The sequence below is a fragment of the Pseudovibrio sp. M1P-2-3 genome (genome assembly GCF_031501865.1).
GTDB lineage: Bacteria > Pseudomonadota > Alphaproteobacteria > Rhizobiales > Stappiaceae > Pseudovibrio > Pseudovibrio corallicola.
In genome coordinates this window covers 1,058,487-1,173,829 of record NZ_JARRCW010000001.1, presented here as the reverse complement: position 1 = coordinate 1,173,829, position 115,343 = coordinate 1,058,487, and the positions used below count along the sequence as shown (strand labels likewise).

The following is a 115,343-nucleotide window of genomic DNA, read 5'->3' as shown; positions in this document are numbered from 1 at the left end:
AATTCTTGAACAGACTCTTAGGAAAAAGTGGTTCAAACTGCTCCTGCTACTTCAACAGTTTGTTATTGACTGTGATTTCCAATTATCGAGCTTTTTAACTAAAATAAAAGATAATATAACACTTTTTCACAGGATGTGAGAATATATCCCATCAAATCAAAAAGTAAATTTGCAACAGAACAAATAAAGCACAGAACAATACCCACGATGGATAGTGTAGCAACAAATATAATATGGAAACCTATAGAGCACACAGATCCATATGGTCATACTTGTCTACACACTGAATATCTTACCTACAACAAACACGCTCGAGAGAGCGTATGTGCATTAAATACATCATTTTTACATCATATCCTTCTGTCTAATACTTGTTTTATACATTTTGTAAGCTACAGACATCCACAGGGCAGGTTCCTGCAAACCATGTCCTCTCCAAACACTCATACTGCCACCTCAAAACACAAACAGGCGGCTACGACTTCGGGCAACTTCGAACTTTCACACTCCCCCCAGAGACGGTGTGTACTAACAATCACTCAACGTGAAGAGCCTGAGATCCATGACGACACAAAAGAACACTACTGGTAAAAAAGTAATCATCGGTAGTAAAAATGATGGTCAAATTATTTCCGGCATCGATAGTCATATCGTCAGATCCTATGAAGGCAATGACGAGATCACAACCCGTCAGGGTGAGGATGAGATTTCCGCAGGAAGCGACGACGACACGGTACATTCTGGATCCGGCAACGACATCATCCGTGCGGGATCCGGAAATGATATCGTACATGCAGGATCCGGTGATGATCACATTAAATTGGGCTCCGGAAGTAACAAGGTCAGAGCAGGCATAGGTGATGACATTGTCCATGCCGGAAAAGGCGATGATACTATTTTTGCGGGTCAAGGGGACGATATCATCCATGCGGGGCCCGGAAATGACACCATCAGGGCAGGTTCAGGAAACGACCAGATTTTCGCAGGTGAGGGGAATGATAGTGTTCAAGCAGGATCCGGTGATGATCTCATTAAATTAGGCTCTGGAAGTGATAGGGTCAGCGCAGGCATAGGTGATGACACTGTCCATGCCGGAAAAGGCGATGATACTATATTTGCTGGTCGAGGAGACGATATCATCCATGCGGGGCCCGGAAATGACACCGTCAGGGCAGGTTCAGGAAACGACCAGATTTTTGCAGGTGAGGGGAATGATAGTGTTCAAGCAGGATCCGGTGATGATCTCATTAAATCGGGCTCCGGAAGTGATAGGGTCAGCGCAGGCTTAGGTGATGACATTGTCCATGCCGGAAAAGGCGATGATACTATATTTGCTGGTCGAGGAGACGATCGCGTCAACGCTGGCAGTGGTAACGACACGGTGTATTTAAGGAAAGGCAACGATACACTCAAACATATAGAGATAAGTAACCCAGATCACACAAACATCTATCACGGCGGTTCTGGTCAAGACACCCTTATCTTAAAAATGCAGCTTGCCACCTATACGTCCGCCCTATTTCAGGCTGAACTTACCGCTTTCGAAAAACAAATCACTGAAACCGGATCGGCAACGGGAACCTTTACAAGCCTCAACGTCAACTTCAGCTCGTTTGAGAGTTTCGACATTCGCCTTGAAGGAGCACAGCTCCCTCCCATCGCACAGGATATTTCCCTCAAAGACACAGCAGAGGACACCTCCCGCGAAATCACTGCAACCGAACTTCTTAGTGGCGCCAGTGACAGGGACAGCCCGGCCCTCACTATCACCGAGCTGACCATTCAATCTGGCGGAGGGCACCTTACCCAGATCTCACAGGTCCTATGGATTTATACTCCTGATGCCAATGACAATAGTGAGGTGGTCTTTGCCTACACTGTCTCCGACGATCAGCACACTGCCACAGCCACGGCCACCATGGGCATCGATCCGGTGAACGATGCTCCCACTGCTGCTGATGGCGCAGCCGCCACAAATGAGGACAGTGCCCGCATGGGAACCCTGCCCGCAGCAACGGATGTGGACGGAGATACTCCCGTCTATAGTGCGGGCACCACCACGCCTGCCAACGGCACGGTCACCATCAACCTCGATGGCAGCTACACCTATACGCCAAACGCCAATTTCAACGGCACGGACACCTTCTCCTACGTGGTCGCCGACGGCAATGGCGGGTCAAACGAATACGACTTCATTGTTACCATCGATCCGGTGAACGATGCTCCCACTGCTGCTGATGGCGCAGCCTCTACAAATGAGGACAGTGCCCGCATGGGGACCCTGCCCGCAGCAACGGATGTGGACGGTGATACTTCCGTCTATAGTGCGGGCACCACCACGCCCGCCAACGGCACGGTCACCATCAACCTCGATGGCAGCTACACCTATACGCCAAACGCCAATTTCAACGGCACGGACACCTTCTCCTACGTGGTCGCCGACGGCAATGGCGGATCAAACGAATACGACTTCATTGTTACCATCGATCCGGTGAACGATGCTCCCACTGCAGCTGAAGGCGCAGCCTCTACAAATGAGGACAGTGCCCGCATGGGAACCCTGCCCGCAGCAACGGATGTGGACGGTGATACTCCCGTCTATAGTGCGGGCACCACCACGCCTGCCAACGGCACGGTCACCATCAACCTCGATGGCAGCTACACCTATACGCCAAACGCCAATTTCAACGGCACGGACACCTTCTCCTACGTGGTCGCCGACGGCAATGGCGGGTCAAACGAATACGACTTCATTGTTACCATCGATCCGGTGAACGATGCTCCCACTGCAGCTGAAGGCGCAGCCTCTACAAATGAGGACAGTGCCCGCATGGGAACCCTGCCCGCAGCAACGGATGTGGACGGTGATACTCCCGTCTATAGTGCGGGCACCACCACGCCTGCCAACGGCACGGTCACCATCAACCTCGATGGCAGCTACACCTATACGCCAAACGCCAATTTCAACGGCACGGACACCTTCTCCTACGTGGTCGCCGACGGCAATGGCGGGTCAAACGAATACGACTTCATTGTTACCATCGATCCGGTGAACGATGCTCCCACTGCTGCTGATGGCGCAGCCGCCACAAATGAGGACAGTGCCCGCATGGGAACCCTGCCCGCAGCAACGGATGTGGACGGTGATACTTCCGTCTATAGTGCGGGCACCACCACGCCTGCCAACGGCACGGTCACCATCAACTCCGATGGCAGCTACACCTATACGCCAAACGCCAATTTCAACGGCACGGACACCTTCTCCTACGTGGTCGCCGACGGCAATGGCGGGTCAAACGAATACGACTTCATTGTTACCATCGATCCGGTGAACGATGCTCCCACTGCAGCTGAAGGCGCAGCCGCCACAAATGAGGACAGTGCCCGCATGGGAACCCTGCCCGCAGCAACGGATGTGGACGGTGATACTTCCGTCTATAGTGCGGGCACCACCACGCCCGCCAACGGCACGGTCACCATCAACCTCGATGGCAGCTACACCTATACGCCAAACGCCAATTTCAACGGTACGGACACCTTCTCCTACGTGGTCGCCGACGGCAATGGCGGTTCAAACGAATATGACTTCATTGTTACCATCGATCCGGTGAACGATGCTCCCACTGCTGTTGATGGCGCAGCCGCCACAAATGAGGACAGTGCCCGCATGGGAACCCTGCCCGCAGCAACGGATGTGGACGGTGATACTTCCGTCTATAGTGCGGGCACCACCACGCCCGCCAACGGCACGGTCACCATCAACCTCGATGGCAGCTACACCTATACGCCAAACGCCAATTTCAACGGCACGGACACCTTCTCCTACGTGGTCGCCGACGGCAATGGCGGGTCAAACGAATACGACTTCATTGTTACCATCGATCCGGTGAACGATGCTCCCACTGCTGCTGATGGCGCAGCCGCCACAAATGAGGACAGTGCCCGCATGGGAACCCTGCCCGCAGCAACGGATGTGGACGGTGATACTTCCGTCTATAGTGCGGGCACCACCACGCCCGCCAACGGCACGGTCACCATCAACCTCGATGGCAGCTACACCTATACGCCAAACGCCAATTTCAACGGCACGGACACCTTCTCCTACGTGGTCGCCGACGGCAATGGCGGTTCAAACGAATATGACTTCATTGTTACCATCGATCCGGTGAACGATGCTCCCACTGCTGCTGATGGCGCAGCCTCTACAAATGAGGACAGTGCCCGCATGGGAACCCTGCCCGCAGCAACGGATGTGGACGGTGATACTTCCGTCTATAGTGCGGGCACCACCACGCCCGCCAACGGCACGGTCACCATCAACCTCGATGGCAGCTACACCTATACGCCAAACGCCAATTTCAACGGTACGGACACCTTCTCCTACGTGGTCGCCGACGGCAATGGCGGTTCAAACGAATATGACTTCATTGTTACCATCGATCCGGTGAACGATGCTCCCACTGCTGTTGATGGCGCAGCCGCCACAAATGAGGACAGTGCCCGCATGGGAACCCTGCCCGCAGCAACGGATGTGGACGGTGATACTTCCGTCTATAGTGCAGGCACCACCACGCCTGCCAACGGCACGGTCACCATCAACCTCGATGGCAGCTACACCTATACGCCAAACGCCAATTTCAACGGCACGGACACCTTCTCCTACGTGGTCGCCGACGGCGATGGCGGATCAAACGAATACGACTTCATTGTTACCATCGATCCGGTGAACGATGCTCCCACTGCTGCTGATGGCGCAGCCTCTACAAATGAGGACAGTGCCCGCATGGGAACCCTGCCCGCAGCAACGGATGTGGACGGTGATACTCCCGTCTATAGTGCGGGCACCACCACGCCCGCCAACGGCACGGTCACCATCAACCTCGATGGCAGCTACACCTATACGCCAAACGCCAATTTCAACGGCACGGATACCTTCTCCTACGTGGTCGCCGACGGCGATGGCGGTTCAAACGAATATGACTTCATTGTTACCATCGATCCGGTGAACGATGCTCCCACTGCTGTTGATGGCGCAGCCGCCACAAATGAGGACAGTGCCCGCATGGGGACCTTGCCCGCAGCAACGGATGTGGACGGTGATACTTCCGTCTATAGTGCGGGCACCACCACGCCCGCCAACGGCACGGTCACCATCAACCTCGATGGCAGCTACACCTATACGCCAAACGCCAATTTCAACGGCACGGACACCTTCTCCTACGTGGTCGCCGACGGCAATGGCGGGTCAAACGAATATGACTTCATTGTTACCATCGATCCGGTGAACGATGCTCCCACTGCTGCTGATGGCGCAGCCGCCACAAATGAGGACAGTGCCCGCATGGGAACCCTGCCCGCAGCAACGGATGTGGACGGTGATACTCCCGTCTATAGTGCGGGCACCACCACGCCTGCCAACGGCACGGTCACCATCAACTCCGATGGCAGCTACACCTATACGCCAAACGCCAATTTCAACGGCACGGACACCTTCTCCTACGTGGTCGCCGACGGCAATGGCGGGTCAAACGAATATGACTTCATTGTTACCATCGAACCGGTGAACGATGCCCCCATTGCAGCTGAAGGCGCAGCCGCCACAAATGAGGACAGTGCCCGCATGGGGACCCTGCCCGCAGCAACGGATGTGGACGGTGATACTCCCGTCTATAGTGCGGGCACCACCACGCCTGCCAACGGCACGGTCACCATCAACTCCGATGGCAGCTACACCTATACGCCAAACGCCAATTTCAACGGCACGGACACCTTCTCCTACGTGGTCGCCGACGGCAATGGCGGGTCAAACGAATACGACTTCATTGTTACCATCGATCCGGTGAACGATGCTCCCACTGCTGCTGATGGCGCAGCCGCCACAAATGAGGACAGTGCCCGCATGGGAACCCTGCCCGCAGCAACGGATGTGGACGGTGATACTTCCGTCTATAGTGCAGGCACCACCACGCCCGCCAACGGCACGGTCACCATCAACCTCGATGGCAGCTACACCTATACGCCAAACGCCAATTTCAACGGCACGGACACCTTCTCCTACGTGGTCGCCGACGGCAATGGCGGGTCAAACGAATACGACTTCATTGTTACCATCGATCCGGTGAACGATGCTCCCACTGCTGCTGATGGCGCAGCCTCTACAAATGAGGACAGTGCCCGCATGGGAACCCTGCCCGCAGCAACGGATGTGGACGGTGATACTCCCGTCTATAGTGCGGGCACCACCACGCCCGCCAACGGCACGGTCACCATCAACCTCGATGGCAGCTACACCTATACGCCAAACGCCAATTTCAACGGCACGGATACCTTCTCCTACGTGGTCGCCGACGGCAATGGCGGTTCAAACGAATATGACTTCATTGTTACCATCGATCCGGTGAACGATGCTCCCACTGCTGTTGATGGCGCAGCCGCCACAAATGAGGACAGTGCCCGCATGGGAACCCTGCCCGCAGCAACGGATGTGGACGGTGATACTCCCGTCTATAGTGCAGGCACCACCACGCCCGCCAACGGCACGGTCACCATCAACCTCGATGGCAGCTACACCTATACGCCAAACGCCAATTTCAACGGCACGGACACCTTCTCCTACGTGGTCGCCGACGGCAATGGCGGATCAAACGAATATGACTTCATTGTTACTATCGAACCGGTGAACGATGCTCCCACTGCAGCTGAAGGCACAGCCTCTACAAATGAGGACAGTGCCCGCATGGGAACCCTGCCCGCAGCAACGGATGTGGACGGTGATACTCCAATCTATAGTGCGGGCACCACCACGCCCGCCAACGGCACGGTCACCATCAACCTCGATGGCAGCTACACCTATACGCCAAACGCCAATTTCAACGGCACGGATACCTTCTCCTACGTGGTCGCCGACGGCAATGGCGGTTCAAACGAATATGACTTCATTGTTACCATCGATCCGGTGAACGATGCTCCCACTGCAGCTGAAGGCACAGCCTCTACAAATGAGGACAGTGCCCGCATGGGAACCCTGCCCGCAGCAACGGATGTGGACGGTGATACTCCAATCTATAGTGCAGGCACCACCACGCCTGCCAACGGCACGGTCACCATCAACCTCGATGGCAGCTACACCTATACGCCAAACGCCAATTTCAACGGCACGGACACCTTCTCCTACGTGGTCGCCGACGGCAATGGCGGATCAAACGAATATGACTTCATTGTTACCATCGATCCGGTGAACGATGCTCCCACTGCTGCTGATGGCGCAGCCTCTACAAATGAGGACAGTGCCCGCATGGGAACCCTGCCCGCAGCAACGGATGTGGACGGTGATACTCCCGTCTATAGTGCAGGCACCACCACGCCTGCCAACGGCACGGTCACCATCAACCTCGATGGCAGCTACACCTATACGCCAAACGCCAATTTCAACGGCACGGACACCTTCTCCTACGTGGTCGCCGACGGCAATGGCGGATCAAACGAATATGACTTCATTGTTACTATCGAACCGGTGAACGATGCTCCCACTGCAGCTGAAGGCACAGCCTCTACAAATGAGGACAGTGCCCGCATGGGAACCCTGCCCGCAGCAACGGATGTGGACGGTGATACTCCCGTCTATAGTGCAGGCACCACCACGCCTGCCAACGGCACGGTCACCATCAACCTCGATGGCAGCTACACCTATACGCCAAACGCCAATTTCAACGGCACGGACACCTTCTCCTACGTGGTCGCCGACGGCAATGGCGGGTCAAACGAATACGACTTCATTGTTACCATCGATCCGGTGAACGATGCTCCAGTCGCACGACCTGTAACAGCTGATGTGTTTGAAGACAGTCAGAGCATCACTGTGGCTGCTGATTACACTGACCCCGAAGGCCTGGGCACCCATACCTTTGAAGTTGACACGACCAGCACTCAAGGCACAGCGTCCAACATTGGTGATGGTACCTTGGGCTTCTTCAACTATGATCCCAATGGTGCTTTCGATTATCTTGCTGCGGGTGAAACGGCGACGGACACGTTCTCCTATACTGTTCAAGACCAGTTTGGCGAAATGGATACGGCAACGGTGACGGTCACCATTACCGGTCAAAATGATGCACCGGTAGCACTGGCTGTGAATGGAGCCATGGGTGAGAACGAGCCCGGCATCACACTTACGGCAAACTTTTCTGATGCAGATGTTTCCGACACCCATACGTTCTCACTCAGCACGATCAACACCCAAGGGACAGTCACCAACAATGGCGACGGCACCTTCACCTATGACCCTGCAGGCGTAACCGCATATCTGATTCCCGGCGCAACCATGATAGACCAATTCACCTACACGGTGAACGACGGCAATGGCGGCACGTCGAGCGAGGTTGTATCCATCACCATCACCGGCCAGAACGAAGACCCTGTGGCCAATGGCGTTGCAGCGAGGGTCAGCGAGGATGGACCGGGCGTTACGGTTACTGCGGATTTCACAGATACCGATACCTCTGACACCCATACCTTCTCGGTCGATACAACCGGTACGCTTGGAACTGTCATCAACAATGGTGACGGCACCTTTCGTTATGATCCCAACGATGCGTTCCAGAGCATGCGTCCGGGCCAAATCATCACTGATACATTCAGCTACACGGTGAATGACGGAAATGGCGGAAGCAGTACCGAAACGGTGACCATCACCATCGACGGGCAGAACGATGCGCCCTCCGCTGCGGATGGTTCAGCAACCACCGATGAAGATACCCCTTTCTCCGGTACCCTGCCAACCGCATCAGACGTTGAAGGCGACACTCCAACCTACGGGGCGGGCACCACAGAGGCAGCCAACGGCAATGTGACGATCAATAGTGATGGAACCTACACCTACACCCCCGATGCGGACTTTAACGGCACGGACACCTTCTCCTATGTCGTCTCTGATGGGATCAGTGGTCAGAATGAATACGACTTCACCATTACCGTGGATCCGGTCAACGATGCGCCTGTGGCACAAGATGACAGCTTCACACTATCAGAAGATGGTACTTATAATTATGGGGTCCTGCGCAATGACAGCGACATTGACAGCAATTTCCGGATTCAAAGTGTCTCCAATCCGTCATTCGGTAGCACCTTTATCAGTGGGCAGTCCATCAACTATTTCCCGCAGCGGGACTTTAATGGCACTGATTCCTACACCTATACAATCGTTGACAGTGAAGGCCTCACCGATACGGCAACGGTGAGGATCACAGTGACCCCGGTTAATGATGCCCCGGAGATTGGAAATGAACGGCTCACCATTGCCGAGGACACGTTTGTCACATCAAATGCAATGGCGTATGATTATGACAGTCCCACCTCAGACCTGTCTTACTCAATTACCAGAGATCCCACGAACGGAGACGTATCCCTCAACGCCAATACGGGAGACTACACCTACACCCCCACCGCCAACTTCAACGGTAATGACAGTTTCAACATCCGTGTGTCAGATGGCGACAAAGCCAGCACGGCAACCATTACTGTTAGAGTGAATGCGGTGAACGATGCCCCCACTGCTGCGGATGGTGCGGGCACCACCGATGAAGATACCGCCCTTTCGGGCACCTTGCCAACCGCCACAGATGTGGATGGGGATACCCCAGTCTATGGGGCGGGCACCACAGACGCAGCCAACGGCACCGTGGTGATCAATAGTGATGGAACCTATACCTACACGCCTGACGCTGACTTTAATGGCAGTGATGCCTTCTCCTACACCGTATCCGACGGCAATGGCGGGGTGAATGAATACACGTTTACCGTCACCGTCGATCCGGTCAACGATGCGCCCGAATTTGAGACGATTGCACCGCAAGAACTCACCGAGAACAACACCTCCATGACCTTGAGCGGGGCGGTGCAGGTGAATGACCCGGATCTGGGCAATACGCTGTCCTTAAGTGTTGTGGGCGGTAACGTCTATAACAATGGGACGCTTCAGAACTCACCCTTCCTTATTGCTGAACTAAGCAATATGCTGAGTATTGCCTCCTCAGCCACCGTGACCGGTAGTGGTCCAGCCACCTTTAACTGGACCTTTAACGGCGATACCTCCTATTTTGACTATCTGGCAGAAGGAGACATCTTCCGTATTGAGTTCAACTTGGAAGTCTCTGATGGCACTGCGCCACCCGCCTTGCAGCCGCTGGTTATTGAAGTGCTTGGCACCAATGATGCCCCCATCATCTTCTCTCCGATTGGCAACCAATCGTTTGAAGAGGACACGGCGGTCGCCTTCAATATTGGAAGTTTTGCGTTTGCCGATGCTGAATCCGGCGGCCCAATTCTGGGTATACTGGATCTGGAGGCAACATTAGCCGGAGGAGATCCACTGCCGCAATGGTTGGAGCTTAATTCCGAGACAGGATACTTTTCCGGCACACCACCACAAGACTTTAATGGCGACCTTGTGATAGAGGTGCGGGCAACGGATGCAGAAGGAGCAACCTCGCCAGCCCAAACCTTTACCCTCAGCATTACCCCCGTCAACGACGCCCCCACCGCTGCGAACGGTGCGGATACCACCGATGAAGACACCCGCCTCTCCGGCACCCTGCCAACCGCCACAGATGTGGATGGCGATACCCCGATCTATGGGGCCGGCACCACGGAAGCAGCCAACGGCACCGTGGTGATTAATAGTGATGGAACCTACACCTACACGCCTGACGCTGACTTTAATGGCAGTGATGACTTCTCCTACATCGTCTCTGACGGAAACGGCGGCGAAAATGAGTACACCTTCACCGTTACTGTCGATCCCGTAAACGATGCGTCCACCGCCGCCGACGGTTCAGCAACCACCGATGAAGACACCCCCCTCTCCGGTACTCTGCCAACCGCATCAGACGTTGAAGGCGACACTCCAACCTACGGGGCGGGCACCACAGAGGCAGCCAACGGCAATGTGACGATCAATAGTGATGGAACCTACACCTACACCCCCGATGCGGACTTTAACGGCACGGACACCTTCTCCTATGTCGTCTCTGATGGGATCAGTGGTCAGAATGAATACGACTTCACCATTACCGTGGATCCGGTCAACGATGCGCCTGTGGCACAAGATGACAGCTTCACAGTACGAGAAGATGGTGCTTATAATTATGGGGTCCTGCGCAATGACAGCGACATTGACAGCAATTTCCGGATTCAAAGTGTCTCCAATCCGTCATTCGGTAGCACCTTTATCAGTGGGCAGTCCATCAACTATTTCCCGCAGCGGGACTTTAATGGCACTGATTCCTACACCTATACAATCGTTGACAGTGAAGGCCTCACCGATACGGCAACGGTGAGGATCACAGTGACCCCGGTTAATGATGCCCCGGAGATTGGAAATGAACGGCTCACCATTGCCGAGGACACGTTTGTCACATCAAATGCAATGGCGTATGATTATGACAGTCCCACCTCAGACCTGTCTTACTCAATTACCAGAGATCCCACAAACGGAGACGTATCCCTCAACGCCAATACGGGAGACTACACCTACACCCCAACCGCTAACTTCAACGGTAATGACAGTTTCAACATCCGTGTGTCAGATGGCGACAAAGCCAGCACGGCAACCATTACTGTTAGAGTGAATGCGGTGAACGATGCGCCCACCGCTGCGGATGGTGCGGGCTCCACCAATGAAGATACCGCCCTTTCGGGCACCTTGCCAACCGCCACAGATGTGGATGGGGATACCCCAGTCTATGGGGCGGGCACCACAGACGCAGCCAACGGCACCGTGGTGATTAATGATGACGGTACCTATACCTACACCCCGGATCCTGACTTTAATGGCACTGACACCTTCTCCTACACCGTGTCCGACGGCAAAGGCGGCAACAATGAGTACACCTTCACCGTCACTGTCGATCCGGTTGTCGATGCCCCCACCGCCGCAGACGGCGCAGCCACAACCGATGAGGATACCCCACTTTCCGGTGCCTTACCAACAGCCATAGACACGGATGGCAACGGCGTAAGCTACAGCGCCGGGAGTACTGGGCCCTTTAGCGGATCTGTCATCATAAACTCCGATGGCAGCTACTCCTACACTCCGGACATAGACTTTAACGGCATCGACATTTTCTCCTACATCGTCTCTGGCCCAGATGGCGGGCAGAACGAGTACACTTTCACTGTCACCGTCGATCCGGTTGTCGATGCCCCCACCGCCGCAGACGGCGCAGCCACAACCGATGAGGATACACCACTTTCCGGTGCCTTACCAACAGCCATAGACACAGATGGCAACGGCGTGAGCTACAGCGCCGGAAGCACCGCGCCCTCCAGCGGATCAGTCATCATCAACTCCGATGGTACCTACTCCTACACCCCGGACGTAGACTTCAACGGCACTGACAGCTTCTCCTACATCGTCTCTGGTCCGGATGGCGGCGAGAATGAGTACACCTTCACGGTGAACGTGAGCGCGATTAATGATGATCCATTCTTTGTCGCTGTGGATAGTGGTGAGGTCACCGAAACAGATGCTCCACTGTCGGTATCCGGGAACATCCTTGTGCGTGACGTTGATCAGGGCGATCTTGTAGCGGTCTCTGCAGTTAGTGTTAGTGTTGCAGGAACGGGAGCTACGAAGGCACCAAGCGACTCGGACCTTCTGTCAATGGTAGACCTATCGCTGCGCCTTGCCGTTTCGGACGGCATTAATAATGTCTCCATCCCTTGGGAGTTTGCAACCGGATTGGAAACCTTCGACTCTCTCGCCGTTGGTGAGAGACTTGAGATCACGTATTCGCTCGCAGTGACGGATCAGACGGGTATAATCACAGACACAGCCCCCTTAACGGTCGTCATCACGGGCACCAATGACGCCCCCACCGCTGCGGATGGTTCAGCAACAACCGATGAAGACACCCCCCTCTCCGGCACCCTGCCAACCGTCGCGGATGTGGACGGCGATACCCCGATCTACAGCGCCGGCACCACAGAAGCTGCCAACGGCACCGTGGTGATCAATAGCGATGGAACCTATACCTATACCCCTCTGGACGATTTTAAGGGAACGGATGGTTTCAGCTTTATCGTTTCAGATGGCAACGGCGGTGAGAATGAGTACACAATCACCGTTAATGTGACAGAAAACCAAGCAAAAACTGCGGCTCTTACTGAAATTCTAGAGGATTCCGCGTCTGCTGGCGGTGCGATGAACGAGAATGGCGTGGCCGTTACTGAGGAGCAACTCTCTGAATTCTTAGATCGTGTCTTGCAGGGCAGCGACACCGCGTCCTCCCCCATGGAAGCGCGCTATCAAGCGGCCATTCAACAGGAAACCGGTTTTTCCAACCTGCCGACAACAGCGCAAGTGCAGACAATTATTGATACTGAAAACGCTGATTTAAGCCAGCTGTTTTTGGGACAAGATACATTCAACGAAGCCTACGTAGTGGACTGGGATGTGAGCGGCGTGAACAATATGTACCGGATGTTCTTTGCTGCGGAGCAGTTCAATCAGGATATTGGCAACTGGGATACAAGCTCCCTCACCAATATGGAGCAAACCTTCTTCTTCACCTTTGAGTTTAATCAGGACATCAGCAACTGGGACACAAGCGGAGTGACCAGCATGCGGCAAACGTTCTTCCGCGCTGAGAGCTTTAACCAAGACATCGGCAACTGGGATGTTAGCGCTGTCCAGAACATGCAGCAGCTGTTCTATTTGGCGAAGGCTTTCAATCAGGACATTGGAGAATGGGATACCGGGTCCGTTCAAGACATGAGAGGAGTATTCCAAGAGGCATTCAGCTTTAATCAAGATATCGGTGAGTGGGACACCAGTGCCGCCACAAACATGCGAGCCATGTTTTCTCTAGCAACCAGCTTTAATCAAGATATTGGAGACTGGGACACTGGTAGTGTTGAGGAAATGACCTACATGTTCTTCCAAGCAGGATCATTTGATCAATATATAGGTGATTGGGATACCAGCTCAGTCACAAACATGAGCAGCATGTTTAGCGCAGCGACCAGCTTTAACCAGAATGTTGGCGCTTGGGATACTAGCCAAGTGACGAAAATGGAATTCATGTTCAAAGGCGCTTCCAGTTTTGATCAAGACCTTGGCGACTGGGATATTTCCGCGCTGACCCATGCCAGAAGTATGCTCGACAACACTGCCATGAGCATTGCAAATTTTGACAGTCTTCTGGCGGGATGGTCCCAAGATAGTTCTGGTACAAGCGGCGATGGTATCGACGATATTCCCCTTAATGTGACATTGGGTGCCGCAAGGCTCATCTATAGCGACACATCCGCTTATAATTTGCTGACTGAAAATTATGGATGGACCATTGTCGGAGCGATTTCAAAAGCTGAGGCTGATGCGGTCCTTACTGAAGTTCTGGAGGATTCAGCCTCTAATGGAGGCGCGAACAACGCAAATCGCGTTGCAGTAACAGATGATCAACTAGACTTATTTGCGCAACGGGTTCTCAAAGGTGATGAACGTGAAAGTTCCCCAATGGAATCCCGGTATCAAACGGCGATTCAACAGGAAACAGGCTTCTCAAATCTTCCGACTGTCTCGGAAGTTCAGGCCATTATCGATGCACAGAACACTGACCTGAGCGAACTGTTTGCTGATCAAACCGATTTTAACGCCAGCTATATACAGGAGTGGGATACGCAGGGCGTCATGAACATGAGTGGCATGTTCAGCGGTGCGCGCAGCTTCAACCTTAACATTGACAGCTGGGATACCAGCGATGTCACCAATATGAGCCATATGTTCTATAACGCTGATAGTTATAACGGAAATCATATCCTTTGGAACACCAGCAGTGTTGCAGACTTGAGCTACATGTTTTACGGTGCAAGTGCCTTTGACCGCGACCTAGGAGACTGGGATATCTCGGCTTTGATGAATGCGGAAGGCATGCTCAACTATTCGGGTCTGTCGACACAGAACTTCGACAATTTACTGGCGGGTTGGTCCAAGGATTCTTCCGGAGCGGATGCCGATGGCATTGATGATATTCCGCTCAACATCACGCTTGGCGCCGCCGGATTGATTTACTCTAATGTGGATGCCTACAACACCTTGGTCAACGATTACGGCTGGACAATTGTGGGCGCGGCAACCGCTGCTGAACGAGACGCAATCTACAGCGAGATCCTTGAGGATTCCGCCTCTCTTGACGGGGCGAACAATGCCAATGGTGTTGCGGTGACCGATGATCAACTGGCTGTTGTTGCACAAAGGGTCCTACAAGGGTCCAATACGGCAGCCTCCCCTATGGAAGCGCGCTATCAGGCCGCCATAGGGGCAGAAACAAAGTTTTCCAACCTGCCAACACAAGCCGAGGTGCAGGCCATCATAGACGCTGAAAACTCAGATTTGAGCCGCCTGTTCTATGCTGATGATACCTTCAACGAAGATTATGTGGTGAACTGGGACATGAGCGGCGTCATTAACATGGAAAGCATGTTCTATGTAGCCGAGCAGTTCAATCAGGATATTGGCAATTGGGACACCGGTAACGTCACCAATATGTATCGTATGTTCTATATTGCAGAGAACTTCAATCAAGACATTGGTGGCTGGGATACCAGCAGTGTGGAGGACATGACCCAGATGTTCTTCCTTGCAACTGACTTTAATCAGGATATCGGAAACTGGGATACCAGCAAGGTAACCAGCATGAAACAGATGTTCTGGGAAGTCTATGACTTCAATCAGGATGTTGGTGGATGGGATACCGGCAATGTCACCGATATGTATGGGCTGTTTGGCGAGGTCAATAAATTCAATCAGGACATTGGAGACTGGAACACGAGCCAAGTTAAAGACATGGGCAGTATGTTCCGCCTTGGTACCGATTTTGATCAAGATATCGGTGATTGGGACACTGGCAATGTTGAGAGCATGGATGACATGTTCTTCCAAGCAGGATCATTTGATCAAGATATCGGCGATTGGAATACCAGCTCAGTAACGAACATGCGCGGCATGTTTAGCGAAGCGGCCAGCTTTAACCACGGTGTTGGGGATTGGGATACCAGTCAGGTGACGAACATGGAACTCATGTTCGATGACGCTTCCAGTTTTGATCAAGACATTGGCGACTGGGATATTTCCTCGCTCACCCATGCCAGAAACATGCTTGACAATACAGCCATGAGCACCGCGAACTTCGACAGTCTGCTGGCCGGATGGTCCACACTGGATGTGGCCGCGGGCGAAACCGCGATCCAGTCCAACGTGATTTTAGGCGCTCAAGGCCTCACCTACACTGACACCCAGTCCTATGATATTCTGACCCAGACCTATGGCTGGAGCATTGTTGGCGCAACTCTGGACATGACTAGCAGGTTGGTCAGGTCCGCACCGGAGCCATTGGTGCGCTCCGTTGAGGCTCCAGTCGCCGTTGACGATCAGGCCACAACCACATCAGGACAACCAGTCGATATCAACGTTCTGGACAATGACTACAGCCTGACCTCAAGTGAACTGTTTATCTTCGATTTCTCGAAGACTGAAAACGGAACCGTGAGCTATGATGCGTCAAATCCCGAGTTTTTGACGTTCACCCCCAATGAGGAGTTCATTGGCACTGAAGAGTTCTCTTATACCATCGAAGATGAGGAAGGAGATCAATCCTCAGCAACCGTGAGGGTCGAAGTCACAGACATTATCTAAGCGCCCCCCTCTCCTAGCGGGACTAAGCACTTAAAGCGGTGCGTGTTTTTATAGAAACACGCACCGCTTTAACTCATTGTCTACGCGTTTCCTAATCTAGAAAACCAGTATCCTCTTTTCGAAGATACGTTTGTCCTATGCTTTCTCAGTGCCTTCTGCAAATAGAGACCATTGCCCGCCTTATTGGGTCGGGTGGGACGTTGCGTCGATAGTTCCATGGTGGAAACCCTGTTCAAGACCATGAAGGCAGAAAAGAAAGAGTGCGACTAATACCAACGGCACCTGTTTTTGACTCGGGATGAGGATTCCCAAATCACTTGAATTGTGATTCAACATTGGGAAAGGAGATTCCCAATGTCAGCGATCCCATTGCGCCGAGACTATGATGCTTCTTCGTTACGAACTCTTGCTTGTCAAAGTAAGGATGTCAGGCAGAGCCGCCGCCTTCTTGCTCTTGCTGCTGTTTATGATGGGTTGTCGCGCTTGGAGGCGGCACGCATGGGCGGCATGGACCGCCAAACACTGCGAGACTGGGTGCATCGGTTTAACGCAGAAGGGCCGCACGGCCTGTACAATCGTAAGAGCCCGGGCCGTGTCCGGTGGTTAAATAAAGAGCAAATGGCTGAATTTGCAGATCTGGTTGAGGCTGGGCCTGATTTACAACAACACGGCGTAATTCGCTGGCGTCGGCGGGATCTGCAAGGTGTGATCGAGCAGAAGTTTGGGGTCAGCTATAGCGAAAGGGCTATTTCAAGCCTCCTCAGAGTTCTGGGATTTTCTCGGGTCAGCGTTCGGCCACAGCACCCGGCACAGGACGAGCAAGTTATGGAGACATATAAAAAAACTTCCATGCCCAGCTTAAAGAAATAAAAGCGCGCTTGCCCTCACAAACATCCATGGAAATCTGGTGGCAGGACGAAGCCCGCATTGGTCAAAAAAATGGGCTCACCAGAAGGTGGGCAAAAAAAGGAACGAGACCACGGGCTCCCAGCGACGGGCGCTATCAATCAACTTATGTATTCGGGGCCATCTGCCCCGCCCACGGCAAAGGGGCAGCACTTGTTTTGCCCAAAGCCAATACCAATTCCATGCAGCTTCACCTTAAAGAAATCAGCCGAACCGTCGCCAAAGGGGCGCACGCAGTGGTCCTGATGGATCAAGCGGGTTGGCATACAACGGCAAAACTGAAGTTGCCTGATAATATAACCATCTTGCTGCTCCCACCCCGTTCTCCGGAGCTCAACCCGGTTGAAAATGTTTGGCAGTACTTACGGCAAAACTGGCTCTCTAACCGAACCTTTCAAGACTACCAGGAAATTGTCGATGCCGCCTGTTCCGCTTGGAATAAGCTTATTCAACAACCCCACACAATCACATCAATCGGTAGACGAAATTGGGCGCATACAGGTCAATTATAAGTGCCGTTGGTATAAGGCTCTCCATTTCCTTTAGATCAGTCCTTTTTTAACAAGCCCACTTATTTTAGATCGGGAAAAACGAAAGGATCCAATTTTCCTCACTTATATCCCGTAAAATTTTAAATGCACTTGCATATATTTTACCTGGCAAATATACCACTCACATTAAATATGAGTAATTTTCTCATGATTGATTCGTTTTAGGTAAAACGACCAATCATGTGAGTGGAGTCCAGAATGAATAAACTTCGGTGGAGCTAGATCCGGTTGTTGTCTATAGTTACAATAATGACCAGTTTGCAGAAGCTGCAGATCGAAACACTTCGATTTACGTATCGAAGCAGGCAATAGAAGCTGCCGAAATGGGCACTCTGCGCGATGTGTTTTCTGAAGAGGCCTCTGTCACCGTTGGCGGCGGCATTCCCATTGCACAAAAGATATTTGTGAATGGATTGGATGCGCTCACCCTCAATATGACCATTGAAGGAGCAATGCAAAACAACCGGGCATTCCATCACGCTTTATCGCCGGTTTCAAGGACTGATGTTCTGAGCGGCCGCGCCGCGCCGCGCCGGGCGGCGCGGCGGCCGCTGCGGCGACGGTGGACGGGCGCGTCCTATAAAACAAAGTGTAAATTCAATGAGTTAAGGTGTTAAGGGTGCGAGTGGGATCTGTGTCTGGGGCCTGACGCCCGCCCGGGACCTGCACTCACCGGAGCGGCCACCGGTGCGGGCGCCGTGCTGCAGACTGCTGCTGGGTTATTGGTTAACGGCTGCCGGTGCGGCGTTGAATTGCTGCGGCGATCTGGCGGGCTTGGCGGTGAAACCGGCCGTGAACGCGCAACGGCAGCTGTGGCGCCAGGCGGGCGAAAACCACCAGCAGCTGGTCGGTGGGCGGGCGCCTATAACGCTGACGCATCAGCCGCAAATACGCCTCCTCATCGCCGCAAAAGCCGGCGGGAGGAGAGAACGGACAGTTTGGATCGCCGGGGTCGGTGTGCCAGGTGCGGGCATCATAAACGGGCATCGGGGTCAGGCTCGGCTGCGGGCATGGGGCACGATGCCGCTACATTTGGGATAGCTCCGACAGCCCCAGAACTGGCGGCGGCGGCCGTTGGACTGGGACTGGCGCAGTTGCGTTGCACCGCCGCACTCGGGACACGGGGGCGTTGAGGCGGCGCTGTGCACGGCGCCGGTGCCGTCCATATAGCGGCGCTTGCAATTGGAATTGGAATTGGTACACAGCCACGAACTGACCCCTGCGTCCCAGAACTCTTGCAACGGCGCCGCGCAGCTCTCACAGGTGAAGCTGGGTGCATAGGCATTGAAGGTCCGCAAGAATGTGGCCTTGTAGTGGTCTGGATCGTGGCGAAATGCCTGTAATTGTTCTTGGGTTAACTCCCGCACCCACGTGTCAATATCGCTCATGAATTGGGTGTCACAGGTGGTGCCGCGGCCAATTTCATCCAGCGTTTGTTCCCACAAGGCGGTGACGCCGGCGGCCGCCAGGGCCTTCGGGACCACCGCCACCAAACCACGCGCTTTGGGGGTTGGCAATAACACTGTGTTTTTGCGTAAGAAATAGCCCTTAGTGATGGCGGCATCGAGGATCGTCGCCCGCGTGGCCGCTGTGCCCAACCCGGCAGTCTTATCAAGGATCTGGCGCTGTTCAGCGTCTGTAACAAACTTGGAGATGTGCTCCATTGCGGCCAGCAAGGTCGCTTCGGTGAAGCGCTGCGGTGTGCGGGTCATTTTTGATAAGATATCCGTCGGCCCTCGGTGAATGGGGGTGCCGGGCTGCAAATTCGGCAAGGCACACGTCTGCTCCAGTGGGCCCTGGTCGCTGTCGGGGGCGCGCTTACAACAAAAAAGCAGAATTGGAATTTTTAGAGGTGTCCTAATGGTAATGTACTGCGCATAACTGCGCAACGTGACCGTTTTAAAGCTGTACGCGCAAGGAACGGAATAGCTGTTGTATCATACTGGACCAAACAGGTGCCGCTGACACGAGCTGTCCGCTCCCGATAGCCATCGAAAGCCCGGCCTTTGGAACGCAGACAAGCATGCTCCCTCTGGAAAACCTCAGCAATCGTCTGGCTCTTGTCTTCCGGGTGGTCCTTTTGCGCCAACGCCTCACAGCGCAGTTGCAGATGGGCATTGAGGTCCTCAAGCGTTGCAAACGACAGTTTGGGACAAAACACTTGTCCGCGCACCACTTTGACCTGATTTTCAACCTGCCCCTTTTCCCAGCCGCTGGCCGGGCTACAGGCAACAGGCTCTGTGGCGTAATGGCTCATCAGTGCTTGAAAACGGGGATGAAACACCCGCTCCTTACCTTTGCCTATCTCAAGCACCATGGTTTTGGGATTGTCGATAATGACCCGCTCGGGGATCCCGTCATAAAAGGCAAAAGCCTCATTAAAGGCATCCAGAACCATCTCCTGGGACTCACGAAAATAAGCAATCAGAAATGGTTTGCGCGAATGGCACAGGCGGAAATGGGCCACATATATCCGTTGGTCCACCCCGCCAAGGCACACCACCTCATGGCTCCAGTCAAACTGCACCGCATCGCCAGCGTCAAACTCGAGCGGAACATACCCCTTTAACGGACCGCCTTTGGTTTTGAGGCGTAAAATATACCGCCGTACCGTATCATAGGACCCTTCAAAGCCTTGTAAAACTAAGGCCTCATAAAGACCACGCATACTTCGGCGCTCTCTGGAAGGGCGTAAAAGGTCAGCCTCAAAAAGAGACTTGAGGTAAACTTCATAGTCCAGCAAGCTGCGCAGCGGACGCGCTGAACTCAGATTATACTTTGGCTCGACGATATCATTACGTAAATACTTGCGGATGGTATTACGAGAGATACCGGTTCTCCGGCTCACTTCCCGAATTGAAACCCCATCCACCAGAACCCACCGACGGATCTTAGCAACTGTTTCCATGCATAACACCTGACTGCTTCTCCGTGCCCGAAAAAACACGAAAATTTAGACACAGAAGGTGGGTCAGTTTTCAATGCAAAATAACGGTAGTGTCAACAATCTTTCGCACTTTTTGTTTTCAAGCAATGGCTCCGGTTTGCTCTTCGATGTTCTCGAAGAATGGCTTCATAGTCGTATAGCGTTTCGTCGTCTAAGTGCATGAAATAGTGGCTATGCTTCCTTCTAGTACCTCACGGATCGCATCAACTTGATAGTGTTCGTGCCATTGGGCAAGATCAGTCATGCTACGGCTTTTTGTAAAGCACTGATCAAAGGCACCGGGCATGTAGCACCCAAATAGATCATCAAGGATATGTTGTTGATCGTATAGTTTACCTTGAGAATAGCTTCTAATAATAGGGTGAATGAAAACACTCTCAGCAGCAGCTTCTTTGGTTGGGACACGATTGAAGGAAAGGACATTATTGTTATCTGGAGATCCCCAGATGAAGGAGACTGTGATTATCAAATCGGAGCTCTTGAAGCGTTCAATTGCATAGTCAATCACTAAGGACTCGTAGTACCGCAACTCCCCATTTTCATACACCAAGATATCAGCTAATAAGTCGAATTGGAAAAAGATTGAGGCTGATCTTGTGAGCCTGTTTGCAATATGCCTTGCAATGTCTTTTGCTTCTTGATCCAGCACTTCATATGGCAGTGTCACATCATGGTACTTCTCTTCAAGAAGGTTAAAGAGGGTTTGAGCATTATGCCGGTAGCCGCCGATAAAAGTGCTTGCCGCCTTCTGATAGTCAATTGCCTGCGTTAAGGTTCCTGCAAAAAAGAGGCCTTCAACGTTTGTGGACTCCCATGAATTTGTCAATGCTGGAAACCGATCATCAATCACAAGGTCGGGCTGTGTTTCGCTAGAAAATATTGAAGTATCAAAACGAAATCCGGTGCACGTAATGATGCGGTCAAAAAGAAGGGTCTCCAATGAACTTTGTGCGTGCGAAAATATGATATCTACTTCCAGTTCCTTGCCATTGTGTCTGATTTCGGAGATATCAGCATCGATCAGAATACCGTTAATTGTCTTTAGCTGATAGGCATCCAAGGGGGCAATCAGCGTAGAGCGTGCGTGTCCACTATGTTTTGTCTCCCACGCTAGCTGAAGTGACTCCGGGCTCACCATTATTGAAACCATAGCTCTGTTTTGTACAACATTTAGAACTTCAAAAGCAGAGTTCCCCTTGCCAATAATCAAGACTCTTTGGCCCTCAAACTCCTCTGGTTCCATTGAAACAGTCGAGTAGTCATCAGTGACATGTTCAACGCCCTTGATTTCTGGAATGTAGGGGGCAGCGCCAGATGCCATAATCAGGCATTTAGTCTCATAGTGTTCTCCGCCTTCATCAACAACCAAAAACACGTCGTCCTTCTTTGTAACTTTAACGATGTTTGTATTGTACTTTATGTTCAATTGAAAACGCTTTGAATATTCATTCAGGTAACTTGTAAAGCTGTCAGCTTTTGGGAGAAAATCCTTATCGAAATCCCGGAATTTTGGCGCTGAGGGGTCGCAATTAGACAACAGAGAATTCCAGTCAAAGCGCATCTGGACTTTGGGGTCCTCGGAGGGAACCGGTGGGCGATTGTATGAAATAAGACGACGAGATCGTGGGTATTTTTGAAAGAATGATCCTGCCTGTGCGTTGCGCTCCAGCACTACATAGTCTCTACCGGCTTTTTCAAGGAAAAAGCCAAGCTGTAAACCGGCAGGCCCAGCTCCAATAACAACGTAGTCAAGCATAGTCTTTCCTTTCTATTATTTACTTATCTGCGTAATATTACATCTTAACTTCCCCCATAAGTCTAAAACTACATATATATTGATTTAAGGTATGATCTTATCTTCATTTGAATTGAATTTACATTTTCCATATTCATTACTGTTGTATGAGATCCTGAAATCTTAAAAAATACTATTGGATGTCGTGATAGTTCTAAGCATTCTGGAAACTCTTTGGCCATAGCCTCGGGGCTCCCCTTCCATTCTGTTTCTGAACAGAAAATAGCAGCACGTTCAACTTTTATGTTAGATTCATGCCCATAACCAAATTCACATTTTCTGAGGGCCATAGTTATTTCGAGGATGTTTTCAAATTGAGCCTTTTCAAGTGCAAGCTCTTTTATGCGATTAGCATTTCCACGTGAGAATACATAGTCCATGGGATTTAGATCAGAATTCAATTGAAGAAACTGCTGTATTTGCTTTGCTTGATCTTCGTGAATAAGGCCTAAGAGAAATGCGGGCATGACCTTAGTTTCTAGCGGATCTGGAGGATCTGTATGGATGTGGCCGATTATTTCTGCAATGCCGAGAATGACAGTCTTTTCCCCAAACGTTTCGAGCTTTTGCCCTATATAAAACGCAATCTTTGCTCCCATAGAATAACCGGCAATTATATAAGGCCCCGTTTTTTGTTTTTGGAGAATGGCATTTGTGTATGTATCCACCATTTCCGACATTGATGAAAAAGGGGAACTTCCAGGGTCAAGGCCTCGGGTACGAATTCCATAGAACGGGCGTTCACCGGAAAAAAAATCAGATAGGTGCAATTGGACAAGGACATCTCCAAGCACATCATGGACACAAAATATGGGTGTTTTGTTACCACTCTCCTGCAGAATTACGACTGGGTCGTAGGATTGATGCACCACGTCTGTACTCTGTACCCACCGCGCCGTTGCTTCTATCGTTGGCTCTTTGATGAACTTAACAGGCGTTAGACGTGTGGTGAGATTGAAGGTTTTCTCAATTTTCGATAGCAAACGCAAAAGTTCAATCGAAGTCCCGCCCAGATCGAAAAAACTATGATAAATACCCAGATTTGCTTTCTTAATTCCCATTACCTCTGAGAAGAGATTTAGAACCATTTCTTCATCAGGCGTGCGTGCAGCAACAATATCCCCAATTAACAGGTGGTGCGTTGATAATGCCTCTTTGACGAGTGTGGCGAATTCTCCAGCCTCAAGACGTCGGCGTAAATCTGTCCGCTTGATTTTGCCAAGGCTGGAGCGGACTAAGACACTCTCAGGTACAGGAACCACGATTGAAGGACGGAAGCCCCATTTCAAAACAGTCAACTTTTGAATGGCCGCTATGGTTTGCGCCAAAGAGGTTTTATCACTCAGATCTGCTAAGGGGTGAAAAAACACCACAAGCTCTTCAGTTGATGCCCCTTTCGGGCGAGTGGGGAATACGGCAGTTGTACCAGACTTTATCCCAGCTAGTTGCTCCAGTGCAATTTCAAGTTCTTTTAGTGAAAAGTTATTGCCGTTGACAATGATCGTATCCTTGATCCTACCGGTAAGTTGAAGCCCTGTGCTCTCGCTCCAGGAGCCTAAGTCACCCGTTTTAAACCAGCCATCTTGTGTAAAGGCTTCAACAGTGGCCAAAGGGTTTCCATAATACTCTTTAAATACAACAGGCCCACGCAGTTGAAGTTCGCCAGTGTTGCTTTTTTGATCGGCTGGAACAAGTCGCATTTCGATATTGTCGATTGGCCAGCCCACGGGTGCGAATTCCGAGGTTTCATCCAATGAGAACATTCGATTATAAATGCAGCCAGTACAGGTTTCTGTCATTCCAAAGGCAGGTACAATGGCGCCCTTAGCCAATCCCACAGGGTCAAGGATCTGATAAACTTGCTTTACCGCCTCACTTACAATGGCTTCACCGCTGACATCCAGATGTTGTAAATGGCTGAGATCAAACCCACGTATATTATCCATAAAATCAGAATTTTGTGCCTGCTCAACTGTCCCAACCAAAATGAAATTTGGAACAAATGTTGAAGTAATCTTATATTCGCTCACCAGCTTCCAAAAGTTCAAAGGCATGGAAAATATGTAACGCGCGAGTGTATTCACCACCTCACTTCCAGTATAGGCAGGGCGTAAAAGACCATTCAATGTGGCTCCAATATGATCGAACATAAGCCAATTTAGATAGACGCCATTTCTTATCTTTTCTACGGAAGAAAGCGAACTCAGGATCATACCATGCGTTAGCGTCACTACCTTTGGCAGTCCGGTTGACCCCGAAGTCAAGCTGAGCATTGCTATTGTTTCGGGATGAATACGCGTAGTATCGATTATTATAGAAGCTGCTGACTTATTACGTAAATCTTCGATGGTTATTATCTGATCCGTCCTGTCGAAGATATCCCGAAACTGCGTACTCGTCACAATGATCGGATTATCAAAGAGACTGGTAAGGTGCCCTATCAACCGATCCCACCCAGCTCTGTCAGCTATATTTGGAGTTAGCGGACAAACCGGAATCCCCCCTAAAAGACACCCCCAAATCAACGGTGTAAAGTCTTCTGCATTCTCAAAGACGGCAAGGATTATCCGACCCTGCTCTAACGCTAAGGGTGTCAATAGAGCTTGCAAATGGCGCGCTTCCCGCGATATATCCTCATAACTTTTCCGCAGGTATCTCGTCTCGTTTACAAAATGGAAGCTACGATCACCGTGGTCGCGGACAGCACGCTCCAGCATTTCGGCTAGATTGGAAGGCGGATCATTCAAACACGGAGATTTACGTAGGTGTTGTGCGCACATAAGACTCTTCCAGTTACTCATTTGACGTGTATAACAATCAGAAAAAACAAATTAAAGCACCCCTCGGGTGGGGATAGTAAGTATTAAATAGAATTAATCCTATAGGATACGCATGATATTATGTATATATACACAATAATATTGTAATTAATATTATGTAATATTTAAATGTAATGACACTATCTACAAATATACTAACCACTCGATAGAATTACCCATATTTACTTGAAATAAATTTTGATCCAAATAATAACAATCTATATCAGAAGGCAATTGGTGTCCAAACATTGATATTAGTCCTTCTGGCGAAGGGTCCCAGTATACGCTTTTCATAGCAAACCCGAGCTTAGCTCATGTAACCATATGACGCCGCTTTACGTTTTTATTGAATGCTATGGAAACATCCAGTTTGAAAAAACTACCCGTGAGGGCCTATTCTTAATGATGCAATAAAGACTTGTTGCTTTAACACTCCGCACAGCGCGATCTTATTAAGGATCTGTAATGCCTTCTTCTAGAATTGATCGAATAACCACCCCCCCTCACAAAGGAGTTGGTCATCTCGAGTTCCTTACGCTGATTGCAACATTAATGGCACTGAAGTCCATTTCCATAGATATAATGCTGCCCGCTCTGCCTGTGATTGGAAAAGACCTTGATGTTCATGATCCAAACAATAGACAACTTCTGATTACAAGTTACCTGACGGGAATTGCTTTAGGTGCTCTCATTTTCGGGCCACTCTCTGACTGGTTGGGGCGTAAACGAATTTTGCTTTTTGGGTTGGTCCTATTTGCGGTGAGTACTTTTTTTTCCGCAACTGCAGGAACTTTCGAAATCTTGCTTCTTGCTCGTCTTATACAGGGTGTTGGCGCAGCTTCCGCTCGTGTGGTGAGCATTTCCATGGTGCGAGACTGGTATTCGGGTTGGCAAATGGCGCGTGTAATGTCTCTTGCGATGACATTATCCATCATCGCTCCTATTTTCGCCCCTAGTCTGGGGGAAATCATTTTACTCTTTGCCCCTTGGCGTTGGATCTTCTTTCTTCTCACCAGCGTTGCAATTACGGTTCTACTTTGGTCTGCTCTGCGTCTGCCAGAAAGTTTGCATCAAAAAAAACGGCGTAAACCGGGAGTTAGATCTGTACTGGGCGCATATAAAGCTACTCTCACTATTCGCATCACTTTTGGTTATATGGTTGCAACCGCTCTTTTAATGGGATGCTTGTTTGGCTTTATCAACTCGGCGCAGCAGATTTTTATGAATGTCTTTGGACTTGGGGAGAGCTTTCCATTCATATTTGGTCTTATGCCATTATCACTGGTAGTATCTTCAATTATTAACGCTCAGATTGTTGAGAGCTGGGGCTTGCTTAAAATCTCTCACTTGGCGATCTTATGTTTCACATTAGTAAATATTGTTACTGTATTTATTAGCAGTAGCGAGTACATAACTCTATGGAGTTTTGTCACTCTACAGTGCCTTTCCTTCTTCTTCTTGGGTTTCATCGGTGCAAACTTCAATACATTAGCCATGGAACCTTTAGGTAAAATTGCTGGGACCGGCTCAGCAATGCTTGGCTTCTCCACCACCATTATAAGTGCATTTCTTGGCGCGGGCATCGGCCATTACTTTGATGGCTCCACGCTACCTTACACGATTGGTTGTTCAATTTTGAGTTTAACTGCAACCATAGTGGTGTTTATTACGGAAAAGGGATGCCTGTTTAAAACATAGAAGGGCACCTCTAAAAATTCCAATTCTGCTTTTTTGTTGTATAGTCAATGACTTGAAACGACGAATTTGAGGGTTCATGGGGCAGCTTGGATTTTTTGATATTGCCACTCGCTATAAGGATCTCGACGCAAGCAATGATCCGCTGGCAAAGATCGATACATTCGTTCCATGGGAGAGTTTTCGCGCTCGGCTTGAAAGCATCTGGCGTCAGCGCTCAGAAGGTCGCAAGTCCAAAGCGGGGCGTAAACCCTGGGATGCGGTCTTAATGTTCAAGGCGATCATCTTGTGTGCCCTGTATAACCTGTCAGATGATCAGGCTGAATATCAGCTGCGTGATCGCTTGTCATTCATCCGCTTTTTAGGGTTGGGACTAGAGGATCGTGTTCCCGACGCCAAAACCATTTGGATGTACCGGGAGCAGCTGGCTCAGGCGGGTGCCATCAAGGCGTTGTTCGATGATTTTGACAGCTACTTGAAAGGGCAAGGGTATCTGGCCATGGGCGGCCAGATTATTGATGCTTCAATCGTTCCAGTCCCAAAGCAGCGCAACCTGCGGGAGGAAAACGCAACGATCAAGTCTGGAGAAACTCCCAAGGACTGGGCCGACAAAACCTCTAAGCTTCGCCAAAAAGATACGGATGCCCGCTGGACGAAAAAGCGAGGCCAAAACCATTTTGGCTACAAGAACCACATAAACATTGATCGTCGGCATAAGTTGGTGGGTCGGTACGAGGTGAGCGATGCAGCGCTGCATGATAGCCAAACTCTGGACGCGCTTCTGGATGAGAATAATACCTCTTCGCAAGTGTGGGCTGACAGCGCCTACCGCTCAGCTGAGGTTGAGCAAAAGCTGGCAGACAAAGGCTTGAAAAGCCAGATACACCGCAAAGGCAAGCGCAACAAGCCGCTGAACAAAAGGCAGCAGCAGGGCAATAAAACCCGCTCATCGGTCAGAATTCGTGTTGAGCATGTCTTTGGCGCTCAAAGCAATGACATGGGCGGGACACAGGTTCGATCCATCGGCTTGATCAGGGCCAAAGCCCATATTGGACTGAAAAACCTGAGCTATAACATGCGACGTCTGGTACAGCTTGAGCAAAATACTGCCTATTCCCGCGCTACATCGTAGGACCACGGCAGCAATAGCTGCCTGTTCCCTGAAGAAACATCCCGCCCCCCCCGAAACGGGAAGCTCAACGCGAATGGCCTGCCCTTGGAAAAGGCCGGGCACTCTTTAGTCTTGCAAAAATTCAAGAAAGACTGATTTTCAGAGGTGCCCTTAAAGGCAGAAATATAAACGGAAACCATTACTCAACCACATGGTAGTTAACAAAGCCCACTTCACAAGTATTGAAGTATTATTCAAATCAATACCTCCGTTAAGTATGATACTTTTACTGCAATACACAGGTGATGATGATAACTATCAACTCTATTTTATTTATAGTTAAATTTAAAATAACTGTAGAATTTAATAACTCATCTCGGCAAACTACGACAGAAATAATATTTCATCTTATAGCAAAAACTTAAAAAACTAAATTCTTTCAGTTGAAATATGACGCGGAAATCATATGCCCTACATCAACTTTAAGAAGTGCGCTTACTCAACTCAATGTTTAGAACCTAATACCAGTATGCGACGATCGTTGGGCTCACATTTCGTTTTCATCAAGCGACGGCGACGATTTCGTCACCTTGAATCTCAGATAGATCATTTTGTTCCGAACACCAACCGGTGAAGGGTTTGAACTTTCGCATGCCTCTGCGTTATCACGCCAGCTTCACCAAATCATCAATTCTATTTTATGACTCTGTTACTTTAAATTTGTTATTGTTTATTACAAATATTTCATATTACCTATGTTTACTTGCGATATTTTTTAAAGTCTTTTCTCATAAGAATTTATCGCGCTTTGCGTGGCCTAAGAATTTCTCTTTAAAAGGAATGACTTATGTTAGCTAACGCGTACTATTTTTTGCTCTCGTTTAACTTCTCTCAGTTCCCATCTGACAGTCACTCCTTTTTCTTTCAGTTCCCCTCCCCCTTACTTTCATTATCAACATTCACCCATCATAGCTGTTTTAAAACATCTCTAAGAAGCCGAACGGCATCTACTTCTCAAACCTCCTCACTCCGCCTCATTTATGAAAAATATCGATGGCGACCTCCCATCAAACTTAGGCTCATCTCTAGCCACCTGATCATAGAGAAAAAGCCTCAATAACTGGTTCGCTTGGCCCCTATAAGCCTCCCCGAATCTACCAATAAGAACACTAAGTTAGAATTTGGAGTATCTAAAATGCCTACAATCATCGGAACCAACAGCAGCGACACCATTTCTGGAACAGAGCGCAGCGACCTCGTCATTTCTGGCAATGGCGATGATACCATTGAGACCGGTGGCGGCAACGATGTCATCCTCTCGGGCAACGGTGACGATACAATAAATTCAGGCGACGGTCATGACCTTGTTATCTCCGGCAAAGGAGATGATACCGTGAACGCTGGCTCTGGAAACGATGTCATTCTCACTGGTAAAGGTGATGACACTGTGGATGCCGGGGACGGCCATGATCTCGTGATCACCGGTAAAGGTGATGACACCGTGGACGCCGGAGACGGCAATGACCTCGTGATCACAGGTAGAGGCGACGATAACATTAACGCCGGTGACGGCAGCGATCTCGTAGTTTCCGGCAGCGGCAACGATACCGTGGTGCATATTGAGGCCGATAATCTCGACACCTTTGACATTTACTATGGAAACAGTGGTTGGGACACTCTCAACCTGGTTATCTCTCAAGCTGTCTATAATTCCAGCGCATTCCAAGCAGATCTGGCTCATTTTCAATCAATGCTTGACAGCACCGGTTCTGCAACAGGAACTTTTTCCAGCATTGGCATTGCAATTAATTCATTCGAAGCAATCGAAGTAACAATAACAGATAGCAACAGCGCTCCAACAGCTGCGACGGTAGACCTGGGTCAAATAGAAGAAGATGGCAGCCGCCTGATTACAGCTGCCGAGCTGTTGAGCGGCGCCAGTGATGTGGATGGCGATGCGCTCACCATTTCCAGCCTGACAATCCAGTCCGGTGGCGGGTCCCTCTCCGACAACCTGAACGGCACGTGGACTTATACCCCCCAAGCAGATGATGATACACAGGTCACCTTCGCTTACACCGTGTCCGATGGCACTCTGGAGGCCACAAGCACCGCATCTTTGGACATGACACCGCTCAATGATGCACCAGTCGCCGAAGACGGCTCTGCTATGACCGATGAAGACACCGCACTCAATGGCTCCTTGCCGCAAGCCACAGATGTGGATGGCGACGTGGTCACCTACGCTTTAGGAACCGTTGCGCCTGCAAACGGCTCTGTCACCATTGACAGTGACGGCTCTTATACCTACACCCCGGACGCTGACACCAACGGCACAGACACCTTCTCCTACACTGTGAGCGACGGCAACGGCGGATTGAACGAATACACCTTCACCATCGATGTGGCCGCCGTCAATGATGCCCCTGTCACCACCAATGGATCCCAGACAACAACGGAAGATACTGCCCTATCAGGAACGCTGGTAGCAACTGACATCGACAGTACCAACCTAACCTATGAGCTGACGAGCGGTCCAAGCGGGGGCACCCTCACTCTGGATGCCAGTACGGGCGCCTACACCTATACGCCAGCGACCGATTTCAATGGCTCGGACAGCTTCACCTACCGTGTATCTGATGGTCAATTGTCAGCCACAGCCACCATCGCCCTCACTGTCACCGCAGTCAATGATGCGCCCGTAGCCACCTCCTTGTCTTTGGGGCAAATAGAAGAAGATGGCAGCCGCCTGATTACAGCTGCCGAGCTGTTGAGCGGCGCCAGTGATGTGGATGGCGATGCGCTCACCATTTCCAGCCTGACAATCCAGTCCGGTGGCGGGTCCCTCTCCGACAACCTGAACGGCACGTGGACTTATACCCCCCAAGCAGATGATGATACACAGGTCACCTTCGCTTACACCGTGTCCGATGGCACTCTGGAGGCCACAAGCACCGCATCTTTGGACATGACACCGCTCAATGATGCACCAGTCGCCGAAGACGGCTCTGCTATGACCGATGAAGACACCGCACTCAATGGCTCCTTGCCGCAAGCCACAGATGTGGATGGCGACGTGGTCACCTACGCTTTAGGAACCGTTGCGCCTGCAAACGGCTCTGTCACCATTGACAGTGACGGCTCTTATACCTACACCCCGGACGCTGACACCAACGGCACAGACACCTTCTCCTACACTGTGAGCGACGGCAACGGCGGATTGAACGAATACACCTTCACCATCGATGTGGCCGCCGTCAATGATGCCCCTGTCACCACCAATGGATCCCAGACAACAACGGAAGATACTGCCCTATCAGGAACGCTGGTAGCAACTGACATCGACAGTACCAACCTAACCTATGAGCTGACGAGCGGTCCAAGCGGGGGCACCCTCACTCTGGATGCCAGTACGGGCGCCTACACCTATACGCCAGCGACCGATTTCAATGGCTCGGACAGCTTCACCTACCGTGTATCTGATGGTCAATTGTCAGCCACAGCCACCATCGCCCTCACTGTCACCGCAGTCAATGATGCGCCCGTAGCCACCTCCTTGTCTTTGGGGCAAATAGAAGAAGACGGCAGCCGTCTGATTGCGGTCGCCGAGCTGTTGAGCGGCGCCAGTGATGTGGACGGCGATGCGCTCACCATTTCCAGCCTGACAATCCAGTCCGGTGGCGGGTCCCTCTCCGACAACCTGAACGGCACGTGGACTTATACCCCCCAAGCAGATGATGATACACAGGTCACCTTCGCTTACACCGTGTCCGATGGCACTCTGGAGGCCACAAGCACCGCATCTTTGGACATGACCCCGCTCAATGATGCACCAGTCGCCGAAGACGGCTCTGCTATGACCGATGAAGACACCGCACTCAATGGCTCCTTGCCGCAAGCCACAGATGTGGATGGCGACGTGGTCACCTACGCTTTAGGAACCGTTGCGCCTGCAAACGGCTCTGTCACCATCGACAGTGACGGCTCTTATACCTACACCCCGGACGCTGACACCAACGGCACAGACACCTTCTCCTACACTGTGAGCGACGGGAACGGCGGGTCGAACGAATACACCTTCGCCATCGATGTGGCCAAGGTCAATGATGGACCACAAGTGCTGGGGCCCATCGACCCGCAAGAGATCACCGAGAACAACACCTCCATGATGCTGAGCGGGTCCGTCAGTGTTGAAGATCCCGACATTGGCGACACCTTGTCTCTGACCGTTCTGGGTGGCAACGCCATTAGAAATGGCACGCTTCTAAACTCCCAGACTTTCGAAATTGACTTGCGCCCTATGCTCACCATCGCCTCCAGCGCCCTCGTGACAGGGCCAGATCCACTGGCCTTTGACTGGACCTTTGACGCAGACCCCTCCTACTTCGACTACCTGGCGGACGGCGATACATTCCGCATTGAATACGATCTGGAAGTGTCGGACGGAACCGCCCCTCCTGTTATACAAACGCTGATGATTGAGATCAAAGGCACCAATGACGCCCCCATCGTCTTCAGCCCCATCGGGAACAAAACCTTTGACGAAGACACACAGGTTGCCTTCAACATTGGCGACTTTGCCTTTGGTGATGCAGAACAAGGGGGACCCATCTTTGGCAACTTGAATCTGGATGCCTTCCTGGCCGACGGAGCCCCGCTGCCCCAGTGGCTATCCTTCGATCCCCAGAGCGGGGACTTCTCCGGCACCCCACCGCAAGATTTTAACGGGGATCTGGCAATCACAGTCCGCGCCTTTGACGACGAAGGGGCCTCAGCCGATCAAACCTTCACTCTTTCCTTCATCCCAGTTAATGATGCACCAGTCGCCGAAGACGGCTCTGCTATGACCGATGAAGACACCGCACTCAATGGCTCCTTGCCGCAAGCCACAGATGTGGATGGCGACGTGGTCACCTATGCTTTAGGCACCGTTGCGCCTGCAAACGGCTCTGTCACCATCGACAGTGACGGCTCTTATACCTACACCCCGGACGCTGACACCAACGGCACAGACACCTTCTCCTACACTGTGAGCGACGGGAACGGCGGGTCGAACGAATACACCTTCGCCATCGATGTGGCCAAGGTCAATGATGGACCACAAGTGCTGGGGCCCATCGACCCGCAAGAGATCACCGAGAACAACACCTCCATGATGCTGAGCGGGTCCGTCAGTGTTGAAGATCCCGACATTGGCGACACCTTGTCTCTGACCGTTCTGGGTGGCAACGCCATTAGAAATGGCACGCTTCTAAACTCCCAGACTTTCGAAATTGACTTGCGCCCTATGCTCACCATCGCCTCCAGCGCCCTCGTGACAGGGCCAGATCCACTGGCCTTTGACTGGACCTTTGACGCAGACCCCTCCTACTTCGACTACCTGGCGGACGGCGATACATTCCGCATTGAATACGATCTGGAAGTGTCGGACGGAACCGCCCCTCCTGTTATACAAACGCTGATGATTGAGATCAAAGGCACCAATGACGCCCCCATCGTCTTCAGCCCCATCGGGAACAAAACCTTTGACGAAGACACACAGGTTGCCTTCAACATTGGCGACTTTGCCTTTGGTGATGCAGAACAAGGGGGACCCATCTTTGGCAACTTGAATCTGGATGCCTTCCTGGCCGACGGAGCCCCGCTGCCCCAGTGGCTATCCTTCGATCCCCAGAGCGGGGACTTCTCCGGCACCCCACCGCAAGATTTTAACGGGGATCTGGCAATCACAGTCCGCGCCTTTGACGACGAAGGGGCCTCAGCCGATCAAACCTTCACTCTTTCCTTCATCCCAGTTAATGATGCACCAGTCGCCGAAGACGGCTCTGCTATGACCGATGAAGACACCGCACTCAATGGCTCCTTGCCGCAAGCCACAGATGTGGATGGCGACGTGGTCACCTACGCTTTAGGAACCGTTGCGCCTGCAAACGGCTCTGTCACCATCGACAGTGACGGCTCTTATACCTACACCCCGGACGCTGACACCAACGGCACAGACACCTTCTCCTACACTGTGAGCGACGGCAACGGCGGATTGAACGAATACACCTTCACCATCGATGTGGCCAAGGTCAATGATGGACCACAAGTGCTGGGGCCCATCGACCCGCAAGAGATCACCGAGAACAACACCTCCATGATGCTGAGCGGGTCCGTCAGTGTTGAAGATCCCGACATTGGCGACACCTTGTCTCTGACCGTTCTGGGTGGCAACGCCATTAGAAATGGCACGCTTCTAAACTCCCAGACTTTCGAAATTGACTTGCGCCCTATGCTCACCATCGCCTCCAGCGCCCTCGTGACAGGGCCAGATCCACTGGCCTTTGACTGGACCTTTGACGCAGACCCCTCCTACTTCGACTACCTGGCGGACGGCGATACATTCCGCATTGAATACGATCTGGAAGTGTCGGACGGAACCGCCCCTCCTGTTATACAAACGCTGATGATTGAGATCAAAGGCACCAATGACGCCCCCATCGTCTTCAGCCCCATCGGGAACAAAACCTTTGACGAAGACACACAGGTTGCCTTCAACATTGGCGACTTTGCCTTTGGTGATGCAGAACAAGGGGGACCCATCTTTGGCAACTTGAATCTGGATGCCTTCCTGGCCGACGGAGCCCCGCTGCCCCAGTGGCTATCCTTCGATCCCCAGAGCGGGGACTTCTCCGGCACCCCACCGCAAGATTTTAACGGGGATCTGGCAATCACAGTCCGCGCCTTTGACGACCAAGGAGCCTCAGCCGATCAAACCTTCACTCTTTCCTTCATCCCAGTTAATGATGCACCAGTCGCCGAAGACGGCTCTGCTATGACCGATGAAGACACCGCACTCAATGGCTCCTTGCCGCAAGCCACAGATGTGGATGGCGACGTGGTCACCTACGCTTTAGGAACCGTTGCGCCTGCAAACGGCTCTGTCACCATCGACAGTGACGGCTCTTATACCTACACCCCGGACGCTGACACCAACGGCACAGACACCTTCTCCTACATTGTGAGCGATGGAAACGGCGGGTCGAACGAATACACCTTCACTGTTGAGGTGAGCGCAGTAAACGATGCGCCAGTGGCCAGTAGAATTGCAGCTAGGGTTAGCGAGGACGGACCGGGCGTTACAGTTTCGGCCAACTTTACTGACCCCGATGTCTCTGACACCCATACGTTCTCGGTCAATACGAACGGTACGCTTGGAACAGTCATCAACAATGGCGATGGAACTTTCCGCTATGATCCGAACGGTGCGTTCGAAAGCCTCGGTGCCGGTCAAATAATAACCGACGCGTTCACCTATACAGTGGATGATGGCAACGGCGGTACATCAACTGAAACGGTGACAGTCACTATCGACGGCCAGAACGATGCACCCGAGGCACGGGCTGTATCTGGAGTTACGGATGAGGACGGGTCCGGTATCACCGTTTGGGCAGACTTCACCGACGTTGACGAGCCTGACACCAATATCACCTCGATCGATACCACCGGAACCGCAGGGCTTGTTACCAACAATCTCGACAATAGTTTCCACTATGACCCTAATGGTGCGTTTGAAAGCCTAGCTTTTGGTGAGACAGCAACGGACACCTTCACCTACACCGTTCAAGACCAGCATGGGGGTATCGATACGGCGGTAGTGACGGTCACAATTACCGGGCAGAACGATGCGCCGGAGGCGCAGGATATTACGGTGGTTACTGAGGAAGATACAGCCCTGAATGGCGCTCTGCCAGAGGCCACTGATGTGGATGGCGATGTGGTGAGTTACAGTGCCGGATCAACGGTGCCCCAGAATGGTACTGTTAACATCAACGGAGACGGAACCTACAGCTATACACCGGCACAAGATTTTAATGGCCTCGACAGCTTCTCCTATATCGTGTCCGACGGCAACGGCGGGGAAAACGAGTACACCTTCACCGTTGAGGTGAGCGCTGTCAATGATGATGCAATAGCTGTTGATGATGTTATTTCAGTGAATGAGGATACAAGCATCAATGTAAAGTCTCTTGTTCTGGCCAATGACTATGATGTTGAAGGGGACTTGGTGGATGTTACATCAATTACCACTGGCCCCACCAACGGAACCTTGGAGTTGATTTCTACGCCCGGAGGACATGATTACACCTACACGCCGGACGAAAACTTCAACGGTCAGGATAGCTTTGTTTACCGGCTCCTTGCTAGGGATCTTGGTAATCCAGATATATATGGCAACGTGACCATCAATGTTCTTCCTGTAAACGATGCGCCTGAGGCCAGCGATGACGAGGCCTCAACCGAGGAAGATGTGCCCCTGTCAGGCGCGCTGCCAGCGGCCACCGATGCGGAAGGCGATGTGGTGAGTTATAGTGCCGGATCAACGGTGCCCCAGAACGGTACTGTCACCATCAACGGGGACGGAACCTACAGCTATACACCGGCACAAGATTTTAATGGCTTCGACAGCTTTTCCTATGTTGTTTCAGACGACAATGGCAGCGAGAATGAGTACACCTTCACCGTTGAGGTGAGTGCGGTCAATGATGCACCTGTGGCTAGCGATAGTGAGGCCACAACGGAGGAGGACGTGGCTTTGACAGGGGCACTGCCCGCAGTCACTGATGTGGATGGCGATGTGGTGAGTTACAGTGCCGGATCAACGGTGCCCCAGAACGGTACTGTCACCATCAACGGAGACGGAACCTACAGCTATACACCGGCACAAGATTTTAATGGCTTCGACAGCTTCTCCTATATCGTGTCCGACGGCAACGGCGGGGAAAACGAGTACACCTTCTCCGTTGAGGTGAGCGCCATTAATGATGATGCGAGAGCTGTAGATGATGTTATCTCGGTCAATGAGGATACAAGCATCAATGTGAAGTCTCTTATTCTGGCCAATGACTATGATGTTGAAGGGGACTTGGTGGATGTTACATCAATTACTGCACTCCCAACCAATGGCATCATAGAACTGATTTCAACGCCCCAAGGACATGATTACACCTACACGCCGGACGAAAACTTCACCGGTCAGGACAGCTTTGTTTACCGCCTCCTCTCTAGGGATCCCAACGATCCTGATACATATGGCAATGTGACCATCAATGTTCTTCCCTTGAATGATGACCCTGTCGCTCTTGATGATAGTGCCAGCGTTGCACAGGGAGGAACCGTCCTCATTAATGCCCTTAATAATGATAGTGATGTGGATGAAGGCCAAACTCTGAGCATTACCCAAGTTACACAAGGTAGTGCGGGAAGTGTTTTAATAAATGGTGATGGGACCATAAGGTATACCCCGGACCCCAAGTTTGCAGGAGTAGACAGTTTTTCCTACACCGTTTCCGATGGGAATGGCGCAAGTGATACGGCCGTAGTTTCAGTGGATGTCCTTCCTGTCACCACCAGTAAAGAAGGTGTGGTCATCGTTAGCGGGTCAAAAGAGGCCGAAGCGCTGATTGCAAATAGTGAAAACAACGTAATCAATTCCGGTCTAGGGGCTGATCTCGTTGATGGTGGAGCAGGTATAGACATTTACGAGGGCACCCTTGACGAGCTTGATGGTGATATCATTACCAATTTTGAACAGGGTGAAATTCTCGTTGTTCGGCAGGCCAGCTTTACCTACGAAGATCTTGTTTTTCGTTCTGGGTCCGTCATCATTGACTTTCCAGATGGACAATCGGTTTCTCTACAAAATCTGGACTTCAATGATATTGGAACAGAATATTCGGTTATCGTCGCCCCTATCTTCGATGACCCCATTTCCGGTGTCCCCGGTGTTGGAGATGGAACCATTATTGGTATTGAGCCCATTGAGGGATCCCCTGCATTCAGCACACAGGCTGTCAACGATGCTATTTCAGTGTCAGAGGATGGGTCCACGACATTCAACCCACTGTCAAACGACATTGTCCAAAGTGGAGTTACCGCCGAAATTTACAGTGTAGGTACACCAAGTAATGGCGTGGTGATCGACAATGGGGATGGAACCGTCACTTATACGCCTAATGCTAACTTCTCTGGAACTGATAGCTTTTCCTACAGCTTCAAGGATGCAAACGATCCCGATAGTAGTAAGGACGGACCTGTCACTTACTCCGCAATAGTATCCGTTCTTGTCTCACCTGAAAACGACCGGCCCGTGGCGCAAGACAGCTCTGGCACCACTTTGGAAGATGTGACATTTGCAGGAAATCTGATTGCGACGGATGTAGATGGTCCTTTCCTTGCCTATTCGCTCACAACCGGTCCAAACAATGGTGAGCTAGATCTGAATACGTCAACGGGAGCTTACACCTACACCCCAAATGCCAACTTCTTTGGGTCTGACAGCTTCTCCTATTCTGTTAGTGATGGAGAGTTGAGTTCAACGGCCACCGTTTCACTCACCATTACATCTGAAAATGATCGACCGACCGCAATTGCCGTGAACTTAGGGTCCATAGCAGAAGATGGAAGCCGTTTGATCACAGCTACTGAACTTCTGACTGGGGCAAGTGATGTGGAAGGCCCTCTAATTCTATCCAACTTGACTATTCAAACCGGTGGAGGGCAGCTTACCGACAATCTAAACGGCACCTGGAGCTACATAGCCGATGCAAATGATGACACGGAGGTGACCTTCGCTTACACCGTATCTGACGGTGAACTTTCCAACACATCCACAGCGACACTGGATTTCATTCCAGAAAATGATGTACCTGTTGCCAGCAACGGGTCTGCCACGACCATTGAAGACATCACCATAAACGGCTCCTTGCCCACCGCTACAGACGGTGATGGAGACACGGTGATATATGCGCTGGCTACAGGAACTACGAACGGCGCTATAACTGTGAACGGGGATGGCACGTTCGTTTACTCACCTGCGACTGATTTCTCCGGATCCGACAACTTCACTTACACAGTCTCCGATGGGAATGGAGGGAGCAACACCTACGCTTATGATCTCACAATCACAGCCGAAAACGACGCACCTGTCGCCCTAGATGACACGGTGAGCGTTGCCGAGGATGGACTGGTGTTCATTGACGTGCTTGCCAATGACAGTGATGTGGACAATGGAACCCCGACAATCTTGTCTGTTAGTGATCCTCAAAATGGGGTTGCACTCGTAAATGCCATTGACGTTGTCTATCAACCCGGTGCCAACTTTGTTGGAAACGACAGCTTCACCTACACGATCCGTGACAGTGGCGGAAAGACTGCAACAGCCACAGTCAATGTCACAGTTACACCCGTCAATGACGCCCCTGATGCAAACGGGGAAGTGCGCACCATTGTTGAAGATACAGATCTCACATTCACCTTTGATGAGTTGCTTGCCAATGACAGTGATGTCGACAATGACAACCTCACGATCGCGACAGTTGCCGGCGCGGTCGGTGGAGCAGTTTCAATGAATGCAGGGGCCCAGACCGTTACGTTCGATACCGGCCTGAATTTCAACGGAGCAGCATCGTTCAACTATACGATATCTGATGGAAATGGAGGCACAGATCAAACAACGGTCGCCATAAATGTGACCGCGGTGAATGACGTGCCCATCGCCATTTCCGATAGTGCAACCACTGTGGAAGAGCAGAGCATCACCATAGATGTTCTCTCCAACGACTTGGACTTTGATGGTGACAATCTTCTCCTGCTTGGTGTTTCTGGAGTGGACAACGGCTTTGCCACTGAGAACTTGGATGGGACGGTAACCTTCACGCCCACTGCCGGCTTCATCGGCACCGAAACCTTCCAGTATTCTGTCACCGACGGTCAATCAGCCTCACAAGCCTCTGTCACAGTAACTGTTGAAGAAGCCCCCCCTGTTATTTTAACCGGTGATTACCTAACGGGTTACAGCTTCGCAGTGACAACAGACGGCAATGGCGACACCACCGGCATTAACGTCACAGACATAGACACTTCGGACGGAAACGATGGCGTAACACAAGTCGGTCTCGATGATGAACTGGTCATCGGCGGCAGAGAAATATTCATCAGCACAAACCCTGAGGGAGGAACCCCACAAGTCTATGATGGGTCGGATTCTGAAGGCCAGGCGGCATGGGACATCGTAATCGGCAGCAATGGAGACGATCAATTTGATACCAAAGGTGGCTGGGACATCCTCTTTGGCCGCGAAGGAAATGATACTCTCAATGGGAATGGGGGTATAGATCGTTACTTCGGCAACGAAGGGGATGACCGATATGTTCACTTTTCCGGTTGGTGGAGAATGGAGATCGAAGATAACGGCAACGGTAACGACACCGCACATCTTGGCAGCCTATACGCCGACCATCAGGCCAACACCGATTTATGGCGGCTGGACATTAATGGAGATGACCTCAATATCATCTACGAGGATCTCAGCGACAACCACGGCGTGTTTATCACCAACGGCCTTGCGGACAGCAACAATGACGGCCAGCTGAACAGCTTGGACGAAGACGTGATTGAGAACTTCCAATTCCAAAATGGCGTTACTTTAACACTGGGTGAGCTTCTTGCTCAGGAGGGCTACAACAACTTCAATGGAGAATGGAACTCTGCGCCGGAGGTGCAGACCTATCAGGCCACATCCTTCAGAAACCAGCCCTTAGACCTTGCGATTTTCGCCAGTGACAGGGATGGGGACCCGATGGCAATCACCAGTGCCACCAGCAGTGCAGGTGCAACGGTGATCATCAATAACGACTTGTCTCTCACCTACACCCCCACCAACAGTTTCGTTGGAGAGGATACAATCACCTACACGGTCGCCGATGATCGCGGGGGTACAACCACCAAAGAAATTCTTGTCTCAGTGGTCGATCAAAATCAAGCCCCTGTCGCCAATGATGATGTGGTGGAGATATCCTATGTAAATGGAAGTCCATCATATCCGAACCCTATAATTGATGTCTTTGCCAATGATAGTGATCCAGATCAGGATACACTCACATTTACCAGCTATACTCAGCCCGAATTTGGAAGGGCGCTAATTATGGGGCCGGGGCAAATACAGTACATAAATGGCAGTAACTCTAACTTTGGACGAGACAGCTTCACCTACACGGTTTCCGATGGAAACGGAGGTACTGATACGGCCACCGTCACCATTTTGGATGGAGAGGCACCCAATGGTGTCCCTTATGCGGTCGATGATTATGCCTCTGTTGCTCCGGGAGAACAGTTCCTGACGATTCCTGTCCTTTCAAATGACAGCGACCCTGACGGAGATTCTCTAATCCTGCAATCTAGCACACATGGAATGGCTGGTTACGCCAACCCAATAAGCAATTCCGAGATTCAGTATCTCCTCATTCTCACCGATTTCGAAGGTGTGGATAGCTTCACTTACACCATTCAGGATTCAAATGGCGCAACGGATACAGCAACCGTTTATGTCACTGTTGGCAACCCCGGTTCAGCCCCGGAAGCCAAAGAAGATTTAGCAACAACAACCTCCGGTAAAAGCGTTAATATCAATGTTCTTGCTAATGATACGAGTACAGGTGGAGATGATCTGTTCATCTTCAATATCAGCGGCGTTGACAATGGAAGTGTCGAACAAGACCCACTGGCACCGGACCTCATTACATTCACCCCGGATGCAGACTTTGTTGGTATCGAGGAATTCACCTACGAAGTAGAGGATGCCTCTGGGAACAGAGACACAGGAACTGTAAAAGTGGAGGTCAATGACATCATATAGATGGCGGCCCCCTGCCCGATAACCAAGAGCAGATAGTTGCCTCAATACGAAGCGCGAAAATTTAGTCATCGCGCTTCGTCCATGTTTCAGGGCAACTTCACTAAAGCTCATGATCTTACGGCACTCACGAACACTGGAATTGGAAGAATTTGAGCGAACAATGAATAGTCTAAAAGACTTCCGTTTGTTCGCTTGTAGAGTAGTAAATTTCCCGCGTTACTGAACTATGTTTCAGCCCCCTCCCATACTGAACCCTATTCAGATCCTCCAATACTTAAGGTTTTTGTCCCAACTGGCAGTGTGTCAATACGCACTCAAACTTGACCCACTCTTTGAAGACGAGGTTGGTGGTCAGGATAATTGAGGTTGTCTCATAGAGCTTGCCAATCAAATGGAACAGCATTGCGCCGCCAGACTTTGGAAACGGGATATAACCCAGCTCATCCAGGATCACGCAATCTGCAGCGAGAAGTTGCTTTTGCAGCCGTCCGGCCTTGCCCTCTTTTTCTTCCTTTATCAGCGCATTGACAAGGTCAACTGTATTAAAGAACCGCACTTTCTTCTCCGCCTCAATGAGGCTGGTTCCAAGGGCTGAAGCCACGTGGGTTTTGCCGGTTCCAGATCCGCCAATCAGGATCAGATTCTGAGCTTTGGCGGTGGTAAACTCCCCACTGGCCAACTCTTGTAGCTTTGCCTGCTCTACAGGACACAGTGCATAGTCAAAGCTGGCGAAGTCCTTGTGATGGGGAAAGCGGGCAGCTTTCATACGATTTTGAATAATACGCTTGTGTCGTTCACTGCGCTCACAGTGGATGAGTTGGCGCAGCGCCTCTGGCAGGCTCACCGCCCTCTGGCTTGCCAGTAATACCAACGGCACTTATAATTGACCTGTATGCGCCCAATTTCGTCTACCGATTGATGTGATTGTGTGGGGTTGTTGAATAAGCTTATTCCAAGCGGAACAGGCGGCATCGACAATTTCCTGGTAGTCTTGAAAGGTTCGGTTAGAGAGCCAGTTTTGCCGTAAGTACTGCCAAACATTTTCAACCGGGTTGAGCTCCGGAGAACGGGGTGGGAGCAGCAAGATGGTTATATTATCAGGCAACTTCAGTTTTGCCGTTGTATGCCAACCCGCTTGATCCATCAGGACCACTGCGTGCGCCCCTTTGGCGACGGTTCGGCTGATTTCTTTAAGGTGAAGCTGCATGGAATTGGTATTGGCTTTGGGCAAAACAAGTGCTGCCCCTTTGCCGTGGGCGGGGCAGATGGCCCCGAATACATAAGTTGATTGATAGCGCCCGTCGCTGGGAGCCCGTGGTCTCGTTCCTTTTTTTGCCCACCTTCTGGTGAGCCCGTTTTTTTGACCAATGCGGGCTTCGTCCTGCCACCAGATTTCCATGGATGTTTGTGAGGGCAAGCGCGCTTTTATTTCTTTAAGCCGGGCATGGAAGTTTTTTTATATGTCTCCATAACTTGCTCGTCCTGTGCCGGGTGCTGTGGCCGAACGCTGACCCGAGAAAATCCCAGAACTCTGAGGAGGCTTGAAATAGCCCTTTCGCTATAGCTGACCCCAAACTTCTGCTCGATCACACCTTGCAGATCCCGCCGACGCCAGCGAATTACGCCGTGTTGTTGTAAATCAGGCCCAGCCTCAACCAGATCTGCAAATTCAGCCATTTGCTCTTTATTTAACCACCGGACACGGCCCGGGATCTTACGATTGTACAGGCCGTGCGGCCCTTCTGCGTTAAACCGATGCACCCAGTCTCGCAGTGTTTGGCGGTCCATGCCGCCCATGCGTGCCGCCTCCAAGCGCGACAACCCATCATAAACAGCAGCAAGAGCAAGAAGGCGGCGGCTCTGCCTGACATCCTTACTTTGACAAGCAAGAGTTCGTAACGAAGAAGCATCATAGTCTCGGCGCAATGGGATCGCTGACATTGGGAATCTCCTTTCCCAATGTTGAATCACAATTCAAGTGATTTGGGAATCCTCATCCCGAGTCAAAAACAGGTGCCGTTGGTATAACTCTTTGGCCGCCTGTGCCATCCCATGTAAACGCAGCTCACCCAGCTCTTCAATCAGGCCATTCATAGGTGCTCTCCCGGGGACTGGAGGAGCAGGTCATATTGCCCGCAATTGGCAACCGGAGGCATCTGGAGGGCTGGCGTATCTTGCCTCTCAAGCGGGATCTGTTTTGGCAATGCTGGCTCTGTGAGGTCATAAAGAAGAGCAAGGATTGCAGACAGCTGCGTGGTTTTATAGTCCAACGCCAACTCACAGGCCATTTCCACGGCCTCTTGTCCATGTTTTTGAGTCAGGCTCAGGAGTTCAACAAAATCCCGGTCCCCACCACGCTGGTTGCGATAGTGTTTCCAGATCATGGCCAGAGCCTCAGGGGCTTCCCAGTGCCGGAACGGCGCTCCATTGCATAAAGCCCCGGGGCGCTACTTAAGCAGCGGCAGGTAATGCCAGATCTGAAAACACTTTTGATGGCGGCCAAAGCATCGTTTGTGCGTAGCCAGAACCCGCTGGCCATCGGTAATGGTAATGTACTGCGCATAACTGCGCAACGAGACCGTTTTAAAGCTACACTCTGCTCAGTATTGCAGAAATGCGCCGGGAGAGGCATCCATTCCATCACTACCCTTCAACCTGCCGCAACTTAACGATAATCTCTTCTGGCTTTGGTCTCTTGGTTCCCATATCGAATCCTCCGTTTTCCTAATCATAAACGTGGACCACTTCATTGACAGAGGCTCAGGCACGACTCAATTTCCCCCTATGATACGCGCAGCTTATAACCAGCTACTCCTTTCTACTCTACCTTCTCACAGTTTCCCCCTCGGTTTACCTGCCCAAACCATCACCACGGACGTTATGCCCTCTACAAAATGGTCAATATGCCCGTATGAACACATAACGCGGCGCTCCCCACCAACCCGCGCCGCGCTCCTTTAGGCACTGCCAACAACGATGGCGGTGTTTCTACGAACGGCACCACTTCAAACCCGCGCCGCGTTTCTCACCTCCAACCGCGGCGCCGTATAGACTCAAGTGACAAAAGTGTTTCGCGCACCGCGGCCTATGAATGTTGGCACTATTTCGCAGGACGTTTTCCTCGGCGCCGCCACACTCATCTGTCCATCCTATGCGTGCTGATCTCAACCACGTCGTCCGCGCCCATATAATAGGCTGTGTTAGGATTTAAGTACCATTATTAACTACTGTATTTAAAGGGAAAACTCAGTTACCTGAGAAAACACGATCGAATTTTTGCCAGCGGTACTTCAAGTAGCCTCCGTCCCGTTTTTAGAAATGTTATCCACACACCAATGATCTGCGGGTAAATTATTACTAGGTGCCCTTGACACATACCCATAGGTAGTATGGAGTTATACGTAGTTAACCACACTGATGGTTGATAAGGGGACCCGGCCCAAAACCGGGATTTTGGAGAACAAGGTGTCAATGCTCTTGAACGCAACACCCTCCAAAACTAAAACTTAGCTTCGGCTAGAAACGATACAACACAACGCTCTGCGTCAGATGTTGCATACATATGACTGAGGTCTAAATCCTGCTTGCCTCCAAGAGACACAGGTGGCCTCTACAGTCTCATCTCTCGTTCGTTCGCAGCGTATGCGCTGCAGGGAGATGATATACGCACAGTCTTTTGTGGTGGTGATATCCCCCGTCCATGACTGGCGAATACAATGCCACCCACAGCCACCTCGGCTGCTCGGACGGCGTACAAAACGGCTGCTCTTGTTCTACAAGAACTTATAAAAAAGAACGCCGTAATATAGCCTCGTAGAAGCGATCTCAGGGTTGCTTACTGCATGCGGGCACAGAGGGCACTGCCCTCAAAATCTCTTAGCTAAGAGGCTGCCAATGTAATTGGCGGCAACGAAAACCGTATTGCGTCATGAATGCAATGCAGCCGACCCAGCGGTAAATACTGCCGAAAGACCACGAGAACAACGTGGCCCCCAGTCCCACTGTCTCTGGAGTAGCGTGGGGCGAACAGGTGCTCGAATTCGCGCGCCGCTGAGTCCGACACGGCCGGCCAGTTGTTCTTACAAACGACCTGAATTTGAAACGAGAAGGGAAACTTTGATGACACTTCATACGAGGAAACCGTCAGATGCAGCACAAAGCTCGCGCTGTATCAGAGTGCGATCGAAGCTGTTCCCCTATCAAAGCCAAATCCTGAAAATGGTGGCTGAAGGGAAAACGCAAACCGCCATCCGCAGATGGCTGACAGCACGGCACGTTTCCATTTCTCCGTCTACCCTTTCAGATTGGATCAAGAAAAATGGCAAAATTTGCCCACCCCCGGAAACAGGCCATCAGCGTCATCAAGCACCTTCAAGGCACGGTGATTAAATCGGTTGGTTCGGTACGCATCTATGAAGGCGCTCTGACCCAAATTGCAGGCTCAAGCTTTCTCAAACTAAGAGGTCTTTCCCTGCGCGACCTCACCGAAGAAGAGGCTCACGCCTATTTGACATGGCGAGCGCGGCATGTACGTCAAGCCACCCTCAACCAAGAACGCTTGGCCATACAGATGATGCTGCGCAATGTGAGCCATAAGTTGAGGGCCAATGACAAGCTTCTGCTTGTCCACTCACACCAGCCCACGCATAAAACCTCCCGTAGTTACTCTTATAGGGAAGTCAGGCAAGTAGCCCAGGCGCAGCGGGACAACAATCAGTTGTGCACTTGGCTTGCCTACCATGCCGGCCTGCGAGCCCATGAGTTGATGACCTTGCGTCCTCACGAGGAATGCCCTCCAGATCATCGGCCTGCATTACCAAGTAAGTTTCTCGGCCGCTCTGGTGCCTTGTACACCGTCACCGGCAAGGGCGGGTTGCGACGCACTGTTCTTGTCTCGCACCATCTGCAAGAAGCCTTGGAAATCCGGCGTATGAAGCAGCCCCAACAGGTACAAGACCGTGAGGTCTTTTACCTCCCTTACTACAACATTGGCGGCGGCAATGCCTAGAGCTCCAGTTTCACCGAAGCGTCCAAACGGGCTCTAGGCTAGTCGAAAGGAGCCCATGGCCTACGCCACAGCTACGCGCAGGAGCGCATGCTTGAATTGCAAATCACCCACAAACTGGAGTGGGAGCTTGCATTGGAAACCGTATCGCAGGAGATGGGGCACTTTCGGCCGGAAATTACCATGGAATATTTGCGGTAAGGCTTGGCAATCTCCGGTTCCATGAGTGATCCTACACGCCCCTCACGGTGGCGCCAGCGTCCAAAGCGCACGCCGATTGACCTACTCCCCCAGCCATCTTCTGCACCTCTCACCTGTGAGCGATTGCAGAAGGTAGCTGAGGTACTTGCGTGGCTGGTGGTCCATGACAGCGATGCCTACGCCCCTTTATTCAAAAAGGTCAAAGCTGAACTAGACATGCGGGAGGACACCAAACAGGAGGCAGCCACTTTCTTGCAACAACGTCGCAGCCAAAGCACGCACCCTTTATTGCTCCCGGACTATAGAGAGAAACAACGCTGAAACTCCTCGGGGACTGGAAAGGCAACGCGTTCAAGCGCCTCACGCTTAAGTGACAAGGGCGGTCCCTCGCCGTAAAGAGATCCGTTAGTTGCATGTCCCATAAGCCAGCGACACATTTCCTCATCTACCTTTTGCGCCCGCAAACGGTCCTTAAAGGAGTGGCGCAGGCCATACAAAGACACACTGGGAGAACATAGATTGTGGATCCGTAAGTAGCGATTGATTTGCGTGGTTGCCGTGTTGTTTTTATCATAATAGCGCTCAAGCCCTTGTGGAAACAGCTTCACGGCTTCCAAAGCTACCCCGACCAAGGGCATCTCCCGCGATGAAGGGTCAGTCTTCAAATGGCGCAGTTCCGGCTTGATTGAAACATAAGGGACCTCACAGTCAAGGTGGATATTGTTCCCTGTTAACCCGCAAATCTCTGAGGGGCGCAGCCCTGTCTCAATCATAATATAGACCAGCGCCTGCAGGGGTGGTGTCAGCCCCCCCAATGTCCCAATCGCCAATAAGTTTTTTAGAATATCCTCCACTGGCCAAGGACGACGGACATTGGTATCATCCTTGCCCAGTGCCAGATCGGCAAAAACATCCTCCATCTGCAGTTGCCGTCTTTTATTCACCGCCCGGTACATGGCTGCAAGATCAGAAAACTGGCGATGGGCAGTCGCCTTCTTTTTCCCGGTGGTAGCGACCTGTTCCAGCCAATACTCGCGAAATGCCAGAGTATGATCGCAAGTGATATCGCGCAGGTCCATATCCCCCACCAATTTGAGAAACGCATTTTGTGCACGCAGGTGCGAGCCTTGAAACATGCGAATTTGCTCAGGAGACTTTGCGGCCAGTTTTTCAGGCTCCAGCTCGATATAGGTCTGGTAGAGCTGAGAAAGAAGCAGCTGGGGTTTCTGGGTCGTCACCCCAAGCAAGGCGGGCGCCAGGTCTTTGGCTTTATCGCGTTGGTCGATGAGGGTTTCCACGCGCTTGACGATTTCTTCCACTGGTCCCAAAGACAGGTGGTTCAGACTAAGCGGGGCAAAGCCAAATCTCTTACACTGCGCAACAGCTGCTTCATAAGTTCCTTGCGCAGTATTCTCAGTTATTAGGATGGGTTGGAGCTGCTCAAGCTGGCTAGTCCAATAAGCTTCGAGCTCCTTGTTGAGCTGAGCGGCGACCAACATGGCTTTAGCGCCTAATGGGTCATCAACCACCCGCACTTTGGTGGTAACCCGAACTCTCCGTCTGGGGTCAACCTCGGCAAATTGGGTGGGGACCCGACGTAGGAACTGCCAAACTCCACCCCGTTTTTCCAAATGCTTGGGCTTTACGCGCATGTCTTACCGCTCTCAAAATGCCCTCCCCAACTCTGATAGTAAGTATAAACCACAACTTTTCGGTAAGCAATTTTTAGGTGTGGTGTAGAGAGGGTCTATCTCAATGGCAGTAGAATAGCACTCTGGGAGAAGTCCCGACAAGGCGGGGTCAGGCAGGGTAGAGTTGGAAAATGTTCCCTACTTTGTTCCCTAGTTTTCACCCTAATTCATTGATAAATCAGGAAAACATAATAGTTTCAAGGAGAGATGGTGCGGACGGAGGGACTCGAACCCTCAAGCCTATCGGCGGCAGATTTTAAGTCTGCTGTGTATACCAATTCCACCACGACCGCTTATGGTTCGTTGCTAATGCCCTTTGGACCGAAGTGCAAGTGCTCTCACGCTTTTTTCCCAAGGCTTGTCGTCTGACTCCCTTCCCCTTCCCCCTAAAATACGAAAATACTACGTGCCACTTGGTTGTGCACAGATGTAGTCACCGTCTTCTATTAAGAAAAAATATCTCTTAATTCAATGAAATCACGATATAAGAATATCTAGGAACTATTTACACCCATCATGTACTTACTGCACAATCTCTGGAGTTTTAGGGGTATGCAGGGTTCGCAGATCTGATGTTAGACTAGAGTAAGTAATACCCAGTATTTTATTTTGAGGGTCTGCGCCAAGAATATACGATGTATCACTAAGGAAGAGAATGCCCAATGGTCTCATACATTGAAGCCAGTAATGCCCCTCAGAAAAATACAGGGCAGATCAAGCTCTATACTCCCGACGATTTTGAAAAAATGCGTGTGGCTTGCCAGATTACAGCTTCATGTCTCGACGCCCTTGTTCCCATTATAAAGCCCGGTGTTACAACGCAGGAAATTGATGACTTTGTCTTTGAATATGGCCGTGAGCGCGGAGTTGTCGCGGCAACGCTCAATTACCGCGGTTATACAAAATCATCATGCACCTCAATCAACCATGTTGTATGTCACGGGATTCCCGAAAATAAACGTTTGAAAGAAGGCGATATTGTCAACGTCGATGTTACCTTTATCAAGGACGGTTGGCACGGTGATTCCTCTCGAATGTACCCAGTGGGTTCCCTTAAACGTTCAGCAGAGCGGCTCATTGAGGTCACCCACGATGCACTGATGCATGGTATTGAAGCGGCTAAGCCGGGAAACACAACAGGTGACATTGGCCATGCCATTCAGAAATTTGTAGAATCTCATCGTTGTTCAGTGGTGAGGGATTTCTGTGGTCACGGGCTGGGTCTTCTGTTCCACGATATGCCAAATATTCTCCACTACGGCACACCAGGGGAAGGCTTCGAGCTTAAAGAAGGTATGATTTTTACGATTGAGCCGATGGTTAACTTAGGACGGCCGCATGTGAAAATTCTCAAGGATGGTTGGACAGCCGTTACTAGAGACCGCTCTCTTTCTGCACAGTTCGAACACTCAATCGGAATTACCTCCACCGGAGCCGATATCTTTACTCTCTCGCCCGGTGGGCTTTTTAATCCACTACACCCCGATAATAAAGCTATAGCGAGCTAGCACTCTCAGACAGGGGAAGTAAATGGATGATAGCCTGTTTGATTTTGCTGAAAAGCCTTCCCCGTCTTTTAAAAATGAAACAGAAAAAGCTAAAAAAAAGAACGATTTGAAGCACTACCACGGACACAGAGAACGCCTTCGTGAGCGCTTCGAAAAAGGGGGGAGAGAAGCTCTTGCCCCCTACGAATTGCTCGAAGTTCTCTTATTTTTAAGCATAAAACAAGGAGATACTAAACCGCTTGCCAAAGCACTTCTAGAGCGGTTTGGCTCATTTGCAAAAGTCCTAGCTGCCCCGATTGAACGCCTCGAAGAGGTGAAAGGCTGCGGCCCGAGAACGGCGCGAATGCTAAAGGAAATAGAAGCTGCCTCAATTGGGTACGCACGTGATCAAATAAACCAACAGGCCCCCTTATCTTCATGGTCAGCGGTTATCAACTACATTCATACTGCTATGGCCCACAAAAAAAACGAGGAGTTTCGCCTCCTATTCCTCGATAAGAAAAATCAATTGGTTGCCGATGAAGTGCAACAACGTGGCACTGTAGATCATACGCCCGTTTACCCTAGAGAAGTTGCCAAGCGAGCCTTGGAACTGTCAGCTTGTGCGGTCATCTTGGTCCACAATCACCCTTCCGGTGACCCGACACCCTCCAAAGCTGATATCGAAATGACATCCAAAATTGAAAGAACGCTTGGCGCACTGGGTATAACGCTTCATGATCACATTATTATCTCCAGCAGCGGGCATGTGAGTTTTCGCGGGTTAAGCTTAATTTAACACTTTCAATAGATTCAGCCTCAATCAATACAACCTTAAATTCAGCAAATCGAGATCAAACAAAATACAGTCTCACGCCAGACTATTATGGAAGACTGTAGGAGTGATTCGTTTGAGTGATAAAACTAAGAGAGCTTTTTATAGATATGCCTGCATTTATAGAGACGATAAAGGCGCAATCCTCTTCAAATGTAGTTGGTGAGATATCTTTGGAAGTACAGGCATCGCGCCGTAGAACTGCCCGATTTATCGCCTTCTTCCTTCTTCTGGTCGTTTGTTTTGCCTTTTTTGCAGGGTACCTCTCTCTCGAGTGGGCTACGCAAAAGGCTATTAGAAATGAAGCAGACAAAGAGCGACGTTTAGTCACCAGCACAGTCACAGTCTACACCGATAGCCTTTCCAATGAACTGGAAAGACTGGCTGTTTCGAAACGAACGCAGGAAACCCTCTTCTCAGATAAAGAGATCGTTTTCCTTGACCATGATCTGGCACCTAGCGCAGACAACCGCGGCGACAGAGATGTATTTGTCATACTCGACTCAAATGGCAAAGCGCTTCACACATTTCGCCGTGACTTGCCATGGCATGAAGATATTTACGACAAACAGCTCAAAAACCAAGTTAGTCCACTCTTGGAATCCCTTGCTCATGACATCCATAATATGTCCAAGCAAAAGAAGATTCCTGGTCCGTTGCGGCAGTCTGTCCCGCAAACGTTGAGTAAACGTAGTATTCTGGAATTGGACGGAGGTATTAGCCTCGCCACTGTGGCTGCGATAATGCCGCAAGAAAAGAACTCAGCGCAAAACATCGAGATAACTGGCTATCTATTATGGCTGCGCTCTTTAGATGCTCGAGCTCTAAACCGGTTTGAACAAATAACCGGCCTTTCTGAAATGTTTGTCGCTAGCGAACAAAAAACTGGTCAAGATGACATCATTTCCGTTCCGTTAGTTGACCATGATGGGCAAGTCACTGGCTACCTTCATTGGAACACCTCAGCTATTGCAAAGACTATTGGTCCATCCATCGCTCCATACTTTATTGGAGCGGCGATGATAATTTTATTGACTACCCTAGTTCTTCTTCGTCAGCTGGTTCGCCTGACAGACAGGATTGTCAAAGGAGAAGCAGAAGCTACCTATGCTGCCCTCCACGATGCTCTATGCGACTTGCCAAACCGAACCTATTTTGGCCTGAACTCAGAGGCAGCTTTACGTCGCTCCCGTTTGGCACGAAAAGATAGCGCCCTCCTGTTTATTGATCTGGACCACTTTAAGCAAATTAATGATAGCTTGGGGCATACGGTCGGAGATGAAGTTATTCTTGAGGTTGCCGACCGCTTGAGGCAAGTGGTCGGGAACGGTGACTTGGTCGCCCGTGTCAGCGGTGATGAATTCCTTGTGCTCTTAACTGAGCTGGAAGATGAAGCGGAAGTACGGGAAAAGTGCAGGATCATTGAAGCGGCAATTGTGCAACCGATGACACTCGGCGCTCATAAAATCCTTACAACTATTTCCATGGGCGTTTCCATAAGCCCTGAACATGGAATTGAATTAGCTGAGCTTCTTCGTCGAGCTGACATTGCACTGTATGAAGCAAAGCGCAATGGCCGTGGCCGCTTTGAGATATTCAAAGAAGCTATGGAAGACAGTATTATAATCCGCAGGGAGCTCGAGGTTGAAATTGAACGAGCTCTCAGCAGAGGCGAATTCCAGAACTACTATCAGCCGATTATGAATCGCTCTGGGGAAAAAATATTAGCTGCAGAAGCGCTTGTACGCTGGAACCACCCTTCACGTGGCCAACTTGCACCAGCTGCCTTCCTCGCTGTTGCGGAAGAGTCCCATCTCATTATCAAGATTGGCGAATGGGTCTTAGAAAATGCTATTCAGGATGCAATTATGCTGCCTGATATAACAATGTGCGTGAATGTCTCACCAGTACAACTTAGACAGGAAGATTTCCCTGAAGTTGTGTCAAGACTTCTGGAGCGATATCATCTTCCTGCCGAACGCTTGGAAATGGAAGTCACCGAAGAAGTTCTGATGAACTCTGGAGATGGCGCAACCGATGTACTGGCTCGCCTTAAAGCCTATGGCGTCAAGATCGCACTCGATGATTTTGGAACCGGTTACTCTTCCATGAGTTATCTACGGGAGTACAAGTTCAACAAAATCAAGATTGACCGGTCTTTCACACAAGATCTGGAAACAGAAGGTGATGCACGTTCAATTATTAAATCTCTGATTGATCTATCTGTCTCAATTGGAATGGAAGTCTGCGTTGAGGGGATTGAACGACCAACGCAACACGACTTCTTGAAAAACATGGACTGCCAACTGCTTCAAGGATACCTATTCTCGCGTCCTATGCCACTTGTAAAGTTCAAGCTTTGGCAGCAGGAGTATGACGTCAAGCATACTCGTATGGAAGAAAAGATCCGCGGACGTTCAGTCAGCGTTTAATCAAGATAGCAGGACAGCTATAACTGAGAAGTACTTCAGCTATCTTATGAAGGTAGCTGAAGTACACGTTTATTTAAGGCATCCAACTATCCGGCCTATTGGGTTACTTCCTTGCCACTTATTTACCGAGAACTGCTGCTTCTTAACACGGCTTGAGCCGCAGCGAGGCGGGCAATGGGTACCCGAAACGGGGAACAGGAAATATAATCTAAGCCAATCATCTCACAAAATGAGATGGAATGAGGATCTCCGCCATGTTCTCCGCAAATTCCAACCTTTAAATCCGGTCGTCTGGACTTTCCTCTTCTAACACCTATACTTACCAGTTCCCCGACCCCTTTTTCGTCGATTGAAACAAACGGATCCAGCTTTAAAATCCCAGTTTCTTGATAGTTACCCAGGAACGATGCGGCATCATCCCGAGAGATACCAAATGTTGTCTGGGTCAGATCATTCGTACCAAAAGAGAAGAACTCTGCCACTTCCGCAATATCTTCAGCACGTAGTGCAGCTCGGGGTAGTTCAATCATTGTACCAATTGAAAAATTCAGCGAGACATCATTTTCTTGCTCCACCTCCTTCGCCACAGAGAGGATTGTAGACCGAACGTTTTCCAGTTCCGATTTCATACCAACCAGAGGCACCATAATCTCTGGTTTAACGGTGGCTCCAGTTCGCTTGGAAAGTTCTGCTGTTGCCTCAAAAATTGCTCGGGCTTGCATCTCCACAATTTCAGGAAATAAGACCAGTAGACGACATCCCCTATTCCCCAACATAGGATTCACTTCGTGCAGTTCCTGAGCCCGTTCCTTCAGGTCCTCACTGTTAACTCCCATATTAAGTGCAACCTCTTCAATTTCCTTTTCCGTTTTTGGTAGAAATTCATGAAGAGGCGGATCTAATAGGCGAATTGTTACAGGTAATTCTTCCATAAGCTCGAAAATCTGGATCAAGTCCTGACGTTGCATTGGCAACAGCTTGGCGAGTGCTTTTTGCCTTTCCACTTTGGTATCAGCGAGGATCATTTCCCGTACACTTAATATTCTTTCCCCTTGAAAAAACATATGCTCTGTACGGCACAAGCCGATTCCTTCAGCTCCGAAAGAAAGGGCGGTTTTCACATCAGACGGTGTTTCTGCATTTGTACGAACCTTCATGCGGCGAATATCGTCAGCCCACTCCATAAGACGGCGAAACTCCTGAGAGGTTTCGGGTTGCTGCATCTCCACACGTCCATCAAAAACCCTCCCACTACTCCCGTCCAGCGTGATAAAGTCGCCTTTATTGATGATTTTTCCTTCAATGATCATCTGCTGACGGGGCAAGTCCACTCGAATGCCTCCAGCTCCTGAAATACACGGTTTTCCCATTCCACGTGCAACGACAGCTGCGTGGCTGGTCATACCGCCTCGCGTTGTCAAAACGCCCAACGCCGCATGCATACCGTGAATATCTTCCGGACTAGTCTCCACTCTCACCAGAATAACTGGATTACCGTTTGCTTTTTCCGCCTCAGCTTCATCAGCGGTGAAAACAACGGCCCCATAAGCAGCACCAGGTGAAGCAGGTAATCCTGTTGTCAGTTCTTCATGTCCCGCAGATTCAGCAATTGTTGGGTGCAGTAATTGGTCCAGAGACGATGGATCAATACGATCTACAGCCTCACGTTCAGAGATAAGCTCCTCTTCCACCATTTCCACGGCGATTTTGAGAGCTGCACTCATAGTACGCTTGCCTTTGCGCGTCTGGAGCATCCAGAGCTTTCCCTGCTCCACTGTAAACTCAAGGTCCTGCATGTCTTTATAGTGGCGCTCAAGCTTCTCACAAATATGAGTAAACTGTGAGAAGACATCGGGCATTAAGATTTCCAAGGATGGGTTTTGAGATCCTGCGGCAATTCGTGATGCTTCCGTAATATCCTGCGGTGTTCTGATGCCCGCAACCACATCCTCTCCTTGAGCATTGATGAGAAACTCACCGTATAAAGCCTTTTCTCCGGTTGAAGGGTTACGTGTGAAAGCAACGCCGGTTGCACAGTCCTCCCCCATATTCCCAAAGACCATTGCCTGCACATTGACCGCAGTTCCCCAGTCCTCGCTAATATTATGGAGTTTACGGTACGTTTGGGCTCTGGGCACCATCCAGGATTTAAAAACCGCTCCAATCGCCCCCCATAACTGGGCCTCGGGACTTTCAGGAAAAGATTCGTCAAGCTCCTCTTCCACCAAAACCTTGTAAGCGTTCACGATCTCTTTCCAGTCCGCACCGCTCATCTGCGTATCTTGGCTGTAGCCTTTGTCTTCCTTGTAATCTTCTAGAATATCTTCAAACTCTCCAACGTCTATTCCAAGGACAACATCAGAGTACATTTGTATGAAACGGCGGTAGCTGTCATAGGCGAAACGCTCATTGCCCGATTTCTCTATCAAGGCAAGAACACTCTTCGAGTTAAGGCCCAGATTAAGGACCGTATCCATCATTCCCGGCATGGAAACGCGTGCACCCGAACGCACAGACAACATCAAAGGCGAGTGCATGTCACCAAATCGTTTTCCCGACAGCCGCTCAACTTTCTTCAAAGCTTCCCAGACTTGCTCCTTGATGTCATCTGGATAGCTTTGTTCGTTGGCGTAGTAGTGAGTGCACACTTCGGTGCTAATGGAAAAACCTGGGGGAACCGGAAGACCAAGCCTACTCATCTCGGCAAGGTTTGCCCCTTTTCCTCCCAAAAGGTCACGCATAGATGCGTTTCCCTCAGTCTCTTTACCCCCAAAAAAATAGACCCACTTTTTAGCCATTGGGACCCCCGTTTCAAGGCGAACCAGCTCGGTTTCCCGCACAACAGAAGTATTTTCTCCATGCCGGTTACCGTTCACCTTTCATGTTTCAAGCACGGCACCTACCGAAGTGATGCAGTTCTATACTGCTATTAATAGAAAAATGAGGCAGTATGCGCACCCTACAAAAGCACCGGTTTCGACAAAAAGTGTAAAAATCCGTTATTTCATGATGGGATAAACAGTATATAAACCACGCTAGTTGCATGATAGTCCCAAAGGGGGCACTGTTTATATATAAAATATGGCTGTAAAAGCATTGAGTCGTACAGACTCTCAACGAGAGAAACTCATGAACCAAACAAGATACTGCGTTGCCAGAACCAAACCGCTTTCGCGCCTGTTCAAGGCGGACAGGTTGAACATAAAGACATTCTTTCTGGCCTCAGCGCTATCTCTTGTTGGGCTAAGCACCCCTCTATCAATTGCCCAAGCCAATCAAGATCAAGAAGACAGCCTTGCCACAAGCTCTTCTTTTGCGGGCAGTTATTTATCGGGTAGAAGTGCATTATTATCTCAAGATCTTGACAGTGCTGCAAGATTCTTTGCTCTAGCGCTCTCCAAAGACCCTCAAAACTACTACCTACAGGATCGCGCATTTGTTTCTTCCCTTGCAAATGGAGACATAAGCAAGGCGGAGGCGCTCATTTCCGATATTTGGAAAAATGATCCTGATCATTTTCTATCTAGATTTGCCGGATCCGCCCTAAAAATTAAGCAATTAAAATATGATGAAGCCATTACCATACTTGAGCATGGCGATATCAACCCACTATCCCAATTAACTTTCGCAATTATCAAAGCGTGGTCGCTTGCGGGAAATGGGGAAACTCAAGCTGGCATTGAAACACTAGACGACAGTGAAGGACCAAAGTGGTTCGAGCTGTTTTCCAATTACACCGCTGGCCTGCTTCTGGAATCCTCTCACGATTGGCAAGCAGCTTCCGACCGATATAAGGCCAGCTACATTGCAGATCCAGGTGCCCTAAGGGTGGCAAATGCCTATGCTAGATCTCTGGCAGTAACAGGCCAGACGGATGAGGCTATTACTGTTCTTGATGAGTACGATAAACTCATTCCACAACACCCTATTCTCTTGCAAACACGTAAGGCAATAGCCAATGGGAGTAAGTTTGAACCGCTTGCTTTAACTCCATCTCAAGGGGTCGCGGAGGCGCTCTATTCATTAGGCGCAGCCATTAGCCGAGATGGTGAGGAGCTTGCAGCTGCGTATTTACAGCTCGCTTCACATCTAAATCCTGACCTTGGTGCCACTTCCATCGCTTTGGGGGCCTTGTTCAATCAGATCGGGGATAATGAGCGCGCGATTCAGTATCTGGAACAGGTGCCTGAGAATTCTCCACTAAAGAGGGAAGCCGAAATCCAGATTGGCCTTCATTACAATACTCTTGATGATCTGGACAGCGCTCGTGAGCACCTTCAGGCCCTGATGGAACAAGACCCAACAGATGCAGAGGCCGCCGCATCACTGGCCAATGTATTGCGCGCGCACGAAAAGTTTAAAGAGGCGGAAACAGCCTATACTCAGGCTATTGACGCGGATGCCTCTATTACCAATGACGACTGGAGCCTCTTGTACTTTCGCGGGATCACCCGCGAGCGCCAGAATAAGTGGATCGAAGCAGAGGCAGACTTCCGCTCCGCTTTAGAGTTTCGCCCGAACCAACCCATGGTTCTAAACTATCTTGGCTACTCACTCGTGGACCGAGGGGAGAAGCTAGATGAAGCGCTCGAGATGATAAAAACAGCTGTCAGCCTCAGGCCGACAGACGGGTATATTGTAGATAGTCTGGGCTGGGTCTACTACCGGCTTGGCCGCTATGATGAAGCTGTGAAGGAACTTGAGCGCGCCATAGCATTGAGACCACAAGATCCTGTGATTAATGATCATTTGGGTGATGCATACTGGAAAGTCGGACGCAAGCTGGAGGCCCGCTTCAAATGGAACCACGCCCGTGACCTTGACCCAGAGCCAAGCGATCTGGCGCGGATTATGAAGAAAATAGAAACCGGCCAACTGGAAGAAGAAACAACCAGTGTCGGCACTGCAGCAACCTCACTACAGGACGGCTAAAGAAATAATGAATTTTGACTTTTCGGCCGCACCTGTAAAGCAAAACCATGTTGAAGAGTTGGCTCGCGCTAAGGTAAATTTGGCGCTGCATGTCACCGGCATCCGGGAAAATGGCTACCATACACTCGACAGTTTGGTTGTTTTCCCCAAGACAGGTGACCTAGTTCGCGTAGAAGCTGCCGACCAGACTTCGCTTGACATTATAGGTCCCTTTGCCGATCAATTGGATAGCAACCCTGCAAACAATCTCGTTTTTAGAGCTGCCCAGCTTCTGGCTGAACTTGTGCCAACTACCCGTGGCGCTATGATTGGCTTGTACAAAAGGTTGCCAGTGGCAGCTGGCGTAGGTGGTGGCTCGGCCGATGCGGCGGCAACTTTACGGGCCCTTTCAAAAGTCTGGGGCATTTCCCCAAGCACGCCGGAACTGGAAAGCCTTGCTCTTCAATTGGGTGCTGATGTACCGATGTGTATTGCTGAGCAGCCTATGAGGATCAAAGGAATTGGTGAAATACTTGAGCCAATTCCCCCTATGCCTGCTGCGGCAGTCGTTCTGGTCAACCCTGGCTTCAGTTTATCGACACCTGAGGTTTTTTTGGCTCTCAAAGAGAAAAAAAACTCAGGTCTCCCTCCCCTTCCCCACTCTTTCGGTAGTGCTTTCGCTTTGGCCGAATGGCTCAAAAGCTGCAGGAATGACTTACAAGAACCTGCCATTCATCTGGTCCCTCAAATTAAGGAGATACTGGAGCTTTTGGAGGTGCAGCACGAAACACTGCTTGCCCGTATGACAGGTTCCGGTGCGACGTGTTTTGCGCTATGCAACTCCCTTGATGATGCTGAGGCTCTGGAAAGTCGGCTCAGGAGCAACAGGCGAGATTGGTGGATTGTCTCCGCGCCGTTGTAAAGATCGCAATAGGCGAAGACAGCAACTTTCTGCGATCAATCACTCGTAAAGCTCCTGTTTTCGTGGATTATATTTTTTTTGGCTTAAGCGTCTCAAGAGCAAATCCTCCACCCCAATATCCGCCGTTACTTTTCTTTGCAGCCGTCCACTGGAAGTGGCCGTAAAATCCAAGGTTAGCCAAACGCTCCAATTTCCTATAGGTTGTTATTAAGGAGAAGTAGACAACCAATTGGGGAGCAAAGAATGAATAAGGATATCAAGCGACAACTAGAAGAGCTTTTGGACAACTCTCCAGAGCCGTATTCTGATGTCATCGTCCAATTCAACTCTCCGCGTCGGCAAGTCATCCGTCAGCTTCTGGAAGCAGCAGTAGACACTGAAACCAGCAGATCTATGCTTGTGAATCCGGCTAATATGTTCCCCCCAGATCGGAAAACTTCCAGTCAAAGCCATTCCTCGCCCCGTTCGCTGCGCGATCAACACGCTAGCCTCTCCGCAAATGTGGCACGTAGACCGCTGTTTAAGAAAGCCCTTCCTTCTGAAAACAATGACTTAAAAACAATAACAAGCTTCCTGTCCTCGTCCCTTGTCAATCAAGCCGTTTCTAAGGTGCGCAGTATTAAAGGGCTTCTGGCAAAATCCCAACCCCATGCGCTGAGCAATATCAGCGGCGCTCGGATAATGGTTCGCCGTGAGGAATTGCCAAAAATAATCAGTGAGAACAGCCAGATTCTTGAAGGGGTTTACTCCAATGCCCATATCCATGCTCCAAGCATTGGCGTAATTAACCCACAAGGGCAAGATGCAGACCAAACCTACTCAGCCACTTCGTGGGGTTTGGAGCGCACAAAAGCTTTAAGTGCTTGGAGTGCATTTGGAACGCGCGGGCGAATGCGTAACGGTCAGCCTGTTCGCATAGCTGTCCTAGATACAGGAGTTGATCCGAAACACCCTGACCTAGAAGGCAAGATTGCTGATTATGCAGAATTCGATGGAAGCGGCACCCTCGCAAAAGTAGGTCTTCAACACGCGCGGGATAGTGGCCGACATGGCACCCACGTGACAGGTACTATCATTGGTGGGAATGCAAGTGGTGGTTGGATTGGTATGGCCCCTGAAGCGGAAGTGATCGCTGGCTTGGTGCTAGATGGAGCGAAAGGCGGAACTCTGGCACAAGTCCTCTCCGGGATTGACTGGGCGGTTCAGAGCAAGGCTCAGATCATCAACATGTCGCTTGGGGGGCTTACATTTGATTCATCAGTTGATACCCCTTATCAACGCGCCATAGTCGATGCGCTCATAAACGGGGTTTTAGTTGTAACAGCCATTGGCAATGACGGGCATCAAACATCCGGACCTCCGGGTAATGACTACTTCTCTCTTGCAGTGGGAGCCCATGACATTCGGCGCCGTTGTGCAGGCTTCAGCGCAGGGCGAACTCACGTGCTAAACGAATCAAACTTCATAAAAGACAGTTTTCTTCCGCTCGTTTATACGAAACCGGATGTTTCTGCCCCTGGTGTTGCAGTTAAGTCATGTGTACCGGGTAATGGCTGGGAAACTTTCAATGGCACATCGATGGCTACCCCTCATGTCTCTGGTGCTGCTGCACTTTTGATTGCAGCAACTGACTTGCATTCGCTGGAGCCTGCTCAAAGGGCAGTCACGACAAAGGACATAATTCTGGGCGGAGTAACAGATCTTGGGGAAGCTGGACAAGATCAAAGGTTTGGCTATGGAGCAATTAACGTGCTAAAATCTGTCGATGAAGCAATCCGGCGTGGATTTGGAGCGTCACTCCCTTCTCAAGCCACTTCTCCATCTGACACGGATGAAAAGCCAGTTACTGCGGCTATCTTGGAAAAAAGCTAGGGCAAAATGGATACGGCAACAGCTAAATACATTCGTCATGACGAACGGTCTATCGGGCAACGTGGAAAAGTCTCCAAGCCGCTTCGTACATTTTTGGAGCACAACCCAGTGGGCACCATAAGAGTGCTGATTGTTCTAGACACTCCTCAACCAGATATGTCCTACCTCTTGGCAGGTGGTCAGCAAGGTAGTTTTTGCGCAGACAATACAGAAGATGCTTTGTGTAAGGCCATTGATGAAGTTGGGTCCATACTTAAAACCAGTGGCCATGGGGACTTCAAAACGTTTGCGCGCACTGCCAGTATTCTCGCCGAGGTTGACAGTCAAACCATCAATGCTCTGGAGGCATCCTCCAGAGTTCAGGAAATTGTTGCGAATGAAAGGCTAAACTGATTTCTCTTTAACTAGAAAACACTTAGCCTTTTATACGTTCCCACGGAGAAAGCCTACTTCAACTTCTTATCAAAGAAGTCAACAGACCGGTCCCATGAGAGTTCGGCAGCCTCCTTATTGTAACGAGCTTTGGAGGTGTCATTGTTGAATGCATGGTTAACGCCCTCATAGACATAAATAACAAACTCCTTGCCATTTTGCTCCAATGCCGTTTTGTAATCATCAATACCTGCATTGATCCTCTTATCTTCTCCTGCATAGTGCAGCATGAGAGGAGACTTAATTTGCGGAACCAATGAAGTGTCGGCCTGCTTTCCATAGTAGGCAACTGCAGCCTTGAGGTTTGGTGCAACAACAGCAAGGTTGTTGACAAGACCACCGCCCCAACAAAAGCCAATAGCCCCAACACTCCCTGTGCAATCATCTCGGTTCGCCAGATAGTCAACAGCCAGCCGCGCATTATTCAATGTACGCTGTGCCTCCAAAGCCCGTATTTTATCACGTGCAGCATCCTCATCATCTACCGGAGTTCCCCCATCTGGGCTAAGGAAGTCCGCGGACAGCGTCATAAAACCATCGAGAGCAAGCCTTCGCCCCACATCTTTAATATGCTCATTCAATCCACGATTTTCATGAATGACTAAAATTGCAGGCAACTTTTCTTCTATTCCGGCGGGGCGTGCCAAAACACCATTCATTACGCCACCGGCACCTTGCCAGCTCACTTTCGAAGAAGTGACACGCTGATCACTGGGGGAGATAATTGAAGCTTGGGTAGGACTAGCTGCAATCAAAGGAAGAACCGCTACTGCTGTTGCTCCAGACCCTGCCAATTTGCTGAGTTTTTCCATAAAACCCCGTCGATCCAGAGTCAGATGAGTATACTCATCATAAGCATCAATCATTTCCTGGGTGACGCGCGGTTCTTTCGACATGACTTCCACTCCTTTTTGACCGGGTACAGCAAACTAGGGAAGCTCTGGTGCAGAGCTGAGTTATGTTAATCAAATGGAGACTTCAAGTCTCTCCGGTTTTTCTAGTGTGAATACCCCTTTGAATAATATAGTGGCACCCACGTGCACATGGAGGGAAAACAACCACCTCGAAGGACCCGTGCCTTGTGGAGGCGCTTGTAATCTCGCCAACTCACCTTTTCGAAGTTAAAGCACACAACTCCCTGCATAAAATGCATGCACTAAGAATACCTATAATAGTATTATAGGTGCTTGGTATTTAAATCTTGACTACCAAATTGAAAACTCAACTATGAACCGAAAAACTATATAATAATCGACCAAAATACCTTTCAAGTAAATACATCATTATACATGCCAACAAGTCCAACAAAGGAAGATCATATTTTTTACTATGCACTTCATACAAGTTAACTAACCATTGAATTAAACTATTTTTAATTTGATAGGAGTGTCAGTCGTTTTACAGTGCTCATAATGTAAAAATAATCGAAAACGAGTAAGAGGTCGCCCTCCCAAAGCACCTCAGGTAGACACAATGCCACGCATGCAGCAAAAGAAAAAGTCAGAAATATCGAAGGCCTTTCAGGACATACGTAGTACTTTCATGGGAATTGCCATTTTAAGTATGGTCATCAACCTACTTATGCTAACTGGGCCCTTGTTCATGCTTCAGGTCTATGATCGGGTTCTCGTCAGCGCCTCAGTTCCCACACTCGTGGTAATTGCGGCTCTCGCATTTGTTCTATTCATATTCTATGGAGTTTTGGAGGGCATACGAAGTCGCGTGCTCCTTCGGCTAGGTCAGCATCTTGATATGACCTTATCTGCCTTTGTCTACCAAGGCTCAACCCTTCAAATGATTAGAACCTCCGGTCAAGGCACCCGGCCAATTGATGACCTGAACAGTATTCGGCAATTTCTATCGGGCCCGGGCCCCTCCGCAATTTTTGACCTGCCATGGATGCCATTCTACCTCGCAATCATATTCATGTTCCACTGGTTGCTTGGCGTTGTTGCTCTAGCTGGTACTATTTTGATTTCCTGTTTAATTCTTGCATCCGAGCTGACATCCCGTACCCCAGCCAAACAGGTCGCCCACGCTAACACGAGCCGATCCAACATGGCGGAGAACAGCAGGAAAAATATAGAAGCGATTGAGGCTATGGGTATGCTCCCTGCTCTGACCAAGATGTGGAGCAGTGAGAATAACAAATTCCTGTCAACCCAAAGAAATGCCTCTGACTGGTCCACTTTCTTTTCAATAGGCATCAAAACCATTCGCTTAATTCTCCAATCAACTGTTCTGGGCACTGGAGCCTGGCTGGTTATACATCAAGAAGCCTCCGGCGGTGTTATGATAGCTGCATCCATCCTAACATCCCGAGCAATGGCACCTATTGAAGTTGCCGTAGGGCAATGGAAGTCATTTGTCGTAGCACGGCAGTCATATGGTCGGTTGTTAGAGCTAAAGCCCCACAGGGAAAAAAACGTAGAGTTTGACTTGCCAACTCCCAAAAAATCTCTTGAGGTCAGTAACCTCTACCTAGCTCCCCTAGGTGGAGGCATGCCTATAGTTCATGGGATAAATTTCCAGTTAACGGCTGGTGAGGCTCTAGGCATCATCGGCCCATCAGGAGGTGGTAAATCCACCCTAGCCCGCGCTCTTGTAGGCATCATCCCTCCAACACGGGGGAGTGTCCGCTTTGACGATGCGGAACTTTGCCAGTGGACACCGGAAAAGATTGGCGAATTTATTGGCTTTCTGCCTCAAGACGTCCAGCTTCTGGACGGGACTATTGCTCAAAATGTTTCCCGCTTTTGCGACAATGCCGCCTCGTCCAAAATTATAGAAGCGGCTGAAAGTGCCGGACTACATGAATTTATTGTCGGCCTACCCAATGGTTATGAAACCCGTATTGGCCACGGTGGCTTTGCCTTGTCCGGAGGGCAAAAGCAAAGGCTCGGCTTAGCCCGAGCCCTATACGGACCTCCTTTTCTTGTGGTTCTGGATGAGCCCAACTCCAATCTTGATAATCTGGGTGAGATGTCTATGACAAAAGCAATCCGACTTCTGCGCCAATCAGGCAGCATTGTTATCGTCATAGCTCACCGTCCTGCTGCTATTGCTGCAGTAAATAAACTACTGTTTATTAAAGAAGGGAGGGCCACCAGTTTTGGCAACAAAGATGAAGTTATGCGCCAAGTTCTTGGAACACCTGTTGAGCGGGAGTCCGCATGATGAGCGATAAACACCCAGAGCTAGCAAAGCTGAAGTCAAACATCCGCTCCCATATGTTTACCTGCCTCGTTGTTGTTCTTGCCTTGCTTGTGGGTATCGGAGGCTGGATGACAATGACCAGTATTTCCGGTGCAGTTGTCGCTCCTGGATCTATCGAGGTGGAGACAGGGACAAAGCTTGTCCAGCATGAGGAAGGTGGCATAGTTACCAAAATTCTGGTTCAAGACGGTGACTACGTAAAGGCGGGTCAAATTCTTGCTCAACTGGATGGGACTGTCGTAAAGGCAAATCTTGCGATTATTAATCAACAACTTGCCGAGCAGTATGGTGCCATTGCACGCCTTGAAGCGCAGCGGTCCAACACCGCATCACCTGACTTTTCGGGTTTGGAAGAGGTTGCAATTCCACAATCTAAAAAGGCGTCCATAATAAAAAACGAAGGACAGCTATTTACTGCCAGTGTAAGCAGCTTCAAGAGCCAAATCGGCCAGATTAAAGAGCAGATCAATCAGTTCTATACCCAAATTGATGGATTTAAGGCCGAATACAGTTCAGCCCAAAAGCAAATTGATATCATTGGTATTGAACTGAAGGATCTTCAATCACTCCTCCAAAAGGGTTTGGTTAAAAAGTCACAGGTTCTCTCATTACAGCGCAAAGAAAGTGAACTGGAAGGAAGCAGCGGCGACCTTACCGCACGTATTGCAAAAGCCAAGCAGGCAATATCTGAGCGTAAAGTGCAGGAAATGCAGTTGAAAGAGGATTATAGCTCACGGGTGTTGGAAAAGCTTCAGGAAGCAACTTCCAAGGCCCATCAGTTACATGAACAAAAGATTACAGCCCAAGATCAGTTAGTTCGGCTGGACATTCGCGCTCCGCGCGCCGGTTACGTACAAAGTCTGGAAACCAACACAGTCGGTGGTGTCATCAGTCACGGTGATGTGCTTATGAAGATTGTTCCCAAGGAGGATCGATTAATCGCCGAAGTTCATGTCGCTCCAAATGACATCAGCCGTATCTATGTTGGTGAAAAAGCCCGGATCCGTATCCCGAGCTTTGATCAAAAAACAACACCTGAGCTCTATGCAAAGATTATAAACATCTCAGCTGATACAACAGTAAACGAAAGGACAGGCCAAGAGTACTATACCGCCAAACTCAGCATTTCGCATGAGGAACAGCTGAAGTTGAAAGGAAAACGACTAGTCCCAGGGATGCCTGTCGATGCGTTTATACAAACCTCTGATAGAACAGTCCTATCATATCTTATAAAACCATTACAGGATCAGGCAAGTTACGCGCTACGAGAACGGTAGACAATAAAACCGCCGTTTTCTGCTGGAGAAAGCGGCGGTGGATTTTAGCTTACACGTGCAATGCAAAACTCTACAGATTCGCGTAGAGCCTCTTTACACTCTCCATCTGGAAGTTCATCCAGAGCTTCGATTGCGGAGGCTCCGAAATCACGCGCACGTTTAATGGTATCCGCTAGGGCTCCTGTAGACTTCAGAAGATCAATGGCATAGTCCAGATCTCCATCTTTGATGTCGCCCTCTTCAAGGCAGCGCTTCCAGAATACTCTGTCTTCTTGCGTACCGCGCTGGATCGCATAAATGATCGGTAGAGTGATTTTCCCCTCATGGAAATCATCTCCGACATCTTTACCAAGATCTTTAGCAGAACCACCGTAATCCAAAGCATCATCAACAAGCTGGAAAGCAAGGCCCAGATCCATGCCAAACTTGCGGGCGACCTGGCGCATCTTCGAGCCTTGGTCGCATATTTCCGGCCCCACTTCACAGGCGGCGGCGAAAAGTGCTGCTGTTTTGGCTTCAATCACCTGCATATATTGGGCTTCGGTGGTATTTGTGTCCTGAGCGGCACCCAGTTGCAGAACTTCTCCTTCCGCAATAATCGCGGAGGCTTCGGAGAGAATACGCAGAGCTTCGAGCGATCCCACATCCACCATCATTTTGAAAGCCTGGCCAAGCAAGTAGTCGCCAACCAGAACACTTGCCTGGTTACCCCATAACTTGCGGGCGGCCAATTTGCCGCGGCGCATATCACTTTCATCAACAACATCGTCGTGCAACAAGGTGGCAGTATGCATAAACTCGACACTGGCTGCCAAGATCACATCACCTTGCTCACTGCCGTAGTCGAACATCTTGGCAAATGCCAATGTCAACATGGGACGCAAGCGCTTGCCACCGCTATCAATCAAATGACGAGCAATTTCGGGAATAAGATCAACATTAGACCCAGCTTTTGACAAAATGAGCTGGTTCACCTTCTCCATATCGCCTGCAACGAGGTCTACCAGCGTTTGAATGCTGGCTTCCTTAGTTTTTGTCTGTGTCAACGGAACCGCGCCCACTTACTGCAATCTCCCACTACGTTTTTCGGGACAATAGGAGTGCTGGCCCTATCCGACAAGGCTATTTTGGGCAATAATGTGTTTCAATTGCTAATAATTGTACGTTTTCCAGAGATACGGTAAATACCCAAAGTGGTCCTGAGAAAAGAAGGCTATTGTTTTGGAAGAACTATTACGCACAAACGACGCAGTTCTTATTACATTTTTGGAGGCAATTCTTAAAGATGCAGATATTGCCTATCATATTGCCGATCAACATATGAGCATACTGGAAGGCTCTTTGGGTTTCCTTCCTCGCCGAATTCTTGTAGAGGCGACACGTATTGAAGAAGCTCGGTCTCTCATTATTGATGCCGGACTGGAAATTGAACTCAAACGCTAGTTCTCCAAAAGAATGCCGGATAGTCGCCAGATAATGAGTAGCAGTGCCCCTTCCCCCGCCCAGCCGTTTCAAACCGTGACGCAGGACAAGTTTCTTGGGGGCAAAATAGAAATTCTGCAACCAGCAAAGGGGCGCCATCGGGCAGGACTTGACGCAGTCTATCTAGCAGCTGTTCTTCCCGAAGACACCAAAGGGCATGTGGTTGACCTTGGAACAGGTGTTGGTACCGCCGCATTTTGCGTGGCAAGCCGCCTGCCAAAAGTTGCTTGTACTGGCGTAGAGCTTGATGAGGTGGTGCTGGATTTGGCAAAAAAAAGTTTGGTGCTTGCACAAAACAGTAACTTTAAAGACCGCATTTCCCTCATTCATGCCAATATTACTGCCAAGGGGAACAAAAGGCACTCCAGTGGCCTGTTATCCAACATGTGTGATCATGTGATCATGAACCCGCCCTACTACGCTGATGGCCGTTTTTCCGTAACCCCCAATGCGCCGCGTGCCAGCGCTCATGCACTCGATGAACGCGGAGTAGAGCCCTGGGTTAAAACGGCAAAAGACATCGTCAGGGATGGGGGAACGCTCTCCATAGTCTTCCGGGCTGATGGCCTGAACGAACTATTAAAGGTCATGGGCAACCGGTTTGGTGCAATAGACATCATCCCTCTGCGCCCCGCACCGGACTTACCTGCCACCCGTATACTTGTAACGGCAGTTGCTGCCAGCAAAGCCCCTCTACGCCTTTTACCCGGTTTCGATATTCATGAGACAAAAGGCGGCGCTTTCACTCAACATGCGGAAGGTGTTTTGAGGTATGGAAAAGGGCTGGAAATCCCGAAGCGTTAAGCCTTCTTCGCGAAAGCTTTCTTGCAAGGTTAAAGTGCAAGCCTTTGCTTTTACGCATTTTTACGCGATATATGGGAATATAAAGCCAATGAAAACAAATTGGCAGTCCCAATGCAATCGGCGCAAACCAATTCCTTTTCAAGGTTCCTCAAACCTCTATCTATATTTGCTGTAGCTTTTCCATGCCTTGCCCCCAGCCCTGCTCAATCCATTGAACCAGATACCAGAACCAAGCGTCACATTGAGAGGCTTGTACAAAAAACAGAAGATTGCGCAACACGGTACACCTTTGGCAAGCGCCGCATGGACGCTTACTGTGTCGTTGCCTATGAGGCTCTGGTTGATTTGGGAGTTGACGGAACTCCCTATGCCGAATTTTGCAATCATTACATGATGCAATATTTGGAAATGCCGGATACGGACCGCTGCAACAGAGCATTCCAGATGCGAGTTTCCGAAAAAAATCAATTACTTCCGATGCAGTAAACCAACTGATCATTATAGCTGGAAAATACCTTGGGCGCGTTCTATGCTACCTCCTAGTTCATATTAGAGTTGTGGGGAGTAGAAGTATAAATGTCGCAAATCAGTATCCCTAGCTCCATTGAAGATACTTTGAAGCTGCTGTCTTCAAAGGACTATATTGCCGACCGCTCTTTATCGACAGTCCTTCATTTGGCCTTGAGAATGCAGCGACCTTTGTTCTTAGAAGGAGAAGCGGGTGTTGGGAAAACTGAAGTCGCAAAAGTACTGGCTGGTGCTCTGGGACGCCCTCTCATCCGCTTGCAGTGCTATGAAGGCCTTGATATCTCTACTGCGGTTTATGAGTGGAACTATACCGCGCAAATGCTGGAAATACGATTATCCGAGGCCTCAGGATCAGCCGATAAGACCGAGCTTTCCAAGTCAATCTACTCTCCGCAGTTCTTGATAAAACGTCCAGTTCTTCAAGCACTTGAAACAAGTAAGGCTGGCGCTCCCGTCTTTTTGATTGACGAGCTGGACCGAGCTGACGAGGCTTTTGAAGCATTTTTGCTGGAGGTACTCTCTGACAATCAGGTGAGTATTCCAGAGCTTGGAACATTTAAGGCTGACGAACCGCCCATCACAATTATTACCAGCAACCGAACGCGGGAAATACATGACGCGCTGAAACGGCGATGCCTTTATCACTGGGTAGATTATCCGGAGGCTGAACGGGAACTGGCTATCATTCATCGCAAGTTACCCCAAGCTGCAAAACATCTATCAGCCCAAGTTGTGGCTTTCGTTCAGCACCTTCGTGCCGAAGAGAACCTGTTCAAGGCCCCGGGGGTCGCAGAGACACTGGACTGGGCGACTGCTTTAACGGAACTCAATCAGGTTGTACTTGATCCCGAAGTTGCCTCGGACACTTTAGGTGCTCTTTTAAAGTACCAAGAGGATATAGAACGTATCAAGGGCTCCCAAACACACATCATTGTGGAAGACATCAAACAAAAAGTTCAGATGGCGAACCGTTCCCTTAATCCGGAAGAGCTTTAACATGCATGAAAACACCCCCTCGCCCAAGCCAGCCAATGAGGGGAGGATTAGTGAAAATATTGTCTATTTTTCAAGGGTTCTGCGTGATGCAGGCTTGCCTGTTGGCCCTGCAAGTGTGGTGGATGCGATTAAAGCTGTCCAACTGAACGGTCTTCATAGCAGAGAGGACCTTTACTGGACTTTGCAGGCCGTTTTTTTAAGAAAAAACGATCAACGCCCCGTCTTTGATCAAGCATTTAACCAATTCTGGCAGACCCAGAACTTAATCGAGAAAATGCTTGCACTTCTCTCCCCCGTTGCGCCTTCAAAAACTCGAAAGCCAGAAAAGCCTCAGGCGGCGCAAGCCCGAGTTGCGCAAGCGATTCAAAAAAGCAGAAAACAAAAAGAACCTGCCTCCCCTGCAAGTCTGGAAGTCAATGCGCTGCTTTCAGTCTCCGGCCACGAGAAGTTTCAAGTGAAAGACTTCGAGCAAATGAGTGCGCAGGAAATCAATGAGGCGAGACTAGCCCTTTCCAGAATGCGCCTTCCCCGCGATACCATTGTCACCCGCAGAAAAGAGCCATCACAAAGAGGTATGATTGATCCCCGAAGAACCTTACGGGCTTCTCTGAGAACCGGAAATGATGGGATCGACTTAAAGTACCGGCAGAAACGGGAGGCGTCTCCGCCCATAGTTTCACTCTGCGATATTTCTGGTTCCATGGCCCAGTATACGCGTATTTTCCTTCATTTTCTCCATGCGCTGAACGAACAACGGCAAAACAGCCATACCTTCGTTTTTGGAACCCGTTTAACCAACATTACACGTCAGCTAAAGCTCAAGGACCCTGACGAGGCGCTTGATGCTTGCACAAAAGGAGTGAAAGATTGGTCTGGTGGAACCCGGATTGCCACGGCACTTCACCGCTTTAATCAAGACTGGGCCCAGCGTGTTTTGAACAGCAAAACCACCCTCTTGCTGGTAACCGATGGCCTTGAAAGAGATAGCAATGAAGACCTTGCGAAGGAGATGGACCGCTTGCGCCGTTCCTGTCGTCATCTGATCTGGCTGAACCCACTTCTCAGATATGACGGTTTTGAAGCCAAAGCCAAAGGCATACAAGCTATGTTGCCATATGTGGATGACTTTCGCTCACTCCACAGCCTGAAGAGCGTTCAGGACCTGTGTAACGCACTTCAAGCTGGCCCTACTATGCAAGCTCCCAGAAGCTTACATGTCCCCCATAACTGAGGGCATGCCCACCTAGCCATCTTGTATCAACCGGCAGAACTTTTCCGAGGCTTGGAGACTCTCAAGGTTCTGTTTTTCATAGAAAACTTCGGTCCATTTCTTTCCAACGGGCTGTACCCGCACTATCGTATATAGGCCCTTGAGCTCGCACTGGCCCTTTAAAAGTTTGGGTTGCCCCATTACGGAGATTTTTAGTCCGTCCCGGTCCAAGTCCTGATGATTGCGATCATAGGAAAACACCATTGGTCCTTCATCACCATCACGTTCACATGTGCTCTGATCCTGATCGTCCAAGATTATTCGCAGGAAAACAACCATACCGACGGACTGTGGTGGTGGATACGCGAGATTTAACTCCAGGTCCGCAGAACTTTCCCATCGTGGAACAGGTGTGCGTTTATCCTTCACACTGCACTTGGGCAGCTGTTCGGCGGCAGCTGCAAGGCCAGCAATGGGTAAAATTAGTCCAACCAGTAGATACAGTATTTTCTTCATGAGGGAGTGATCATCTGCTCAAGCAGAATTGCTCTAAGGGCAGTGGCGCGGTTGAAACAGTGCATTGCAGCTACTGGCCCAAAACTTCCTTTGTTATACAGGACAACAGGGACATCACAGTCCTGTTTTCGGTAGGTAATCCATGTGCGCTCTGCTTTGCGCAGTTGTTTTTTCGCGGCATCTGGATAGGCCGCCATAAGCTTTTCATAGGCCGCATTCAGCCGCTCATCCCAAAGCTCGCTTTCGCGAGAAAGGCAGACGCGCATTCCAAGGCTTGTTTGCTGCTTTGGTTCCGCCTGACACGCCTCAAAAACAGCCCCTATGCAGGCCACGGCTGGGGCCAGTTTAACACCAGCCTTTTCCAAGCAGCTGTTAAAGACTTCCCGATCCTTTGGTGTTGGCGTATTCAAATGGCTGCTGGACTGCCCTCTTGCTGCAAAGGACAGGCAGACAACTAAAAGAAACAACAGAGTTCTTACAAACATTCACCAGCTCCGCACACCAACTGCTCACCCGCAGGTTAAGGGCAATCTGTAAATTTGGGCAAAACATCCAAAAGGTTCGGATGAAAACAGAACCTAGCCTTTCTTTCGTATTTAGAAACACGTTAAAATCTACTGATTGGATTTTATAGGAACGTATTTACTGGGCGGGCGGATATTTCATCGGCTTACAGGTAAACTCGTTTTTATGCGCAGCTTACTTTTAATGGGTTATTCTGGACATATGTTTGTACTGGGTAGACCAGAGTGATTTAGGAGAAACCATGACTTCATTTATGCGTATCAAACCTGTTTCTTTCGGGATGAGTGTAAGCCTACTGGCTCTCATGACCAGTGGTGCTTTGGCCTTTGAAAGCACTGGTATTGAAAAGCTTGACGATTATCTCACCGCCTATGAAAAAAGTGGCTTCACAGTCAAATCCTATGGTGAAGTTTCCGAGAGTGCTGACACGATTACTATTCATGATCTGAAAATGGAGCAGTCTTTCGCCACTGATACTGCTGAACTGGATGAGTTCGGGACAAACGAAATTACCATTGAATTGCAAAATATTAGTGGAATCAAAAATCTGGATAACGGGCTGGTGAGCGTTGGAACGGTTGAGGCCAACGGCTACAAAATCCAGAACAATTTTTTTGAGCTGACAGCCGACAAATCGATTTTCAAGAACACCGTTGTCGGGTTTAATCCTAACCCACAAAGCTTCGAAGAAGCATTGGAAGTGCTGAACTACACACCCAATAGCTCAACGACAGTAAGTGGTATGTTGATCAAAGGGGTCGACAAGGACGCGCAATTTGAGGTTACCGTTGCACAGGCGAACGCAGCTATGTCAGCACTTGATGACAACGGGGATCTTACTTTTACTTCAGACTTCAAGAACGCGGTTCTGGATACCAGCACATTAAACAAGCAGGTGCAGGAAGCTTTTGCAAACCTGGATCTGGATGGCATTACACTTAACTTGGATATTCGGGGAAAATACAACCCCGAATCTGGAGATCTTGCCTTCGAAGAATATAGCATGGACGCTCAAGACCTTGGAAAAATTGACTTTTCTTTGACTATGGGCGGTCTGACCATGGCGTCACTGGAAAAGCTGGCGGAGTTGGAAGACGAAGACAACGATGCGGATGCCATGTCTTTGGCTCAGATGTTTACCATCAGTGATGTCTCCATAGACTACGTGGATTATGGGTTGTTTGACCGCGCCTTGAGTGTATACGCGCAGAAGCAGGGAAGCACGCCGGAAGCCATTAAAGCCGCATTGCAAATGATGCTGCCGCTTTCTTTGGAGTCTGTGCCGGATAAGGCTTTGAAGCAGCAACTTCTGACAGCCGGAACTGCTTTCCTGAAAGACCCAGTCTCACTCAGCGCTTCCGCATCTGTGGCCAACCCGATGCCATTTCCGCAGGTAGCGGGATCTGTCATGATGGCTCCGACCCAGATTTCCAAACTCTTCAATGTCAAGGTTGAGGCCAACACATTACAGGCGGACTAGCATTTATCCCCCTTTTACAAAGCGTGTCCCGAGCTAGGCTCGGGACAGGTTAGTTGAGATATTCTAAACTATAACTCTTTACTGCACGGGAAATTTCACAGCGCATTGCATAACTATAAACTATTGAATTTACGGAAATATTTCGAACATATGGACGAATGTTGCATTCTGTTCTCTAATGGTATGTTTTTGTGCGATGTTGTGCGCAATATTATTCAACCTGTATGCAAAGGGCACGAACTGCGGGGCATTGGGTCAAGTTTGGAAAACTAGAAAATTTTATCCCCGTCTCCAGCAAGTTGAGGAAAATCGATATCCCCATGAATCATTCTGATCAGGCTCCCCACTCAAGGCTAAAATTTACTTTTCTAAACAACGTTGCAGCAAACTCACAGGCCCTTGGCTTGCTGGAAGAGCTTGGAGCGGCCCTAAAGCACATAACAGGAGATGATGGAAGCCAGAACGCGGAGCTTGGTTCCTTTTCTCAAAAAGGAGCTGCATTTGTGCTTGCCATGCTTGAGGGAGAGCCCGTTGGATGTGGAGGGTATCGGCCTCTGGATCAACACCGCTGCGAGATCAAAAGAATGTATGCAGCACAAAAAGGCAGAGGGATCGGAAACGCGCTCTGCCAGAAACTGGAAGACATGGCCCGCAGGGAGGGCTATTCCAGTATCTGTCTTTCAACACGTGTCATCAACCAAGCTGCAATCAATTTCTATTTGAAGCGAAATTACAAGCCCATTGAGAACTACGGGGCTTATGCAGGCATGACAAGAAGCGTTTGTTTTCAAAAAGTGCTTTAGGGTTCTTTTAGGGAGTTTTTCAAGAAACCAAGTATTTCCTGAAAAGCGAAACCTGAAATTCAACAAAACCCAATTGGCTGAAGGGATGAGGCTGGAGCCGTTCCAGTCTGGCGTCTTTTGGCTAATCAGGAAAAGCACATGGCAAACGAAATGCGAACCTCCCCGGCCCATTTGGTAAGGAACCATATCTACAGCTTGGAGAGAGTTTTTTTGGCGCTCCTTTTCTCTCTTCTGCTGGTTGTAGGTGGGCACGCACTTGCTGAAAATGTACCTTCCAGCCAACCGCAGATACTAGAGGAGGCCTACGGCAGCGCGTTTATCGGTCCACCGCCCCTGCCTGATTCTGTAGAGGCCAAGGAGGACATGGCAGTCGTTCTATGGATCCAGCGCATACGCACAAAAAAGCAAGTTGGCTTTGCCAAATACGCCAATGATCTTTCAGTGGAGACATTTGCTCCGATTATTTCAAAAGATCTTTTCAAGGTAGATGCCGCTGCTTTAAAGAATCTGCTTGAGGACGCCGCGCAGAATGTGAAGGCCAGTTATTTCGCTCTCAAAGATAGATACAAACGACTACGCCCTTACGAGGCAAATTCGGATGTGCATGCTGTGGTTAAGCTTGGAGATTCCTTCAGCTACCCCAGTGGACATGCAACAAGAGCCATGTTCATTGCAAAACTGCTCTCTGAGGTTTTTCCCGGGCGAGAAAAGGAGCTGAACGCATACGCCTACCGCATTGCCTATTCGAGGGTGTTTGCCGGAGTTCATTTTCCCAGTGATGTTTTGGCAGGACTAAAGCTGGGAGAAGCCTATGCGATCGCCGTGCAAAACCTGCCCGACTATGCAAAGCGTCTCAAAGACCTAAAAGCACCTCCTCCGCCTTCTGGTGAGTAATACCGTGAAGACGGCTCCTTCACACGGTGACGAAACGCCGTTCACCACTCTTTATTTAGATAGAGGTGCCCCATTGGGAGGAGTGCATAAAAAAGGCTCCAAGGTACAAACCTTGGAGCCTTTCTCTCAAGTGCGGTTACCCCACCGCCCTTGCAGCGTTATTAGACGCAGACTAGTGGTAGTCGTAGCCGCCGTCTTTCCATTCGTACCAAACGTAACCTGGCAGGCTCACGTCGCCTTTGTCATCAAATGCAACTTCACCCAGAACGGTTTCAAAGTTGCCTTTGTCCAGCTCAACGATTACATCGTCGAAATCAGTCGTACCGGCAGCGTTGGCAGCCTGTGCCCATGCCTGAATGGCTGCATAGGTGTACAGGGAATAACCTTCCGCTGTTTTACCGGCAGCTTCCAGAGCTTCCACAACTGGCTTGGCAACTTCGTTCTTACGTGGGTCTGGTGAGAAGGTCATGAGTGTGCCCTGACCTGCTGGACCTGTAATGGACCAGTACTCGTCTGTTACCAGCGCGTCACCAGAAATAAGAACAGTGTCCATGCCCTGATCAACCATCTGACGCTTAATCAGACCGCCTTCTGTGTGGTAACCACCCAGATAAAGAACATCGATTTTTTCAGCCTTCAGCTTGGAAACAAGAGCAGTGTAATCTTTTTCGCCAGCTGTGATGGCTTCATACATTGCTTCGTTTTTGCCAGCAGCGTTCATGACACCTTTGGTAGCGTCTGCAAGACCCTTACCGTAAGCTGTTTTGTCGTGAATGATGGCAATGTTCTTGTCGCCATAGTTTTTGGCAAGAGTTTCACCGGCAACTTTACCCTGCTGATCATCACGGCCACATACGCGGTATGTACCCGGGCCTGCGCGCTCATCAGTGTATTTCGGGTTGGTGGATGCTGGTGTGATCTGTACGATGCCTTCTTCAGCATAAACCTGAGAAGCCGGGATAGAAGAACCGGAGCAGAAATGACCTGCGATGAAGACAACGTCGTTACCAACCATTTTGTTGGCAACAGCAACAGCCTGTTTTGGATCGCAAGCATCGTCGCCAACTTCCAGAACCAGCTGTTCGCCATTCACACCGCCAGCAGCGTTAATGTCTGCAACAGCTTGCTCAGCACCAGCTTTCATCTGGGCACCGAATGAGGCGTACTGACCAGTCATCGGGCCAGCTGTTGCAATAACGATCTCAGCCATAGCAGCACTGGACATGGACAAAGCAGAAATTGCAGCTACACCCGCTAGTAGATAATTTTTCATATTAACTCCCCTGGTTTCAGGTAAATTTCTGAAACATTTCAATATTGGTGATTTTTTTCACCACGGGACGAAGGTTTGCCTTGCCCCAGATCTGATAGGCATTCCGGACCCCTCTGATGCCGTCTGCCACCAGATCAACTATGGGTAGTGTGAACTACCCATAGAAACTTTTGCAACTGATTCTCGATTGTTTACTTGGAATTAGAGCACACATTTCTGAATTTAGTTTTTGCGTACTCCAATTTTTCGCTACCCGCGTATCCTCATCTAAGATTCAGCATCCAATTTTCAGAGTTTTGCCTCAGTAGGCATCACTCTGCCCGGGTTTTAAGCTCCATGAAAATGGAGAGGTTTTTCGGTAGAGCCAACTATACTGGAGCGTCATCTGGTTTGTTCTGGTGTAGCGCCACCCAAGAAGGGCGATGGTGATCAAAACAACATAGTCAACGACCAGATACTGGATAGACAGCAAAGGCTCTTCGAACAGCGCAAACGAGAGGAAGCGCATGGCGCAGGTGAGCAGGAAGATGAACCAGAACAGCACAAACAGCGGCCGCCATGTGTTGGCAATAGCCCGCCCTGTTGCATAGGCTGCCAGCCCACCCAAAATCACCACAAGAAACAGGAAGACAAGAAAAGAACTTCCATAAAGAATAGACATGAGGTTCTCCTTAGTGTCCGCCGCCTTCAAGGTAAGCTGCTTTCACGTCGTCACGTGCCAGAAGCTCCTTGCCGGTACCGCTCATGGTGATGACACCGTTAACCATTACATAGCCGCGATGGGCCAGCTTGAGGGCGTGGAAGGCGTTCTGTTCCACGAGGAACACGGTGAGCCCTTCACGCTCGTTCAGCTCTTTAATCGCATCAAAAATCTGCTTCACGATGATGGGAGCCAGACCCAAAGACGGCTCGTCCAGAAGCAGGAGACGAGGACGACCCATGAGGGCACGGGCAATGGCCAGCATCTGCTGTTCACCACCTGATAGCGTGCCGCCGCGCTGGCTTTGACGCTCTTTCAAACGGGGGAAGAGATGGAATACTTTCTCCAGATCTTCCTCGTAGTATTTGTCATCGGCGACCATGGCGCCCATTTTCAGGTTCTCAAGAACCGTCATGCGCGGGAAAATGCGCCGTCCCTCAGGAGACTGGGCAATACCGGTGCGCATGATCTCATAGGTGGGCTTGTAGGTTATGTCTTCCCCATTATAGACAACCGCGCCATTTCGAGCCTGCGGCGTGCCGCAAACGGTCATCATCAACGTAGACTTGCCTGCGCCATTGGCGCCAATGATGGTAACAATCTCACCTTCATTGATTTCGATATCAACGCCTCTTAGCGCTTGGATTTTACCGTAGAATGTTTCCACTCCACGCACTTCTAGAAGTGGCTGGGCGACACTCATAGGCCAACCTCCTGCTCGATATCTTCCATATCCTCGTCTTCAACGCCCAGATAAGCGGCGATAACGGCAGGATCGTTCTTCACGTGTTCGGGCGAGCCGTCGGAAATCTTCACGCCGTAATCCAGCACCACAACGTGATCGGAGATTTCCATCACAACAGACATGTCATGCTCGATAAGCAAAACAGACGTATCGTGCTCTTTACGGATGTACTGAAGCAGTGTGTTCAGTTCCAAGCTTTCCTTGGGGTTGAGGCCAGCTGCTGGCTCATCCAAGCAAAGTACTTCCGGACCTGTACACATGGCACGGGCGATTTCCAGACGGCGCTGGTCGCCGTAAGGAAGGTCTGCAGCAGGCGTGTCCGCACGGTCGATAAGACCGGTGCGATCCAGCCAGTACCGCGCGCGGTCAACCGCTTCATTGCTGGCTTTTTTGTAGCCGGGAAGACCGAACAGGCCACCAATTGTGAAGTTGGACGCCACCATCAGCGGATTATGCTGGGCGACCATCAGGTTTTCCAAAATGGTCATGCCGCCGAACAGGCGAATGTTCTGGAAGGTTCTGGCAACCTTGGCCGTTCTGGAGATTTTAAAGTCGGGCATGCGCTCAAGGAGATGTTTTTCTCCGTTTGAGCGGTCCATGATGATCCGGCCTTCGGTTGGCTTATAAAAGCCGGTCACGCAGTTAAAGACTGTTGTCTTGCCCGCGCCGTTTGGCCCGATGAGCGCGGTAATATCGCCGCGTCCCACATTGAACGAAAGATCGTTAATGGCGGTTAGACCACCAAAGCGCATGGTCAGGTGTTCAACCTTGAGCGCCGGATTTATGTCCCAGTTGCTCATCCGTGACCCTCCTGAACCATATCTGCAGAAATTCCCTTGGCTTTACCGGAGAGGGAAATACTCGGAATACGAACCGATACCAGACCACGGGGCTTCCAAACCATGATGAAGACCATGATGAGGCCGAAGACCAGCATGCGATATTCTTCCAGTTCGCGGAACAGTTCAAAACCGCCAATCATCACAAGCGCTGCAATCACAACACCCATTTGCGACCCAAGACCACCCAGAACCACGATGGCCAGAATGATGGCCGATTCCATGAAGGTGAAACTTTCAGGCGAAATGAAGCCCTGACGGGTTGCAAAGAACGAACCGGCAAAGCCGCCGAACATGGCCCCCAGAGCAAACGCTGTCAGCTTGGTGTTGGTGGTGTTGATGCCCAGTGAACGGCAAGCAATTTCATCCTCGCGTAAAGCTTCCCACGCGCGGCCAATAGGCATACGGCGCAGACGCATTGTGACAAAGTTGGTCACAAGGGCGAGAATGAGGATGAGGTAATAAAGGAAAATGATCCTGTGAATGGAGCTGTAATCCAGCCCGAAGAAATCGGCAAAGCCGCCCTCACCGCGTTTGAACTCCAGACCGAAGAAGGTTGGACGCGGAATTCCAGAGAGGCCATCGGGCCCGCCGGTAAACTCGTACCAGTTCAGTAAGACCACACGGATAATCTCACCAAAGGCCAGCGTCACAATAGCCAGATAGTCACCGCGAAGGCGCAACACCGGAAAGCCCAGAATGATGCCCCAGAATGCGGCCAGAATACCGGCGAGCGGCAGACACAGCCAGAAGGAGAAACCGAAGTAATGAGCCAACAGCGCGTAGGAGTAAGCACCAACAGCGTAAAACGCCACGTAGCCAAGATCCAGCAGACCTGCAAGCCCCACAACGATGTTCAGGCCCCAGCCCAGCATCACGTAGGTGGTTACCAAAATAGCAAGGTCGATATACTGGCGTGACCCGCGCGCACCGAGCCAGTACATAAGCGCGAAAGGCAAGGCAACGGCAAGGATCAGCATAACCGGCTTTGCAAAACCGGACAGCGCAGATGCACTTTTGCCACTTGGCAACAGGCTGGAAACATTCAAAGTGACAGGATTGTCCCGCTTCCAGAAAAACAGGTTCAGAAACAAACGGCCAGCGAACACCAGAGCGCCAGCAATGCCTACTGCAGCCCAGCGGTATTCAATAAACAGCCCGGCACCAAGACCGGAGGCCACGTCTACCTTCATGCCCAACATGACCACGGCCAGAAGAAGGGCAATTACAGCGCCGCCGATGGAATCTTTTACGCTAGAAACCAACAGCGAGTCTTTTGCTTTTGTCATTATACCTTTTCCACCTCTGGCTTACCAAGAAGGCCTTCTGGCATGAAGATGAGCACGATCGCCAGAAGCGAAAAGGCTGCAACATCTTTATACTCAACGGAGAAGTAACCGGACCAGAAGGTCTCGATGAGGCCAATGAGGAGCCCGCCCAGCATGGCGCCGGGGAGCGAACCGATCCCGCCAAGCACAGCGGCAGTGAACGCTTTAACCCCTGCGAGGAAGCCGATGAAGAAATCAATCACGCCGTAATAGAGCAAGAACATGATACCGGCGACCGATGCCAATGCTGCCCCCATCACAAAGGTGAGAGAGATTGTGCGATCAACATTCACCCCCAGAAGGCCCGCCATTTTCCGGTCCTGCTCGCAGGCGCGCTGGGAGCGGCCAAGGGAGGTTTTGTTGATAAGGAGTGTGAAGCCGACCATCAAGACAAGGGTGGTGACCATGATGATGATCTGCATGTAAGACAGCTGCACGATGAAGCCTGTTCCGTCTGCGCCCCCGTCAGTCAAGGTAAAGCCCCCTTGAATGAGTGGCTGCAAAGGCTTGTTGCGTGCACCTTGAGAAATTTGAACAAAGTTTTGCAGAGCAATGGATGCCCCAATTGCCGTAATCAACGGCGCCAAGCGGAAAGACCCACGCAACGGCCGGTAGGCAACCCGCTCAACCGTCCATCCCCAAACGGCGGTGAGGGCCATTGCAATTATAAGAACAAGTCCCAAAGCAAGTACAAGCAAAAATACTGGTGTGGCAGCAGTAATACCCAAAGTGACAATCAAAATGAGTGCAATGAAAGCACCCACCATAAAGATATCACCATGAGCAAAGTTAATCATGCCGATGATCCCGTAGACCATCGTATAACCAATAGCGATCAGGCCGTATATCGACCCCAACGTGATGCCATTAATTAGCTGTTGGAGAAAGTAATCCATTTTAAGTTTTGTTCCCCGATAGGATAAGCGGCTATTACCGTCTTCTCTGGAAGGTTAACCTTAACCTTTGTTAATTTATACTAAGCAATGCAAAATATGTAAACTTCCAGAACGAAAAAAGAGATTATTTGTAATTTCATTCCCCTTTAAAGCGCCATTTTGCAAAAAAATTGCATCTGCTTATAAGACAGCAGCGAGCCCCTTGAAATACCCCATATGAATAAATAAGTGAAATCACATAAGTTATTCGATCGCCAAAGGTTTGGGACACAGATTCGCTCCCCTCGGAAAATGTTCGGCTCTGTTGATTTCTTTCCCATTCCGTTTGCGGTAAGACTAGTGTCGGTTTCCGGTAAAACAGCGCACAATAATCAGTCCCTGTGACGCAGTTAAATGGCCGAACCTTCCGATCCTCTTTAAAACGCCTCGGTGACTTCTTTAAAATGCACCCGCGCACTAGCAGTTTTACTCATTAGCGGTTATGTGATCTGTGAATTTTTGAACCAGATGGAAAATAGATGAAAGTTAATCTGTTTTTCCCACCTTTCGAAGGTGCCCCCATAGAAAGACAGACTGCAGTCAATGACAGACCACGAATATAAGAAACTCGACCAAAGTGAATTCAGGGAAGCCATGAGCCGCTTGGGCGCCTCCGTGCATATTATCGCTTCCGATGGACCGGAAGGGCGAGCTGGAGCAACTGTTTCCTCTGTGTGCTCGGTCAGTGACACGCCGCCTACCTTGCTTGCTTGCCTTAACCGCCAATCCTATGTGAACACGCTTATCAAGAAGAACAAGGTATTTACCATCAATACTCTCGTTCATAACCACACGGAGATTTCCGACGCCTTTGCAGGGCGTGGGGACCTGCCGATGGAAGAGCGCTTTGCACTGGGTGAATGGATGGATCTGGCAACAGGGGCCCCTGCCCTTTCCAATGCACGGGTTTCTTTTGACTGCCAGTTGATGCAGGTTTCGGAAGTTGGAACACACTCGGTTATGTTCGGCAAAGTTGTTGCTGTCCATTACGGCTTTAAAAACCGCGCTTTGATCTATATGGACCGCGATTACCACGCTATTTAAGAGGGTGTCTCTTTTGCCTCTGGCCTCCTGAAATTGCGCGCTATAGAGTACAGCCCAAGTTCATTTCGGGAGGAGCATCATGGAGAAGACCTGCACAAAGCCTTTGAACCTGATTACGGATGTGCAAGGGATCAAGGTGGGCAATGCCCACGATGCGAACGTGAAGACCGGCGTTAGTATTGTGATGGGAGACGAGCCTTTTGTAACCTCCGCCGCCATTCATGGCGGGGCACCCGGCACCCGTGATGTGGCCCTTCTGGAGCCAGAACAAACGGTGGACGGCGTGGACGCCCTGTTCCTCTCCGGTGGCTCCGCCTTTGGCCTAGAAAGCGGTACCGGCATTCAAAATGCTCTTGCCAAAATGGGGCGCGGCTTTGATGTGGGCGGCATACGGATTCCTATTGTGCCTGGCGCAATCTTATTTGACCTTCTAAATGGCGGCAACAAGAACTGGGGAGACATCTCCCCCTATAACTCTCTTGGAAAACAGGCCGTTGCCAATGCAGCCACCGATTTTGCCCTTGGCAGTGCTGGCGCGGGTTTCGGGGCCACAACGGCGGACCTGAAAGGCGGCCTTGGCTCGGCCTCCACACGCCTTTCCAATGGCGCAACCGTTGGCGCTCTGGTTGCGGTGAATGCTTTGGGGCGCACCACAATCGGCTCCACCGCGCATTTTTGGGCTGCGCCCTTTGAAAAGGGCAATGAGTTCGGAGGCAAAGGCTACCCCAGCCCCATGCCGGAAGACGCCCACAAAGTGGTCACCAAACTGCCCGCAAGCGGCGATGAGCCGACCGCCGGCTCCAACACCACCATCGCCATTGTGGCAACTGATTTACCGCTGACCAAAGCCGAAGCCAAGCGTTTGGCCGTTGCCGCCCATGACGGGCTTTCGCGGGCGATCTGGCCATCCCACACCCCCCTTGACGGCGATATGGTCTTTGCAGTCAGTACCGGCAAAGTGGGCAACGCCCCGGCCTTGCCCGAGTTTCTGGAACTCTGCGCTGTAGCGGCCTCCACCCTGTCTCGGGCCGTCGCACGGGGGATTTATAATGCAAGCCCCATGGAGAGCGACTTGATGCCTACGTGGAAGAGCAAGTTTGGCTCAAAGTGATTAGCAAAACACTTGCGAGCGAACTTGAAGAGAGGTGAGGCAATATTCGGAGCCTCACCAGTGCGTGAGGGATTAAAATACCTCGCTTTGAACTTCCAGATCCATGAGCTGCTCGATGGTCTGGCGGTTGCGGATGGTGCGCAACTGGCCATTGTCTAACAGGACTTCCGGAATCAAAGGGCGGCTGTTGTAGTTTGAGGACATGGTGGCCCCATAGGCTCCCGCATCGCGCAAAATTGCCAGATCCCCCACTTGAGGCAGGGGAAGGCAGCGAAACTCCACCACTCCGCCTTCCTGCTGGGTAAACACATCCCCCGACTCACACAGGGGGCCACCAATAGCGAACTCTGTGAGCGGATCGGTGACTTCCTCGCCATTTGCCTTCACAAAGTCAATTTCATGGTAGCTGCCATACATGGCAGGGCGAGCCAGATCGGTGAAGCCAGCGTCCAGCAGCACAAAGTGCTTGTCAGCCACTTTTTTGACGGCGTATACCTTGGCCACCAAGATGCCCGCATTGCCCACCAGATAGCGCCCCGGTTCAATTTCCAGCCGGACCTGAACACCTTGCAGCTCTTCAATCCGCTGTCTGGTCTCCTGCCAGATATCAAAGTAGTGCTGGGCATCCACCTCGGTTTCACCGGATTTATAGGGAACGGACAGCCCGCCACCTGTGGAAATGGCGCGTATGGGGTGGCTCAGCTGTTTCACGAACGCAACCATACTATCGCCAACACGCTGCAGGTGAGAGTAATCCACGCCCGAACCAATGTGCATGTGCAGGCCCACCAGATCCAGACCGTGCTTTTTCACTAGGGCGACCGCCTCTTCCAGCTCCTCATACCAGATTCCGTGCTTGCTGAATGGCCCGCCCGTGTTGGTTTTGCGGCTGTGGCCGTGGCCGAAACCGGGATTGAGGCGCAGCCACACCGGATGCCCCTTGGAAGCTGTGCCAAGCTGCTCCAGCATGTCCAAGGAGCCGCAGTTGACCGGAATACCAAGTTCCACAACCCGCGCCAGTGTTTCATCATTGATGATATCTGCCGTAAAAACAATTTCTTCGTCTTTGGTGCCCGGAACAAATCCGGCCCGCAACGCGCGCTCTATTTCTCCAAGGGAGACAGCATCAACGCGCACACCCTCCGCGCGCAAAATCTTCAGAATATGAACATTGCTGTTGGCTTTTTGCGCATAGCGAATGCAATCGAAGGCCTTTAGCTGTTGCACCCGCTTGCGAATGGGGTCCGCCTCATACAGCCAAAAAGGCGTTTTGACCTTCTGTTCAGACTTTTGCACTGCACTCAGCAGATCGCTGGTTAATATTTCGGATCTAGTCACTCGTTACTTCCTGAAACACCTATGCATTGCTCGTAGCTAACTGCACTTACTATTGGCTTGTTTGCCCTTACTCTCAGTATTTATGTTTAGTTTCAAGTAAGTGAAACAAAAAAAGCCGCCCCTCCACTTACAGAGGGGCGGCTTTTTGTTAGAATCCTGAGACCTTTAAGCGTCTGCCAGCTCTTGGGTTTTCGCCGGTTGTGCCTGCGTCTCTACCGGTGAAACTGGAGTTTCGCTTCCATTTAGTGAAGTATATTTCACTTTATAGAAGATCACGTAGAGCACCGGCACTGCCACCATTGTGAGAACGGTTGCGAAGGCCAGACCGCCCATGATGGCCACAGACATACTCTGGAACATTGGGTCCACCACCAGTGGAGCCATACCGAGGATGGTTGTGATTGCCGCCATGGATACAGGGCGCAGACGCGAGACGGTTGAATCAACCACCGCCTTGAACTTCTCTATACCCTGCTCAATCTGCGCGTCGATCTCTTCCAAAAGAACGATGGCGTTCTTGATAAGCATACCGGAAAGAGACAGAACACCCAGCAACGCCATGAAGTCCATTGGCATGCCGGTTCCAACCAGACCCAGCGACACGCCATTGATGGACATGGGAACGATGAGCCAGATGATCAGCGGTTCACGCACCTTTGCAAACAGCAAAATGGTGGTAAGGATCATCACAAGGAATGTGATTGGCAGCTTGCCACCAAGGGACTGCTGTGCATCGCGGGAACTTTCATATTCCCCGCCCCATTCCAGAGTGTAGCCATGTGGCAGCTCGATAGCCTCGATGGCACCACGCACGCGGGAATGGGCAACGGAGGCCAGCTCATCAGGGGCACTGGAGGCCATAACCGAGATGGTTTTCACCCTGTCACGGCGACGGATCAAGGTATCTTCAGAGACTGTTTCGAAGCTCTTGGTGACCTGCTCGATTGGAATGTAGGCGCGTTGCTGCGCACTCCACACGAGGGAGTTCACCAGTTCTTCCGATGCATCCTTGCCTTGATCACGCGTGCGGCGTGCCACAATGGGGATGTCCTCATCTTCATCACGGAATTTGCCGCCGTTGATACCATCGGAGCTGAACAGAACCGCCTGAGCCAGATCGGCGCGGGTGATGCCTGCAATGCGGGCACGCTCTTCATCGAACACCGGCTGCAGAACCAGCTCGCGCTGACGCCAGTTGGTACGCGCATCGCCAAGTCTGTACTGCGGGTCTTTATAGATAGTGACGGCCTGCTCTGCAATTCCGCGCAAAACGTCAGCATCGGGACCGGAAAAGCGCGCCAGAACATCGGCACCTGATGGTGGGCCAAATACAAGACGTTCGGTGTAAACCTCACTGTTTGGCAGGTTCTGCTCCGCAAATGCCCGCACATCCAGAGCCAGCTGGTCGATCACATCCGTCGTGTGGGTCCGAACGATGACCTGGGCATAACTGGAAGAGGCATCCTCCGGGTTATACGTCAGCATGAAACGGGTTGCACCGCCACCGATGAATGAGCTCATGGCATCGACACGATCATCATTCTTCAGCATTTCCTCAAGCTTGAGGATGTTAGCTTCGGTTGTTTTAATATCCGTTCCCTGCGGGTTCCACAGGTTCACATAGACCAATGGTGTTGCAGAGTTCGGGAAGAACGAGTTTCCGACAAACTGGAACAACCAGCCACAGAAGATGAATGTGCCAACCAGAGCCGCAACAGTCAGCCAGCGGAACTTCAAGGTCAGCAGCAAAATGGACTTGAAGGAGGAATAGATGATGCCTTTGTATGGATCATCATTGTTGCCGGTAAGGGACGTCTTGAAGAAGTACTTACCAAACAACGGAGTGACGAGGATTGCAAAGATCCATGACATGGTCAGGGAAATGCCCACAACCGCAAACAAGGAGAACAGGAATTCACCGGCGGAGTCTTTGGAAAGACCAATACCCGCGAACGCCATAATCCCGATAAGAGTTGCCCCGAACAAAGGCCACTTGGTTTGTTCAACAACCTGCGTTGCAGCTTCACGCGGCTTCATGCCCCGCTGCATGTTGATCATCATGCCCTCGGCAACCACAATGGCGTTATCCACCAGCATGCCCATGGCAATAACCAAGGCACCAAGCGAGATACGCTCCAACTCGATATTGGCAAGGTTCATGATAAGAACGGTGGACAGAACTGTCAGAAGCAGAACGCTCCCAACCACGATTGCAGCACGCCAGCCCATGAAGATGCCAAGAACGGCAATCACGATGCTAACGGATATGATTAGGTTCAGAACAAACGAGCTTACCGCCGCATCAACAACTACGTGCTGCTCATAGATTGGGGTAAGTTCCATGCCCACAGGCAGACCGGCGTTGATTTGGTCAATGAACGCTTCAACGTTTTGACCAACTTCCACAATATTCGTCTCAGCCAAAGCTGAAATACCGATCGTCAAAGCGCGCGCGCCGTTTTGGCGGACCAGCCGTTCCGGACTATCTGGCTCTTCTACGCTCAAGGTTGCAACATCGGACAGGCGGACCATGGCGGTTGAGCCGGGAACACCAATTTCCAGATCCTGAATGGAGCGGTAAGTATCGAACGCCGACCCTGTGGCAATGCGCATACGGTAGCCACCGGCAAGGGTGGTGCCGTTTTGCTGAATAGCATTTTCCGCGTCAAGAACACTCAGCACGTCATTCAAAGAAATGCCCAGCTGTGACAGACGGTCTTGAGAAATGTTGATGTAGATCTCGTCCTGAGGATCGCCCAGAACTTCAACCTTTGCAACATTCTCAACTGTGAGAAGCTCACGTCTGATCTCTTTGGCCGTTTTGCGGATCTCGCGGTTGGAATAGCCATCCGCTGTCAAGGCATAATAGAGGCCGAATACATCGCCGTAGCTGTCGTAGACAATTGGAGGCTGGACACCTGCGGGCAGCTGGCTTTTAGCGTCATTCACCTTGCGGCGCAGCTCATCCCAGATCTGCGGGAGGGCTGTTCCGTCGTATTTCTCTTCAATTTCCACCTGAATACGGGACAGACCCGGCTCCGATGTGGAATCGATCCGCTTCAATTGCGGCATTTGCTGAATTGCTGTTTCCAGCCGTTCAGTAACTTCTTCTTCAACCTCGGCAGCCGTTGCGCCGGGGTATGCTGTGATGACCTGCGAAACCTTAATGGTGAACGCAGGGTCTTCTAGCCGTCCAATCGTGGAGAGCGCCCAGATACCGCCCAGAAAGGCGATAAGGACTACCATCCAGATATTGACGGGCTTCTCTATCGAGTAGCGTGCAACATCCATTTTTCTAAAACTTTGCCCTTATTGTATTGGACGAATGGTTTGGCCGGGGATGAGAGCTGAAGCGCCCGCAGCAATGATTGTTTCCCCTTTGGAAAGGCCGGTTTCAACTGGAATGAATGGCCCCGTCACAGCACCGATTTCCACCGGACGCTTTTCGACAGAATTCCTGTCATTCACCACCCACACAAACGGAGAGCTGTCTGCGCCCACTGTAACTGCAGTTGTTGGGATCAAGAATGCGCCACCAGAATCGTGATCAGCAGCACGCACCTTAACGCTAACGCTTGCAGTCATGCCCGGATAAAGATCAATATCCTCCGGATAAGGCATAGCCATAGTCACACGGTAGGTTTGGGTAACCGCATCAGCTTCCGTGGAGTGCTCGCGGTATTCCATAGGAAATACTTCACCCGGAAAAGCAGGGAAGCTTGCCGAGATAGCCAGAACATCACTTTCCTTGACCCGTGCAAACAGGGTTTCAGGAACATTGATATCAATCTGCACTTCACTCACATCTTGAATACGAACAACGCGGGTGCCCGCAGATATGTTTGTATAGTTGTCCAGCAGACGGCTGGTGATGACCGCGTCATATGGCGCGTAAATGCTGGTGTAGCTCAAATTCCGCTGAGCATTATCCAGTGAGACTTCAGCCAGATCGAACGCAGCTTTTGCATCGTCATACTGACCTTGCGAGGTAACTTTCTTGTCTCTCAAAGTCTGCTGGCGGCCAAGGTCCAGCTTTTTCTTCTCGAAGTTGACTTCAGCCTCGCGCAGCACAGCTTCATAATCGGATGGGTCGAGAGCGGCAATCAGCTCGCCTTTTTTAACCATCTGACTTTCGCGAACCGGCAATTGTTCCAGCTGGCCGTTTACACGGAAAGACAGATCAACTGTTTGTACCGGCTGAATTCTTCCGGGAAACTCGCGAGTAGCTGTACCAATTTCTTCAGAAACAACCATGACTTTGGCCAGACGTGGCTGTGCTTCTTCGACAACTTCCGCTTTTTCTTCCGAGCAGCCCGCCAGCAAAAGCGAACCACCAACCACCATCAGGGCAGCTTTATAGAAATAAGGCATGGCCCGACGCTCTCGCCTTACTTTTTTGAAAAAGTCTTTCATGTGGTTTTCCATAGGTCTAATTCGTCGTGTCTTGGGGGAAATATTTATTTTCAAGCAGTTCGACCAAGTGGTCCAAAATACCCGATATCTCTTCCTTGCTTTTGGCCTCGATATCGAGTGTTCTTCTAAAGTGCAGGCCGCCTAAGGCCAGATTAACCAATACCGCCAGCTTTTTGTCTTCGGCTTCATCCACAATCGCAGTTTCAATTTCACAGCAGGACTTGCGGAATTTTTCCATGTATTCAGGGTGTTCCAGAGAAATGGAGACAATATTGTGCAGCAGACGCTTTTCATCGACCGTTTGAAAACTGTCGATACACGCTCTCAAAGTGGGGTTGGATTGCCCCTCGGCGAGATAGCGCTCTCGTCCTTCAGCAATATCCACTCTGAATTTCTCGGAGACCCTGTCCATCATGGAATGGATCAAGGCATCCTTTGTGCGGTAATTGTAAAGGACACCACCTTTTGAAAGACCTGCCTCCAGAGCAACCCCTTCAATTGTAAGCGCGGAAATACCCTGCTCACAGATAATTCCCTCAACAGCATCCAGAATGCGATCGCGTGTGGTTTCTGCCATGGCCCGTCTTTGGTTAAGAAATTCTTAAGTAACTGTACCGTCCGGACGGTTCTGTACCGTCTGGACGGTTTATATATATTTTTAACTATGTTTCAAGCTAATACTTAAAGGGAGCAAAAAACCCCAGCAAAAAGGCCGGTACAGCAAGGGAAACTGCGCCTTAAGGCTTGCATGTTTTATGATAGTCGGGGCCCGAGAATCACTCCAAAAAAGAGACTCTTTTGAATGAGCCTCCTCTACTTGTTCTGTCTTATTCGGCAGCTTCTTTGAACTCAAAGGTGGTTGGATCATCATCCAGATGGGTTAGTAGCTCTTGACGTAGTTTGTTGGCGCTGGCCAGATTGTTCTCTTTCAACGCGCCGTACCCCCGCACCTCATCCGGAACCATAAGCAGATCCAGAAGGCGATCATGAGTGACTGCCCCCATCCGCTCGCCAACGGTTTCCATGTCGGCAAGGTATTGCGAAATAAGGGCACGTTCAGCTCTGCGTTCCTTGGTGTAGCCAAACGCATCCAGAGCGGTGCCCCGCAACCCGCGCATGGCATAAAGCACCTTAAACGCCTTGAAGACCCACGGACCGAACGAGACCTTTTTGGGCAGGCCTGTCATCGGGTCAAGTTTTCGCAGTAACATGGGCGGTGCCAGCATGACCTTCAGCTTTTTGGGGTTGGCGAACTGTGCTTTTAGTTTCTCACGGAAGGCCGGCTCCGTATAAAGACGGGCCACTTCATACTCATCTTTATAGGCCATCACCTTATAAAGCATGGCAGCTGCTGCATGGGTTACCGGCAGGTTTGTCTGCCCTGCAGTTTCCTCTTGCAAGCGCAGGCGGGCAATGGCCCTGCGATATCTGGAGGCATAGCGTTCATTTTGATAAAGCACCAAGTCTTTGGCAAAGAACTCGATCTTTTCCTCAAGGTCCATATGCTTGACGGCTTCAATCCGAGGCATTACCGCCAGAACCGCCTGCTTATTTGCATAAAGAACCCGCCCCGCCTGAAAGGCATTGATATTGGCCTCTACCGCTGCCCCGTTCAGCCGGATCGCCGCCTCGATTGAGGAAACTGACACGGGCAACTTGCCGGACTGGTAGGCCAGCCCCACCAGCATCATATTGGTATATATGGCATCCCCGAACAGTTTTTCCGCAATGAAGGAAAGGTCATAGCTGTTGAGCTGCTTGGAAGCGCTTTGTAGAGCTTCCATCATCGCTCCTCGCTTGAAGCTTTGGGACTGGTCAAGCACAAACTCGGCTGTGGGGGACACCTTGGTGTTTACAAAGCTGTAGGTTCGGGACTTGTGATAGAGGCCCAACTGCTCGGCGTTGGCGGCAACCAGCTTATCACCGGCTAACAGCACATCCAAACGTGCGGGCGGCACCCGCGGCCCTTCAATCATACTATCTGCTGCTGAAAAGCGCACATGGGAGGTGACAGGGCCACCCTTTTGCGCAAGGCCGGTCATATCCAGTGTGGAGGCTTGTATCCCCTCCACATGGGCAGACATGGCAAGGATTGCGGAAACCGTTGTCACTCCCATGCCGCCGATACCGGCCACCAGGTAGTTCATGGTTTCATTCAAGGAAGGCTTTTGAACCTCCGGCAGCTCTTTTATGAGCGAGGTAAGATCAAACTCCACCTTCTCCGCTTTGCGTAGCGCGGCTCCCTCCACATAGACAAAGGACGGACAAAAGCCTTTGACGCAGGAAAAGTCCTTGTTGCACGATGACTGGTTGATGCTGCGTTTTTCACCGAACAAGGTTTTGAGGGGCTCCACCGAGATACAGTTGGATTTCTCGCTGCAATCACCACAGCCCTCGCACACCCGATCATTAATGAACAATCTCAAGTCCGGATCGGGATACTGCCCCCGCTTACGGCGGCGACGCTTTTCTGCCGCGCAGGTCTGGTCATAAACAATTGCCGAGACCCCTGCATACTCCTGAAACTCTTTTTGAACGTTCTGCAGCTCATCGCGGTGCTTGACCGGCTGGGACACGGCAAGGTCTCCCCTACCTTTGTAGAGTTCAGGCTGCTCCGACAGCAGGGCCACCCGCCCCACTCCTTCCGCGTGAAGCTGCTGGAGTAATTGAGGAACGGTCAAGGTTCCATCCAGCTCCTGTCCGCCTGTCATGGCAACAGCGTCATTATAAAGGATCTTGAAGGTGATGGGCACATTTGCGGCAACGGCCTGCCGGATGGACAGAATGCCGGAGTGGAAATAGGTTCCATCGCCCATATTGGCAAATACGTGCTTATCCTTGGAGAATTTGGCCTGCCCTACCCACAAGGACCCTTCACCGCCCATGGCCACCTGACCATCGGTGATACGTCCGGCCATTTCAGCCATAGCATGACACCCAATTCCGGGCATGGCCCTTGCGCCTTCGGGCACCACCGTTGAGCGACTGTGCGGGCAACCCGAACAGAAGAAAGGCGTGCGCCCTGCTCTTTCTCCATGCCCTTGCGCCCACATTTGCTGGCGCATGATCCTTTGCGAGACTTCCCGCATTTCCTCTCCCACAAAGTCGCGTGGGAAAAAGCTGAGAAGCCCCTGAATTATTTCACTGATGGACAGTTCCAGAACATCGGAGAGCAGCGGCTCCCCTTCATTGTCCTTTTTACCCCAGATCTGCGGCCTTTGCCCATCGGGCCAAGCGTACGCAATTTCTTTAATCTGCGCCTCAAGGAAGGCACGTTTATGCTCCACAACAAGAACCTTCTCCAGCCCCCGAGCAAATTCACGAATGCCGACGGGCTCCACTGGGTAAGCCAGTGCCACTTTATAAACACCAAGGCCGATGTCCCGTGCCCGTTTCTCACTGACCCCGCACATTTTTAAGGCCTGACACACATCCCTGTAGGCCTTACCGGTGGCAATTATGCCAAAGCGCGGTTTCCTTGCCCCATACCCGATGCCATCCAGCCTGTTGGCCCGCGCATAGGCATGAATCGCCGGAAACCTGATGTCGCGCAGCAAGCGCTCTGTCTCCAGCCGATTACCCAAAAGCAGGGTCCGGTTCAACTGGGCATTGCGGCGCGGGTCTTTGGACTTTGGACGGTTGAAGGACAGGCGCTCTGGCGCAACGGAGACAGTGGCCGAGGCATCCATGGTATCGGCAAGGCAAATGAGCGCGGACCACAGGCCGCTATAGCGCGAGAGCTCAAAGGCATGAAGACCAAAATCCAGCACATCCTGTATATTTGACGGATTTAACACCGGAATTTCGGCATGTTGAAAGAAAAATTCGCTCTGAGCCGGTAAAATGGATGATTTTGCTAGGTGATCATCCCCTGCCAGTGCTACAACACCTCCATTGGGATCTGTGCCACTGGCACTGGCCTGATTGAGAACGTCACCAGCACGATCCACACCGGGGGCCTTGCCATACCAAATGCCAAAAACACCATCATAGGAAGATCCCCGACCGTGCTGCCGTACCTTTTGCGCCCCCCACACTGCCGTTGCTCCCAGCTCTTCATTAAGGCCGGGTTGAAACTGTATATTACGGGGCTCAAGATATTTGGCGGCGCGTTGCAGCTCCATATCATAACCGCCGATGGGCGACCCGCGATAGCCGGAAATGAACCCTCCCGTGTTCAATCCCGCCAAGCGGTCCAGTCGTGCCCGATCCAAAGCAAGGCGCACAAGTGCCTGAATACCGCTCAGGTACACACGGCCAGATTCGGCCGCATACTTGTCGTCCAAAGTAATCGGGTGAACAATATGGTTCATTTAGCAAGCTCCTCTCCCCTCGCGTCATCAAAGAGTTATAAGCTCCTCCCTCTTCTTTGCCGCGAAAAAATCCCAAAGCTTATAATGATCCTTTAACTGGGCTATTTCTGTGCTAATCTACCCATTAATACGTAGTCCTTCGAAAAATATTTCCAGAAACCGGTCATGATAGAAAATTCCCTTTTAGATATCTCAGACATCCGTGTTCTCAAAATCCTGCAAAGAGACGCCTCTTTATCCATCGCGGACATCGCCAAAGAAGCAGGTATGAGCCAGACTCCATGCTGGAGGCGTATCAAACGGCTTAAAGAAACCGGCATCATTCGCCAAACTGCCGCTGTGGTTGACCGCGAGGCAGTGGGGCTGGGGTTTCTGTCCTACGCTTTTGTGAAGCTGACAGTGCCCAGCCGCGAGAACATGGAAACCTTTGACCGGCTCATTGCGCTGTGGCCGGAAGTGGTGACCTGTGAACGCATTACCGGAGCTGTTGACTATCTCATCAAGGTCGTCACACGGGACATCAAAGCCTATGATGACTTTCTAAGATTGAAGCTGCTCGACAACACGCTTGTATGTGATGTGCAATCACGTATCGTTGTCAGCACCATCAAGGAAACAGTCGCTCTGCCTCTGCGAGAAAACTAGGCACGCAGGTGCTTTTGTAAAACTTCAAACCCAATACGGCTTCCACTGTTTTCAGTGGCGGGTTGATCTCGGCCAATGAAATTATAGTGGTTCAGACCACCTTAGCTAGGTGGGTACTCATCATATTTCCGTGTAAACGCACGGAAAGTAGGAGCTGAGGTTGACTGCTGAGTGACCATCCGGTCTCCACACACATATGCATTTGAAGATCTGGTAGATATTCGGGATCTCTCATAAAGACCCAGCAGCCCCAAATTTCTTATTTTTTACCTAGAGAATAATAAAGGAAACTCCACCCAAGGCAGGTGTATGTATGCAAACAAACGCAGTGATTTTTAAGCGGCGACTAGGGTTTCTGCAAAAAAGGGGCAATATTGAATATAGGCGTAACCTGAATTGCCTAAAGCTCCAATATTGCCCCAAAAGGGACGAGAAATAACTGGGGGCGCGGCTACAAAACCACGTGCACTCGTCTAAAGTAGCCGCATAATTCCTGTCCCTTTTTTCGTGATAGCCCTTTTATCGTGATGGGTCGTAAATTACTGGTGCCGCCTAAAAATTCGCCCAAGAATAAACCCAAGGATAGTGGAGCTGGTCACTACGCGAACCGCTTCCAGCCCGAGGAAGCTTGGTACCTCTGTCAGGTTCACTTTTCCCACATAGCCATAAACAGCAAGAACGTAGTACAGCAGGCCCATGACAATGGAATAGTTTCCCGCCGACGCTTCCATTCCGGTCTTTGCTGACACCCGCATGCGAGCGAACGGAACTGATACCAAAATACCCGTGAACAAGTGAGGGCACTGTTGGCGCAAACCACTTCGCTTTATTATTGCGATCAAAGAATGTGACGCGGCGATAAATGGCAGAAACAAGCGCTTCAATGAATGCGTAGGACAGAGCTGCAAGAACAACTTTCCTTTGCAGATGAGCTGGGATGACAGCACTCATGTTCTTCCTCTTGTTTCTTCTGGCTGCACGGCATCTTTACGAGCACTTTTCAACCAAGTAAGTTTTCGCCAACACTCTATTTTTTAAAGATCCCCTGAACTAGGGTTACTCATGAGTGCTAGAGCTGTTCAGATACTTTCTTTAATAGATAATGTTGATATTTATCAACTATATTATTGTTGATGAATGTCAAGCATAAATTTAAGTACTATAACTTGGGAATGAATTCACTCGGGTTTGAGCGCTCGCAGAGCCGGTGAAAAGGAAGTTCGTAGAATGCAGAAAAAACGTACCATTCATGAGGTTGCTCTCAGGCTCCACTTCGACGTCAAAATGCAACTGGTTAGCAGGATGGCCGAAGTTAAGAGAATGGAGTTTGCTCCCCAACAACTGCGGGCAATGCGCCACATCTGGCACCACGGCCAATGCACCTCAATGGATCTGGTGAAAACACTGAAACGGGACAAAGGGCAGATAAGCCGGATAATTGACGAGCTTTGTAAGGATGAAATGGTTGAACGGATACCCAATCCTGAAGACAAGCGCAGCAGGCTCCTTATTCTTTCGCAAAAGGGCTATGACTTTTTCGCCCATGTGGAAGCCGTTGAAGCTGAATTTTCCGAGGCAATGATAAAGAACATCAGCCCTGAAGAACTGGAGGTCTTTTTCTCGGTTTCCGACCGTATTTCGGAAAACCTCAAGAACATCGACTAGGCAGCAACACCATGATTAACGACTACGGGTAACTATAATCAATTTTTATCTGTGCTGACAAAGGCATGCCACAGGACAATCACTTTATTCTTCTACACTAAATAATCAAAAGTTATATGTAGAAGGCAAAATATGTGAATGAATACAATAAGAACGCTTATTTATAATACAGCTTTTTATTCCTCTACCCTGATATTGATGCTTGTGGCCCTGCCCGTATTCTTGCTACCGCGAAAGTATGGAATGTGGGTCATGACGTGCTGGTCTGTTTTGGGGCGGTTTTGGTTGCGCTGGCTCGTCGGAATTAAATCCGAGTTTAGAGGAACCGAACATATTATCCAAGGTGGATGTATTGTTGCGTCCCAGCATCAATCCGCATGGGACACGTTTGGTATGTGCGCCTTACTCCACGATCAAGCCATTGTAATTAAAAAGCAGCTTTTATACATCCCACTCTTTGGATGGTATGAAAAGAAATTCAAGCTTATTGCTGTTCGCAGAGATAGCCGTATCCACGCAATGGGCGACATGGTGAAACAGGCCAAAGCAGCGATTAAAGAAGAGCGAAATATACTTATATTTCCAGAGGGTACCCGCAGGGCCCCAGGAGCTGTTCCCCAGTACAAATCCGGTATCTACTTTATCTACAAAAGACTGAATTGCCCCGTTGTCCCTGCGGCTTTAAACTCGGGCCTGTACTGGCCAAGGCGTGACATTCTTAATCCGCCTGGAACTATTCGCGTTGAATTTCTTCCCGCCATTCCACCAGGCCTTCCCAAAAAAGAATTTATGTCAGAGCTATCTCAAAGAATTGAGAGCGCTTCAGACAGGCTCTTGAACGAGTCAGAACTAGAAGTTCCAGACAATCCGCTACTTAAAGCAGCGCGTGAGCGGCAAAAACAGTGGCAGGAGAACGGCAAGACTGAATGCGCCCCTGAGAAACCAAAGACACTGACCTAATCTCTAGTCGGCACAAGAACAAGCACCACCAATGACTATTTCAGTAACCATAGGGGAAGTTTAGGTGCCCTTTGGCAGCTGGTTGCTAACTCTTGCACTCTACTTTTAAAAGTTGGAGCCTTTTCAAAACACCAATCTTTTAAGTAACTGCCCTGAGTAAAGTGCCTATGAGTATCCTAAGAACTATCCTTTTCAATATTGTGTTTTACCTATCAACTATTGTGTACCTTATTGTAATCTCTCCCATTCTTGCTTTACCGCGTAAAAAAGGCCTTTGGGTTTACCCTTGGTGGGGTCTTATGGCCCGCTTCCAGCTTCGGTGGATCGGCGGTATAAAATCGGAAATTTTGGATGTAGACAGAATTCCTAAAGGGGGCTGCATAGTTGCCATTAAACACCAATCCTCATGGGAAGCGATTACCCTTTACTCCCTGTTTCAAGATTCCGCATACATCATCAAACGTGACCTTACCTATGTCCCGCTGACAGGTTGGTATTTACTGAAGTACAAGTTTATAACCGTGCATCGGGGGGAGCGATCCCTCACCGTTGCAAAAATGATTGATGATGCCAAAACAGCAATCAATGACGGGCGAACTATTGTTATATTCCCGGAAGGGACCCGCCAACCTCTTGGGGCCGCTCCAAAATATAAGCTTGGCATCTGTAACCTCTACAATGAGTTGGGGTGCCCCGTTATTCCCATCGCAGTGAACTCAGGCGCCTACTGGCCGCGGCACGGTTTTTTCTGCCCACCTGGAACCATTCGGGCACAGGTTCTTCCTGCTATCCCTCCGAATTTGCCTCAAGACGAATTCATGAAAATTCTTACGGAGAGTCTCGAAGAAGCATCAAACCGGCTTCTGGATCAGGCAGAAGCTGAAACACCAGACAATCACTATATTAAAGAAGCGCGGGAGCGGCAAAAGCAGTGGCAAGCGAACGACGGGAGTGATTTCCCCAGCTGAAAACCATGGATATTTGCCTGATCCCTTAGCTCCCAGCTTTGAAATTGCGCAGATATTAGAACCAAATACCAGCCCCCCCATCTTGCACCATGCATCTTGCCGTGATAGCGCCATGCCATCTGTTTTTGTTGCTGCTGGAAGTAAGACATGACCAATCCACTCGTTATCGCCCCTTCAGTTCTTGCCGCTGATTTTTCCAAGCTCGGACAGGAAGTCAAAGATGTCTCCAAGGCCGGTGCCGACTGGATCCATCTGGACGTGATGGATGGGCATTTTGTTCCCAACATCAGCTTTGGCCCCGCTGTTATCTCTTCCATTCGCCCGCATAGTGACAAGATTTTCGACACCCATTTGATGATCGAACCCTGCGACCCTTATCTGGAAGCCTTTGCCAAGGCCGGGTCCGACTACATCACCGTTCATGCAGAAGCCACAAAACACCTGCATCGTTCATTGCAGGCCATTCGTGGTCTAGGCAAAAAGGCAGGGGTTTCCTTGAACCCGTCCACGCCAGAAAGCACACTGGAATACGTTCTGGACAGCCTCGACATGATTTTGATCATGACAGTAAACCCCGGATTTGGTGGCCAGAAGTTTATTGAGGGTATGGTGGAGAAGACCCGCCGTGTGAAACAAATGATCGGGGATCGCCCGATCCGCATCCAGATTGATGGCGGCATCACCCCTGAAACGGCCCCGCTGGTGACGAACGCCGGAGCCGACACACTCGTGGCTGGATCTGCTGTGTTTAAAGGCGGCAGCGTAGACAGCTACCGCGCCAACATGGACGCGATTAGAAAAGCGTGCGCCTAAGATTTAGCCCAAAGAACATGGAGGGCCACATCATGCGGCCCTTCTTTTTACCTCACTCCGCCAGCACATTTGCAGCCGCACTGGCTGCCTCGTTAAACAGAACCACGTCTGTTCCGTAGCAAATGAAGGTGTATCCGGCTTTGGCGCAATCGCGGGCGTGTTTGGGGGTTATGGCGTAGATACCGGCGATCTTTCCATGTTCCACTGCCTTTTCGGCGATGTTTTCGTGCAGTGTTTCGGAACGCCTTGAGAAGGGGTCCACACTCACACCGCTGGTGATGGAAATTGAAAGGTCGGAAGGGCCGACGAAAACGCCGTCCAGCCCCTCAACCTTGATAATATCATCCAGATTGCACAGCGCCTCTTCACTTTCGATCATGGCCAAACACAAAATGCGGGAGTTAGCGTCTTTAAAGTAGGTTTGCTCGTCAGTTCCTTGAAGGCGGGCAGCTCCCAGCGGACCATAACTGCGCGCACCCACAGGTGGGTACTTGGTGAACTCCACCAGTTTTTTAGCGTCTTCCACCGTGTTGATCATGGGCGCGATGATCGCATGCACGCCAAGGTCCAGCGCCCAGCTGGCCTTTGCAAAATCCCCCACGCGAATGCGCATGACCGGATCGACACCGCAATGGGCCAAGCTCACCACGGCTTCGCGCAGTTCCTCATCAGTAATCTGACCATGCTGGGTATCCAGAGTGACAGCGCTATAGCCCGCCCGTGCATAAAGTTCGCACAAGGCGCTTTGCCCGAGTGTGGACCAGCCCCCCACAACAACCTCGCCTGCTGTCAGTTTTTCAAAAAGCATAGATTTGATCGTCATCGTGTCCTCTCCGATCCTTTTGAAACCACTTTAGCGCACGCCTCATCGAATACCGCTGAATGACACTATAGCCTAAATGGGCAGATCTTTTTCAAGAAGATAACTAAACCACATTCAGCTAAATTGAGCTGGTAAGATATGATCAAATTTTATTTTTATGGAAAATCTGCGGGTATCGGACAATAAGGTCCTGCGCCTCTTTTGAGCGCGCCAAGAAAAAGCCGGCGCTTTACGGCACCGGCTTTCCTAAAATGGTTTCTTAATTCAAACGTTTTGCTTGAGCTCTTCATGGGCCTGCGCCAGAAGCTGGTCCATGGTGCGCCGCACTTGATGTTCTGATTGGTCAACTCCGCCCGCCTGAAGGGATTCATAGACTATTTTGAAAACTTCATCGCCATCTGGGTGGCTAATTTCTGCGGAAACGAGAGAGGTGGTCAACTCTTCGGTTTTAGCGGTATCAAGCGCCAGTTTTTCCGCGGCCCACAGGCCCAGCAGTTTATTTCTGCGCGCAACAGCTTTAAAGCGGGTTTGCTCAGTTGCTGAGAAAGTCCCTTCAAAACTTTTTTCACGATCGTCAAATGTTGTCATATTCGCCCTCCGATATATCGGGGATATCCCTCCCGATGAACCTAGGAAAATGTGGTTGTATCTAAACACAGGATCAACTGAGTTCAAAGAGATATGTCAAACAGAGCGCATTTTCCTATCTAAACCTCATCCCAAATAGGTATTTGTGATTTGTGCAAAAGTCGGTTAAGTTCCGCGCCGCAACACAGAGTAGCTTTTTGTTTGTCGCATTTAGGGTAAATCGGCATATTCAGTAACCAGACTAGACTGATCCTATTTGCCATGGATGCGCCCTTCGAACTATAGTTTGCTCATTGGACTCTCTAAGAACAGTGGTAACTGCCATGAATCGCCGCCGACGTATTTACGAGGGCAAGGCTAAAATCCTTTACGAAGGACCAGAGCCCGGAACGCTAATTCAGCATTTCAAAGACGACGCAACTGCTTTTAATAACCAAAAACACGAGGTTATTGATGGTAAGGGGGTTCTGAATAACCGGATTTCCGAGTACATTTTCAACCACCTGAATAATCTGGGTATTCCAACCCACTTTATTCGCCGCCTGAACATGCGCGAGCAGCTTATCCATGAAGTGGAAGTGATTCCGATTGAAGTGGTGGTGCGCAACGTTGCTGCCGGTTCTTTGTGTAAGCGTTTGGGTGTTCAGGAAGGCACGCGCCTGCCCCGCTCCATTATCGAGTTCTACTATAAGAACGACGAGCTGGGTGACCCGCTGGTCTCTGAGGAACATATCACCTCCTTCGGCTGGGCCACTCCGCAGGAGCTGGATGACATGATGGCTATGGCCATCCGCATCAATGACTTCCTTTCGGGCATGTTCATTGCCGTTGGCATTCGTCTTGTTGATTTTAAAATCGAAATGGGACGCCACATTGACGGTGATTTGATGCGCGTTGTGCTTGCCGACGAGATCTCTCCCGACAGCTGCCGCCTGTGGGATGTGGAAAGCAACGAGAAGATGGACAAGGACCGGTTCCGCCAGAATATGGGCGGCATGGTTGAGGCCTATCAAGATGTTGCCCGGCGCCTTGGTATTTTGATCGATAACGAGCGCCCCTCCGGCTCAGGCCCTGTTCTGGTTAAATAGGGTCTAGCCAGTTTGGCACCCTAAAAACCTAGACCTATGAAGGGCGGCAAAATTGCTGCCCTTTTTTGTTTTTTGCTTTCTTGAAAAAGATTCGCGCGTTAAGAAACGCGCGTAAGAGCAGCCTGTTCTCTCTGCCTTTGAGAGACGCACATAGCATAGCAAACCGACATACTTTAAAGGATCGGAAATACCATGAAGGCACGCGTAACCGTGACACTCAAAAACGGCGTTCTTGACCCACAAGGAAAAGCAATTGAAGGCTCACTTGGCTCGCTGGGTTTTGAGGGCATTGCCGGAGTTCGTCAGGGAAAGGTTTTTGATCTGGAAATTTCTGAACGCGATCAAGAAGCCGCCAAAGCCGATATTGAAAAGATGTGCGAGAAGCTGCTGGCCAATACGGTGATTGAAAACTACGCAATCGAAATTCTCTAGGAGCCGACCATGAGCGATGACACCGGTAAAATCATCAGGTTTATGATCATTAAAGCCGCTGTGTTTATCCTCTTGCCCGCCGCCCTGTCGGTGCTGGCAGTTCTCCTTCTTCTTTAAGGTAACCTTCGAGAGTTGTACCTATGAAATCAGTGGTTATCCTCTTTCCCGGCTCCAACCGTGATCGCGATATGATCAAGGCGCTGGAGCAGATTTCCGGCAAGCCCGTTGCCACCGTATGGCATACGGAAACAGTTCTTCCAGATGCGGATCTGGTTGTCCTGCCCGGCGGCTTTTCCTATGGCGATTACTTGCGCTCCGGCGCTATTGCTGCCCGCTCCCCTATCATGGGCGCTATCAAGGCAGCAGCGGAGCAAGGACGCCATGTAATGGGCGTTTGTAATGGCTTCCAGATGCTCACCGAAGCGGAACTTTTGCCCGGTGCCTTGATGCGCAATGCCTCCTTGCACTTCGTTTGTAAGGAAGTGAAGCTGGAGACGGTGAACACCAACACAGCCTTTACTGCTGGCATGGAAAAGGGCGCGGTATGGCGCTGCCCTGTTGCCCACCATGACGGCAACTACTTTGCAGACGCTCAGACCCTCAAGCAGATTGAGGATCACGGACAGGTCGCCTTCCGCTATGCAGAGGGAACCAACCCCAACGGCTCCATCAACGACATTGCGGGCGTGACCAACGCAAAAGGCAATGTGCTGGGTATGATGCCCCACCCTGAAAACCTGATTGAAAACCTGCATGGCGGCCTTGAAGGGCGCGCCTTGTTTGAAAGCGCATTTGCCAACATTGCGGCTTAAGCCCCCGTTTTAGACGGGTAATAAAGTTACCAGAGGTTTGGCATCGTAAGTTCTGGTGCCAAACCACGTTCTAGCTCTATGGCTCAGTACGTTGGTTAGGGAACACGAGAATGGCCTCTTAAATTGGACTATGTATTTAACCGTCAAGAACCTCATCAAAGGGTACTGAACTTAGAAGGTAAGTCTGGGTTGGCCAGAGTATATGCCTAATTTTTTCAGTTTCTTCTAATCCGCACTGTGCTCGATTTAGATAGTGCAAGCCATCAGAATCCTGTAGCTCAATTCGCTTTTCGGATATGGTTTTTACCACTGTCCAGTGATCATACTTGCCACTCATACCAAGTATGGCTGTTTGTTTACGATCAACGTCAACATGCTCCTGAAGGAGTTCCCAAAACTCACTAAAGCTCTTCGGGTCTTGCTTCATAGCTACGCGCCGATGAACATCTACCCCAGTACTACGTCGTCTGCGGCGACTACAAACATCAATAAGCTCGCCGAGTTTACGAAACCCAATTCCTTCATGAATAATTTCCCCGATACTCCTGCCATCATCGAGTAAGTTCACTAAGCTCATAAATTGCGTAGATCGATCCTCATCACCCATACCTTTGGGGCTAATCAGAGCTACCGAATTAATAATTGAATAAATGCCGCAGAGTCCATCAAGTGCCCCCTGACGGCTTGAATATCGTAACATGTCCCAATGCTCTCATTTTTTCAAAATGCCCTAGCAAATACCTCCTTTACGGGCTACTCGCTTGAAGACAATACTATGTACCAACTTTCGCAGTTTTCAGGTGCGGTTGCATTTATACTTTTAGCTGAGTAATTTAGACAGCCTATTAGTATGCCAATGGTATTCGGCATTTAAGGGAACTGGGTGCGATCCCTAGCAGTTGCTACCAGTAGGTATGACCGAAAAATACCCAAACCAGTTATCTAAATCCATAAATTAATCATTATTTTCATGTCGATACACTATACTCATCCTCCATCTGGCTTCCTTAACCATACATAGAAACCAGCATCCCACAAAAAGCGAGCAACAGCACAACCACCCATGGCGGCAGCTTCCACACCACCAGCAAAGTAAACCCGCTGAGCGCCAGAGCTAAGTCCAGTTTTGTCTGCACCGCACTGGTGAACACTGGCGAATAAAGAGCTGCACCCAAAATGCCCACAACAGCTGCATTAGCGCCGCGCATGGCAGCCCGCGGTAGGGATTTGGTGGATATCGTGTTCCAGAACGGCAATACACCGATGAGAATCAAAAAGCCGGGGAGGAATATACCAATAGTAGCAATGAGTGCGTACCAAAGCCCCATGCCCCCCTCGGACATGGACGCCCCCAGAAAACTGGCGAAGGTGAATAAAGGACCGGGGATAGCTTGAGCTGCGCCGTAACCGGCAAGGAATGTCTGCTCACTCACCCAGCCCGGCTCTACCACCGAATTTTCCAACAGCGGCAACACCACATGCCCGCCGCCAAAAACAAGAGCTCCTGCCCTGAAAAAACCGTCGAATACTGAAAGAAAATGCTGCTCTTTTCCGATCGATAGAAAGGGTAGGCCAAAAAACAGCAGAAATAAACAAGTGCGACTGGCAATAGCGACCGGCCGGTTCACTGGAAAGGCAATGTGAGGCTGCGCGCTTTCAATAGGTGAACGGCAAAGCCAAAGGCCCAAGACTGCCCCTATACCAATTGCAAAAATCTGTCCTGCGGCGCTGGTAATTAACACCACTATAAATAAGGCAACAAGAGCAATGGCCGCCCGTTCCTTATCCGGGCACAGGCTGCGGGCCATGCCCCACACCGCTTGCGAGACAACCGCAACAGCTACTAACTTCAACCCATGAATAATGCCGGAGCCAATTGGGCCGCCAAACAGGTTCGCCCCATAGGCAAAGGCGACCATTATCACCACAGAGGGTAGTGTGAAACCGATGAATGCAGCTAGTGCGCCCAAAGGCCCTGCCCGCAGCAAGCCCAGCGCAAAGCCAACCTGCGAACTGGCAGGACCGGGCAGAAACTGGCACAGGGCCACAAGGTCCGCATAGCGCTCTTCACCCAGCCACCTGCGCCTTTCCACCAGCTCGTGCCGGAAGTAGCCCAAATGCGCAATAGGCCCGCCGAAGGAAGTTACGCCCAGCTTGCTGAAGACCTTTAAGACCTCCCAAGGCGAACCGCCGAACCGATTCGCATCTTGATCCTCTTCCCTCAAAGACGGCTCTTTTCTTTTATCACTCATAGGTCATCCAGATAGTGCACAGAACAAAATTTCCTTGTCGCAGTGTTGCAACATCTACCACAACCAATGACATAATTTAGACGAAATTAACCAGAACTTTTCTTGTGATCGACTTTAGCGAGCTACTCCATATTCCTATAAACTCCCACTAATATTGCAGGTAAAATGATTAGAAAAACCGGTTTTGCAGCAACTGCTGCCTTTCTACTTCTCACCGTGTCGGCGCAGGCTTTCACACAGGATGAATTCGATAGGGCAGTCGAGGAAATCTTTAGCCCCCTCATGGAGACCTTTGATATTCCCGGCCTCGCCGTTGGCATAACCTATCAAGGCAAGCACTATACATATTCACAGGGACTGGCAGAGCGTAAAAACCGGCGCCCCGTGACAGGGGAAACAATTTTTGAACTTGGCTCGGTAAGCAAGACATTTGCCGCAACAGTCGCCGCACTGGCTGAGCAACGCGGCGTGCTGGACTTGCACCAGCCCGTGTCCACGTACCTTGACGAGCTGAAAGGAAGCCCGTTCGATCGGATCTCTGTCATGGATCTGGCCACCCACACGAATAAGGGCCTCTCCCTTTTCACCCCCAAGCACACCAAGAGTGAAGCAGAACTTTTGAGCTATCTGGGCAATGACTGGGAGCCCCTTGAAGGCGGGGACGTGAGAAGCTATTCCAATATGGGCATTGGCCTTTTGGGCGCGGCGACCGCAAGCGCTATGAAAACCACCTATCCTCAGGCGCTGGAAGAAACGCTCTCCCTCATGGGCCTTTCCAGCACAGGCGTAGACGTTCGTGAAAGCTTGATGGGTAATTACGCCTACGGGTATGCGCGCAAAGGCAACAAACCCATCCGCTCCTCCACTGGAATTTTTGGAGCGCAGTCCTACTCTGTGAAATCCACCGCAAACGATATGCTGGCCTATCTTGACTACCAATTGGGAGAAAGCAATCTGCCAAGCGAGATCAATGCTGCCGTGGAGCGCACCCACCAAGGGCAAACGAAGACGGACTATTTTACTCAAGCGATGGTGTGGGAACGTTACCCGTGGCCTGCACCCCGTGCGGCGTTGGAGGTGGCATCCACCTTTAAATACGCAGGAAACCCGCATCCGGTGGGCAGACTTGAGAAGCCTGAGACGTCAAAAGAGGCCGTCTTTATTCATAAAACAGGATCCACTCGCGGATTCGGTGCTTATATTGCTATGGTCCCAAGCGAGCGGCTGGGCATTGTGGTGCTGGCCAACAAGATTTACCCCAATGGTGAGCGCGTCAAGGCCGCCCTTGCCCTTACCGAGGAAGTTCTGAATTAGCACATTTCCTTTGAGTACTGGGAGTGGGGGCCCTATCTTTGACGGGTGGCCCTCTCACTTTTCATCTATCGGATCCGTTTTTCGTCTCCACCATAAAAACGCCTCGCCCTGCGCGATACCTATGAGAACCATGAAGAGCAGCGTCATGCTGATGCCGATGACAATGCCATTGAAACGGTCCAGCACCGGCCTGATAGAGTCCACCGGTCCGCTTGAGGTCATGACACATACAATAAAAGCAAAACCGGCTTGCGTCCCCGCATAGGCCCAGCGGGTTCCGTTGTGATGCCAGCCCGCGATCATGTACATTCCCACAAAGAACATGAGAACCCACAGCGGAAAGTACTGAATTCCCATCATCACCACCAAAAGACCCAGCGACCCACCCACCGCGCAGCCAATAAACCTTGAAAGAGCGATGTGCCGTATGCTGGAAATATCACCTGCCAAACACACAAGAGACGTGAAGACGATCTGGATCATGCCCCCCAGATCATGCCCCGCAAACAAGATGGGAGCCGTCAACGCCACCAGTCCGGCAGACAGAGACGTGCGCCACACCCAGCGCCTTGGCAGTATACCCATATCCATGTGGCTCATGGTGATACTGGCCCGCCACTTGTGGGGTGGGGAAAGAAGAACAGAGACGGCGGCAGCTGCAAGAATGCCGAGGCAAACCGTGACGATGCGGTCTTGCATAGCCTCGTACATCTGTTCAATATCAAGAATGGAGTAATAGAAGGGGATCATCGCTGTGGCAGTGCCAAGCAGCCACGCATAGCCAAAATAACTGGTCAGGTTTTTATAGATAGACAGGGCAGAGAGGACAAAAAGGACAACAGCCTGCAGAATCGGATCATCACGAAGGGCATAAGCGATTGCAAACCCTGACAGACCACCGACAACTGTTCCAAGCGTACGCTGGATTGCTTTTGCAAAAAAACCTCTCCAGTCCGCATTAGAAACAGTAAAAGCAGAGATTGCCGCCCACCAAGGGTCATTTGCCTGCACGATTAAAGCCAGAAATGCACCTAGCGTCACAATAAACGCCGTTCGCAGCGCTTCGTGGTGATGAAAATAAGGTCTTATTTTTTCCCTATGATCCATAAAGCCTTTTTCTGAAAGCGCCAGCGTGAGCGCAAGTTATCGCTGCCTAAACTCTGAGGGTCCTGCTAAGGATCTAAGCGCACATATCTTTGAAACTTCTATAAGAACACTCCCATTATTTTTCATTAAAGCGGTCCTCTCGCCTCACCAGCCAAGAAAGTTTCTCACCTTGAGCAATGCCGAAGAGAGCTAGGTAGACCAGCGTCAGGATGATCCCTATGAAAATACCGTAGAAACGGTCCAATACAGGGAGAATGGAGGCCACTGGCCCGCTTGTGGTCATTGCACAAATAATAAAGGCAAATCCCGCTTGCGTGCCCGCATAGGCCCAGCGCGTGCCATTGTGATGCCAGCCCGCCAGAAAAAACATGGCAAAGAAAAACAGGATTGCCCAAAGGAAAAAGGACTGAATGCCGAGCATCACAAAGAAAATGCCCAAAGAGCCGCCAACACCACAGCCAAGAAAGCGGGCGGCGGCCAAGTGGCGAATGCTGGTAATATTTCCTGAAAGGCATACGAGAGATGTAAACACAATCTGCATCATCGCTGTCAGGTCATGGCCCGCAAATACAATGGGCGCTGTCACTGCAACGCTCCCTCCGCATAAGGACATGCGGATAATCCACTTATAGGGCAGGGTTTTGGGGTCCCCGTGCACCATCACAGTACTTGTTCGAAAGTGCTTGGGCAACGCCAGCAGGTAAGTGCCAAGGCCGGCAACAAGGACGCCGATGCACACACAGAAAATCCTGTCCAGAACCCTTTCATACATCTGCTCAATATCCCAGAGAGAGAAGTACATGGCGATCAATGCAGTCGCAATGCCCAGCAACCACGCATACCCGTAGGACGTTGTTAAGTGCTTATAGGTGGCAAGGGCACCCAGCGCGAACAGCACAGCAGCTTGCAAAAGAGGCTCATTGCGTACGGCATAGGCCACCATAAAGCCCAGAACACCACCAGTAATGGTCCCAAGCAAGCGTTGGAAAGACTTGGAGAAGACACCGCTCCAATCCGCATGTGCAACCGTAAAAGCTGAAATGCCAGCCCACCATGGATCATCCGCATGCACAGCAAGGCCAGCTATGGCGGCCACCGTTACAATGAACGCTGTCCGCAAAGCCACCTTGTAATCGAAAGAAAGTACCGGGGTGCCTTTTTGATCCATTAACCCTTTTTCCGGCAGTTCTTGTCACCTACTTCATTATTTCTCATCCAGCGGGTCCATATTACTCGCCCACCAAAACAGTTTTTCACCCTGCGCAATTCCAATCAGGATGAGGAAGAGCAAGGTCAGAAATATTCCGATGAAAATACCGTTAAAGCGGTCCAGAATGGGTGCGATGGAATGCACCGGACCGCTGGATGTCATAGCGGTGATGATGAATGCAAAGCCCGCTTGTGTACCCGCATATGCCCAGTGAGTTCCATTGTGATGCCAGCCTGCAATGAAGAACATGCCAAGAAAAAACAGCAGAACCCAGAGAATGAACGTTTGGAGGCCGAGCAGAACCAAGGCGATACCCATGACACCCCCGACGGCACACCCGATAAATCTGGAGGCTGCGATATGGCGGATGCTGGAAATATCTCCGGCAAGACACACCACAGAGGTAAACACAATCTGCATCATCCCCCCCAGATCATGACCAGCATAAACGATGGGGCCGGCCAGCGCGACCAGTCCGGCAGTGATAGAAATACGAATAATCCATTTTCGTGGAAGGTCTTCACTGTCCTTATGGCTCATGGCGGTGCTCGCCCGCCACTTGCTTGGATGCCATAAAAGATAGGAAACCAAACCTGCAACCAGAACGCCCGTACACACCATGATGATGCGATCCTGCATTTTCTCGTAGAGCTGCACGATATCCCAAAGCGAGAAATACATGGCTATCATAGCTGTTGCCGCACCCAGCAACCATGCATACCCGTAGGAGGTTGTGAGGTTTTTATAGGTGGCATAAGAGGCGATCACAAAAAGGACGCTGCCTTGGAGAAACGGCTCCCCACGAATAAAATAGGCAACGACAAACCCACTAATACCACCCACCACGGTTCCAACGGCACGTTGGAAAGCTTTAGAAAAAAAGTTTCTCCAATCGGCATTGGCGACAGTAAACGCCGAGATTGCGGCCCACCACGGATTATCGGCATGAACCAGAAGACCGATTACGGCTGACAGAGTTACAATGGTGGCTGTTCTAAATCCGTCCCTATAGTGAAAATAAGGTGCGATACTCCCGCTTTCCTCATTGGTCATTTTCACCTAATGGAACGCGAAAATACGCGCGTCCCCCCCATGAAGCGGTTGGTGGGTCTTTAAATAGGGTCCCATATCGATTTCGACAGGAAACCGTTGAGACAATCTGATCCATGATGTTGTAAGAGAGATAAAGGGGAGAACCGGTTCTTGATAGGGAACACGGCTGATGCCGCGCCCTATGCTGCGCACCTTACCACGGTGAATGCGCCACGGATCACTGGAGACCTGAAAATAAACGGTCATTCCCGGTTTCATGCGCGCGGCATGGCGCTCGATGAGGTTGGCGACAATGCGCCAGTTGTCGTTGGTGATCAAGGCAACCTGCGGCGAGCCTGCCAGAACATAGTTGCCCTCCATCACCTCATAACTGCCCACAACGCCATCTTCATGGGCTGTGAGAGAGGTATGGTTCAGGTTATATTGGGCAATGGCCAACTGGGCAGATGCTGCCTTTACCGAGGCCTTCATTTGCTCCACTTGCCGGTTGGCCGCTTCCACATTGTCTTTTGCCGCCTCAGCCTGCGCCTCGGCCTCTACAAGAGACAGGTTCAGATCGTCATAGGTTTGGCGGGGGATGAACCCCTGCCCTTCCAGAACCGAATAGCGTTCCAGCTTTGTCTGTAGGTTAGACACGGCAGCTAACGCCGCCGACAGGTTCGATTCGGTAATTCTGACTGTTGCCTCGGCGCGCTCAAGGGAGGAACGGGCCTGTCCTTCCTGCGCTTTATATTGCTCTACCGTAAGGCGCAAAGGCTCCGGATCGATTTGAATAAGCAGCTGCCCCGCTTTGACCTTTTGGTTCCTCAGCACCGGAATTTCTTTGACAAAACCGGAGACCTCCGGCGCCAGAACAACAATATCCGCAGCGACATAAGCATCTGATGTGTAGGTGAGAACCTGATCTTGCAGGATATAGATCCCGATCAAGGCGCAGATAACGATCGTCACGCGAATGGGGCCGCTAAGCTTTGAGAAACGACCAGTCAAATTCCAGAACTCCCTAAAAGCACTTGATGCACTCTAAGGGCTTTCCCTCAAAAAAGACTAAGCACCTGCACAGGCTAGAGTAGAACTGGTTTTAGGGATAAAACCCGGTTAACCGACCGGTCTCTTTGCTTCCTTTTCTACCAATCCCCTTCAGGCAGAACCAGTGGTAAACTTCTGGTATGGCTTGGGATGAGGCATGGAGGAAACTATGCGCTCCATACATGAACTAATTGTCCACTGCACAGCAACCCGCGAGGGCCAGAGTGTCAGCGTAAAGCAAATTGACAGGTGGCACCGGGCGAGAGGGTTTTCAGGCATCGGCTACCACTTTGTTGTTCATCTGGACGGAACTATCTCCAACGGGCGGGCGCTGGCGAGGATCGGCGCTCATACAAGAGGCTATAACGCCCACTCCATTGGGGCGGCGTATGTGGGTGGTGTGGATGCCAACGGCGATCCCAAAGACACGCGCACAAAGGCGCAGCACAAGGCTTTGGAACAGCTGATCAAGGATATGGACGAGCGGTTCAACCTGAAAAAGGTTTCCGGTCACAACCAGTATTCCAACAAAGCCTGTCCATCGTTTCAAGTGGACGCCTATAACGAGCTTTTGAAAGACTATCGCCCCTCCTTCCAAACACCGCCAGACCTTTTTTTACTTGCCGGCACGCGTGGCATGCGCGTGAAGCGCTGGAGCGAGCGGCTGGTGCTCACCGGCTTTGCCAACAATGTTTGCGATGAGTTTAACGGCGAACTGGAGGATGCAACCAAGCAGTTTCAAAGAGTTCGCCATATCCTGCCCGATGGTGTTGCAGGCCCGCAAACCCGAGCAGAAATGAAGCGGTACGAGCAAGGAAAACCGCCTCTTTGCGTATTTGGCAAACCCGAGCTGCCGCTTTTTGAAAAAAAAGCTCCGCTCATCATGTCCTCCCTCGTGGAAGACCTTGCAATCCCCTTGCTTGATGCCGCTGCCATACTTGGAAATCTGGGCCACGAGTGCAATGGCTTTCGCACCTTGCAACAGGTGGGTGGTTCCGCCTACGGATGGGCCCAATGGGACGGCGTACGCCGGAGAACATTTTTCCAGTGGTGCAAAAAACGAGGCTTAAAACCCCACAGCGACAAAGCCAATTACGGATATCTTCTGTGGGAGCTCAAAGGCTCTGAAAAAAGAAGCCTTGCCAAACTGCGAAGAGCCCGGGGGCTGGAGGAAAAAACAATTGCATTTGAACAGGCATTCGAACGGGCGGGGGTGAAACACTATCCACGCCGCATTGCCTATGCCAAGCGCGCCCTGTCAGCCTACCGCAAAAAATTCCCCTCCCCACCCATACTCTCCGCCCACGACAAACACCTAGGCAGACTGAAGAGCACACGCGATCTGCAAAAGGCTCTCACTTTCTTGGGTGCAGACCTTGGGGCACCGGACAATGTTATGGGGCCGCGCACTACCGGAGCTATCCGTGACTTTGAACGCCTGACCAACCTGCCAGTGAGCGGAGAGGCAAGCGAACCTGTGAAAGCCGCCGTACAAGCCGTTTACATTGCCCTTGGCGGCCTTGAAAAGGAAGGGAATAGATGAGTACTCCTGTAAGCGTTGCAGCCCAAATTCTGTCTGCCCTTGCCCCCCAGTTTCTTCAGGGCCTGTTTGACCCGAACCACGGCGAAGCTTTTACCAGTGAAGTGACCAGATTTATCGATAGGAACCTGTTGGGGCCGTCCGCAAAACAGGCTCCAGATCCCGCCGCCGCCGCGCTGCAGAAGCTGGAACAGGACCCAAAGCTTCAGCAAGCGTTCTTTGAAATGCTTATTGAGACAGAACGCCGGATGCATGAGCTGCACCTCAAAAGTGTTCAGCAAGCGCGCGAACACAGGGCAAGCAGCCGTGATATGGAACAATCCAGCAAGTTGCTGTCCCAGTCCTTCATGCTGCTTGTTGCCATTATCGGATTTGTGATTGTGCTGGTGATTGTGGTGCCGGTGGTTTCTGCATACAGCCTTGAGGGCAAGGATAGCCTTTTGCAGATTACCGGAGCCGCCATCGGCTTTCTTACCGGCATTGGCGGCATGTTTGCCCGCAATATCAGCGCGGCCTTCGACTACTGGTTTGGTTCATCCTCAGGTTCCAAGCACAAAACCGACCAGCTTTCCGGCATGCTGAGTGCTCCAAACTGGGGGCGTTCATTCTCCTCCCCCTTTGAGCCCCTAGAGGCTCCTGCCAAACAAATACCGCCCCATAACAGTGACCTGCAAAGCTTTCGCAAGGCAATGGCGACCACCTCTATGGACCACTAATTCGAAATATTATCATGTCCTTAAAAAACCAACGTAAGACTGGGGGCGTGCATATGAAGAGCAGTAACCAGATCCGCACTTTTTGCGAGCACACGCCGCTACAACACGGCACAATGGACTTATAGTGCATTTAACGTGCGAGCAAACAACAAGAACAAGGAATGGTTATGGCTCTTTTTTCGTATAGGACCTTAGGTTTATCAGGCCTTATTCTCGGGGGAGCTGCTGTATTTGCTCTCCCAGTGACACAAGTGGCCGCCATTCCAGTAGATACACGTGTGGCAACTTTCAGCTCTACCGCGAAAAGAACAAACTATGGAGATGCCAACCTGCTTCAAATTACAGAAGGTCTTTTTCTACGTCGTATAGATGCTTACTACATTTTTTTCTCAGACACTCGACAAGACCCTCTGGACCTAGCATCTGGTCTTTGTTTTGGGGGGGCGTTCATCAAAAATACACAGGTACATGGCGGCGGTGTGTGTAGCTTGAAAGATGACGAAGGTAACTCCTTTGCTTTGAGTTTCACGCCATCTCAAGTCAAAAATGGCGGCATGACATCGGGAACCTGGAAGGTTCTTGGGGGAGCTGGTCCTTGGCTTAAGGCACAAGGCGGCGGAACATTTATACAAACCCCTCTCGCCAATCAGGATTTGTCTATTACGTCCATAAAGGGGAATATCGACTTTTAACGCCTCCCCTTCTCCCCAGTTTCCGGCTTGGCATCGGTTTGGCCTAAAGGCTGACCGACGCTAAAAAAACATCACCTTGTTCTAACGCGCCATTTTCATTGGGCCTTATATCTGGTAAGCAGCGCGTGAAATCCGGCCCGGCGTTTTACGCCCAAATATTCAGAATGTGATGATTCAGAATTCAGTAGAGATTACCCCAGAACTCATCGAGGCCCACGGTTTGAAAGAGGACGAATACGCCCGTATTCTTAGCCTTATTGGCCGTGTGCCCACATTCACGGAACTTGGCATTTTCTCTGCCATGTGGAACGAGCACTGCTCCTACAAATCCTCCAAGAAATGGCTAAAAACCTTACCGACCGAAGGTCCGCGTGTTATCGAGGGACCGGGTGAGAACGCCGGTGTGGTGGACATTGACGACGGCCAGACGGTTGTCTTCAAGATGGAAAGCCACAACCATCCCTCCTACATCGAACCCTATCAGGGTGCGGCCACGGGAGTGGGTGGAATTTTGCGCGATGTGTTCACTATGGGCGCCCGTCCGGTCGCTGCCATGAACGCACTGCGATTCGGTGAGCCGGACCATCCGCGCACCCGCCATCTGGTGAACGGCGTGGTTTCCGGTGTGGGGGGCTACGGCAACTCCTTCGGCGTGCCAACTGTTGGCGGCGAAGTGGAGTTCCATAAAAGCTACAACGGCAACTGCCTTGTAAACGCCTTTGCCGCTGGCCTTGCCGATGCTGACAAGATTTTTCTGTCTGAAGCCAAGGGCGTTGGCCTTCCCATTGTTTATCTTGGTGCAAAAACGGGCCGCGACGGTGTTGGCGGCGCGACCATGGCCTCTGCCGAATTTGACGAGACCATTGAGGAAAAACGCCCGACTGTTCAAGTTGGCGATCCTTTCACCGAAAAGTGCTTGCTGGAAGCCTGCCTTGAGCTGATGAAAACCGGTGCGGTGATCGCTATTCAGGATATGGGCGCTGCTGGCCTCACCTGTTCAGCTGTTGAAATGGGTGCCAAAGGCAACCTTGGCGTTGATCTGGACTTGGATAAAGTTCCGGCCCGCGAAGAGAACATGAGCGCCTATGAGATGATGCTCTCTGAATCTCAAGAGCGCATGCTTATGGTTCTAGATCCTTCCAAGGAAGAAGAAGCCAAGGCGATCTTCGTGAAATGGGGACTGGATTTCGCCATCTGCGGCGTAACCACCGATACCCTGCGCTTCGTTGTGAAGCACAAGGGCGAGGTCATGGCCGACCTTCCTATCAAGGAACTGGGGGACGAGGCGCCCGAATATGACCGCCCTTGGATCCAATGGCCAGAACCTGCCGCCATTCCTGCCTCCCAAATCGAAGCGCCTGAGGACTACGGACAAGCCCTGTTGAAGCTGCTTGGCAGTGCCAACGGCTCTTCCCGCCGCTGGGTTTATGAGCAGTATGACACGCTCATCCAAGGCAACACAGCAGCCACTCCGGGGGGAGATGCTGGTGTGATCCGCGTTGAGGGCACTCAAAAAGGGCTGGCCTTCACCGTGGATGTGAACCCTCGCTATTGCTACGCCAACCCGTTTGAAGGCGGCAAGCAGGCTGTTGCGGAAACCTATCGCAACCTATCGGCTGTTGGCGCTCTGCCACTGGCGACCACCGATAACCTGAACTTCGGCAACCCCGAAAAACCCGAGATCATGGGCCAGTTTGTTGGCGCGATCAAAGGCATCGGCGAAGCCTGCACTGCGCTGGAAACACCAATCGTTTCCGGTAACGTCTCCCTTTACAACGAAACCTTCGGCGAAGGCATTTTGCCAACACCTGCCATTGGTGCGGTTGGCCTACTCAAGGACGTTGAAAAACGCGTTGGCAGCGCCTTTATAGCTGAAGGTGAAACCG

The 115,343-nt window shown here is 50.7% G+C and carries 75 protein-coding genes, 1 tRNA gene and 2 pseudogenes (2 of these 78 cut by a window edge); 42 read left to right on the top strand and 36 right to left on the bottom strand.

What is annotated here, in order from left to right; all coding sequences use genetic code 11:
* The 4 genes and pseudogenes from P6574_RS05210 to P6574_RS05195 all read left to right on the top strand — a co-directional run.
* Window positions 1–9, top strand: a pseudogene (locus P6574_RS05210) (IS5/IS1182 family transposase) (its annotated part extends 126 nt beyond the left edge of the window); the annotation flags it as partial.
* A gap of 553 nt (window positions 10–562) precedes the next feature.
* Window positions 563–16,690, top strand: coding sequence for a tandem-95 repeat protein (locus P6574_RS05205; protein ID WP_310619327.1), 16,128 nt, complete (start codon window positions 563–565; stop codon window positions 16,688–16,690).
* Window positions 16,691–17,044: 354 nt separating this feature from the next.
* A protein-coding gene (locus tag P6574_RS05200; RefSeq protein ID WP_310618446.1) for an IS630 family transposase occupies window positions 17,045–18,108 on the top strand; the annotation gives its coding sequence in 2 pieces (ribosomal slippage) (window positions 17,045–17,528 and window positions 17,528–18,108; 1,065 coding nt in all).
* A 251-nt stretch (window positions 18,109–18,359) separates the two neighbouring features.
* Window positions 18,360–18,764 (top strand): hypothetical protein, encoded by a 405-nt coding sequence (locus P6574_RS05195; protein ID WP_310619326.1) that lies wholly within the window; start codon window positions 18,360–18,362, stop codon window positions 18,762–18,764.
* 109 nt (window positions 18,765–18,873) lie between these two features.
* On the opposite strand, the gene P6574_RS05190 is transcribed toward P6574_RS05195, so the two are convergent.
* The 5 genes from P6574_RS05190 to P6574_RS05170 form a co-directional block, all read right to left on the bottom strand.
* Window positions 18,874–19,035, bottom strand: coding sequence for a hypothetical protein (locus P6574_RS05190; RefSeq protein WP_310619325.1), 162 nt, complete (start codon window positions 19,033–19,035; stop codon window positions 18,874–18,876).
* A gap of 104 nt (window positions 19,036–19,139) precedes the next feature.
* Window positions 19,140–19,919 (bottom strand): DNA topoisomerase, encoded by a 780-nt coding sequence (locus tag P6574_RS05185; protein ID WP_310619324.1) that lies wholly within the window; start codon window positions 19,917–19,919, stop codon window positions 19,140–19,142.
* Between the two features lie 74 nt (window positions 19,920–19,993).
* Window positions 19,994–21,055 (bottom strand): IS21 family transposase, encoded by a 1,062-nt coding sequence (gene istA / locus P6574_RS05180; protein ID WP_310619323.1) that lies wholly within the window; start codon window positions 21,053–21,055, stop codon window positions 19,994–19,996.
* Window positions 21,056–21,245: 190 nt separating this feature from the next.
* The gene (locus P6574_RS05175) at window positions 21,246–22,850 is read right to left on the bottom strand and encodes an NAD(P)-binding domain-containing protein (RefSeq protein WP_310619322.1); all 1,605 of its coding nucleotides are present in this window, start codon (window positions 22,848–22,850) and stop codon (window positions 21,246–21,248) included.
* A 68-nt stretch (window positions 22,851–22,918) separates the two neighbouring features.
* Window positions 22,919–25,606: a non-ribosomal peptide synthetase gene (locus P6574_RS05170; RefSeq protein ID WP_310619321.1), complete on the bottom strand. Its 2,688-nt coding sequence runs from the start codon at window positions 25,604–25,606 to the stop codon at window positions 22,919–22,921.
* A 567-nt stretch (window positions 25,607–26,173) separates the two neighbouring features.
* Here P6574_RS05170 and P6574_RS05165 point away from each other — a divergent pair.
* From P6574_RS05165 to P6574_RS05155, 3 genes are all read left to right on the top strand, one after another.
* Complete coding sequence (locus P6574_RS05165; protein WP_310619320.1) at window positions 26,174–27,406, top strand: multidrug effflux MFS transporter; 1,233 nt, start codon at window positions 26,174–26,176, stop codon at window positions 27,404–27,406.
* 76 nt (window positions 27,407–27,482) lie between these two features.
* Entirely contained in the window at window positions 27,483–28,535 is a 1,053-nt protein-coding gene (locus P6574_RS05160; protein ID WP_310619319.1) for an IS5 family transposase, read from the top strand.
* Window positions 28,536–29,709: 1,174 nt separating this feature from the next.
* Complete coding sequence (locus P6574_RS05155; protein WP_310619318.1) at window positions 29,710–42,192, top strand: tandem-95 repeat protein; 12,483 nt, start codon at window positions 29,710–29,712, stop codon at window positions 42,190–42,192.
* A gap of 274 nt (window positions 42,193–42,466) precedes the next feature.
* Here the strand turns inward: P6574_RS05155 and P6574_RS05150 are convergent, their stop codons facing one another.
* The 4 genes and pseudogenes from P6574_RS05150 to P6574_RS22060 form a co-directional block, all read right to left on the bottom strand.
* Window positions 42,467–43,069 carry an ATP-binding protein gene (locus tag P6574_RS05150; protein WP_310619317.1) on the bottom strand — a complete coding sequence of 201 codons (603 nt, stop codon included), beginning with the start codon at window positions 43,067–43,069 and terminating at the stop codon, window positions 42,467–42,469.
* Window positions 43,070–44,133, bottom strand: a protein-coding gene (locus tag P6574_RS05145) for an IS630 family transposase (RefSeq protein WP_310618645.1) whose coding sequence is annotated in 2 segments (ribosomal slippage) — window positions 43,070–43,650 and window positions 43,650–44,133 — 1,065 coding nt in all. Because the reading frame shifts where the segments join, the coding sequence is not laid out codon by codon here. It abuts the gene before it with no gap.
* Window positions 44,134–44,282: 149 nt separating this feature from the next.
* Complete coding sequence (locus P6574_RS05140; RefSeq protein ID WP_310619316.1) at window positions 44,283–44,576, bottom strand: hypothetical protein; 294 nt, start codon at window positions 44,574–44,576, stop codon at window positions 44,283–44,285.
* A 63-nt stretch (window positions 44,577–44,639) separates the two neighbouring features.
* Window positions 44,640–44,768 (bottom strand): annotated as a pseudogene (locus P6574_RS22060) (hypothetical protein); the annotation flags it as partial.
* 1,742 nt (window positions 44,769–46,510) lie between these two features.
* Here P6574_RS22060 and P6574_RS05135 point away from each other — a divergent pair.
* Window positions 46,511–47,200, top strand: a complete 690-nt coding sequence (locus P6574_RS05135) for a hypothetical protein (RefSeq protein WP_310619315.1) — start codon at window positions 46,511–46,513, stop codon at window positions 47,198–47,200.
* A gap of 219 nt (window positions 47,201–47,419) precedes the next feature.
* Complete coding sequence (locus tag P6574_RS05130; protein ID WP_310619314.1) at window positions 47,420–47,719, top strand: hypothetical protein; 300 nt, start codon at window positions 47,420–47,422, stop codon at window positions 47,717–47,719.
* Here P6574_RS05130 and P6574_RS05125 read toward each other — a convergent pair.
* The gene (locus P6574_RS05125) at window positions 47,698–49,050 is read right to left on the bottom strand and encodes a tyrosine-type recombinase/integrase (RefSeq protein ID WP_310619313.1); all 1,353 of its coding nucleotides are present in this window, start codon (window positions 49,048–49,050) and stop codon (window positions 47,698–47,700) included. The genes P6574_RS05130 and P6574_RS05125 overlap by 22 nt on opposite strands.
* Before the next feature lie 247 nt (window positions 49,051–49,297).
* A tRNA-Leu gene (locus tag P6574_RS05120) sits at window positions 49,298–49,382 on the bottom strand.
* 369 nt (window positions 49,383–49,751) lie between these two features.
* On the opposite strand from P6574_RS05120, the gene map reads away from it, so the two are divergent.
* From map to P6574_RS05105, 3 genes are all read left to right on the top strand, one after another.
* Window positions 49,752–50,597 (top strand): type I methionyl aminopeptidase, encoded by an 846-nt coding sequence (map, locus tag P6574_RS05115; RefSeq protein WP_310619312.1) that lies wholly within the window; start codon window positions 49,752–49,754, stop codon window positions 50,595–50,597.
* A 22-nt stretch (window positions 50,598–50,619) separates the two neighbouring features.
* A complete protein-coding gene (gene radC, locus P6574_RS05110) occupies window positions 50,620–51,375 on the top strand; it encodes a RadC family protein (RefSeq protein WP_310619311.1) in 756 nt (251 codons plus the stop codon).
* Between the two features lie 116 nt (window positions 51,376–51,491).
* Window positions 51,492–53,843, top strand: a complete 2,352-nt coding sequence (locus P6574_RS05105) for a bifunctional diguanylate cyclase/phosphodiesterase (RefSeq protein ID WP_310619310.1) — start codon at window positions 51,492–51,494, stop codon at window positions 53,841–53,843.
* A 122-nt stretch (window positions 53,844–53,965) separates the two neighbouring features.
* On the opposite strand, the gene ppdK is transcribed toward P6574_RS05105, so the two are convergent.
* On the bottom strand, window positions 53,966–56,641 hold the full coding sequence (ppdK, locus tag P6574_RS05100; protein ID WP_310619309.1) for a pyruvate, phosphate dikinase: 2,676 nt from the start codon (window positions 56,639–56,641) through the stop codon (window positions 53,966–53,968).
* Window positions 56,642–56,972: 331 nt separating this feature from the next.
* Here ppdK and P6574_RS05095 point away from each other — a divergent pair, with 331 nt between their 5' ends.
* The 4 genes from P6574_RS05095 to P6574_RS05080 all read left to right on the top strand — a co-directional run bounded on the left by P6574_RS05095 (window position 56,973) and on the right by P6574_RS05080 (window position 61,941).
* Window positions 56,973–58,775: a tetratricopeptide repeat protein gene (locus tag P6574_RS05095; RefSeq protein ID WP_310619308.1), complete on the top strand. Its 1,803-nt coding sequence runs from the start codon at window positions 56,973–56,975 to the stop codon at window positions 58,773–58,775.
* Window positions 58,776–58,782: 7 nt separating this feature from the next.
* The gene (locus P6574_RS05090; protein WP_310619307.1) at window positions 58,783–59,676 is read left to right on the top strand and encodes a 4-(cytidine 5'-diphospho)-2-C-methyl-D-erythritol kinase; all 894 of its coding nucleotides are present in this window, start codon (window positions 58,783–58,785) and stop codon (window positions 59,674–59,676) included.
* Window positions 59,677–59,919: 243 nt separating this feature from the next.
* Window positions 59,920–61,548, top strand: a complete 1,629-nt coding sequence (locus P6574_RS05085; protein WP_310619306.1) for a S8 family serine peptidase — start codon at window positions 59,920–59,922, stop codon at window positions 61,546–61,548.
* Between the two features lie 6 nt (window positions 61,549–61,554).
* On the top strand, window positions 61,555–61,941 hold the full coding sequence (locus P6574_RS05080; protein ID WP_310619305.1) for a hypothetical protein: 387 nt from the start codon (window positions 61,555–61,557) through the stop codon (window positions 61,939–61,941).
* Window positions 61,942–61,994: 53 nt separating this feature from the next.
* Here P6574_RS05080 and P6574_RS05075 read toward each other — a convergent pair whose 3' ends face one another.
* Window positions 61,995–62,876, bottom strand: coding sequence for a dienelactone hydrolase family protein (locus P6574_RS05075; RefSeq protein ID WP_310619304.1), 882 nt, complete (start codon window positions 62,874–62,876; stop codon window positions 61,995–61,997).
* Between the two features lie 577 nt (window positions 62,877–63,453).
* Here P6574_RS05075 and P6574_RS05070 point away from each other — a divergent pair.
* Together P6574_RS05070 and P6574_RS05065 are read left to right on the top strand one after the other, a co-directional pair.
* Window positions 63,454–65,157 (top strand): type I secretion system permease/ATPase, encoded by a 1,704-nt coding sequence (locus P6574_RS05070; protein ID WP_310619303.1) that lies wholly within the window; start codon window positions 63,454–63,456, stop codon window positions 65,155–65,157.
* The gene (locus P6574_RS05065) at window positions 65,157–66,473 is read left to right on the top strand and encodes an HlyD family type I secretion periplasmic adaptor subunit (RefSeq protein ID WP_310619302.1); all 1,317 of its coding nucleotides are present in this window, start codon (window positions 65,157–65,159) and stop codon (window positions 66,471–66,473) included. Before P6574_RS05070 ends, P6574_RS05065 begins: the two co-directional genes overlap by 1 nt.
* A gap of 44 nt (window positions 66,474–66,517) precedes the next feature.
* Here P6574_RS05065 and P6574_RS05060 read toward each other — a convergent pair whose 3' ends face one another.
* Window positions 66,518–67,534: a polyprenyl synthetase family protein gene (locus P6574_RS05060; protein WP_310619301.1), complete on the bottom strand. Its 1,017-nt coding sequence runs from the start codon at window positions 67,532–67,534 to the stop codon at window positions 66,518–66,520.
* A 160-nt stretch (window positions 67,535–67,694) separates the two neighbouring features.
* On the opposite strand from P6574_RS05060, the gene P6574_RS05055 reads away from it, so the two are divergent.
* From P6574_RS05055 to P6574_RS05035, 5 genes are all read left to right on the top strand, one after another.
* On the top strand, window positions 67,695–67,916 hold the full coding sequence (locus P6574_RS05055; protein WP_310619300.1) for a putative signal transducing protein: 222 nt from the start codon (window positions 67,695–67,697) through the stop codon (window positions 67,914–67,916).
* A 12-nt stretch (window positions 67,917–67,928) separates the two neighbouring features.
* Window positions 67,929–68,759 carry a tRNA1(Val) (adenine(37)-N6)-methyltransferase gene (locus tag P6574_RS05050; RefSeq protein ID WP_310619299.1) on the top strand — a complete coding sequence of 277 codons (831 nt, stop codon included), beginning with the start codon at window positions 67,929–67,931 and terminating at the stop codon, window positions 68,757–68,759.
* A 99-nt stretch (window positions 68,760–68,858) separates the two neighbouring features.
* Window positions 68,859–69,245, top strand: coding sequence for a hypothetical protein (locus tag P6574_RS05045; protein WP_310619298.1), 387 nt, complete (start codon window positions 68,859–68,861; stop codon window positions 69,243–69,245).
* 90 nt (window positions 69,246–69,335) lie between these two features.
* Entirely contained in the window at window positions 69,336–70,283 is a 948-nt protein-coding gene (locus P6574_RS05040) for an AAA family ATPase (RefSeq protein ID WP_310619297.1), read from the top strand.
* A gap of 1 nt (window position 70,284) precedes the next feature.
* Window positions 70,285–71,514, top strand: a complete 1,230-nt coding sequence (locus tag P6574_RS05035; RefSeq protein ID WP_310619296.1) for a vWA domain-containing protein — start codon at window positions 70,285–70,287, stop codon at window positions 71,512–71,514.
* 12 nt (window positions 71,515–71,526) lie between these two features.
* Here P6574_RS05035 and P6574_RS05030 read toward each other — a convergent pair whose 3' ends face one another.
* Entirely contained in the window at window positions 71,527–72,009 is a 483-nt protein-coding gene (locus tag P6574_RS05030; RefSeq protein ID WP_310619295.1) for a hypothetical protein, read from the bottom strand.
* Window positions 72,006–72,494, bottom strand: a complete 489-nt coding sequence (locus P6574_RS05025; protein WP_310619294.1) for a lysozyme inhibitor LprI family protein — start codon at window positions 72,492–72,494, stop codon at window positions 72,006–72,008. Before P6574_RS05025 ends, P6574_RS05030 begins: the two co-directional genes overlap by 4 nt.
* 281 nt (window positions 72,495–72,775) lie before the next feature.
* Between P6574_RS05025 and P6574_RS05020 the strand changes: the two genes are divergently transcribed.
* The 3 genes from P6574_RS05020 (at window position 72,776) to P6574_RS05010 (ending at window position 75,711) form a co-directional block, all read left to right on the top strand.
* Entirely contained in the window at window positions 72,776–74,014 is a 1,239-nt protein-coding gene (locus tag P6574_RS05020) for a hypothetical protein (RefSeq protein WP_310619293.1), read from the top strand.
* 320 nt (window positions 74,015–74,334) lie between these two features.
* Entirely contained in the window at window positions 74,335–74,817 is a 483-nt protein-coding gene (locus P6574_RS05015; protein ID WP_310619292.1) for a GNAT family N-acetyltransferase, read from the top strand.
* A gap of 138 nt (window positions 74,818–74,955) precedes the next feature.
* Window positions 74,956–75,711 carry a phosphatase PAP2 family protein gene (locus P6574_RS05010; RefSeq protein WP_310619291.1) on the top strand — a complete coding sequence of 252 codons (756 nt, stop codon included), beginning with the start codon at window positions 74,956–74,958 and terminating at the stop codon, window positions 75,709–75,711.
* A 172-nt stretch (window positions 75,712–75,883) separates the two neighbouring features.
* On the opposite strand, the gene P6574_RS05005 is transcribed toward P6574_RS05010, so the two are convergent.
* The 6 genes from P6574_RS05005 to P6574_RS04980 all read right to left on the bottom strand — a co-directional run bounded on the left by P6574_RS05005 (window position 75,884) and on the right by P6574_RS04980 (window position 81,492).
* Window positions 75,884–76,984 (bottom strand): branched-chain amino acid ABC transporter substrate-binding protein, encoded by a 1,101-nt coding sequence (locus tag P6574_RS05005; protein WP_310619290.1) that lies wholly within the window; start codon window positions 76,982–76,984, stop codon window positions 75,884–75,886.
* A 301-nt stretch (window positions 76,985–77,285) separates the two neighbouring features.
* Window positions 77,286–77,645 carry a DUF6867 family protein gene (locus tag P6574_RS05000; RefSeq protein WP_310619289.1) on the bottom strand — a complete coding sequence of 120 codons (360 nt, stop codon included), beginning with the start codon at window positions 77,643–77,645 and terminating at the stop codon, window positions 77,286–77,288.
* A gap of 10 nt (window positions 77,646–77,655) precedes the next feature.
* A complete protein-coding gene (locus tag P6574_RS04995; RefSeq protein WP_310619288.1) occupies window positions 77,656–78,387 on the bottom strand; it encodes an ABC transporter ATP-binding protein in 732 nt (243 codons plus the stop codon).
* The gene (locus P6574_RS04990) at window positions 78,384–79,229 is read right to left on the bottom strand and encodes an ABC transporter ATP-binding protein (protein WP_310619287.1); all 846 of its coding nucleotides are present in this window, start codon (window positions 79,227–79,229) and stop codon (window positions 78,384–78,386) included. The genes P6574_RS04995 and P6574_RS04990 overlap by 4 nt, the downstream gene beginning before the upstream one ends.
* A complete protein-coding gene (gene livM, locus P6574_RS04985; protein ID WP_310619286.1) occupies window positions 79,226–80,557 on the bottom strand; it encodes a high-affinity branched-chain amino acid ABC transporter permease LivM in 1,332 nt (443 codons plus the stop codon). Before livM ends, P6574_RS04990 begins: the two co-directional genes overlap by 4 nt.
* A complete protein-coding gene (locus P6574_RS04980) occupies window positions 80,557–81,492 on the bottom strand; it encodes an ABC transporter permease subunit (protein ID WP_310619285.1) in 936 nt (311 codons plus the stop codon). The genes livM and P6574_RS04980 overlap by 1 nt, the downstream gene beginning before the upstream one ends.
* 582 nt (window positions 81,493–82,074) lie before the next feature.
* Between P6574_RS04980 and P6574_RS04975 the strand changes: the two genes are divergently transcribed.
* Together P6574_RS04975 and P6574_RS04970 are read left to right on the top strand one after the other, a co-directional pair.
* On the top strand, window positions 82,075–82,575 hold the full coding sequence (locus P6574_RS04975; protein ID WP_310619284.1) for a flavin reductase: 501 nt from the start codon (window positions 82,075–82,077) through the stop codon (window positions 82,573–82,575).
* 79 nt (window positions 82,576–82,654) lie between these two features.
* Complete coding sequence (locus P6574_RS04970; RefSeq protein WP_310619283.1) at window positions 82,655–83,686, top strand: P1 family peptidase; 1,032 nt, start codon at window positions 82,655–82,657, stop codon at window positions 83,684–83,686.
* 72 nt (window positions 83,687–83,758) lie between these two features.
* On the opposite strand, the gene lysA is transcribed toward P6574_RS04970, so the two are convergent.
* The 5 genes from lysA to P6574_RS04945 all read right to left on the bottom strand — a co-directional run bounded on the left by lysA (window position 83,759) and on the right by P6574_RS04945 (window position 93,750).
* Window positions 83,759–85,024 (bottom strand): diaminopimelate decarboxylase, encoded by a 1,266-nt coding sequence (lysA, locus tag P6574_RS04965; RefSeq protein ID WP_310619282.1) that lies wholly within the window; start codon window positions 85,022–85,024, stop codon window positions 83,759–83,761.
* A gap of 165 nt (window positions 85,025–85,189) precedes the next feature.
* Window positions 85,190–88,315 carry an efflux RND transporter permease subunit gene (locus P6574_RS04960; protein ID WP_310619281.1) on the bottom strand — a complete coding sequence of 1,042 codons (3,126 nt, stop codon included), beginning with the start codon at window positions 88,313–88,315 and terminating at the stop codon, window positions 85,190–85,192.
* 18 nt (window positions 88,316–88,333) lie between these two features.
* The gene (locus P6574_RS04955) at window positions 88,334–89,437 is read right to left on the bottom strand and encodes an efflux RND transporter periplasmic adaptor subunit (RefSeq protein ID WP_310619280.1); all 1,104 of its coding nucleotides are present in this window, start codon (window positions 89,435–89,437) and stop codon (window positions 88,334–88,336) included.
* Window positions 89,438–89,453: 16 nt separating this feature from the next.
* Window positions 89,454–90,014: a TetR/AcrR family transcriptional regulator gene (locus tag P6574_RS04950; RefSeq protein ID WP_310619279.1), complete on the bottom strand. Its 561-nt coding sequence runs from the start codon at window positions 90,012–90,014 to the stop codon at window positions 89,454–89,456.
* A gap of 250 nt (window positions 90,015–90,264) precedes the next feature.
* The gene (locus tag P6574_RS04945; protein WP_310619278.1) at window positions 90,265–93,750 is read right to left on the bottom strand and encodes an indolepyruvate ferredoxin oxidoreductase family protein; all 3,486 of its coding nucleotides are present in this window, start codon (window positions 93,748–93,750) and stop codon (window positions 90,265–90,267) included.
* 165 nt (window positions 93,751–93,915) lie between these two features.
* Here P6574_RS04945 and P6574_RS04940 point away from each other — a divergent pair, with 165 nt between their 5' ends.
* Window positions 93,916–94,395 (top strand): Lrp/AsnC family transcriptional regulator, encoded by a 480-nt coding sequence (locus tag P6574_RS04940; protein ID WP_310619277.1) that lies wholly within the window; start codon window positions 93,916–93,918, stop codon window positions 94,393–94,395.
* Window positions 94,396–94,934: 539 nt separating this feature from the next.
* Here the strand turns inward: P6574_RS04940 and P6574_RS04935 are convergent.
* Window positions 94,935–95,126 carry a hypothetical protein gene (locus tag P6574_RS04935; protein ID WP_310619276.1) on the bottom strand — a complete coding sequence of 64 codons (192 nt, stop codon included), beginning with the start codon at window positions 95,124–95,126 and terminating at the stop codon, window positions 94,935–94,937.
* A gap of 496 nt (window positions 95,127–95,622) precedes the next feature.
* Between P6574_RS04935 and P6574_RS04930 the strand changes: the two genes are divergently transcribed.
* The 4 genes from P6574_RS04930 (at window position 95,623) to rpe (ending at window position 98,801) form a co-directional block, all read left to right on the top strand.
* Window positions 95,623–96,060, top strand: a complete 438-nt coding sequence (locus P6574_RS04930; protein ID WP_310619275.1) for a MarR family winged helix-turn-helix transcriptional regulator — start codon at window positions 95,623–95,625, stop codon at window positions 96,058–96,060.
* A 138-nt stretch (window positions 96,061–96,198) separates the two neighbouring features.
* Window positions 96,199–97,020, top strand: coding sequence for a lysophospholipid acyltransferase family protein (locus tag P6574_RS04925; protein WP_310619274.1), 822 nt, complete (start codon window positions 96,199–96,201; stop codon window positions 97,018–97,020).
* 167 nt (window positions 97,021–97,187) lie between these two features.
* The gene (locus tag P6574_RS04920) at window positions 97,188–97,988 is read left to right on the top strand and encodes a lysophospholipid acyltransferase family protein (protein ID WP_310619273.1); all 801 of its coding nucleotides are present in this window, start codon (window positions 97,188–97,190) and stop codon (window positions 97,986–97,988) included.
* A 147-nt stretch (window positions 97,989–98,135) separates the two neighbouring features.
* Window positions 98,136–98,801, top strand: coding sequence for a ribulose-phosphate 3-epimerase (gene rpe, locus P6574_RS04915; protein WP_310619272.1), 666 nt, complete (start codon window positions 98,136–98,138; stop codon window positions 98,799–98,801).
* 52 nt (window positions 98,802–98,853) lie between these two features.
* Here rpe and P6574_RS04910 read toward each other — a convergent pair whose 3' ends face one another.
* Window positions 98,854–99,624 (bottom strand): HpcH/HpaI aldolase family protein, encoded by a 771-nt coding sequence (locus P6574_RS04910; RefSeq protein ID WP_310619271.1) that lies wholly within the window; start codon window positions 99,622–99,624, stop codon window positions 98,854–98,856.
* Window positions 99,625–99,888: 264 nt separating this feature from the next.
* On the bottom strand, window positions 99,889–100,212 hold the full coding sequence (locus P6574_RS04905; protein WP_310619270.1) for a DUF1476 domain-containing protein: 324 nt from the start codon (window positions 100,210–100,212) through the stop codon (window positions 99,889–99,891).
* 323 nt (window positions 100,213–100,535) lie between these two features.
* On the opposite strand from P6574_RS04905, the gene purC reads away from it, so the two are divergent.
* From purC to purQ, 4 genes are all read left to right on the top strand, one after another.
* Window positions 100,536–101,300 (top strand): phosphoribosylaminoimidazolesuccinocarboxamide synthase, encoded by a 765-nt coding sequence (gene purC / locus P6574_RS04900; protein ID WP_310619269.1) that lies wholly within the window; start codon window positions 100,536–100,538, stop codon window positions 101,298–101,300.
* A 192-nt stretch (window positions 101,301–101,492) separates the two neighbouring features.
* Window positions 101,493–101,732 (top strand): phosphoribosylformylglycinamidine synthase subunit PurS, encoded by a 240-nt coding sequence (gene purS / locus P6574_RS04895; RefSeq protein WP_310619268.1) that lies wholly within the window; start codon window positions 101,493–101,495, stop codon window positions 101,730–101,732.
* A 9-nt stretch (window positions 101,733–101,741) separates the two neighbouring features.
* The gene (locus P6574_RS04890) at window positions 101,742–101,849 is read left to right on the top strand and encodes a phosphoribosylformylglycinamidine synthase-associated small membrane protein (RefSeq protein WP_310619267.1); all 108 of its coding nucleotides are present in this window, start codon (window positions 101,742–101,744) and stop codon (window positions 101,847–101,849) included.
* Window positions 101,850–101,872: 23 nt separating this feature from the next.
* The gene (purQ, locus tag P6574_RS04885) at window positions 101,873–102,544 is read left to right on the top strand and encodes a phosphoribosylformylglycinamidine synthase subunit PurQ (protein ID WP_310619266.1); all 672 of its coding nucleotides are present in this window, start codon (window positions 101,873–101,875) and stop codon (window positions 102,542–102,544) included.
* A gap of 136 nt (window positions 102,545–102,680) precedes the next feature.
* On the opposite strand, the gene P6574_RS04880 is transcribed toward purQ, so the two are convergent.
* Entirely contained in the window at window positions 102,681–103,244 is a 564-nt protein-coding gene (locus P6574_RS04880; protein ID WP_310619265.1) for a hypothetical protein, read from the bottom strand.
* A gap of 307 nt (window positions 103,245–103,551) precedes the next feature.
* Window positions 103,552–104,796 (bottom strand): chromate efflux transporter, encoded by a 1,245-nt coding sequence (gene chrA, locus P6574_RS04875; RefSeq protein WP_310619264.1) that lies wholly within the window; start codon window positions 104,794–104,796, stop codon window positions 103,552–103,554.
* 165 nt (window positions 104,797–104,961) lie between these two features.
* Between chrA and P6574_RS04870 the strand changes: the two genes are divergently transcribed.
* Window positions 104,962–106,110 (top strand): serine hydrolase, encoded by a 1,149-nt coding sequence (locus P6574_RS04870; RefSeq protein WP_310619263.1) that lies wholly within the window; start codon window positions 104,962–104,964, stop codon window positions 106,108–106,110.
* 54 nt (window positions 106,111–106,164) lie between these two features.
* On the opposite strand, the gene P6574_RS04865 is transcribed toward P6574_RS04870, so the two are convergent.
* The 4 genes from P6574_RS04865 to P6574_RS04850 all read right to left on the bottom strand — a co-directional run bounded on the left by P6574_RS04865 (window position 106,165) and on the right by P6574_RS04850 (window position 110,470).
* Entirely contained in the window at window positions 106,165–107,217 is a 1,053-nt protein-coding gene (locus P6574_RS04865; protein ID WP_310619262.1) for an FUSC family protein, read from the bottom strand.
* A 115-nt stretch (window positions 107,218–107,332) separates the two neighbouring features.
* Window positions 107,333–108,385 (bottom strand): FUSC family protein, encoded by a 1,053-nt coding sequence (locus tag P6574_RS04860; protein ID WP_310619261.1) that lies wholly within the window; start codon window positions 108,383–108,385, stop codon window positions 107,333–107,335.
* Between the two features lie 36 nt (window positions 108,386–108,421).
* Window positions 108,422–109,480 (bottom strand): FUSC family protein, encoded by a 1,059-nt coding sequence (locus tag P6574_RS04855; protein ID WP_310619260.1) that lies wholly within the window; start codon window positions 109,478–109,480, stop codon window positions 108,422–108,424.
* A gap of 6 nt (window positions 109,481–109,486) precedes the next feature.
* Window positions 109,487–110,470 (bottom strand): HlyD family secretion protein, encoded by a 984-nt coding sequence (locus P6574_RS04850; RefSeq protein WP_310619259.1) that lies wholly within the window; start codon window positions 110,468–110,470, stop codon window positions 109,487–109,489.
* Window positions 110,471–110,678: 208 nt separating this feature from the next.
* Here P6574_RS04850 and P6574_RS04845 point away from each other — a divergent pair, with 208 nt between their 5' ends.
* The 4 genes from P6574_RS04845 to purL all read left to right on the top strand — a co-directional run.
* Complete coding sequence (locus P6574_RS04845) at window positions 110,679–112,052, top strand: phage tail tip lysozyme (RefSeq protein WP_310619258.1); 1,374 nt, start codon at window positions 110,679–110,681, stop codon at window positions 112,050–112,052.
* The gene (locus P6574_RS04840) at window positions 112,049–112,765 is read left to right on the top strand and encodes a hypothetical protein (RefSeq protein ID WP_310619257.1); all 717 of its coding nucleotides are present in this window, start codon (window positions 112,049–112,051) and stop codon (window positions 112,763–112,765) included. The genes P6574_RS04845 and P6574_RS04840 overlap by 4 nt, the downstream gene beginning before the upstream one ends.
* A 167-nt stretch (window positions 112,766–112,932) precedes the next feature.
* The gene (locus P6574_RS04835) at window positions 112,933–113,457 is read left to right on the top strand and encodes a hypothetical protein (RefSeq protein ID WP_310619256.1); all 525 of its coding nucleotides are present in this window, start codon (window positions 112,933–112,935) and stop codon (window positions 113,455–113,457) included.
* A gap of 166 nt (window positions 113,458–113,623) precedes the next feature.
* Window positions 113,624–115,343: the 5' portion of a phosphoribosylformylglycinamidine synthase subunit PurL gene (gene purL / locus P6574_RS04830; RefSeq protein WP_310619255.1), read on the top strand. Its footprint extends 488 nt past the window's final position; the window shows 1,720 of its 2,208 coding nt (coding positions 1–1,720); it begins with the start codon at window positions 113,624–113,626; the stop codon falls past the right edge of the window.

Bases quoted from the DNA above. Each gene is read 5' to 3' on its own strand.
- rpe (WP_310619272.1), top strand. From the start codon at position 98,136: ATGACCAATCCACTCGTTATCGCCCCTTCAGTTCTTGCCGCTGATTTT.
- P6574_RS05130 (WP_310619314.1), top strand. From the start codon at position 47,420: ATGAGTGATCCTACACGCCCCTCACGGTGGCGCCAGCGTCCAAAGCGC.
- P6574_RS05030 (WP_310619295.1), bottom strand. From the start codon at position 72,009: ATGAAGAAAATACTGTATCTACTGGTTGGACTAATTTTACCCATTGCT.
- istA (WP_310619323.1), bottom strand. From the start codon at position 21,055: ATGGAAACAGTTGCTAAGATCCGTCGGTGGGTTCTGGTGGATGGGGTT.
- P6574_RS04870 (WP_310619263.1), top strand. From the start codon at position 104,962: ATGATTAGAAAAACCGGTTTTGCAGCAACTGCTGCCTTTCTACTTCTC.
- P6574_RS04995 (WP_310619288.1), bottom strand. From the start codon at position 78,387: ATGAGTGTCGCCCAGCCACTTCTAGAAGTGCGTGGAGTGGAAACATTC.
- P6574_RS05050 (WP_310619299.1), top strand. From the start codon at position 67,929: ATGCCGGATAGTCGCCAGATAATGAGTAGCAGTGCCCCTTCCCCCGCC.
- P6574_RS04910 (WP_310619271.1), bottom strand. From the start codon at position 99,624: ATGACGATCAAATCTATGCTTTTTGAAAAACTGACAGCAGGCGAGGTT.
- livM (WP_310619286.1), bottom strand. From the start codon at position 80,557: ATGACAAAAGCAAAAGACTCGCTGTTGGTTTCTAGCGTAAAAGATTCC.
- P6574_RS04945 (WP_310619278.1), bottom strand. From the start codon at position 93,750: ATGAACCATATTGTTCACCCGATTACTTTGGACGACAAGTATGCGGCC.
- P6574_RS05065 (WP_310619302.1), top strand. From the start codon at position 65,157: ATGAGCGATAAACACCCAGAGCTAGCAAAGCTGAAGTCAAACATCCGC.
- P6574_RS05020 (WP_310619293.1), top strand. From the start codon at position 72,776: ATGACTTCATTTATGCGTATCAAACCTGTTTCTTTCGGGATGAGTGTA.
- P6574_RS04930 (WP_310619275.1), top strand. From the start codon at position 95,623: ATGCAGAAAAAACGTACCATTCATGAGGTTGCTCTCAGGCTCCACTTC.
- P6574_RS05080 (WP_310619305.1), top strand. From the start codon at position 61,555: ATGGATACGGCAACAGCTAAATACATTCGTCATGACGAACGGTCTATC.
- P6574_RS05205 (WP_310619327.1), top strand. From the start codon at position 563: ATGACGACACAAAAGAACACTACTGGTAAAAAAGTAATCATCGGTAGT.
- P6574_RS05085 (WP_310619306.1), top strand. From the start codon at position 59,920: ATGAATAAGGATATCAAGCGACAACTAGAAGAGCTTTTGGACAACTCT.
- P6574_RS04950 (WP_310619279.1), bottom strand. From the start codon at position 90,014: ATGGCAGAAACCACACGCGATCGCATTCTGGATGCTGTTGAGGGAATT.
- P6574_RS04925 (WP_310619274.1), top strand. From the start codon at position 96,199: ATGAATACAATAAGAACGCTTATTTATAATACAGCTTTTTATTCCTCT.
- P6574_RS04855 (WP_310619260.1), bottom strand. From the start codon at position 109,480: ATGACCAATGAGGAAAGCGGGAGTATCGCACCTTATTTTCACTATAGG.
- P6574_RS04835 (WP_310619256.1), top strand. From the start codon at position 112,933: ATGGCTCTTTTTTCGTATAGGACCTTAGGTTTATCAGGCCTTATTCTC.
- P6574_RS05040 (WP_310619297.1), top strand. From the start codon at position 69,336: ATGTCGCAAATCAGTATCCCTAGCTCCATTGAAGATACTTTGAAGCTG.
- P6574_RS05135 (WP_310619315.1), top strand. From the start codon at position 46,511: ATGGCAAAATTTGCCCACCCCCGGAAACAGGCCATCAGCGTCATCAAG.
- P6574_RS05155 (WP_310619318.1), top strand. From the start codon at position 29,710: ATGCCTACAATCATCGGAACCAACAGCAGCGACACCATTTCTGGAACA.
- P6574_RS05075 (WP_310619304.1), bottom strand. From the start codon at position 62,876: ATGTCGAAAGAACCGCGCGTCACCCAGGAAATGATTGATGCTTATGAT.
- P6574_RS04975 (WP_310619284.1), top strand. From the start codon at position 82,075: ATGACAGACCACGAATATAAGAAACTCGACCAAAGTGAATTCAGGGAA.
- P6574_RS05070 (WP_310619303.1), top strand. From the start codon at position 63,454: ATGCCACGCATGCAGCAAAAGAAAAAGTCAGAAATATCGAAGGCCTTT.
- P6574_RS04960 (WP_310619281.1), bottom strand. From the start codon at position 88,315: ATGGATGTTGCACGCTACTCGATAGAGAAGCCCGTCAATATCTGGATG.
- P6574_RS04920 (WP_310619273.1), top strand. From the start codon at position 97,188: ATGAGTATCCTAAGAACTATCCTTTTCAATATTGTGTTTTACCTATCA.
- purS (WP_310619268.1), top strand. From the start codon at position 101,493: ATGAAGGCACGCGTAACCGTGACACTCAAAAACGGCGTTCTTGACCCA.
- P6574_RS05015 (WP_310619292.1), top strand. From the start codon at position 74,335: ATGAATCATTCTGATCAGGCTCCCCACTCAAGGCTAAAATTTACTTTT.
- P6574_RS05165 (WP_310619320.1), top strand. From the start codon at position 26,174: ATGCCTTCTTCTAGAATTGATCGAATAACCACCCCCCCTCACAAAGGA.
- P6574_RS04940 (WP_310619277.1), top strand. From the start codon at position 93,916: ATGATAGAAAATTCCCTTTTAGATATCTCAGACATCCGTGTTCTCAAA.
- purQ (WP_310619266.1), top strand. From the start codon at position 101,873: ATGAAATCAGTGGTTATCCTCTTTCCCGGCTCCAACCGTGATCGCGAT.
- ppdK (WP_310619309.1), bottom strand. From the start codon at position 56,641: ATGGCTAAAAAGTGGGTCTATTTTTTTGGGGGTAAAGAGACTGAGGGA.
- P6574_RS05090 (WP_310619307.1), top strand. From the start codon at position 58,783: ATGAATTTTGACTTTTCGGCCGCACCTGTAAAGCAAAACCATGTTGAA.
- radC (WP_310619311.1), top strand. From the start codon at position 50,620: ATGGATGATAGCCTGTTTGATTTTGCTGAAAAGCCTTCCCCGTCTTTT.
- P6574_RS05010 (WP_310619291.1), top strand. From the start codon at position 74,956: ATGGCAAACGAAATGCGAACCTCCCCGGCCCATTTGGTAAGGAACCAT.
- P6574_RS04845 (WP_310619258.1), top strand. From the start codon at position 110,679: ATGCGCTCCATACATGAACTAATTGTCCACTGCACAGCAACCCGCGAG.
- P6574_RS05095 (WP_310619308.1), top strand. From the start codon at position 56,973: ATGAACCAAACAAGATACTGCGTTGCCAGAACCAAACCGCTTTCGCGC.
- P6574_RS04980 (WP_310619285.1), bottom strand. From the start codon at position 81,492: ATGGATTACTTTCTCCAACAGCTAATTAATGGCATCACGTTGGGGTCG.
- P6574_RS05000 (WP_310619289.1), bottom strand. From the start codon at position 77,645: ATGTCTATTCTTTATGGAAGTTCTTTTCTTGTCTTCCTGTTTCTTGTG.
- P6574_RS04955 (WP_310619280.1), bottom strand. From the start codon at position 89,437: ATGAAAGACTTTTTCAAAAAAGTAAGGCGAGAGCGTCGGGCCATGCCT.
- chrA (WP_310619264.1), bottom strand. From the start codon at position 104,796: ATGAGTGATAAAAGAAAAGAGCCGTCTTTGAGGGAAGAGGATCAAGAT.
- P6574_RS05175 (WP_310619322.1), bottom strand. From the start codon at position 22,850: ATGCTTGACTACGTTGTTATTGGAGCTGGGCCTGCCGGTTTACAGCTT.
- P6574_RS04840 (WP_310619257.1), top strand. From the start codon at position 112,049: ATGAGTACTCCTGTAAGCGTTGCAGCCCAAATTCTGTCTGCCCTTGCC.
- P6574_RS04970 (WP_310619283.1), top strand. From the start codon at position 82,655: ATGGAGAAGACCTGCACAAAGCCTTTGAACCTGATTACGGATGTGCAA.
- P6574_RS05160 (WP_310619319.1), top strand. From the start codon at position 27,483: ATGGGGCAGCTTGGATTTTTTGATATTGCCACTCGCTATAAGGATCTC.
- P6574_RS05035 (WP_310619296.1), top strand. From the start codon at position 70,285: ATGCATGAAAACACCCCCTCGCCCAAGCCAGCCAATGAGGGGAGGATT.
- purC (WP_310619269.1), top strand. From the start codon at position 100,536: ATGAATCGCCGCCGACGTATTTACGAGGGCAAGGCTAAAATCCTTTAC.
- P6574_RS05140 (WP_310619316.1), bottom strand. From the start codon at position 44,576: ATGATCTGGAAACACTATCGCAACCAGCGTGGTGGGGACCGGGATTTT.
- P6574_RS04860 (WP_310619261.1), bottom strand. From the start codon at position 108,385: ATGGATCAAAAAGGCACCCCGGTACTTTCTTTCGATTACAAGGTGGCT.
- P6574_RS05005 (WP_310619290.1), bottom strand. From the start codon at position 76,984: ATGAAAAATTATCTACTAGCGGGTGTAGCTGCAATTTCTGCTTTGTCC.
- P6574_RS04865 (WP_310619262.1), bottom strand. From the start codon at position 107,217: ATGGATCATAGGGAAAAAATAAGACCTTATTTTCATCACCACGAAGCG.
- P6574_RS04935 (WP_310619276.1), bottom strand. From the start codon at position 95,126: ATGGAAGCGTCGGCGGGAAACTATTCCATTGTCATGGGCCTGCTGTAC.
- P6574_RS04905 (WP_310619270.1), bottom strand. From the start codon at position 100,212: ATGACAACATTTGACGATCGTGAAAAAAGTTTTGAAGGGACTTTCTCA.
- P6574_RS05125 (WP_310619313.1), bottom strand. From the start codon at position 49,050: ATGCGCGTAAAGCCCAAGCATTTGGAAAAACGGGGTGGAGTTTGGCAG.
- P6574_RS05025 (WP_310619294.1), bottom strand. From the start codon at position 72,494: ATGTTTGTAAGAACTCTGTTGTTTCTTTTAGTTGTCTGCCTGTCCTTT.
- P6574_RS04880 (WP_310619265.1), bottom strand. From the start codon at position 103,244: ATGTTACGATATTCAAGCCGTCAGGGGGCACTTGATGGACTCTGCGGC.
- map (WP_310619312.1), top strand. From the start codon at position 49,752: ATGGTCTCATACATTGAAGCCAGTAATGCCCCTCAGAAAAATACAGGG.
- P6574_RS04990 (WP_310619287.1), bottom strand. From the start codon at position 79,229: ATGAGCAACTGGGACATAAATCCGGCGCTCAAGGTTGAACACCTGACC.
- P6574_RS04890 (WP_310619267.1), top strand. From the start codon at position 101,742: ATGAGCGATGACACCGGTAAAATCATCAGGTTTATGATCATTAAAGCC.
- P6574_RS05170 (WP_310619321.1), bottom strand. From the start codon at position 25,606: ATGCTGGAGCGTGCTGTCCGCGACCACGGTGATCGTAGCTTCCATTTT.